A 115,343-nucleotide genomic window follows, 5' to 3' on the forward strand; every position below is an offset into this window, starting at 1 on the left:
AAAACAAAAGCCACCATTCCCAAGGGAATGGTGGCTTTTGTTTTGTCCTATTATATTATTGATTGAACAATCAGACTTTAACGGGCGGGTACTGTTGGTGTTATATCCTTTTCATCCTGTCCTTTGACTGTGTGCGTGGAGTTTCTTTTTTGCTTGGCCCGTGCATTTTTTTTGCTTCTTGATGACAATAGCATCAAATAGCTCATTACACCAAAAAAGCAGGCAATGAATAATGCGTGTGTCAATGCGATATATAAGTTTTGCCTTGAGAAAATGATAAAGGCTCCAGCGGTAACCTGTAAAAATACGAGAATGAATGCAGCCATCCAACCGCCATATAACACTTTTTGATTTTTATAATGTTTTTTTGCGATATAAGCCACATATGATACCCAAATGAAAATGGCGCCTGCGATTGCACGGTGTCCCATCTGAATCCATTCATAAAGGTTGGAGGGGAGTGCAAGACTGTCATTTACACATAATGGCCAATCCTTACAGATAAGACTTGATTCCGTATGCCTTACAAGAGCACCAGTATATACGACTACGAGACAAAAAATCAATACGCCAATGATATGGAATTTCATTCGTTTGTCAACTATGAGTTTTTCGGCTTCGAACTTCTTGTCTACTTCAAAAATCAACAATGTCAGTAAAAAGACGGCAGCAAAGGAAATGAGCGATATGCCGAAATGAAGGGCAAGGACAAAATCGGATTGTGACCAAATGACGGCAGCGGCCCCGATCAACCCTTGTAGTAACAGAAAACCAAAAGAAAGGACGGATAAGAAACGTGCTTCACGGATATGGCCGATTTTTTTCCAAGACATATACGATAAAATTAAAACCAAGAATCCTCCAGCACCTGAAACGAGACGATGGGAAAGTTCAATGACCAATTCAATCGTGATTTTGTCCGGGATCAATTGGCCATTGCACAATGGCCAGGACCTGCCGCATCCCATGCCGGAATCCGTCTTCGTGACTAAAGCTCCGCCAAGTAAGATGAAAAGCATTACAATCGTTGTTAAAACAGCAAACCATTTAAGAGACGATTTCACTAGTAGTCCCACCTTTTTCTCTGTAGCAAATTAGGATTGTTCCATAAAAATTAATAATAGCATAAGATTTTTCATAATATTTGTCGAACTTCCTCGATATTACACAAAATAGAATGATTTTACAAGTTCAGTTAATATTATAACTATTAATTAAAATGCCTGAAATAGTTGAAAGTTACAAAAGACTTTGATAGAAATAAAGGGAGTGTAAACCTTCAAGTAGGAGCAAAATAGGGATAGTGCGCCTAGGGGATGATGATAATAGCATACTATTCATGTTCTTGATGAACATCTTACAAGAGCAGTAAATTATTGAGACACAAATTGGTCAAAAAATATCCGAAAAATTTTCACAAAAGCTTCCAAAAATGTGTTTTAATATATTGAAGAAATGATTTTACTAAATTTTACTGTTATTAAGCATGATATTAAGAATGATAGCTCTCGATGGATTCCATTGACGACAGTCATTGGTAAATAATTTACTTTTTGTTTACGCTTCCTTGGTTACAAATATCAAAAAGTATGAAATAATGTTCTATAGCATATGTAAGTATTTTTTTGCATTTGCGTCTGTGCTGAATGATTTAAAGGAGGAAAACAAATGTCAGAAACAAGGGGTTTGTCAGAAGCTGTCATGGAGGACAGTAAAGCCGCCCTTCAATCGGATATACCTGAAACAACAGCTTGGAAGGATTTTCTCGCACTTATAAAAGTGGGGATCGTCAATTCAAATATAATTACAGCTTTTACCGGCGTGTGGTTAGCTCTTCATTTTTCGGGGCTTAGCTTCTTAAGCAATCTGGATGTAGTGTTTTATACACTTGCAGGTTCGGCGCTCATAATGGCGGGATCTTGCAGTTTCAATAATTATTATGACCGTGATATCGATCATTTAATGGAAAGAACGAAAAACCGTCCAACGGTAACTGGGAAAGTACAGCCTTCAAAGGTATTGGCGTTAAGTTTCGGCTTAATTGCTGCAGGGCTGATTTTACTTGCATTGACTAATATGACAACTGCCATACTGGGTGCATTCGGCGTTTTCGCCTATGTTGTTTTATATACTATGGTTTTTAAACGTAGATTTGTCTCGAATACGATAATAGGCAGTATATCCGGAGCGGTGCCTCCGCTTATCGGGTGGGCTGCGGTCGACCCGGGCCTTGATAAGATCGCCTGGGTCCTGTTCGCGATCATGTTCTTGTGGCAGCCTCCTCATTTTTATGCACTTGCAATGAGGCGTGTCGAAGAATATCGTGCAGCTGGAGTACCTATGCTTCCGGTCGTAAAAGGGTTCAAGGCTGCAAAAAGATCGATTATGCTATGGATCATCTGTTTAATGTTCATTCCTTTCTTTTTAACTCCATTAGGAACACCGCTAGTTATTCTTGCTGCATTATTGAGTACAGGTTGGCTTATTTTGGGAATTAAGGGGTATAAAAAGAAAGACGATGTTAAATGGGCAACATCCATGTTTGTATATTCTTTAAATTATATGACCATTTTATTTGTAGCGATGGTTATTGTCACACTGATCTAGTTTTGGTTTAAATTAACTGGCGGCCTGTTCTTTTACAGGCTCCAGTTTACTGATAAATAAAGCACTGACCGCCATTCATACATATTAACGGAACCAACAGGGGCATACATAAGAGCGGTTACATGAAACAACTTGATAATTCCTTAGATTAGGGATTCTTTCTTTTTAGAAATTGACATAGAGAGAATATTCGCAATTGCGCCCATTTTTATTTTTGTGAGAAAATTTTGACGAAAGAGGGGTTTCTGAAGCTATGAAAAAAAGGCTGCACAAATGGCGCCTAATTGCTCTGCTGGGCATTGTAGGACTTGTCCTTTCGGGCTGCGGCGAACCATTTCTATCCGCGCTGAAGCCAGCTGGCGATGTTGCGCAATCTCAGTATGACTTACTGATATTGAGTACACTAATCATGGTACTGGTCATTATTGTTGTGATTATTTTGTTCGTTGTAGTTATACTACGCTTCCGTCGGAAGGAAGGCGACGAAACAATACCAAAACAAATTGAAGGAAGTCATAAACTCGAAATTATCTGGACTGTTATTCCTATCCTTCTTTTAATTGTTCTGGCTGTTCCAACCGTCGTCACGACTTTTGACTTAGCCGACACAAAGGCAATGGATAAGAAAGATAAGGATGGAAAGACGAAGGATGCACTTGTCGTGAATGTTAGGGCAAACCTTTATTGGTGGGAGTTTGAATATCCAGACCTTGGCGTCGTAACAAGTCAGGATTTGGTTGTGCCGACAGATCGAAAAGTGTACTTCAATCTAACTGCTTCAGATGTTAAGCACTCATTCTGGGTACCGTCCGTCGGAGGGAAGATGGATACAAATACAGAAGGGGTCAATCAGTTTTTCTTAGAATTCGATGGTGAAAAGGCAGAAGATTCGAACAACTTATTCTACGGAAAATGTGCTGAGCTTTGCGGTCCTTCACATGCTTTGATGGATTTTAAGGTCATAACGAAGTCTAAAAGTGATTTTGAAGCATGGACTAAAGATATGAAAGCCTCGAAGGAACCTGTCGTTGAAGGCGATCTGGCCAAACAGGGTGAAGATGTCTTTAATCAAAGTTGTATAGGCTGCCATGCGGTGACACCGAATGACAGCAGGCCTGAAGCTGCTCGTCAGGCTCCGAATCTGGCTACATTCGGTGAGCGTGAAAAAGTTGCTGGCGTATTGGATCATACGGAAGAGAATGTGAAGAAATGGATCAAGGATCCTGAGAAGTATAAACCGGGCAACACGATGACCGGTACTTACGGTGAACTTTCGGATTCAGATATTAATGCACTGGCAGCTTATCTATTAGAGCTTAAGGTGGAAGACAAATAGAACATTGATTAAGGAGGTTAAATCGTGAGTACCTACGCTAATAAAAAAGGATTTGGCGCTACGCTTTGGGATTATCTGACGACGGTAGACCATAAGAAAATCGCCATTCTATATCTTATCTCTGGCGGGTTATTCTTTGTAATCGGCGGTTTGGAAGCGATGTTTATCCGTATCCAGCTTGCAATCCCAAATAATGACTTCGTTAGTGCCGGATTTTATAATGAAATTTTGACCATGCACGGTACGACAATGATATTCCTGGCGGCAATGCCATTGGTGTTTGCTGTTATGAATGCGGTTGTGCCATTACAGATAGGGGCACGTGATGTTGCGTTCCCATTTTTGAACTCATTAGGTTTTTGGCTGTTTTTCTTTGGGGGAGTCTTTTTAAATCTTTCCTGGTTTTTAGGGGGGGCTCCCGATGCAGGCTGGACATCGTATGCATCACTATCCCTTCACTCCGAAGGCCATGGCATTGATTTTTACGTCCTTGGACTACAAATATCAGGTTTTGGGACACTAATGGCAGGGATCAATTTCCTAGTAACCATCATTAATATGCGTGCGCCAGGTATGACATATATGCGTATGCCGCTGTTTACCTGGTCAACTTTCGTTGTTTCTGCATTGATATTATTCGCTTTTCCTCCGCTTACCGTAGGATTGGTGTTAATGATGTTCGATCGGATGTTTGGTGCGAATTTCTTTGATGTAGCGGCAGGGGGAAATACGATCATTTGGGAGCATTTATTCTGGATATTCGGTCACCCGGAAGTGTATATCCTGATTCTTCCAGCGTTCGGTATCTTTTCCGAAATTTTCGCTACCTTCTCCAGAAAAAGATTGTTTGGTTATTCATCGATGGTATTTGCAACCGTTTTAATCGGTTTCTTAGGTTTCATGGTTTGGGCGCACCATATGTTTACCACTGGTCTAGGTCCGATCGCAAATGCAATCTTTGCCGTGGCGACCATGGCTATCGCTGTACCGACAGGTATTAAGATATTCAACTGGATTTTTACGATGTGGGGAGGAAGCGTCAAGTTCACGGTTCCGATGCTTTATGCAGTTGCCTTCATTCCTACATTTACAATGGGCGGCGTGACCGGTATCATGCTCGCATCTGCACCTGCTGATTATCAATACCATGATAGTTATTTCGTTGTTGCCCATTTCCACTATGTAATCGTCGGTGGGGTTGTATTAGGTTTATTGGCAGGGATCAATTTCTATTGGCCGAAGATGTTTGGAACAATGTTAAGCGAAAAATTGGGGCAAATCACATTTTGGACGTTCTTGATCGGTTTCCATTTAACATTCTTCATTCAACATTTCTTAGGTTTGATGGGGATGCCTCGTCGCGTATTTACATTCTTGGACGATCAAGGCTTTAATACAGGTAATATGATTAGTACTGTGGGAGCCTTTTTGATGGCATTTGGTGTCTTGGTTATGGTCATCAATATCATCATTACATCTGTGAAGAATGAAAAGGTCGGCAATGATCCTTGGGGAGATGGCCGTACGCTAGAATGGGCCATTCCATCACCACCGCCTTTTTATAATTTCAAACAACTGCCGTTAGTCCGCGGATTAGATCCTTACTGGGTTGAAAAAATGGAAGGGAAGAAGGAAATGACTCCTGCAGAACCACTGGGGGATATCCATATGCCGAATTCATCCATTCTTCCATTAACGATTGCTTCAGGTTTATTTATCGCCGCATTCGGTGCTTTATACCATATGGATGATAAGACATGGACCCTGCCTATAATGATAGTTGGACTTTTGGTGACATTTGGTTCAATGTTTATCCGTTCAGTTAAAGACGATCATGGATACCATATTCATAAAGCGGACCTTATGGACGATAAAGACAAGGGAGGTAAGGCATAATGCAAACAGATGAAAGATTCACGGATGCCACTTGGCCTGCTTCTCCCGAGAAAGCGACTTTAGAAGGTAAAAATAAGTATTTAGGTTTCTGGTTGTTTCTTGGTGGAGAGACTGTATTATTCGCCTCACTATTTGCAACTTACCTAGCATTGAAGGATAAAGTTCCAAATGGTGATGCAGCCCTAGCTAAAGATTTATTCGAATTACCACTGACATTTGTGGCAACCATGCTGTTATTGACCAGTTCTTTGACCAGTGTGTATGCGATGTACCATATGAAAAATAACCACTTTAAACAAATGCAGGCTTGGCTTGTGATTACGGTTGCACTTGGTTTTGGTTTTCTTGGACTCGAGATTTATGAGTTTAATCACTATGTCCATGAATTCCATCATACCTTTACGAGCAGTGCCTTCGGCTCCGCGTTTTATACGTTAGTTGGTTTTCATGGAGGGCACGTTGCTTTCGGTTTGGTTTGGATCATATCTCTTATGGTTCGAAACGCAGGAAGGGGCTTGAATTTGTATAACGCTCCTAAATTTTTTGTTGCGAGTCTATATTGGCATTTCATTGACGTAGTCTGGGTATTTATCTTTACTGTCGTATACTTAATGGGAATGGTGGGATAACTGATGGCGAATGAACAATCAAATTCAGCGAACCCGAATGTCGATTTAAAATATCGCCGTAAGAAAAATGCTGAAGAGATGAAACACCAAGTGATATCATTTACACTTATGATTTTCTTTACATTACTTGCTTTTGCTGCAGTAGGAATTGAGGGTTTTTCACATTGGTTCATTAAACCGGTCATTTTGCTGCTGGCAGTTGTACAAGTGATTTTTCAATTATATTATTTCATGCACATGAAGCATAAAGGGCATGGCACCATAGCGTTGTTCTTATTTTCCGGCCTTGCAGTAGGCTTGATAACGGTCCTTGTGTTCCTAACGATTGTTTGGATATAAACCATAAAGAAATCGGCTATTGAATGATAGCCGGTTTTTCTTTATGTGGTGGTTTTCATCCAAGTTTATCTATATTTGTTACAATGTTTCATTTTAGGTATAATGAAAGTAAGAAAAAGCTCATGAACGAGGTGATTTTTTGTCTATTGATATTTTCGGATTTCGAGCTTTGTGGAGTCCTTATTATTTTGCCGCCCTCGTACTTATTACCGTTGGCTATTTTTGGATGGTGACAAAAAAAAGGGGGAAGTTTCCGGGCAGCTCATCGCTTTCCATCAAACAGGCAACTTATTTTTTGATAGCCATGTTCCTTCTTTATGTGGTAAAAGGATCGCCGCTGGATTTATTGAGCCATATCATGTTCAGTGCCCACATGTTTCAAATGGCACTTCTCTATCTCGTGATTCCGCCATTATTTATCATTGCGATTCCAGATTGGCTTATGAGAACACTCATAAATTCAAGGGGAGTGAAGCCGGTATTTCAGTTTTTCACGAGACCTCTTATCGCCCTTTTACTATTTAATGTTCTTTTCTCGTTGTACCATATCCCGTTAGTGTTCGACTTTATCAAAACGGGGATGTGGATTCATGCCGGATACACGGTCCTTTTATTCACGACCGCTGTTTTGATGTGGTTCCCGCTTGTCAATCAACTGCCCGAACGTGAAAGTCTATCAGGTGTGAAAAAAGTAGCTTATATATTCGGCAGTGGCATTCTAATGACCCCTGCCTGTGCTTTAATCATATTTGCTAATGATCCGATGTATGATACATTCACCAATGCGGAATCTTGGGCCAGTGCCATGGAACTTTGCGTTCCGGCTTCCGCATTATCCGGTTTAACGCTCAGCGGTCCGGAAATGTTCAATGGACTGCCATTGCTTGAGGATCAACAGCTTGGCGGGGTTCTGATGAAAGTGATTCAAGAAATCGTATTAGGCTATGTATTGGGTGTCATTTTCTTTGCTTGGTTCAAAAAGGAGAATGGCGGCCAAAATGATATCGATCCGATACCTTCGGATTTTCAGACTGTAGAATAATTGTACGATAAAAGACTTGTCTTGGGGCGGACAAGTCTTTTATCTGACTTTTCCTGATTTTCGAATTAAAGCAAATAGCCAGTGATTTGACTTGAGTATTCCTTAAAAGTGAGCATTCTGTTAATATTCCTTGATTTTATTGAATTTTATGATTGCCTCTTATAAAATGGTAGTTGATTAATAAATATAGAGAGGACTACATTTCATATGTCTTTACCAATCCTTCCAACGATAAGTACAGCCTTCATTGTATTAAGTGCCATCACTGTTGCAATAGGCTGGTATCAAATTAAACAGCGCAAAATCGAAACCCATAAAAAAACCATGATGGCAGCTGCGATTTTTGCGGTGATCTTTTTCACTATATATCTTTCTCGGACGGTCTTCATTGGTAGTACGTCTTTTGGCGGACCCGATGACATAAAAATTTATTATACGATTTTTTTGGTTTTCCATATTACGCTTGCAACAACTGGAGCTGTTTTGGGGATCATCATGCTCACCACCGGGTTTAAAGGTAAATTTGCCATTCATAAAAAAATCGGTCCGGCCACTAGCATCATTTGGTTTTTCACTGGGATTACTGGAGTGGCAGTTTACATTTTGCTTTATGTGATTTATCATGGCGGCGAAACAACATCTTTAATAAAGGCGATTCTAGGATTTTAAAATGACGAAAAAGCCTGGTGCATAAAAAAGCATCAGGCTTTTGTATTGGATACAAAAAAGAGAGCATCACACATGACCCTCTCTCTTTGTTCCCACTTTTCGCTAACGGCTTTTACAGGCCGTTGAATTGTGTAAGTTCTTCTTTGATTTGAGCGAGGATTTTTTCACTTTGTTTAACTAGTGATGGAGGGAAATCCTCTCCTTCACCATATTCAACTCCGTGTGGATAATAGTGTTTTCCTAATAGAGGAACCATTAACTTGATGACGGCCCTGTGAGCGCCAACATCGCCCTCTGTAGCATAGCCAAGTATTCTCAGGTAAAACGTGCCTTCTTTTAATTCGAACTTACGATCATAACTGACTCTTTCGTAATCCCATTGTTCTGCTCGTATTAAACCATATTGCGGCATTAGGTCATCTAGTCGGTTTAAGTCGGCTGTGATGTTTTCGATTCCAAAGCTTTCAAATTTCACGAGTAGTACCTCCTATGTTTACTATTGAGAATTAAAATGACATACCGGGAAAATATTATGTACATGAAATATATTGAAAATCTCCAAGTATGTTTATAATATACCATTTTATCCTATATTTTATAATAGTACGAAATGGTGGAAGTTGCAATGAACTCCACCATGGTATTTTAATCATTCGCAAAAGTTCCATTTTTAAAATAAGTTTAATGAAGGGACAGTCTATCGTAAATTAGAAAATTATGATTGAACAGTGATATAATCAGGAAAGAAAGGTTTTTGCATTGGATACATAAATTAGATAGAGAGAGGGAGTGTTCCTCTGCGCAGTTTAGGTAAGGTGTTGGTGTTGATCATTATTTTTTTCGTAATCGGTATTTATCTTAATATCGGCGATGAAGAGGAAGGAAACCCTCTTATTGATGGTAATAAAGGTGTTAACCCCAATGGACAAATAAATGAAAAAAACACTTCTCCAGAAAAGGTAGGGGTTACTGAAGTGACGGAAGGTCTGGCAGTAACGATCGGGAAAAATGCAAAAGAGATAGAAAAGGAATATGGTAAGCCGGATCGAATTGATTTGTCTGCCTATGGATATGAATGGTGGGTTTATAAAAAGGACTATAATAATTATTTCCAATTAGCCGTTGAAAATGAAAAAGTGGTATCTGCTTATGGAATCGGTGATGAGGTCAATGTCGCTCCTTTTAAAATTGGACAATCGATTGATGCCATCTATTCCAGTTTATATGTGGAACCTACTGTTGATATTGAAGTTGGCCACAATTCCTATCGTTTTGAATTGTCGGAGGAAGATATGAACATGAGGCCATTAATTGATTTAGGGAATATTAATGTTCAGCTTTATTTGGATAAATTCACCGGAACTGTTTCAAGCATCCGGTTTTTGAATGATTCTGCCTTATTGAAACAACAGCCGTATGAGTTGACCTATCATGGTGAACTTGTGACAGTTAAGGACCTTTCAGATGAGGACATGGCGAAAGTGGAAGATGGAAATGAGCAGCAAATATTCGATATTACGAATATCATGCGCAGCAGATTTGATTTGAAGCCTTTAGAATGGGATGCCGCTACTGCGGAGGTTGCTTACCTTCATAGCCGGGAAATGAAGGACACCCCTGAAGGAACCCATGTTTCTGAAACAAAGGGGGATTTGGAAAATCGTCTTGATGCAGGTCATGTGAAATATAGGGCGGCCGGTGAAAATATAGCGGCCCACTATGTGGATGCAGCTGCAGTCATGGAAGGTTGGCTAAATAGCAAAGGGCATCGGGATGCGTTGCTGAACGAGGAATTTACAGGTCTGGGCGTCGGGGTATATAAAAAGTATTACACCCAGAATTTCATAAAGAGATAACAAAATGGACCCGGTTTGGGTCCGTTTTCTTGTTGTAGATCATATTTTCAAATTGAAAAAGTCCCAACCATTTGCATTCCCCTCGATGGGGACCGTTTGCCAATGGAGTTTTTTATATAACGAATTTGGATTTCACAGTCACGTCCATTAATTTGAAAAGGAATTTATGCACTTTTTTTCTACCTTTAGCATATGGTGCAATAGGCGATGTCTAAGTGTGAGGTGAAGAGTAATGGCAAAAAGAAAGCGGCCCTCCGTGGATGGATTTCGGGAGTTTGTAAAGGAACATCCTCATTTAGTGAATGAAGTGAGAAGCAATCAAGCAACATGGCAGGAACTTTTTGAAGAGTGGTATTTACTCGGAGAAGATCATCCACGCTGGCAGGCTGACGGCAGTGTGGGTGAGCCCAAAGAGAATACAGGATCTCCATCACCGCCGGTTGAAAAGGGAGACCAAAGCACTGAGTTGATCGGTTCGTTAATGAGTGCCGTTAAAAACATGGATATGGGGCAGATTCAACAATATATTACGAATGCCAATCAAGCCATCGGTGCAATCCAAGGAGTGCTATCTGCTTTCCAAGGGAATAAATCAGGTGATACCAGTCCTCCCCCCAAAGAAAAAGAGCAGAGAGCTAACCCTTTTTTATTCACCAAAGATTAAGGAGGGTTTTTCATGCGCCAGAATATATATGAATTCATTCAAACAAACGAAGATATGCGAAATTATTTGAGGGTTCAGCCTGCATGGTACAAAAGATTAATGCGTAATCCACATGAAGTGGATGTGTTTGAAACCGAAGCGAAATATTATTTTGAGAAGTCTATTCCACATCGGGTCTCTAAATTTTCGGAAAGCGTTCAGGTTGCCTCAATGATGCTTCATATGTTTCAAGCGATGAATGCTCCAAGTGAATGAAGAAAATAAGAGTAAATTACTCCTTTTGGCGAACAATAAAGGCAAAAGGGGGACGATGGAATGAGAAAGTTGATATTGGCTCTAACAGTGTTGATGGCAGCCACGGGTTGTGGCAAGAAAATACCTGAACCTGAGAACTCAGGAGTAGCCATACAAGGTGTTTCTACACTAGAGGCTGCCACCACTGTATCGAGCATCCAAAACTCAGATGAGGACTTTCGGGTAAAAACATTTGTAAAAGGCAACTCCGTCTATGTTGAGTGCTACTTGAAAAACTATGGTTTTTCTGAATCAAATCCCGAACAATTGGCAACTGTGTCGGTATTTATTGATAATAAAAAGAAAGTAGATATGAAAACGGCAGCATTTATCGTAAAGGATGTCCCGAATGGCATGCATAAAATAAAGCTGGAGATTTTGAACGGTGCAGGTGAAAGAACAGGGCTGCAAAAAGAGATTGAGGTACATATCACTTCCTCGATTTAATCAAACCATTAGCATCTAAAAGGTAGAAATGGTAAAATGGTTGTGGAGGTGAGCTTGTTAATGCTTGCTACTATGGAAATCATCGACATTTTACATCAGGCTGATGGATTAGCTGAAATGATCCTTCATTCTGAAATAGGAGAAGAATACCTCCTTAGTTTATATAAATTACAAAACGACAAAGAGGCCCAGCGGATTATTTCCAAGTTTACTTCGCTCAAGGATCTATTTGAAGATGTTCAAAGGTTCGGTAAATATCATCCGGATTATAAACGCATCAATTTAGAAACGAGGCAAGCTAAACGAGACATGGATTTGCATCCTGCCGTTGCAAGGTTTAAGCGGGCGGAGACCGAATTGCAATCCGTTCTTGATGAAATAAGCGGAAGAATTGGCCGAGCGGTTTCTGAACAGGTCAAAACACCGGCTGGGAATCCATTTTTTGTTTCATCCGGCGGATGTTCGACGGGAAGCTGCGGAACCGGGGGAAGTTGCGGGTGTTCCGCTTAAGGTAATGGCCAAATGGGGAACATTCAGGAACATGCAGCCATCGAAATTCGACATTACTACGGAGTTCGGTGGCTGTGTCTTGTTTGGAACCTCGCCGAGACATGGTCATGAACCGATGCATGAACTTTCATTGTACATATTCCGTATACGTGGCAAAACGCGATTAACTGCGATATAAAATACAATCTGGACAAAGGTTCCCGCAGCAAAACATCTTTTGCAGGGGCACATAAAAACGATGCCGGAATACATATAAATGTTCTTCCTGCCGTACGAAAATGGTTTCACAATGAAGCTGCTTGCCACGCATTGAAAGGCTTGCGGCTTTTTTTATTAAGAGAGAAAGCTTATCATCATCATTTGATGCTGGATGATAATGGATATATAAAAAGGGGATTCCCGTGAACTTTTTTATCGAAGCTTGGGTAATTTCATCATTAGCTAATAGATGATCAATAAATTGATGCCAAATTTGGTTTAAATCCATCGTTTGTTGGCTCCCTTCACAGTATATATATTCATAATAGTAAGAGAATTTTGTTTATAATCTTTTTTTCTTGGTTGAAAGTAAAGATTCTGCTATGCTACACTTAGTTAAAACCTTTATAAAAGGGAGTTATTGATATGCTTGGAGCGAGACAGGGAATCATCGTCTATTTACATACATTGAAACAAGCCAAAATGCTTAGGAAATTTGGGAATATCCATTATGTTTCAAAAAAGTTGAAATATGTCGTGCTTTATACGAATATGGATGAAGTGGAACCACTGGTGGAAAAGCTGAATAATTATTCGTTCGTTAAAAAGGTGGACCTTTCTTACAAGCCTTTTTTGAAGGTGGAGTTCGAAAACTCCAAACCGGATAAAGCGAAAGAATATGATTATAAAATGGGAATTTGAAAAAAGCTGACTCATGCGGAGTCAGCTTTTTCATTTTCGGGGCAGCAACATCTTTTAGCCTAATGGCGGCAGATATCTATTCATTCGCAAAATGCCGATTAAGTGCTGGTAGTACAACTCGATTTCTGCAAAGAGCACCGAAGGTTTCACGTCGATTTCAATAATTGGCCTATCCAGTTCCTCAGCCAAGTTCTCAAAAAGCTCATAGCGTTTGTTTTTGGTGGCATGTGGGTTAGGGATACCTTCACGGCAAATGTAGAGCGGCTGGAATTTCCCGGGATCTGTGGGCTCCATGACGATGACCAATGACGTTACCTTTTTATCGATTATAGTAGTATGCATGGCCAATAGCCTTGCAACTCGATGTTTCTGATTGCGGCCTACTTCCAGCAACTCATATATATCGGAATATCCTTGTCCAATTTCAATAAAACGTTGAATCAATTAAACCTCTCCTAACTAACTTATTATTCATTACTTTATCATTATCCCTCATAAAAGAGAAGGACAACTTCATTGGCGAATGATGACAAAGAAAATTGGAAATAAGTGGTTTATCAATAAAAAAAGCCCTGCAAAAATATGCAGGGTCCTTCTATGTCTAACTAAGGACCAGAAGGCAAAGGGAGAGGAGAAACCGGAGGAAGAGCTTATGGGGAAACGTAAGCCTTCTCCGCGGTTGGCAACAACACCTAAAAAGGAATGTTGTTATTCACATTATTGCCAAAAACCACTTTATTATTCAAGATGTAAAAGATTTATAAAAAGAATGGATATCTTCAATCCAGGGTACGAAATGATATGCTCTTTTCATCATGGAAATGAAGGCAATTGGGTTTAAATATTGGCTAGCTTTTTCTAATATGTTAGGATAGGAAAGTAACAGAAATTTGTCATAAAATGTGGTGAGAATGATGAGGGTCGTTTCCGGAATTTGCAAAGGAAGACCACTTAAGGCTGTACCGGGTACAGGAACCCGGCCGACTACTGATAAAGTCAAGGAATCCATTTTCAACATGATTGGTCCTTATTTCGAAGGAGGGCTGGTCCTCGACTTGTTTGCCGGAAGCGGTGGACTGGGAATTGAAGCGTTAAGCAGAGGCATGGATAAAGCCATATTTGTCGACCGGGATTTTAAAGCAAATCAAACGGTTAAGGCTAATTTGGAACTATGCAAGTTTTCAGACCGCGCAGAAGTTTATAAAAATGATTCAGAACGTGCATTAAAGGCTTTGGTGAAAAGGGAAATGACTTTTGAATTGATTTTTCTTGATCCACCTTATAAGAAACAAAAGCTAGTCGAGATTCTTGAAGAAATACATAAATACCGATTGCTGAACGATATGGGATACATTGTTTGTGAGCATGGCCATGATGTTACTTTGCCAGAAAAAGTTGGTGACTTTACCGTTAAGAGAAAAGAAGTTTATGGCGTCATTGCCGTTACGATTTATCAATGGGGAAACGTACACGAACAGGGGGAACTATGAATGTCCAAAATAGCGATTTGTCCGGGGAGTTTTGATCCAATAACATTTGGTCATCTTGATATCATTCAGAGGGGGGCGAATGTTTTTGATGAGGTATATGTGGTCATCGTGAACAATTCAGCGAAAAATTCTCTTTTTACAGTGGAGGAGAGACTGGAACTGATTACTGAAGCGACTGCCCATATGCCGAATGTTAAAGTGGATTTCTATCAGGGATTGACGGTCGACTATGCTGAAAGCGTTTCCGCGAATGCCATCATCAGGGGATTGAGGGCGACTTCCGACTTTGAATATGAAATGCAGGGAACTTCGATGAACCGATTCCTTAACAATAAAATAGAGTCATTCTTTATCATGACGAAAAATCAATATTCTTTCTTGAGTTCAAGTATCGTGAAAGAGGTAGCGAAGTATGGCGGGGATATTTCCGAACTAGTGCCAAGTGTCGTCCAGAAAGCTCTGGCCAAAAAATACGAGGAACTGAAAGGATAGAAAAAAGAGCATTGCCAACGCGCAATGCTCTTTTTTGGTTTACGAAAGGCCTTTGAATAGCCTTTTGGTAAAAATGATGATGTATAGGATCAAAAACACGAGTGTTAGAATGGGCCCTATATCAAGCATGCTTTGATATAGGGAATTCGCGTGTTCACCGGATCCGCTGACCGGGAATGCGTTTATCGGGCTCCCGCTGTACATTTTGCCTTTATAGAATGGTTCCCAAAGCAGGACGGTGATAATGGATGCAAGAAGGCCATGTGCAATCCTGGCCAGAAAAAAGGGAGTGAAACGAATGTCCGTTGCGGCAATGATGCTGGCAACTTGCGCTTGAATGCTGAACCCGTTGAAAGCTAAGATGAAACTTGTCATCACAGTTTGCTGAAAGAGTGTCGCCTCTTCGACCGTGCTGGTTAATTTTGAACCTAGAGTCATTTCAAACATGCCTGATATGAAGGGGAGGCTCAAGGAATCCGGGAAATTAAAAATATGTAGAATTCCTCCGACCCCGGATGCTAGCAATCCGGTGATGTTCATATGAAATAAAAGCTTGTTCACCACAGAAAAGAGAATGATGAACCCCCCGATCATCAATAGGGTTTGGATGGATGAGAGTACCGCATCTCCAAGTAAACTGCCAAATGGTCTTGTTTCTTTTATTCTGGTTCGATGCATTTGACTAAAGGCTTGTCTTATGGAGGGGAGCTTGGTCAGTACTTTTGCATGGGATTTTTCTTCTTTCCAACGGTAAAAACGCATGATGATGCCTACACAAATGTTTCCTAGGTAGTGGGAAAGTGCAAGGATGATCCCTAAATGAGGGTTGTGGAAAAAACCAACGGCAACGGCAACGAATAGGAACAATGGATTGGATGAATTAGTGAAACAAACGAGTCTTTCAGCTTCAATGCGGGTCAATTGTTCTTCCTGACGAAGCCTTACAGTGAATTTCGCCCCGGCTGGAAACCCTGATGCAAGTCCCATCGCCCAAACGAAACCGCCCACTCCTGGTACACGGAATAAGGGACGCATAAATGGTTCGAGCATGACACCAATGAACCTGACAACCCCAAAACTGATTAATAACTCCGAGAAAATCAAGAAAGGCAGAAGCGAAGGGAAAACAATTGTCCACCAAATATTCAGTCCGCCTTTGGAAGCTTCAAATGATTCTTGGGGGAAGATGATCAAGCCAACTGCCATCATCGTGACGGAGGTAGCTAACAGTACTGTTTTAGATTTTGATTTTAGCAAAATTCAGCCTCCTCTTGAAGGTTACAAAATAAGGGCAGTTCGATTCGTATATAATAAATATGAACGTCTTTTTCTCAAAAAGTAAGCGCATGATGGAATAAGGATTGTACCGACATGTAAAGAGGGATGATCCGCACAATGGAATATCTGCCATGCTTGTTTCACTGTCAATATAAATAATATGCTTCTATAAATCCGTTTAAGACCATAACTTTGAATGAGTGTTATTTCAATATTTTGAACTAGTTAATGCGGGAGGGATATCTTTGTCGAAACCAAAGGTCGGGCTTGCACTTGGGTCAGGAGGAGCTAGGGGGTTTGCACATATTGGCGTGATAAAGGTATTGCAGCAAGAAGGCATTCCGATAGATATGATTGCTGGAAGCAGCATGGGAGCAATGGTTGCAGCCTTTTATGGAGCGGGGTCGGATATCGAGAGGCTGTATAAGTTGTCCCGTGCATTTAAGCGAAAGTATTATTTGGACTTCACCATACCTAAGATGGGCTTCATTTCGGGTAAGCGTACAAAGGATTTAATCAGGGTATTTACATATGGCAAGAAATTTGAAGAACTTGATATTCCTGTAGCGGTGGTAGCCACTGATATAAAAACGGGGGAAAAAGTCATTTTTCAGGAAGGTCCCATCGCACCGGCTGTAAGGGCAAGCATCTCCATTCCCGGGATTTTCATTCCCGAAAGAATCGGAAACAGACTGCTTGTTGATGGCGGCGTAGTTGACAGGGTTCCTGTTTCAGTTGTGAAGGATATGGGAGCAGACATCATAATTGGTGTGGATGTAGCCCACGTGAAACAGGATATGGAGATAAACTCCATATATGACGTCATCATGCAAAGCCTCGATATCCTGCAAATGGAGCTGGTTAAAAGCAGGGAGTTTGCTTCAGACGTCATGATACGCCCCAGGGTTGAGAAATACAGCTCGAAATCATTTACAAACGTACAGGAAATAATTAGTATTGGAGAAGAAGCAGCAAGAGGTAAGATAGATCAAATTAAGCAGAGCATTGTTACTTGGAAGGAGTCCTTTGAAGATGAGCCGTAAAACGTATGTACGCACTTTCCTGGTGGTGGCTATACTTCTCATAGCATCAGCCCTTTATTCCCTACCTTTTTATGTATCGAAACCAGGAATGGCTAAAGAATTGGAGCCAATCATTGAGGTATCCGGAGGAGATGAAGCAAAAGGAAGCTTTATGTTAACCACTGTAAGGATGGGCAGGGCGAATATATATTCCTACATGATGGCGAAGTGGAGCAAATATCAGGAGCTTTATCCGGAAACCTCCATCAGAAGCGAAGATGAAACAGATGAAGAATATAATATCAGGCAGCTCCACTTAATGGATGGTTCTAAAAATAATGCCATTAAGATCGCATATGAAAAAGCAGGGAAAGAAGTCGAATACGAGTACCTGGGTGTATATGTTTTGGACGTGCTAAAAGGAATGCCGGCAGCAAAAGAGTTGAAAGCGGGCGATCAAATCATTCAAGTTGATGATGTTAAATTCAAGTCTGCACAGGAATTCATGGATTATATTAACGAAAAGAAGGCCGGAGATGAAGTTAAAATAGTCTATAAGCGGGAAGAGACGGAGAAAACGGCCGTTCTTTCATTGCAGCCTTTTAAAAATGACCCAAATAGGGTAGGAATCGGCATTTCGCTGGATGACAATCGAAGAGTGAACACAAAACCGGCTATTTCCATAGATTCAGAACATATAGGCGGTCCTTCGGCTGGTTTAATGTTTTCGTTGGAAATTTATAATCAATTAACGAAAGGCGATCTTACAAATGGATATGACATAGCGGGGACGGGCACGATGTCTGATGATGGGACAGTCGGGCCAATTGGCGGAATTCAACAGAAAATTGTTGCAGCCGATAAGTCTGGAGCCGAAATATTCTTTGCCCCGAATGAAAACGGAGCAGCGGGATCGAATTATGAAGATGCACTCATTGCAGCAAAGGATATTGACACTGATATGAAGATCGTTCCGGTTGACAACTTTGAAGATGCAGTAACCTATTTAACGAAGCTAAATGGAAAAGAAAAATGAAAAAAAGCGCAGGCAGTCATCAACTGTTTGCGCTTTTTTCATGATTAGCTTTTTACACTTAAGAAATGGGCCAAGCTTGAATCCTTCTTCATTTGAAAATGATGGGAGATTCATATTCACGTTTCATCAATGCAACTTGATGCGGCTCGGGCAGGCCCAGTGCATACACCTGTGCTGCTCGCAAGTCCGAATCGATGTCCTGCTTCCGATAGGACGAAAGTTTAGAGATGAGCGGGAGAGGCAAGCCTTTTTTTACAGAACGAAGATATTCTTGTCCCCGGCCATTCATGCCAAGAAGTCTGATATAGGCCGGTTGTTCATTATGAATTACCTGTTCCTTGAATGTATGCGTCAATATATGGACACACATCCGCTGCAGCCGTGTCCATGTGTAGCGTTTTGTCTTCAGCGCTGCCATGAATCCAGAAAAGCTCGAAGATTGGTTGGCCATCTCCTTCATTCGGTGCTCTATGCCTTCCTCAATCTCGTATATTTCTGCCAATTCGGTTAAAGAGGAAGAAAGGATACGATATTTCAACATGGACCAATACATTTCCCAGTCATGCAAGGCATGGTAACGCGTTAAATATTGCTCAAGGCCATTCAACGTCGCTTGAGGAATATAATTGGAAACAGAATGTAATTCCTGGTGTTCATGGATGGCTTTACGTATCCCCGTTGCGCTGGCAATAGGGTCTTTGGACAACTTTGTTTCATGGTATCCTGCAGCGACCCTTTGAATCGTATAAGGGCGAATGGAGTAGCCGTTTGAAAGGGTAGCACTTACATATTCTTTTCCAAGGATATTATTCGGCTTCGTCAAATCCAATGCCGCATCACCATGGATGATCGAACGATAAGCCTGGGCAGCACTTGACGGATAACTATTACCGGCATCCATGGCCGATTTGATTGCGGCATCGAATGCAGCGGAATTTTCCGAAAGGATTCTGTGGGCGATGATGAATGGTTCAATTTTGCCATCCTCGCTTCCGAAGCAAAAGGAGTCACAGCCTAGCGATTCCAAAAGAGCAATAGATCCTTTTGCGAATATTTCAGCCTTCTGTGTCGCGAAAGCATATGGCAGCTCAATGACAAGATCAATGCCGCCATTCAAGGCCATTTCGGCGCGTGTCCACTTGCTGGCGATAGCGGGCTCGCCACGCTGTAAGAAGGGCCCGCTCATAACAGCGACAACGACATCTGCCCCTGTTTTTTCTCTACTTTCTCTTGCATGTAAAACATGTCCATTGTGAAAAGGGTTATATTCGACTACTAAACCGCAAGCTTTCATTCGTTCACCTCAGAGAAAAACTTTGTATTTTATCAACTTAGTGCTAAAATAGTATTTCAAGTAAAATTACTATAAGTAATCGTCTCGATTTTTTGTTAGAAATGATTCATAAAACTTAGACAATCAGTTAGGATGACTACATTATAGTGTAAAGAAAAAATATTGACAAACTTATAATTGAAAGCTATAATTATTTTTGTTGCCTTGAGGTGATTTCATTTGAAATGGACGATTAGTCAACTTCAAAAAATTCGGGACAAAGATTTACGGTTTGATGAACTGGTGGATGTCTTGGACATTAGAGAAAGAGACCCGCAAATTCGCGATGTTTCTCCGATCAGAGTAGAAGGAAGAGCTGATATCAGCTCGACCGAGATTACTTTTCACTTGCATCTTTCAGGTGAATTAACATTACCTTGCTCCCGTACACTGGTAGACGTTAAATATCCGATTGATATTGATACAAAGGAAACCTTTCTTTTAAAGGCAGATGGCGCAGATTTCTACGGAGATGATGTCACTGTTGTGGAAGGCGACGTTGTAGACCTAATACCGGTAATTAAAGAAAATTTATTGCTAGAAATTCCGATGCAGGTTTTTTGTGAGGATGTCGATTCGAATGAAGCTGCTCCTCAATCTGGGAAAGACTGGGCTGTTATTTCCGAAGAGGAAAATGAGCATAAGGTTGATCCGAGATTTGCAAAGCTTGCCGACTTTTTTGACAACAATAAAGAATCTTGATTGGAACGAAAAATCGTTAATCCGATTTTTCCAGCTTTTTTATATTTTTTAAGGAGGTGGGAATAATGGCTGTACCTTTTAGAAGAACGTCGAAAACTGTAAAAAGAAAACGTCGTACACACTTCAAGCTTCAAGTACCTGGTATGGTAGAATGCCCGAGCTGTGGTGGAATGACTCTTTCACATCACGTTTGTAAAGAATGTGGAACATATAAAGGAAAAGAAGTTGTCGCAAAATAATTTCTTGACCTACTTGAGAGCTTAGCTCTCTTGATGCAACACGCTAATCAAAGCGCAGGGATTTTTCTCTGTGCTTTTTTTACAAATGCAGTTGGCAGAATATTTTGAATCATTCGCGTTTGCCGATGATTTTGGAGAAGGTGTTTACATGGATCAGGTGATTGAAGTTGAAAAGGATAAACGCGGTTTCATGAAGCTCCTATTTAATAGACCGGAGAAAAGGAATGCCGTGAATTACCAACTGATGGACGAACTTGAGTCGATATTATCGGAAGCTGCATGCGATGATGAAGTTAAGTTGCTGGTCCTGACCGGGACGGGCTCTGAGGCGTTCTGTTCAGGCGGGGATCTAAGGGAATTTCAGGATTTGCATACAGAAGAAGAGGCCTTTGCTATGTTATCGAAAATGGGTGAAATTCTGTATAAACTAGCAGTTTTCCCAAAACCGACATTAGCGCTAATCAATGGAAGTGCTTTCGGCGGCGGATGCGAAATAGCGACAGCTTGTGATTTCAGGTTAGCAAAGAGGGAAGCTAGGCTAGGGTTTGTGCAAGGTACTCTAGGAATAACGACTGGCTGGGGCGGAGCTTCGCTTTTACTTGAAAAAATACCAGAGCAAAAAGCGCTAAAGCTATTATTGGATGCAAAAATACATAAAGCTGAGGAAGCGAAGGAACTTGGTTTCGTAGATGAGATAGTCGGAGAAGGTACGGATGGATGGGAATGGTTTGCGGAAGGTTTTCTTCGCCATGAGACAGGGGTATTGATGGCCTATAAACGATTGCTGGTACATAAATGGCAGGATAGCGGGCTTAAAGGAAGAATGGAAGCGGAAATCCGGGAATGTTCCAAACTGTGGGCGAGTGATGAGCATCATGCTGCAGTCGAGCGTTTTCTAAATAAGAAAAAATAAATATTACACGCTCTATATATCTTCTATCTTTCCTAGCATGTGCATATTATGAATTAAAACTTGCTAAGGAGGTAGAGAGATGACGATTGCGAGACAAGATGCGTGGACTCATGATGAGGATCTGTTGTTGGCTGAAGTGGTACTGAGGCATATACGGGAAGGCAGTACACAATTAAAGGCGTTTGAAGAAGTGGGCAAACAGTTATCGAGGACATCTGCTGCTTGTGGGTTCCGTTGGAATTCATTTGTTAGGAAGCAATATAAATCAGGGATAGAGCTGGCGAAAAAACAAAGGAAAGAACAGGTAGTCAATAATCCTGAAGTGGAAAGGGATTCGATTGCAACGGTCGAAAATGTCACGATTGAAGAAATAACGCCCGAGCATGAAGGTAAAGAATCTATTACCCTTCAGGAAGTTATATTATATTTAACCAAAATGGATGAATTCTTTCAGCTTGATAATAAGGAAAAAGAACGGATTTCTGAGCGTTCCCTATTTCTTGAACGGGAAAATGTCCGATTACTTGAAGAGAATGTCCTGCTTAAGGAAAACCTGAAAGCTGTTGAGGAAGATTATCGTGCGTTAATGCAGATCATGGAGCGTGCAAGAAAACTTAGTGTCCAGGAGGACGAAAAGGCGAATCCGAAGGTGAGTTTCCAAATGGATAAGAATGGTAATTTGGAAAGGGTCAATAAATAAAAAATGCGGGTGGGAAAATCCGCCCGCATTTTCTTGATGCTTCCTTATTCTTGTGTATCTATTTCTTTCTTATCTTGTATGTCAAATGGGCTCCAAATCAGCGGGTTTTCTCCGAGGTCCCTGTCCAAATCATAGGAAACAGCAGAAAAACCCATCTTTTTCCAAAAGTCTTGTGAATGGACTCTTGGGTTAGTTTTGATAGGCGTGTTCAGGCTTTTGGCGAATTCGACCAAAGCTCTTCCATAACCTTTTTTCTGATAGTTAGGCAGGACTTCAAGTTTCCAAAGAACAAGGAAATCCCTGGAATTGTCAAAATACTGGTCGAATTTAGCGCTTCTTTTATACAGGCTCATGCGAGCTACAAGCTTATCGCCATAAAAGATTCCGTAAAAAGGTGATTGGCTGTCATTTTCAATGATGTTACCTTCTAAATCATCTAGCATGGACAGTTCCTGTATCCCGTATTCTTTGAATTTTTTGAATTCCTCAAGCGTTTTAAAATTTACAAGTAATCGTTCAACCTTGTATTCCATAAAAAAGCTCCCCCTTAATTCTGATAAACCTCTTCCGATAGTACCCTTTGAAAGTCATCCCACTGATCTTTGCCATGTGGAATTTCAACTTAGGTTAAATCTAGTATGACATCATCGGATTATCCTAGCTTACTAAATGCTTATAGCCTTTTATCCCCCGCCCTTTTCCCTTCAATTTCTTTTGGGGTTAGTTTGGAGTTATCTTTTGTTCCTGTAAAGTCTTCAAAATGGCTAAGCTTTTCGTATCTAATATACCATTAAATTAACACTTAAAGAAGAAAATATATCTTCATTGGCGTATTAAATCATTCTTTCCATTGGTATTTTATGACGAGCCATCGTTAATGGCAGTTCCATCGTTTCATTCAATCGGATTGGCTGCGTTTTCCAACGATGGGAAAATTGGTGCAGGCTAAAAAAGATAATGTGATAAAATAGAAAATATATTTCAAAAAGTAAGGAAGGTTATTATGAGAATCGGAATCATTGGCGGAGGGGCCATAGGGCTGCTGTTTGCGTCCCATTTAAGTGAAAAACATAATGTGACTCTCTATACTCATACTGCGGATCAGGCGTCCAACATCCAACGTGATGGAATCCGTCTTATTGCGGATGGTGAAAGCCGACTGCTGACGGGCATCATTTCCAAGGGGCTGGGGGAAGGGATATCGGATGTGGATCTTCTTATAGTGGCCGTCAAGCAATATCACCTGCCGCAAATACTGCCTAGGATCAAAGATATTCAGGTTCCATTGCTATTCTTGCAGAATGGCTATGGGCATATTTCTTATTTAAAGCAGCTTCAATCCCCGAACATATATGTGGGGGTAGTGGAGCATGGAGCACTGAAACTTGACGGGAATACCGTGGAGCATACGGGACTCGGCATGACAAGGATCGCTTCCTTTAGGGGGGAACTTGAGCAACTATCGCTAGTGAATGAAAGGATCGATCGTTTTCCTATTACGATGAGTGAAGATTTTCACTCGATGCTGATGGATAAGCTTGTCGTCAATGCGGTGATAAATCCATTAACGGCGATACTTGGTGTGGAAAATGGCGATTTAATCACTAACTCCTTTTACTACCGATTATTTCAAGATCTTTTTGGGGAAATCTCCAGTATTTTGGAAGTCCAAAATAAGGATGAGTCATTTGAACATGTGAAATCCGTTTGCAGGGCAACTGCTGAAAATCGATCCTCCATGCTAAAAGATTTAGAAAATGGCCGTAAAACGGAAATTGATGCCATATTGGGTCATATCCTCTCGGAGGCAAAGAGTAAAGGGAAAAGTGATTGCCTGACGTCTTCTCTATATAAGATGGTCAAAGGAAAAGAGTCTCAGGGGGGATGAAGATGTGCCGTACGTAGTTTCAAGCCTTGCTGCGATATTTATTACCTTGCCTTTCGTAGGGTATATACTTTTTTTTATAGGTGCCAAACAATTCACTGGAAACCATCGGCGCTCCGTTCAATTTGCAATGGACATGAGTACGCTGCTGTTCGTATTATCCGTCCATTATTTGATCATTACGATCTGGGATATGCAAATTCTTTGGGTGATCATGCTCATCATGATCATCAACGCATTCGTGGTGGTTCTTGTCCATTACAAGGTAAAAGAAGAAATCATTTTTCATAAGGTATTAAAGGGTTTTTGGAGAGTGAATTTCGCCTTCTTTTTCGTGGCTTACCTTCTATTGTTTTCCATTGGAATAATTACAAGTATTACGAAGATATTGACTACATAACATAGAACATCGCATCAATTTTCTGCTGCTGGGCAACTTCTTTTGTTTTCTTAAACCGGAATGTTATACTCTAAAAAGAATTGTAGTTGCAGAGAAAGGGAGAACAGAAATGGAGATGAAAGATCTCGCGTTACCATCTTTAAACCGTTTTGCATCGGACTATTTACAAAACCGTCTTGAAACGGAGGATTATTTTCACTATGACTTGTCTAAGCCTGACATTTATCACAATAGATATGAAGAATTGATGAATCGCTCTTTTTCACGTGATGAATTGTCGGATTACATACAACAATACATGTCTCGTCTTTCATTCAGTGAGGCAGTTAAGGGGAATATTGGAAGGTTGCGCAAGGATGATTCCGTTGTTGTGATTGGAGGACAGCAGGCAGGGTTATTATCAGGGCCGCTGTATACCATTCATAAAGTGATATCGATCATAAAGCTTGCGGAAGAACAGGAAAAAAAATTGGGGCAGCCAGTCATTCCGGTTTTTTGGATAGCTGGAGAAGATCATGATTTGGCTGAGGTCAATCATGTTTATGTTATGAAAAACGGAAAACCCGATAAAAAAACCTATCCTTCCTACCAGCCATATAAAACAATGGTTTCTGATGTGGAGCTGGAAACGGAAAAGGCAGAGAAGTGGCTTGAGGAAATCATTGAAACTTATGGAGAAACGGAATTTACGAACAAACTCCTGATTGATATGAAGGAAACCATTAAGAGATCCAATACCTTCGTCGATTTTTTCGCCGAGCTGATTCATGAATGGTTCAAAGAATATGGCCTTTTACTAGTCGATGCCGGAGATCCGGATTTAAGGCGAAATGAGAAGGCGTACTTTGAATCGATGGTCAATGAGAGTAGACGGATTGCTGAAGTGGTCGAGGAACAGCAATCAATCATGCATGCGAAAGGTTATGCAAAAATGATTGAAATGGATAAATGGGCCGCTAATTTATTTTATTATGATCCAGAAAAAAAAGATCGATGTTTACTCGAACGTGTAGAAGGCGGTTTCAGCGGAAAAAACGGTGAGGTATCATTTACCGGGGATGAACTCTTGCAGATAGCCAGAAATCATCCAGAACGATTAAGCAACAATGTCATTACACGCCCGCTCATGCAGGAAATGCTTTTCCCTGTATTGGCTTTCATTTCTGGGCCAGGGGAAATAGCCTATTGGGCAGAATTAAAAAAGGTGTTTGAGTTGTTTTCCATGAAGATGCCGCCAATCATTCCTAGGTTGAACATCACGCTGGTGGAGCGGAGTATCCAAAGCGACCTTGAAGAAATGGAACTCAGTTTGGAAACTGTTCTGACTGAAGGAACCGCTAATGCTGTGGAAAGTTACCTTGATTCCGTTAAAGATGAAACGATTGACACCCTGTTCGGGACGCTGAAATCACAGCTTGAAGAGAACCATGAAAAGCTATTTGTCCACGCTGTCTCTTTGGATAGAGGACTCGAGCCGATGTTGAACAAGAACATTGAATTCATTCAAAAGCAATTGAATTTCATGTATGGCAAAATCGGTGACCGTACAAAGGAACGACATTCGGTCATCTTGAAAAAATATGATCGGATAGCAAATTCGCTGTACCCTCTCGAATCACCCCAGGAGAGGATTTGGAATGTGTTTTATTACTTGAATCAATATGGGCCAGAGCTCGTAAGGGATATGATGAAACTGGACTATCGCTTCAATAATCAGCATAAATTGATTTTCATTTAGAAAAACCATCCGTTTTGGGGAAAAGTGGCGGATAGATCATTTTGAATACGGTTGCCACTAACCAATCCTGATGGAGGGATTGAAATGTGAAAAAAAGACAGGTGCTAAAGCCCAGCCTGTCTTTTTTTCTGTTTCCTGAGTACTTGTCAGGCGGGGCTTCGACATTAATGGTGGGCCTGCGTCTTTGTTTGCGTGCATTCGAGGGAAATGCACGTTTATTTGAATAATTTGGCTAAATAAACTTAATAAGAAAAGAAGGTAATTTTTACTTGGAAGGAGAAAGTAAAAACAAGTGGAGAAAGGTGGGGGAATGTGGTACATTGAGATTAGAATGTGGGGGTAGAGGGTATGTTCATGGGAGAGTACCATCATAACATCGATATAAAGGGCCGTTTGATAGTCCCGGTGAAATTCAGGGAAAATCTCGGGGAGCAATTTGTCCTTACCCGCGGACTCGATCAATGTTTATTTGGTTACCCTATGGAAGAGTGGAAGCTGCTAGAAGAAAAGCTGAAAGCCCTGCCTTTAACAAAAAAAGATGCCCGAGCCTTTACCCGTTTTTTCTTTTCTGCAGCTACAGAATGCGAAATAGATAAACAAGGGCGAATTAATATCCCCACGCCGCTTACTTCATATGGCCAATTGGAAAAAGAATGTGTAATTCTTGGTGTTACCAATCGTATTGAGATTTGGAGCAAATCCCTTTGGGAAAACTATTTTTCAGCTTCGGAGGATTCTTTCGCTGAGATAGCAGAAAATATGATTGGCTTTGATATTTAAGGCTGCCCTCAGAAATAGAGTCACTCAATAACCGATTGGAAGGATGTCTAGCATGTTTCAACATACAACAGTGTTATTAAAAGAGACGGTTGATGGATTGAACATCAAACCTGATGGAATTTATGTGGATTGTACTTTAGGAGGAGCCGGTCACAGCGAATACTTACTTTCACAGCTCTCTGACAAGGGCAGGCTTTATGCTTTTGATCAGGACGAAACGGCGATTCGGAATGCTAAGGAAAAATTGGAAAGCTATGGCGAACGTATTGTTCTTGTTCCTAATAATTTTAAATACTTAAAAGAAGAATTGAATGCCCGGGGGATCGAGAAAGTGGACGGGATCCTTTATGATTTAGGTGTGTCATCCCCGCAATTGGATACACCGGAGCGTGGTTTCAGCTATAACCATGATGCACCTTTGGATATGAGGATGGACCAAAGTGCTGCCATTTCTGCCTATGATGTCGTGAATACTTGGTCATTCCATGATTTGCTGAGAATTTTCTTCCAATATGGAGAAGAAAAGTTTTCGAAACAAATTGCCAGGAAAATTGAAGCGGCACGTGAAATTAAACCGATTGAAACGACGTTCGAACTTGTGGAATTGATTAAGGATGGGATACCGGCCCCGGCAAGACGTAAAGGCGGGCACCCTGCGAAACGAGTGTTCCAAGCAATAAGAATCGCTGTGAATGACGAACTTGGTGTCTTTGAAGATTCCCTGGAGCAGGCCATATCGCTTTTGGATAAAGAGGGAAGAATATCCGTCATTACATTCCATTCGCTCGAAGATAGAATTTGTAAAACGGTATTTAAAAAGGCCAGTAGCATGCCGGATCTTCCGCCTGGACTTCCAGTTATCCCGGATGAATTCAAGCCAACTATGAAAATTATTACGAGAAAACCGATTTTACCTTCAGAAGAAGAATTGGAAGGGAATAATCGTTCCCGGTCGGCTAAGCTAAGAATCGCCGAAAAGCAATAATTACAGAAAAAATCAGTGAGGGGGAACATGAATGAGTTCCATAGCCAAAAAAGTACAAGAACAGCAATATGAAGACCAACAGCAGCAACAGACACAGCAAACAGTGGTCATCCGTAAAGCGAAGATATCCATTGGTGAAGTTTTCTTACTATGTGCCCTTGCTATCATGGTCACCTTCATGGGAGTGAAAATAGTCTCTAATCAAGCGGCCATCTATGAAACGAATAAAGATATCCAGCTAGTGGAAACGTCGATTGAAGATCAGGGTAAAGTGAATGATGATTTGAAAGTGCAGGTTGCTGAACTTAGTACATACGAGAGAATTTGGAAAAAAGCTGCAGCGCTAGGGTTCAAGTTAAATGAGAATAATGTGAAGGGTGTGCAGTGATAATGCAGAAACAAAAAAATATGAAGCATGGGGCAGCCGGATTATTCTTCTTATTCGGCCTGCTCTTTTTTGTGTTAATCTGCCGCTTTTTGTATATTCAGGTGACGGGTACAGCTGGCGGGGAGGTACTGGCTTCGAAAATCGACAAGAAATATGAAAAAAAACAGGTCATAGAAGCAAAAAGGGGAAGCATACTCGATACAAAAGGTGAAGTCATCGCCGAAGATACTTCCTCCTATATCTTAAGGGCAGTACTTAGTGAAAAGGAGCCGGAGCATGTCAAGGATCCGGAGAAGACCGCGAAGGAGCTTGCTAAATATATCGACATGGATGAACAGGACATCTATGAAAGACTTACGAAAAAAGGGGCATACCAAGTGGAGTTTGGTAGTGCCGGCAAGGATTTGACTCAGGTCGTCAAGCAGAAAATAGAAAAATTGGAACTGCCGGGAATTACATTCGGAAGGACGAATAAACGTTTTTATCCGAATGGGATATTCGCCTCCCATCTGATTGGCTATGTAGAAAAGGATGAAGAAACGGGAGAAATGGCTGGTAAGTTCGGCATCGAAAAGTACCTCAATAAAGAATTGCAGGAAACGGATGGGAAGCTGACATATGACAGTGACTCATGGGGCTTCCTCTTACCGGATAAGAAGGAAAAGGTCGTTGCTCCTGATAATGGCAATGATGTCATGCTTACGATCGACAAGAAAATACAAACATTCTTGGAAGACTCGATGAGCAAAGTGCAGGAAAAATATGATCCGGAACAAATCATAGCGATTGTCTCCAATCCCAAAACGGGGGAGATTGTGGCGATGGGGCAACGGCCCACCTTCCATCCGACAACGAAAGTCGGGCTAACGGATACATGGCGTAACCTGGCAATTGAAGAAACCTTCGAACCGGGTTCAACCATGAAAACATTCACCCTTGCCGCGGCTGTTGAGGAAGGGGTCTTTAATCCGAATGAAAGCTTTGTTGCAGGAACCTACAAAGCCGGATCTGGTAAAATCGGGGATCATAGCGGAATCGAAAGAGGAAAGAGCATGACCTTTCTGGAAGGGGTTCAACGTTCCTCGAACGTCGCTTTTGCCACACTTGCAATGGATAAAATAGGAGCCGATACGTTCCGTGAGTATTTGACTAAGTTCGGATTTGATAAAAAAACGGGAATTGACCTGCCAAACGAGATAACCGGTAAAATTCAATACAAGTATAAGCTTGAAAAAGTGACTACCTCCTTTGGACAGGGTTCGACCGTCACACCGATTCAACAAATCCAAGCTGCATCCGCAATAGCCAATGACGGAAAAATGATGCGGCCGTACGTGATAAAAAGCATTTCCGATCAGGATACCGGGAAAACTTTGAAAACGACTAAGCCGAAAGTGACAGGGCAACCGATTTCGGCAGAAACTGCAAAACAAGTACGTGATTATTTGGAAACGGTAATTTCCGCGAAAAAAGGAACAGGGAAAAAATATGCCATTGATGGATATCAAGTAGCGGGGAAAACCGGTACTGCCCAAATTGCGGGTCCGACAGGTAGATATTTAGAAGGGAAAAATAACTATGTGTTCTCCTTTTTGGGAATGGCTCCAAAAGATGATCCGCAGTTGGTCATGTATGTGGCGGTCAAGCAGCCCAAGTTAGGTGTATCTTATGTTGGGGCTGATCCATTGTCAGAGATATTTAATCCTGTCATGCAAAATAGCCTGCAATATCTAAACATAAAACCTTCTGAAGTTAAAAAACAAAAAGCAAATAAAATCAAAGACTATACGAATCAAACCGAGAGTTCAGCTGTTACAGAACTGAAGGAACTTGGTTATGATGTAAGTACGATAGGAAGTGGACGTAAAGTGCTCGACCAATCCCCGAAAGCGGGGAGTGTACTCTTACAGGGTGAAAAGATAATCCTCAGGACGGAAGGCGAAATGAAAGTTCCTGACATGAAGGGATGGTCCTTGCGCGATGTCATGAAATTGGCTAAGGTTGGAAAACTTGATCTGAAAACCGAAGGTGCTGGATACGTGAGTAAACAGAGTCTTGAGGCCGGGAAAAAGGTTAATGAAGGGGAAACCTTCAATATTGAATTATCCCAGCCTGATGGGGCTGGTGAAGATATACCGACAATAGAGAAAACAGAGTGAAGATAAAGAGGGGATCCAAATGGATTCCCTCTTTATTTCTTTCAAAGTTTCTAGTCTAGCATCGAGTAGACAAGCATATATTGAAGCATGTATGAAATGGAGGTGCCTGTTTTTGCGTGTTTCGAATGTTACTGTCCGAAAACGGCTGGCAATCGCATTGGCGATCGGTATCGTTGTTTTTTTTATCATTGATATCCGATTGGGAATAGTACAGTTTTATCTAGGGGATAAGTTAACGGGGCTGGCTAAAGATTCCTGGAGCAGGAATATTCCTTTTGAAGCCAAACGAGGTGAAATCCTGGATCGGAATGGTGTCGAGCTGGCAACGAATATATCTGCGCCAACAGTCTATGTCATCCCCAGACAGATTGAGAATCCTGGTGAGACGGCGGAACAGCTTGCTTCAATATTGGATATGACAAAGGAAAAGGCTTATCAATGGTTAACGAAACAGGCGATGAGCGTCAGAATTCCGGAAGGCAGAAAGATATCTCACGAAAAGGCGAAGGAAATTAAAGCATTAGGGATAAAGGGTGTATATATCGCTGAAGATTCAAAGCGCCATTACCCATTCGGTGAATATCTTTCACATGTTCTTGGCTTTACAGGCTCTGACAATCAAGGGTTGATGGGTATTGAATTGTCTTATGATAAGGAACTAAGCGGAGAAAAAGGATTCGTTAAATTTTACTCCGATGCGAAAGGGAAAAGGCTTGAGAATATGGCCGATGACTATAAGCCCCCTGTTGATGGTGATAACCTGAAGCTGACCATCGATAGCAAAATCCAGACAATTGTGGAGAGGGAGCTCGATAATGCCGAGGCGACATATGATCCCGATGGTATAATTGCCATTGCAATGGACCCGAACACTGGGGAAATATTGGCAATGTCCAGCAGGCCAACCTTCGACCCTGCCAATTTTCAAAATGTCCCCTCGGAAGTGTATAATCGTAATTTACCAGTTTGGAGTATATATGAACCAGGATCTACTTTTAAGATCATCACGCTTGCTGCGGCGCTTGAGGAAGGGAAGGTCGACTTACAAAAGGAGCATTTTTATGATTCCGGACATGTGGAAGTGTCAGGATCAACGCTGCATTGCTGGAAAAGCGGAGGACATGGGGATCAAACTTTTCTTGAAGTGGTAGAGAACTCATGTAACCCGGGTTTTGTGGAATTAGGGAACCGGCTTGGTAAAGACAAGCTGTTTAAATATATAAATGATTTCGGTTTTGGGCAAAAGACGGGAATAGATTTAACCGGAGAAGGTAAAGGAATCATGTTCAATATGGATCAAGTGGGTCCGGTTGAGCAGGCAACGACCGCGTTTGGACAAGGTGTAGCCGTAACGCCCATTCAGCAGGTGACAGCGGTATCGGCGGCCGTGAATGGTGGGACTTTGTATACACCATATATCGCGAAGGAACTCGTGAATCCAAAAAATGGGGAAGTGCTGATGCGAAAGACCCCTCAGGCGAAGAAAAAGGTGATTTCAGAAGCAACCTCGAAGAAAGTCCGGGAAGCGCTTGAATCCGTTGTCGCCCAAGGAAGCGGTAAAGGAGCATTCGTGGAGTCGTACCGCGTCGGCGGGAAAACGGGTACAGCCCAAAAAGCTGAAAATGGCAGATACCTTGAAAATAATTATATTCTCTCATTCATTGGTGTCGCTCCGGCTGATGATCCGCAAATCGTCGTGTATATAGCAGTGGATAATCCGAAAGGAACGGTACAATTCGGCGGGGTCGTTGCCGCACCGATCGTTGGGAATATCATGGAGGATTCACTTAGGGCCATGGGCGTCAAGCCAAGGAAAAACCAGATTGAGAAGGAAACGGTCTGGACGGATCCCGTCATGGTCGAGGTACCCGACGTCGTGGGTCTCAGCAAAAAAGAGTTGCAAACCCAGCTCATCGACCTTAAGCTTGATATTGCCGGAAATGGGGATAAAGTCATAAATCAAGCCCCAGATCCAGGTGTTAAAGTAAAACAAGGCTCTACAATAAGAATTTATCTTGGCGAAAATACAGAATAAGTATAATATAATATATGAATAGTTAAAGCGGCTGAAGAATCATCAGCCGCTTTGTTTACGGAGTCGGGATAACCCCGTATAATTGAAATTGGTTTCTCGACAAGCCAAGGCTAATCACATATAATGAATCCTCAAATTAAGTTGAGAGGGATGGAAAAATGAAGCTTCACAAATTACTATCTTATTTACACTCCTTATTTACGTATGAAGGAGAAAATCCTGAAATCACCTCCATTGAAAATGATAACCGTAAAGTCATAGACGGAAGTTTATTTGTTTGTATAAAAGGTTATACAGTCGATGGTCATGATTTTGCCCAACTTGCTGTAGAGCATGGAGCTGCAGCAGTCATTGCCGAAAGGCCGCTTGACCTCGATGTCCCCGTGATCGTAGTAAGGGATTCGAGCAGGGCGATGGCGGTTCTTGCCGATGCATTTTATGGCCATCCGACTCAAAAGATGCGCTTGATCGGAATTACAGGAACGAATGGAAAGACGACGACCAGTCACTTATTGGAAAAGATTTTCGAGGATCGACATGAAAAAACAGGCTTGATTGGCACGATGTATACAAAAATTGCCGATATGGTATATGAAACCAAGAATACGACTCCAGATAGCGTTACACTGCAGAAGGCTTTTCATGAAATGGTCGAAGCATCCGTCTCCACGGCTATTATGGAGGTTTCATCGCATGCACTTGAGCTTGGGCGTGTCCATGGCTGTGATTATGATATTGCCGTCTTTACGAATCTCACACAGGATCATTTGGATTTTCATAAAACCATGGACAGATACAGGCAGGCAAAATCCTTATTTTTCTCACAGCTTGGCAATGCTTACATAGAAAATCGCCCTAAATATGCTGTGCTTAATGCTGATGATGAGGCAACTGCCGATTTCATTAAGGCTACTGCTGCTACAGTCGTTACATACGGCATAGACAATGAATCGGATATCAGGGCCAAGGATATAAAAATTGATGCAAATGGCACATCGTTCACCTTGACAGCAGGTAAAGAAGAGCGAGACATTCAGCTGAAGCTAATTGGGAAATTCAGTGTTTATAATGTACTCTCTGCCATCTCTGCTGCTTTGTGCGCTGGTAACGACCTGGATGAGACAATTAGATCCATCGAGGATATAAAAGGTGTTGCAGGCCGTTTTGAGCTCATTTCAGCGAATCAGGACTTCCCGGTCATTGTTGACTATGCCCATACACCGGACAGTTTGGAAAATGTTCTAAAGACTGTTGGTGAGTTTGCTAGAAAGAAAATTTACGTGATAGTGGGCTGCGGCGGGGACCGAGACAAGACAAAGCGTCCAATCATGGCGCAAATTGCCTGCAGCTTGGCGACTGACCCGATCTTCACTTCGGATAATCCACGCAGTGAAGATGCTGCCCAGATCCTCCGGGATATGGAAGCTGGTGTAGCAGGCAAAGAATATAAGGTTATTGAAGACCGCAGGCAGGCGATAGCTTACGCAGTTTCCAAGGCGGAAGAGGGCGACGTTATTTTAATTGCTGGAAAAGGTCATGAAACTTATCAATTGGTAGGTGACGAAGTGCTTCACTTCGATGACCGTGAGGAAGCGGAAAAGGCGATTCAAAGTCGTTTGGGTTCCGTTTGAACCAACGCTGAATTGACCTGCAACAAATAGGAAAAGACATCAAGCAGAATTTTATTTTTGAATTGTGTTAGGAATGAGGGAATAAGGAATGTTGGAACAAGTGATTTTTTATACGATTTTGGTGGCGTTTTTAGTAACCGTTCTTCTTTCGCCGATTTTCATCCCGTTTTTAAGAAGATTGAAATTCGGGCAAAGTATTAGGGAAGAAGGCCCGCAATCGCATTTGAAGAAAACGGGAACACCCACCATGGGCGGTTTGGTCATATTATTATCTGTTACCATCGCTACACTAGTCATGACTTTGAAATTTTCGGCACCTTCAACCGAAACGTATTTATTATTATTCGTTACTTTAGGTTTTGGTTTACTAGGTTTCCTTGATGATTTCATCAAAGTGGTCATGAAGCGTAACCTGGGACTGACTTCCAAGCAAAAACTGCTTGGACAAATTGTGATTTCGGTCATCTTTTACTTCGTCTTCAAGCAGACAGACCGTTTTAATCCTGAATTGACGATTCCAGGCACTGACTTTGCTTTTGATTTTGGCTGGTTTTATCTGTTTATCGTTATATTCTGGCTGGTAGGCTTTTCAAATGCCGTCAATTTGACGGATGGGCTTGATGGACTTGTCTCAGGGACATCAGCCATTGCCTTTGGGGCTTTTGCCATTTTGGCCTGGAGTCAGTCACAATATGATGTCGCCATTTTTTCGGTGGCGGTTGTCGGTGCAGTACTCGGATTTTTGGTATTCAATGCACACCCGGCAAAGGTTTTCATGGGAGATACGGGTTCCTTGGCCCTTGGGGGAGCGATTGCAACCATCGCCTTGTTAACGAAGCTTGAAATCCTCCTGGTAATCATTGGCGGAGTCTTCGTCATTGAAACGCTCTCGGTCATCCTTCAGGTAGGGTCTTTTAAAACGACTGGTAAACGTATTTTTAAAATGAGTCCGCTTCACCACCATTATGAGCTTTCCGGCTGGTCGGAATGGCGTGTCGTCGTCACTTTCTGGACAGTGGGGCTGCTGTGTGCGGTACTCGGAATCTATTTAGAGGTGTGGATATAATTGAAAGAGACTGTAAAGTATTCAGAGAAAAAGATATTAGTATTGGGTTTGGCAAAAAGCGGAGTGATGGCAGCTTCGCTTCTACATAAATTAGGTGCTTTCGTGACGGTTAATGACATGAAGCCATTATCGGAAAATCCTGAGGCTCAAGGACTTCTTGAACAGGGAATCAAAGTCATCTGCGGCAGTCATCCAATCGAGCTTCTGGATGAGGGGTTCGAGCTGATCGTGAAAAATCCGGGAATACCCTATCGGAACCCTATCGTAAAAGGGGCATTGGAAAAAGGGATTCCTGTTATCACGGAAGTTGAACTGGCCTACCAGATAAGTGAAGCACCTTTCATAGGAATCACTGGTACAAATGGGAAAACGACCACGACAACATTGATATACGAAATGTTGAAGTCCGGTGAAAAATCCCCGCTGATTGCCGGTAATATCGGGACAGTGGCATCAGGTGTTGCTGAACATGCAAAACCAGATGACTCGATCGTCATAGAATTATCATCGTTTCAGTTAATGGGAATAGACGAATTTCGTCCTGAAATCTCAATCGTGACAAATTTGTATGATGCACATTTGGATTATCACAGTTCCAAACAGGAATATGTCGAAGCAAAAGCTGCCATCACGAAAAATCAAATAGCATCAGATTACATGATTTATAATGCAGATCAAGATCTTGTTTTATCCATGGCGAAAGAGACCAAGGCTGAACTTGTTCCTTTTTCAGCTGAAGTGAAACATGAGAATGGAGCCTATATGGAAGATGGTGCAGCCTGTTTCCGAGGGGAAAAAATCATTGAAGTTTCAGAGATAGCCCTTCCCGGGAAGCATAATTTGGAAAATGTGCTCGCCGCCATCTCAGCGGCCAAGCTGAAGGGTGTAGCTAATGAAGCCATTCAGACTGTACTGAAAACATTTTATGGTGTGGAGCACCGTCTGCAGTTCGTGGCAACGATCGATAACCGTAAATTTTATAATGATTCAAAAGCGACGAACATTCTTGCAGCATCCAAAGCGTTAACATCCTTTACGGAACCGGTCATCTTATTGGCAGGCGGTCTGGATCGCGGAAATGAATTTGATGAGTTGAAACCGGCGATGAAAAATGTCAAAGCCGTGATAACTTTTGGTGAAACGGCGGAAAAAATTGAACGGGTAGCCAAAGAAATAGGAATAGCGAATATAAAACGTGTCGATAATGTAGAAAAGGCCGTGCCGGCTGCATTTGAAATATCAAATGAAGGCGACTGTATTCTTCTCTCCCCGGCTTGTGCAAGCTGGGATCAATATAAAACTTTTGAGCAAAGAGGAGACATGTTTATGGAGGCCGTGCATAAACTTAAGTAAGAGCTTTCGCAGAGAGAAGTGAACCTGCTTCTACGTTGACACCATGAAAAAAAGCGATAATGAGCCGTTATCGCTTTTTTTTTGACTAAAGTGCTGACAAGCAATCAGCACTGATGTTTATATTCGTAGGCTAAAAACTTCCTAGAGGTGGATGTCCGTGCCATTAAAAAAATCGAATCCTGATCTCATTCTCATTATCGTCACCTTAAGTCTTTTGACTGTTGGATTAATCATGGTTTACAGCGCGAGTGCCATTTGGGCAACATATAAATTTGATGATTCGTTTTATTTTGCTAAAAGGCAGTTGCTTTTTGCCTGCGTCGGTGTCATAGCCATGTTTTTCATCATGAATGTGGATTACTGGACGTGGCGGACATGGGCCAAAATCCTTATCATCATTTGTTTCATTATGTTATTGGCTGTGCTTGTACCAGGTATAGGGATGGCGAGAAATGGTTCGAGGAGCTGGATTGGTGTAGGTGCTTTTTCGGTCCAACCCTCTGAGTTCATGAAGCTGGCGATGATCGCTTTTTTAGCTAAGTTTTTATCAGAACGGCAAAAGCTGATCACCTCCTTTAAAAAAGGGATGCTTCCATCCTTGGGATTAGTGTTTTTGGCATTTGGTTTGATCATGTTACAGCCGGACCTTGGAACGGGAACGGTAATGGTAGGAACGTGCATTGTCATGATTTTTATTTCCGGGGCAAGAATCAGTCATTTTGTCGGCTTGGGGCTAATTGGGGTAGCAGGTTTTATCGGTCTGATTTTGTCAGCGCCCTACCGGATAAAAAGGATCACGTCTTTTCTGGATCCATGGGAAGACCCTTTGGGCAGTGGATTTCAGATGATTCAATCGTTTTATGCAATCGGGCCAGGGGGATTGTTCGGATTGGGGCTCGGGCAAAGCCGCCAAAAGTTTTTCTATTTACCCGAACCGCAGACTGATTTCATTTTTGCCATACTTTCCGAGGAACTTGGCTTCATCGGGGGCTCTCTTGTCATTTTATTATTTGCGCTAATGCTTTGGCGGGGCATTCGGATCGCACTTGGTGCCCCTGATTTATACGGGAGCCTTGTAGCGGTGGGGATCATTGCAATGGTCGCCATTCAAGTAATGATCAATATAGGGGTGGTAACGGGACTTATGCCGGTTACGGGTATCACCTTGCCCCTCTTAAGTTATGGCGGTTCATCGCTGACGCTCATGTTGATGGCGATTGGGGTGCTCCTGAACATTAGCCGATATTCGAGGTTCTGAAATAAGTAGAAATGTGGTTTGGCAAAAGGGAAGTCCTGTTGAACGCAGGGCTTCCCTTTTTTACGTTGAAAACCCTTCCAGGAAAAACGATTTTTTTTGGGGACATGCCGAAATTTAGAAATAAATGAAATGCCGCTTAAATATTACCATGTATGAAAGTTGGGGAATCCACAATAAATATTGGCAATACGTCTTTGTTTAGACTATAGTATAAGAGGGTTAGGCCGTACTGGGGCTTGCTTCTGTTCATTTTTCTGCTAAAAAGGCGATATTAATCTTGTAATATAAGTGACCTCATGGAAGAAGAGGAAATGAAAATTATATCTTGGAATTTTGGAACAACAAGGAGGTTTATCATGGATAATGTGATAAAGCAATTAACTGAAATGAAAATCGGCAAAGTTCTTGAACAGGAACCGCTTGCAAATCATACAACTATGAAAATTGGGGGGCCGGCTGATTTATTCATCGTGCCGTCATCCATTGAAAATATAGAAAAAACGATGCAGGTCATCAAAGAAAATGGGATGCCGTGGAGGGTGATCGGAAGGGGCTCGAACCTGCTGGTCAGTGATGGCGGTATTGAAGGTGCCGTGCTTAAATTGGGTAGAGGACTTGATCATCTCGAGATAAATGGGACGGAGATCAAAGCAGGAGCTGGGGTATCACTTGTCAGCCTCTCCGTACAAATCAGTAAAAAAGGATATGCAGGATTGGAATTTGCCAGTGGAATTCCTGGTTCCGTCGGCGGAGCAGTCTATATGAACGCTGGTGCACATGGTTCCGATATGAGTGAAATCCTCAAGCAGGCACATGTTCTTTTTGAAGATGGAACTCTAGCTTGGCTTTCGAAAGAGGAAATGGAGTTTTCTTATCGAACTTCTTTGCTTCAGAAGAAAAGGCCTGGTATCGTACTGGAAGCGATTTTTCAATTGACAGAGGGGGATAAAACCGAAATCGTTGAAAGAATGCAAAATAACAAGAATTATCGTAAAGATACCCAGCCATATAACCTTCCGTGTGCCGGGAGCATATTTAGGAATCCACTTCCACACCATGCTGGTAAATTGGTCGAGAATGCAGGCCTGAAGGGACATTCTATTGGAGGAGCTCAGATTTCACCGATGCACGGGAACTTCATCGTTAACACAGGTAATGGAAGTGCAGCGGATGTTCAAGCCTTGATACAGCATGTGAAGGATACTGTATATGATAAATTTGAAGTTGAAATGGAAACAGAAGTGGAAATTATCGGAAGGAAATAATAGGATTCATTATATCCAAATATTGTGATATAATGTGTTACCTTTAAAGTTTGTTTAGAACATAATATTGAGTTTATCTTGATTTCTGCACTGTCAAGAACCATCCATTTTTTCAGGAAGAGGTGAAGGGGATGGAAAAGGGAAAAATCGTTTCCATTGAGGACCGCATCCCGAAATTAAAACAATTAAGAAAAAGCAAAGCAAACAGGCGACTTGTTCTTTTGCTGTCCCTTTTCTTCATTCTTGTTGCTTGTGTGTTATATTTCCTATCCCCGTTGAGCTATGTGAAATCCGTGCAGGTAGAGGGGAATCGTTATATTACTTCCAATCAGATCATTAAATTGAGTAAGGTGAAGAAGGATCGAAGCATCTGGAAGGTTGATACAGGGACAGCCGAAGCCAATATCAAAAAAAATCAAGAAATAAAAAGCGTTAAGGTGACACCGGTATTTCCTAATTCCATTAAAATTACGGTTTCGGAACATAACAGGATGGCATATCTGTCCAATAATGGGAAGTTTGCACCCATTTTGGAAAACGGGTCCGTTTTAGAGGAGTTAGCAACAGGAGAGATTCCAGTATTTGCCCCTGTTTTAATTGGTTTCAAAGAGGGTAAAGCATTAAAGTTGCTTTTAGAAGAGCTGGACAAGCTTCCTGTCGAGATACAGAATGCCATTTCGGAAATTCATTACGCTCCTACAAAAACCGATGAATACCATATCGTCATGTTCATGAACGATGGGTTTGAAGTAAGTGCGACAAGCCGGACTTTATACGAGAAAATGATTCACTATCCATCGATAGTCAGCCAGCTGGATCCAAATGTAAAGGGTGTCATCGATCTGGAAGTGGGTTCTTATTTTAAAGCATATGAAGACGCTGAACAAAAGGAAGACACCAATGAGGAAAATTAATGGCAAACGGGTGGTTTTACCCCTGGTTTGCGTGGTTCTCGGATTCATGATTGCCTTCTCTTACAATCTGACCAAAGAAGGTGAAGATTCTGGGAAGGACAAAGCCTGGGACCAGGAATATGAGCTCAGGCAGCAGCTGATCGAACAAGAGAAGCAGAACCGGGAACTTCAGAAGGAACTCCTCCAGAAGCAAGAAAATGTATCCCAAATAGAAAAAGACCTAGCGCAGGAAAAGCAGCTTTTTTTCAATTTGGCAAAGGAAACGGAAAAATACCGAATGTTTCTCGGGAAAGTGAAAGTGAAAGGCTCAGGACTTCAGGTGACGCTTGAAGATGGTACAGATATGGAATCAGAAGCCAATGTTAATAATTACCTCGTCCATGAACAGCATGTCTTCAAGGTCGTCAATGAACTATACATATCAGGTGCAGAGGCTGTTGCGATTAACGGTCAAAGGTTAAATCATGATTCATACATAATCTGTAATGGGCCTGTGATTACAATCGATGGCCATCAGCATCCTGCTCCCTTCATCATATCTGCGATAGGGGACCCGGAAGTCCTGGGTGCTTCACTGGATTTACCGGGTGGCATCAAGGAACAGCTGGTTAATGAGAATATTATCTTTACAGTGGAAAAGCAAAAGAATATCATTTTTGATCCAATTATTGGAGGGTGATCGTGACCGCCGGATTCGATGAAAGATTGGTGAGAAACTGGAAATGAAAAAAAAGCTTTCTTTTAGTTTGGTTACGTTGATTGCTGGCTTCATGCTCGCTATTCAATTCAATTTGGTGAATCAGCCTGTCGTATCCGATACAAGGGATATGTGGGAACTGAAAAATGATTTATTGAAAGAACAGCAGACCCAGGCGGAATTAATAGAGGGTATCAGTAAGCTTGAGGGAAAGATAGCATCTTATGAAACAAAGAAAAATGAGGGTAAAGAAGAAGTCTTGCGTGACACCCTGACCGAATTGAAGACTGACGCAGGTTTGACCGAAATAAAGGGTAATGGGGTAATCGTATCTATACAGCCTATCAAAGCCGATATCCTTCTTGGTGAGAAGGTCGAGTATATTTCACCAGTATTGATCATTCGGCTCATTAATGAAATGTATAGGTATGGAGCTGACGAAATTTCCATTTCAGGACAAAGGTATATATCAACATCGGTTATTCGTGATATTAATGGGCAGCCGAAAATGGACGGATATCCTCTGGTTCATTACCCGGTCGAAATGCAGGCAATAACCGTTAATCCAAAGAAACTGAAGCAGCGCATTGAAGGTTCCGAACTTATGGATGATTTCTTTATAGACAATTTTGAAGTGCAGATTAATGTGCCTTCCGGCGAGTTGACATTGCCGGCTTACCAAAATGCTATTAACGTGGAACATATGGAACCCATTATGGATGGGGGGGAATCGTAATGTGGCTTTCAGTTTTTGGTCTGTTGATTGGAATCACCCTTGGTTTTTTGGTGGATTTTGATATTCCCCATGAATATTCAAATTATCTCTCCATTGCTGTGCTTGCTGCTTTTGATACCTTATTTGGGGGGATACGGGCTCATTTGCAAAATCTTTATGATGAAGTTGTATTTGTAACAGGATTCTTCTTTAATATTGTTTTAGCCGCAGGTTTGGCTTTTCTAGGTGTACATCTTGGTGTAGACTTATATTTAGCCGCAATCTTTGTGTTCGGTGTCAGGCTCTTTCAAAATATTGCCCTGATTAGAAGGATCCTGATTGAAAAATGGTCCATTTCCCGGAAAAAGCAGAAAAAAAATCTATAATTTTAAAGGGAATTAAGTTATAAATGACGAATAGTTTATGGCAGTATCTAGTTTTTTAAGTAGATAAGACTCGTAGAGAAGCGAACAATATGCACCAAAAAATGAGAAATCTACGAGTTTTGTTCGGAAATACAAAATGAAACGCTTATCTATGAAATTCGTCAGTTGTTGTAAACAGTTCTGTTATTCTATAATGTATAAGTCTTCGATATAAAAATGTTATTCTACTAATACATGTATAAAACTGAAGGAGGTGCCATGGAATGAACAGCAACGAAATATACGTAAGTCTTGACATCGGTACATCCAGTGTAAAAGTTATCATTGGGGAAATGGTCAATGACACATTAAATATAATCGGTGTAGGAAATGTTAAATCAGAAGGGCTCAAAAAGGGTTCGATCGTCGGTATAGATGAAACCGTCCAATCCATTCAAAAGGCTATAGAGCAAGCAGAACGGATGATAGGGATGGAGATAACAAAGGTAATCGTCGGCATAAGTGGAAATCATGTGACGCTTCAGCCGTGTCATGGGGTAGTAGCGGTATCCAGTGACAATAAAGAGATTACCGAGCATGACGTTTTCCGTGTCAGGGAAGCAGCGGAGTTAATAACGATACCATCCGACAGGGAAATCATCGACGTGGTGCCGATTCACTACAAAGTTGATGAACTTGATGAAATCAGTGATCCACGGGGCATGATAGGTGTCCGGTTGGAAATGAGAGGGATATTAATCACAGGTCTTCGGACAATTTTACATAATACGCTGCGCTGTGTGGAAAGGGCAGGATTGGAAATAACCGATATCGCACTTCAGCCCTTAGCCGCAGGTTCCCTTGTTTTATCCAAGGATGAAAAAGAACTTGGTGTCGCGCTTGTCGATATTGGCGGAGGTTCCACGACCCTGGCAATTTTCGAACAAGGCTATTTACAATATACGTCTGTGATACCTATAGGCGGGGAAACACTTACGAAAGACCTTTCCATCGTTCTAAGAACGACTATGGAAGAAGCTGAGAAAATAAAAGTAAAGCATGGACATGCCTTTTATGATGACGCGTCTGAAGATGAAGTATTCCAAATACCGATCATCGGCAGCGATCAGCAACAGACCTGCAATCAGTTAATGCTTTCGGATATCATTGAAGCGCGGGTGACCGAAATATTCGAGTTGATTCAAGATGATTTGAAGAGACTTGGCTTCCAGGATATACCGGGTGGTTTCGTGTTGACCGGGGGCGTCGTCAAGATGCCGGGTGTCCTGGAGCTAGCTCAATATGTGTTCCAAAACCGAGTAAGGACAGCTGAACCCAATTACATCGGTGTTAGGGAACCCCAATACACCACGGCTGTTGGTTTGATTAAACACGCATGCAAGAAAGAGAGAATGCAAAAAAACACCGCTAATAAAACTCCTGTAGCAGCTGGACAAGCTCAAGAAGATAACGACCAGCGCAGCCAGAAGGTTTCTCAGAAAAATAAAGAGAACACGGCTAAAAAACAAGGTGAAAAAGGTGAATCTAAATTCAAAAAAATCCTGGGTTACTTTTTTGAATAACAATCATTAAGAATCGGGAATTTCGTCAAAATAGGAGGATTGTCATGTTGGAGTTTGATTCTAATCTAGAACAATTAGCAACGATAAAAGTAATAGGTGTTGGCGGCGGCGGAAACAATGCGGTAAACAGAATGATCGAGCATGGTGTACAGGGTGTTGAGTTTATTTCTGTCAATACTGACGCACAGGCTCTTAATCTATCAAAAGCAGAAATCAAAATGCAAATCGGTGGGAAGCTTACACGCGGTTTGGGTGCAGGTGCCAATCCAGAGGTAGGAAAAAAAGCAGCTGAAGAAAGCAAAGAGCAGATTGAAGAAGCGCTTAAAGGTGCCGATATGGTATTCGTAACGGCTGGAATGGGCGGCGGTACGGGAACGGGGGCAGCTCCTGTCATAGCGGGCATTGCTAAAGATCTAGGGGCCCTTACAGTGGGTGTAGTTACACGTCCATTTACTTTCGAAGGCCGAAAACGTGCAACACAGGCACAGGGCGGCATTTCATCCATGAAGGAATCGGTTGACACACTGATCGTCATTCCGAACGACCGCCTCCTTGAAATCGTCGATAAAAGCACGCCAATGCTTGAAGCATTCCGTGAAGCGGATAATGTACTTCGCCAAGGTGTACAAGGGATTTCAGATTTAATTGCTGTTCCAGGTCTTATTAACTTGGACTTTGCCGATGTGAAGACGATCATGTCCAACAAAGGTTCAGCTCTTATGGGAATCGGGATTTCCTCCGGGGAAAACCGTGCGGCGGAAGCGGCGAAAAAAGCCATTTCCAGTCCGTTGCTTGAAACATCGATTGATGGCGCCCAAGGCGTACTGATGAATATTACCGGTGGTACGAACCTAAGTCTTTTTGAAGTCCAGGAAGCGGCCGATATCGTGGCTACAGCATCCGATCAAGACGTCAACATGATTTTTGGTTCTGTTATCAATGAAAACCTTAAAGATGAAATCGTCGTTACGGTAATTGCTACAGGCTTTAACGAGGTTGAAGCTTCAATTCGGCCTACTGGACGTCCAACACTCGGACAGCAGCAGCAATCAAGACCTCAGACACAACAAACGCCACAGTCTAACGTGAAGCGTGAAGTGAAGAGGGAAGAAGTCAATGAACAGCCTTCACGTAATGCCAATCAAGGTGATGAGGCTTTGGATATTCCAACCTTCCTCCGTAACCGTAATAGACGCCGTTAATACCGACGTTATATGCCGTTCCCATTTGGGGGCGGTTTTTTGTCGTTAATAAAATGCATTCATAGACGGAATTGTGCTGGATGTTGCCTTGGCAGAAGGGAGCTTCCATCTTGTTCACTTCCATTCATTAATGTAAAAAGATGAGAGAGAAATTATTAAACTTTTATAACATAAATCGACAGAAGTAAAAGGGAGCAGGATAGTCTCTAAGACAGTATTGAAAATATCAATAGCTGATTTTCTACAAAAAGGGTAAAAATGACTGAAAAACTCTTAAGTTTTCGGTACAAAAAGTGACACACTTTCTTAGGGCAGGTACGCTATACTTTTTGCTAGTGGAAGGTTAGTTCATATAAGGAGGGGAGGGTGTTTGACTTTATATTTAGATGTGATCTGGTTATTGAATTGGTTATTTGACTGCCTCCTTTTATATTGGACCGCAATCATTCTCAAACGAAGGGTAGCTCTTTGGCGGGTGTGCATCGGCGGACTGATTGGTTCCTTCATTATCGTATTGGCATTCACTCCTTTTTATGCAATTGCCGACGGGGTATACATGAAGATTTTAGTATCCATGGTCATGGTGCTGGCAACCTTTGGGTTTAATAGGTTAAAACTTTTCGTTAAATCGGTGGCCACTTTATATTTTGTGACATTTTTATCGGGAGGAATCCTTCTGGGACTTCACTACCTATTTGAATTCCAAATCGTGTCCAAGGACCCTGGTCAATATGCCGGAATCAATCGTTTTGGCGACCCTGTCAGCTGGATATTCGTAATGATCGGGTTCCCGCTCGCCTGGCAATTTTCCAAGCGAACACTAGAAGGGATGGAAATGACTAAGCTTACACATGAACAAATGGTTTCGGTCTCGGTTAAAATTTCTGACTTTGAAGGAACGTTTCATGGATTGGTGGATAGCGGCAATCAACTATATGACCCGATTACACGCTCCCCAGTAATGATCATTTCACTTTCAGGCGCGGAAACAGGAATTCCGAATGATATGCTAGAGCTCTTTAAAAACCCCGATACCCTGATTAGTCAGGAAGTGCAGCCCGAATATTCATGGACAGGAAGAATGCGTGTCATCCCTTATAAAGTCGTAGGTCATGAACATCAGCTGTTAACCGCAATCAAACCGGATTATATTAAAATCGTTCAAGGAGAAAAAGAATTTCATGTCAAGCAGGGTCTCATTTCGTTTACCTTTCAACAACTCTCTCCCGACAATAGCTATCAATCTATCGTTCACCCGAAGATGTTAACCGGCATACCGGTGCAAACTGCCTCCTGAACCATCGATTCACTCTTAAATTTGACCCATAATCCGTTTATTAGAAGGGAGAATTATTTTGAAGAAATTCATTCTTCGGCTTACTTACTTTTGGTACAAACTATTGTTCAAGCTCGGATTGAAAACGGACGAAATATTTTATATAGGAGGGAGTGAGGCTCTGCCGCCGCCCCTTTCAAAGGAAGAAGAGGCAATACTGATCAATAAATTACCAAATGGCGATGAAGCTGCACGCTCGATCTTGATTGAACGAAATTTAAGGCTGGTTGTTTATATTGCCAGGAAATTCGAAAATACAGGCATCAACATTGAAGATTTAATCAGCATAGGTACCATAGGTTTGATTAAAGCTGTGAATACATTCAATCCTGAGAAGAAAATAAAACTGGCTACATATGCATCGAGATGCATCGAGAATGAAATATTGATGTATTTACGCAGAAATAACAAAATCCGCTCTGAAGTTTCTTTTGATGAACCTCTGAATATTGATTGGGATGGAAATGAACTTCTGTTATCCGATGTACTTGGAACGGATGATGACATTATCACGAAAGACCTAGAGGCAAACGTTGACCGTAAGTTGCTGACAAAAGCACTTACACAGTTATCGGAACGTGAAAAACAGATAATGGAACTCCGTTTTGGACTTGCAGGAGGAGAAGAAAAAACCCAAAAGGACGTTGCCGACATGCTGGGGATTTCCCAATCTTACATTTCGCGATTGGAAAAACGGATTATTAAGAGGCTTCGTAAAGAATTTAATAAAATGGTGTAAAAAAATAAAGTGCTTAAATGTCAATCAAATCAATACTTCGGTAGCGATATTGAAAAATAATCGGGATTTTCTGTTCTAGCCATGTGCATATTTTTTCCTCCCGCGGAAATACTGTTTTTTGTACAGCGCTCCTGTGAGGAGGGAATAATTTTGTCTCGTAATAAGGTTGAAATCTGCGGTGTGGATACATCAAAATTACCGGTTTTAAAGAATGAAGAAATGAGAAAACTCTTTAAAGAACTGCAAGATGGCGATATTTCAGCAAGAGAAAAACTGGTAAACGGGAATCTTCGACTCGTTCTAAGCGTCATTCAACGCTTCAACAATCGGGGAGAGTATGTAGATGATCTATTTCAGGTAGGCTGTATAGGGTTGATGAAGTCGATAGATAACTTTGACCTAGGTCAAAATGTTAAGTTTTCAACGTATGCTGTACCGATGATTATTGGAGAAATCAGAAGATATCTTCGTGACAATAATCCGATTCGGGTATCCCGTTCTTTAAGAGACATCGCTTACAAAGCTTTGCAGGTAAAAGAAAAGCTCATTAGCCAGACCCTTCGTGAGCCGACAGCTGAAGAAATCGCCAAGGTGTTGGAAGTACCTCATGAAGAAATTGTTTTTGCACTAGATGCTATACAAGATCCAGTTTCACTTTTTGAACCGATTTATAATGATGGCGGGGATCCGATTTATGTACTCGACCAACTGAGTGATGAAAAAAATAAAGATAGTACCTGGATTGATGAAATAGCTATAAATGAAGGCATGAGACGGTTGAATGACCGGGAAAAAATGATCCTTCGCAAACGGTTTTTCCAAGGGAAGACGCAAATGGAGGTAGCCGAGGAAATCGGCATTTCACAAGCACAGGTCTCCCGCTTGGAAAAAGCGGCAATCAAGCAAATGAATAAAAATATCCAACAGTAGAAGCTGAGCATGAGAAAAAGTTAGCTGAAGCGGGCAGGGCAAAAATGTCGATACCCGCTTCATAGCTACTTATCCATTGCGGCTTTTTTATTTTGTTGAAAATCCCTTCCGGAAGAGATCGTGAATCGGGGACGTTTATTTATCGTAATCTTCATCCTTGAGCGCATCTTGTCATATACATAGGAATAGGACCTTCATCTATGATGAATTTTTGAGGAGCTGAGTGATGTGACCAGGATTTCGGAATTTCAAATAAAGGATATCGTCAATATAGCGGATGGGAAGAAGTTGGGTAATATGTCAGACCTTGAAATAAATACGGCCACGGGGAAAATAGAGGCCATCGTCGTTTCAAATGGCACCCGATTGATGGGTTTTTTTGGAAGAGAACAAGACATTGTGATTCCATGGCGCAAAATAAAAAAAATCGGTGCGGATGTCATACTTGTTGAACATCAGACGGTATTTCAAGGAGAACTGAAAGATGAACGTTTTTAAAGGTGCATGGCGCAAATATATGATACACTAGACTAAAAATAAAGAGGTTTATAGCATGAAAGAGCCATTTGTTTTAATAAAAGACCAATATATGCTCATTGACAGCTGGAGACAAAAAAATCTCCAGCTCGTAGCGGGCTTCACCACAAAAAATGGGGGAGTCAGTACAGGTGATTTCCAAACATTGAATACCGGTTTTCATGTCGGGGATAAACTTGGTGATGTCCAGGGAAACCGCAGGATTATAGCCGATAAGCTGATATATCCGCTTAATGAATGGATAGGGGCCGAGCAGACACATGAAACGAATATCCATCAGGTTACCAGCCGCGATTGCGGGAGAGGTGCTGCGGATTATGATTCAGCCTTTAAAGCGACTGATGGATTTTATACGAAGGATCCAAACGTTCTATTGACCCTTTGCTTTGCAGACTGCGTGCCCTTATACTTTCTTGCTCCGGCACATGGTATGATTGGGGTGGCACATGCTGGCTGGAAGGGCACGGTTAATGGGATTGCACGAAAGATGGTTGAGGCATGGCTGAATGAGGGTATAAAAGCAAGTGAGATATTTGCTGTTATTGGACCTTCGATTTGTTCGAAATGCTATGTAGTTGATGATTATGTCATGGATTTAGTGCAGAATTTGCTGGTAGATATTGACGAAAAGCCCTATAATTTAATCAGTGAAGGACAATATCAGTTAGACCTTAAGCAACTTAATGCATTGATTCTTCAAAAATCAGGAATTCCAAATAGTCAGATCGACGTTACATCATACTGTACAAGCTGTGATCATGAATTGTTTTTTTCACATCGCCGTGATAACGGGAAGACAGGCAGATTGATGAGTTTTATCGGTTGGAAGGAGGATTTAGAGTAACAGTGAAAGTAGTGGACAATTTAAAAAACATCGAAGAAAAAATAAATATTGCATGTGAAAATAGTGGAAGGGACCGAGAAGCGATAAAGTTAATCGCAGTGACGAAATATGTTTCGGTCGAGAGAGCGAATGAAGCATTGGAAGCGGGAATACTTGATTTGGGCGAAAACCGTGACGAAGGGCTATTGGCTAAATATGAAGTGCTGAAGGACAAGCCAAACTGGCATTATATTGGTTCCATGCAAACACGGAAAGTTAAGAATGTCATCGACAAAATTTCATATATCCATTCTTTGGATCGCATTTCTTTGGCAGAAGAAATTCAAAAACGCGCAAATGAGCCGATAAACTGTTTAGTGCAGGTGAATGTATCTGGTGAGGAATCAAAACATGGTCTGAATCCAGAGGCGACTATTGATTTCATAAAAGGGTTATCTGCTTTTGATAAGGTGAATGTTGCAGGATTGATGACGATGGCTCCATTGACCGATGATGAACGGATTTTGCGGGAATGCTTCCGGAAACTGAAGGGCATCCAGGTTGAAGTACAAGCTTTGGAGTTGGAGCATGCCCCCTGTACTGAATTGTCCATGGGGATGTCCAATGATTTCATGATTGCCATTGAGGAAGGCGCCACAATGATCCGGATTGGTACAGCACTTGTAGGCGAATAATTTTAAGGAGGTACGCTATAGATGTCGTTCGTATCAAAATTTAAATCTTATTTCGCGCTGGATGATGAGTATGAGTACAGGGATGAAGTGGTGGAAGAAGAGGAGGCTGAACCAAAAGTCGTGAAGTCAGCTAAACAGCAGCAGTCCGCTTCTGCAGGGAATAATACCAATCAGAATATCGTAAGTTTGCAAAGCGTACAGAAATCTTCTAAAGTAGTATTATTGGAGCCGCGTGCTTATGCAGAAGCCCAGGAGGTAGCTGATCATTTGAAAAACAGGCGCGCAGTAGTCGTGAACCTTCAACGAATCCAGCATGACCAAGGAAAGCGAATCATCGATTTTCTAAGTGGGACTGTCTATGCAATCAGCGGGGATATCCAAAAAATCGGAACAGATATATTCTTATGTACTCCGGACAACGTCGATGTTTCCGGTAATATTACCGGCTTCGCCGCCGAAGAGGAGTACGAAGAAGCGAGGTGGTAATGGTTAATGGGTCTAGTGCTTCAGGGTTTATATTATTTAATTGAAATTTATTCAATGGCATTAATCGTTTACATATTGATGTCATGGTTCCCCAATGCAAGGGAGACATCAATCGGTCAATTTTTGGAAAAAATTTGCGAACCGTATTTAGAACCGTTCAGAAAGTTCATTCCGCCACTTGGCATGATTGATCTTTCACCTCTTGTGGCCTTGCTGGTTCTTAATTTTGCCAGCGGTTATGGAATCTATTACTTACAGACATTAATTGGATGATCAACAATTAACCTGACATGCATATTACTACACAGTCGGAACATTTTCCGCTGTGTAGTTGCAACGCAGAATGAGTTCAATCAATTCCATATGAACGACCATTAATTTGATAATTAAGGAGCATTTATTCAATCATGAGTATTTATCAGCATTTCAGGCCGGAGGAAAAAGATTTTATCGATCAGGCCATGAATTGGATTGATCAGGTTAAACATTCCTACGCTCCGAAACTATCTGATTTTCTTGATCCGCGTCAGCAGGAAATCCTTACTTCCCTAATAGGGAATGATCCGGAAGCGAAACTGCAATTCAATGGCGGGAGCGATTTCGTAGAGCGAAAACGTGTGCTCATTTACCCTGATTATTACTCTCCTGAACCATCTGATTTCAATATCTCCTTATACGATATCTCCTATCCAAAAAAATTTGTAACGCTTGAACATAGGCAAATACTTGGAACCTTGATGTCACTTGGGGTAAAACGTGAAAAATTTGGTGATATAATAGTGACGGAAGATCATATTCAATTTATAGCTGCCGAAGAGATGGATTCATATCTCACTGGAAATCTTGAGAAAATAGGTAATGCTTCCGTTTCCATCAAACGGCTTCCAATCGAGAATATCGTTCAAGTTAAGGAAAAATGGGAAGAGCAAGTAACCACCGTCAGTTCTCTTAGGCTTGACAGTGTGCTATCGGCCGTCCTGAATTTGTCCCGTCAAAAAACCCAGTCCTTGATAACGTCAGGAAAAGTAAAGGTGAATTTCAAGCAAACGGAAAACGTCTCGGAAGAATGCCGTGAGGGTGACACACTTTCCATAAGAGGTTTTGGCAGATGTAAAATAACTTCAATCGATGGGAAAACCAAGAAGGATAAGTGGAGAATCTCGTTAGGCAGACAAAAATAATTCAAGAAAAAGCAGGAATCATAAATTTATTGTCGAATATAGAGTTTTAACATACTAGAGTAGAAACCGTTCTGGAGGTGCCGTAATGCCCTTAACCCCGATAGATATACATAACAAGGAATTTAACAAAGTATTTCGAGGGTATGATGAAGATGAAGTAAATGAATTTCTCGACCAGGTCATTAAAGATTATGAACTGATTTTGAGGGAGAAGAAGGAACTTGAAGATAAACTGAACGAGACTTTCGATCGTTTGGGACATTTTACGACAATTGAGGGTACACTTAACAAGTCGATTATTGTCGCTCAGGAAGCAGCCGAAGAATTAAGGCGCAATGCCCAAAAAGAAGCGAAACTGATCATAAAGGAAGCAGAGAAAAATGCTGACAGGATCGTAAATGAGTCACTTGTGAAAGCAAGGAAAATAGCAATGGATATTGAAGATTTGAAAAAGCAATCCAAAGTATTCCGAACACGTTTCAAAATGCTTGTCGGTGCACAGCTCGATTTACTGGACAATGACGATTGGGATCATCTTCTGGATTATGAAGTGGATGCGACTGAAATAGAATTAAATGAGAGAGTGGAAGAGGAAATTTAAACGATTCCTTGACTTTGAACACTTTTTTCGCATATAATTTTTTAACAATACAATTCATTATGAAATTAGACGATGACAGGGAAAGTAAATTCTTCACACACTTATTTTTAGCGAACCGGGGATGGTGAAAGCCCGGAATAAGCGAAGATATTGAAGATCACCCTTGAGTTCTGAGTTGAACCTGCTTTTGCAGTAAGTAAATGAAGCGTTTCATTCACGTTACGAATGCTCGAGAGGTTGGATTCACTTCGTGAATCTTACTAGCCAGGGTGGTACCGCGGGAAGCAAAGCTTTCTCGTCCCTTTTTTAGGGATGAGAGGGCTTTTTATTTTGGCCGGATATCAAGTCATCGGTTCGAATGAATTTTTTTAAAAGACGGATGGAGGATATTATGATGGAATACAAAGATACCTTATTGATGCCTAAAACTGAATTTCCAATGCGGGGGAATTTGCCGAAGCGTGAACCGGAAATCCAGGAAAAATGGAAAGAAATGAACATCTATAAAAAAGTGCAAGAACAAACGGAAGGACGCCCTTTATTCATTTTGCATGATGGACCTCCATATGCCAATGGCGATATCCACATGGGCCATGCAATGAATAAGGTTTTAAAGGATTTCATTGTCCGATTTAAATCGATGAGCGGTTTTCAAGCACCGTATGTACCTGGCTGGGATACCCATGGGCTTCCAATCGAAACGGCATTGACGAAAAAAGGCGTGAAACGGAAAGAAATGAGCGTTGCCGAATTCAGAAAGCTTTGTGAAGAGTATGCTTATGGCCAGATTGACAATCAACGTGAGCAGTTTAAGAGAATAGGGGTCCGTGGTGATTGGGAAAATCCTTATATCACATTGAAGCCTGAATATGAAGCACAGCAAATCAAGGTATTCGGTGAAATGGCGAAAAAAGGCTACATTTATAAAGGGAAAAAACCTGTTTACTGGTCCCCTTCAAGTGAATCAGCGCTAGCCGAAGCTGAAATTGAATATCAAGACAAACGCTCTGCGTCGATCTATGTTGCTTTTGAAGTCACAGATGGCAAAGGTGTAATCGATGAAGGCGTCAAGATCATCATCTGGACGACAACTCCATGGACGATTCCGGCTAATCTTGGTATCTCATTGCATCCGCAATTAAATTATGTAGTGGTGGCTGTCGAAAATGAAAAATTCTTAATTGCTGAGGCACTGCTTGAATCAGTTACGGAAACATTAGGCTGGGAAAACCCGTCCATCCAAAAAACAGTAAAAGGGAGCGAGTTGGACCGGGCTGTTGCCAAACATCCTCTTTATGACCGTGAATCTTTAGTGATGTTAGGTGAGCACGTAACGACTGAAGCTGGAACGGGCTGTGTTCATACTGCGCCAGGCCATGGTGAAGATGACTTTATCATTGGGCAAAAATATGGCTTGGATGTACTTTGTCCTGTAGATGAAAAAGGGGTCATGACGGAAGAAGCAGGGGAATTTGCCGGATTATTTTATGATCAAGCGAATAAACCGATTACCGAAAAATTAACTGAAGCAGGCGCGTTATTGAACTTGACGTTCATCACGCACTCTTATCCACATGACTGGCGGACGAAGAAGCCAACGATTTTCCGTGCAACAGCACAATGGTTCGCGTCAATCAAGGACTTCCGCAATGAACTTCTGGAAGCGATTGAAGAAACGAAATGGGTACCGGCTTGGGGCGAAACGCGCCTATTCAATATGGTCCGTGACCGTGGGGATTGGTGTATTTCCCGCCAACGCGCTTGGGGCGTGCCAATTCCAGTGTTTTATGCAGAAAATGGCGAGCCGATCATAACGGATGAAACCATCGACCATATTTCAAACCTATTCCGCGAACACGGTTCAAACATCTGGTTTGAGCGTGAAGCGAAAGATCTTCTGCCTGAGGGCTATACACATGAAGGCAGCCCGAATGGTATCTTCACGAAAGAAACGGATATCATGGACGTGTGGTTCGATTCCGGTTCTTCTCATCAAGCGGTACTTGAAGAAAGAGACGACTTGCAACGCCCTGCGGACCTTTATTTAGAAGGGTCCGATCAATATCGCGGCTGGTTTAACTCATCACTTTCAACAAGCGTTGCCGTTACAGGCAAAGCACCATATAAAGGTGTACTTAGTCACGGGTTCGCATTGGATGGCGAAGGCCGTAAAATGAGTAAGTCGATTGGGAACGTTGTACTGCCATCCAAGGTCATGAATCAACTTGGAGCAGATATCTTACGCCTTTGGGTAGCTTCGGTGGATTACCAATCGGATGTCAGGGTTTCCGATCCTATTTTAAAACAAGTTTCGGAAGTTTACCGTAAGATCCGTAATACATTCCGCTTCCTGTTAGGGAACTTGGATGGATTCAATCCTAAGACCGATAAAGTGGCTGTTCAAGAATTGCCTGAAGTCGATCGATACATGCTGGTTAAATTAAATAAACTGATCAAACAGTCGAAGCTAAGTTATGAAAACTATGAGTTTGCTACCATTTATAATATGGTCAATAATTTCTGTACACAGGATTTAAGTTCGTTCTACCTTGATTATGCAAAAGACATTCTTTATTGTGAAGCACCAAATGGGAAAGAACGTATGGCCATTCAAACGGTACTTTACGAATCATTGGTCAGCTTAACCAAATTGGTATCACCGATTCTATCTCATACAGCTGATGAAGTATGGGCGTTTATTCCGGGTGTAACGGAAGAAAGTGTACAGTTGACATTGATGCCTGAAGAAATTTCCATTGATGATGCTGAAGTCATTGAAGCAAAATGGACGGCGTTCATGGATGTCCGTGATAATGTCCTGAAAGCATTGGAAGAAGCCCGTAACCAGAAGGTCATCGGAAAATCACTGAATGCTAAAGTGATGGTATATGTTAATGAAGAAACGAAAAATCTGCTTGATGGCATCAAGGAAAGCTTTGAACAGCTATTCATCGTATCCGAATTTGAAATCGCTGGAGATGTGGCAAGTGCCCCAACCGAAGCGGTTAAACTTGAGGATATAGCGATCCTTGTTACAAAAGCAGAAGGTGAAACGTGTGAGCGTTGCTGGAATGTTTCGAAGGAAGTAGGTCAAGTGGAGGATCATCCAACACTTTGCCCGCGTTGTGCTACAGTCGTGAAAGAACATTACGTGAATCAATAATTCCTGCAAAAACGCCGGTCCCTATATGAAGGGCCGGCTTTTTTGTGTGAATGAAAGCTAAAACCCAATCGGTAATTGCCTTTATTCAATCTTCCCGATATTCTTAAAGAACAGTTAGCGGACTTATGTTTTTCGGATTAGTCATTATTTCTAGTTTATGCTACAATTCAAAAGTGAAGATTTGATTAGTTTGGGGGAAAAAATGTGTTTTATTATTTGATTGCCCTTTTGGTCATAGCTCTCGATCAGCTGACAAAATGGATGATTGTGAAAAAAATGGAGTACGGAGAAAGCATTGAAATTATTGAAAACCTTCTATATATCACCTCGCATCGTAATCGTGGGGCAGCATGGGGAATTCTACAAGGTCAAATGTGGTTTTTCTACATCATCACCATCGCTGTCATTATTGGACTTGTCTATTATATTCAGAAAATGGCGAAGGAAAGCATTTTGCTTGGAGTTGCACTTGGTCTTATGCTAGGCGGTGCGATTGGTAATTTCATCGATCGTGTTGCCCGTCAGGAAGTAGTGGATTTCGTTCATACCTATATTTTCAGCTACAGTTTCCCGGTATTTAATGTTGCTGATGCTGCGCTTTCAATTGGTGTCGGACTGCTCGTGATTCATATGTTTTTAGAAGAAAAAAACGCTAAGGAGAAAGATAATGGATAAAAGGTTATACAGCATCGATGAAACACTAAAAGGAGTTAGGATTGATAAGGCCCTTTCCACTTTGAATGAGGAATGGTCTCGCACTCAGGTCCAGCAATGGATCAAGGAAGATCATGTTTTGGTAAATGGCGCGGTTATTAAGACGAATTACAAAGCTGTTCCTGGCGATACCATCGAAGTGACGATTCCAGAACTTGAGGAATTGGATGCGGTAGCAGAGGAAATGGATTTGGATATCTATTATGAAGATGCAGATGTACTCGTGGTTAATAAACCGAGCGGTATGGTCGTCCATCCGGCACCGGGACATGTATCTGGCACGCTTGTAAATGGATTGATGGCTCACTGCAAGGATCTTTCTGGAATAAATGGTGTCATGCGTCCTGGAATTGTCCATCGGATCGACAAAGATACATCAGGTCTATTGATGGTTGCCAAAAATGATATGGCACATGAGAAATTGGTACAGCAGCTTGTTGACAAAACGGTTACCCGTAAGTATCAAGCTGTAGTACATGGTGTGATCCCTCATGATTTCGGAACGATCGATGCACCGATCGGCCGCGATAAAAAAGATCGCCAAAGCATGACTGTCACAGATTCGAATGCCAAAAATGCCGTCACGCATTTCCGTGTCATCGAACGCTTCAAAGATTTCACTTTGGTGGAATGCCAGCTTGAAACGGGAAGGACACATCAAATCCGTGTTCATATGAAATACATTGGCTTCCCACTGGCGGGAGATCCGAAATATGGTCCGAAAAAGACCCTGAAATTGGATGGACAAGCGTTGCACGCCGGTCTTCTAGGTTTCATTCATCCACGTACTAATGAGTATATGGAATTCGAAGCTCCGATTCCGGAGGAGTTTGAAAATCTAATTAATCAATTACGTAGAAGTAAGGATTGACACATTCACTTTTTTGATATATTATAATAACAACTTAATAAGAACCTTTAACACAGTTCAGAGAGACTGAGAAGGAAACGGATACGCAAAGTGGGATAGTTATGCCCACGGCGATAAAATCCTCATGCCTTCTTGGCATGAGGATTTTTTTGTTGAAATGGACTTATCAGAAAAAAGAATCGGGGTGGCCGACGTGTTGAATGAGAAAGCCATAGTACTTGATGAGCAGGCCATTAGCAGAGCCTTGACGAGGATTGCCCATGAAATCATTGAGAAAAATAAGGGGATTGAGGATTGCGTCTTAATCGGGATACGTACACGCGGGATTTTCCTCGCTGACCGACTTGCGAAGCGCATCAATCAAATAGAAGGCAAGGAAATAGAGCTGGGTGAACTGGATATTACGCTTTATCGCGACGACCTTTCGAAAAAGAGCAATGATGGGGAACCCATCGTAAAAGGCTCTGACATTCCGGTCAATATCACTGACAAGAAAGTGATTTTAGTGGATGATGTTCTTTTCACAGGCAGAACCGTTAGAGCGGCAATGGATGCTTTGGTGGATTTGGGAAGACCTTCGCAGATCCAGCTTGCCGTATTAGTGGATAGGGGACATAGGGAATTGCCGATTCGCGCGGATTTCGTCGGTAAAAACGTTCCGACTTCACAATCTGAAAAAATTACTGTTACTTTAACAGAAGTAGATCAAGCAGATCAAGTTACTATATTAGAAAACTAAACACCATGAAAATTTCATATTACCCTTTTAAAGACAGTCCAGAGAGGCTGGCAAAGGGGAGTCAATCGGAAGAGCTGTGCCTATGTATAGGCATTTACCTTCTGAGAAACCCTCTTTGTATACAGCAAAGAGGGTTTTTACAGTTTTGATGGAATTTTCATGAGGGGGATACGGAAATGGAAGAAACGAAAAGGGACATCGTACTGGATGTCGAGGACGTGCCAAAGGCTGGACAGTGGATTACTTTAAGCATCCAGCATTTGTTCGCCATGTTCGGTGCAACGGTGCTCGTGCCATTCCTGGTAGGTTTAAGCCCGGCGGTAGCACTGGTTTCAAGCGGGTTGGGAACACTTTCATACTTACTGATAACGAAAGGTCAGATACCAGCTTATCTCGGTTCATCTTTCGCTTTCATTACGCCAATCATCGCGGCTAAGGCTTTGGGAGGACCGGAAGCGGCCATGATCGGCTGTTTTGCAGCAGGGTTCATATATGGGGTTGTAGCTTTGATCATCCAGAAAGTCGGTTTGCGCTGGTTAATGAATATACTTCCTCCGGTTGTGGTGGGTCCGGTGATTATCGTAATCGGATTAAGCCTTGCCGGAACGGCAGTGGACATGGCAATGTATGATCCGCAAGATAAATACAGCGTCACTTATATAATTATAGCGCTGATCACTTTAGCGGTAACCATCATCTGCAACGTGTTCTTTAAGGGATTCATTAACCTGATCCCCATTTTAATGGGAATCATAGTGGGCTACGGCTGTTCGGCTGTAGCGGGAATAATAGATTATGAACCGATCAAGGCAGCGAAATGGTGGGAAATGCCTGAATTCATGTTTCCATATGTAACCTACACACCGACCTTCTCATGGGAAGTCATTGCCATCATGGTACCGGTTGCCATCGTAACTTTATCAGAACATATCGGACATCAGATGGTACTGAGCAAAGTAGTCGGCAGAAACTTTTTGGAAAAGCCAGGTTTGCATCGCTCGATTTTAGGAGATGGCGCAGGAATCATGATTGGGTCCTTCATCGGTGGGCCGCCGCTTACTTCGTATGGTGAAAATATTGGGGTCCTGACCATGACGAAGGCGTACAGTGTCTATATCATCGGAGGGGCAGCGTTGACTGCAATCATCTTTGGCTTTAACGGTAAGATTTCAGCAGTCATCAGCTCGATACCTACAGCTGTGATGGGCGGCATTTCCATCTTGCTCTTCGGTATCATCGCCTCAAGTGGATTGAGGATGCTGATTGATAATAAGGTCGACTTTGACAAAAAAAGAAACCTGATGATAGCTTCAGTCATCCTGGTGTTAGGAATCGGAGGAGCGTTCGTGCAACTATCGGAAACGGTATCGCTTTCCGGAATGGCACTTTCAGCCATCGTCGGAATCCTTCTTAACTTGATTCTTCCTGACCGGGAAAAAATATCCGGAGATATATTTGGAAAATAAGATATTGCATCAAAACAATAGATCACCTTTTAAAAGAAGTCCAGAGAGGCTTAAAAGGGTGTTGCTGTAAAGATGAATGAGAACGGGGAAAAGTGTAAACCATTCCGTGTCCTCACAATCTTTATGACCTACACCCTGTCCTTAATGGCGGGGTGTTTTTTATGCCCCGCATCACAAATGTGAGAGGAGCAGGATCGATGAAAAAATTATTGACCATGAATGAATTGACAATAAGTGAAATTGAAAGGATTTTACATGAGGCAGAGTGTTTTGCCAACGGAACCAGCTGGATTCCAAAGCAGCTGACCACAGTTGCCAATCTCTTCTTTGAACCAAGTACACGTACAAAATCAAGCTTTGAAATGGCTGAAAGAAAATTGGGACTTGAGGTCATTCCTTTTGATGCGGGTACATCATCCGTGTTAAAAGGCGAAACCTTATATGACACAGTTAAAACGTTAGAAGCGATAGGTGTAAATGCCTTGATCATCCGTCATGAACAGGATAATTATTTTGACGAATTGAATGAGAAGATCGGGATTCCAATAATCAATGCAGGGGATGGCTGCGGAAATCACCCAACCCAATCATTACTGGACTTATTGACGATTAAACATGAGTTTAAGAGTTTCAAAGGTCTGAAGATTGCGATAATCGGTGATGTAAGGCATAGTCGGGTTGCGAAATCGAATGCAGAAGCACTGACTCGTTTAGGAGCGAATGTCGTATTTTCGGGTCCGCCTGAATGGTTTGACAGAACAAACAGTTTAGGAAGGTATGAAGACATCGATCATGCAGTAGCTACATCGGATGTGGTCATGCTGCTCAGAATACAGCATGAAAGGCATATTGATAAATACGATCAGGTAAATGGAGATTATCTGGAAAAATTCGGCCTGACCAAACAACGTGAGGAAAATATGAAACCGGATGCGATCATCATGCATCCTGCACCAATAAACCGCGGTGTTGAAATAGACAGTGATTTAGTCGAATGCAGCCGCTCGAGAATTTTCAAACAAATGGAAAATGGCGTATTCATTAGAATGGCCGTATTAAAAAATGTGCTCGAACAAACCGAAGGGGGAAACATCCATGAAAACAGTAATCAAAAATGGAGTATTGCTAGATAATCAAAACTCATTCAAAAAAGCGGACATTGAGATAGAAGGCAAGGTCATCACAAAGATCGGCGAGAACTTGGCGACGGAAAATTGTAACGTAGTTGACGCTGGAGGGTTACTGATTACACCTGGGCTTGTTGACCTGCATGTCCATTTACGTGAACCGGGCGGTGAACATAAGGAAACAATCGCAAGCGGGACGCTTGCAGCGGCAAGAGGCGGTTTCACTACGGTAGCGGCGATGCCTAATACAAGGCCAGTTCCTGATACAGTGGAGAACCTAGAAGCGCTTAACAGGAAAATTGAAGAAACGGCTCATGTCAGGGTACTCCCATATGCATCCATCACGATTAGGGAAGCTGGCAAGGAGCTGACCGACTTTGCTTCACTAAAACAAACGGGTGCTTTCGCCTTTACGGACGATGGCGTAGGAATTCAAGAAGCCGGTATGATGCTGGAAGCGATGAAACGGGCAGCAGCTCAAGATATGGCCATTGTTGCTCATTGTGAAGACAATAGCTTAATCAATAAAGGCTCCGTCCATGAAGGAAGATTCTCAAAAGAACAGGGAATCAATGGGATTCCGTCGGTATGTGAAGCTGTACATATCGCCCGGGATATCCTCCTTGCCGAAGCGGCGGACTGCCATTATCACGTTTGCCATATTTCCACGAAGGAATCGGTAAGGACGGTAAGGGATGCCAAACGCGCCGGTATCCGCGTCACCGCCGAAGTTACACCGCATCACTTATTATTGTGTGAAGATGATATACCGGGACTTGATACGAATTATAAAATGAACCCGCCATTAAGGGGCCGTGAAGATCGGGATGCGTTGATAGAAGGATTGCTTGACGGAACCATCGATTTTATAGCAACAGACCATGCCCCGCATGCGGCAGAGGAAAAGGCGCAGGGAATGCAGCTGGCTCCTTTCGGAATAGTAGGATTGGAAACGGCCTTCCCGCTGCTTTACACCGAATTGGTTAAAAAAGGCGTCATGACATTAAAGCAATTGATCGATTTCATGACAATCAAACCATCCGAAAGCTTCTCCCTTCCTTATGGAGAACTAAAAGAAGGTGCTACTGCGGATATCGTACTCATCGATTTGGAAACGGAAAAAGAAATCAATGCTGAAGAGTTTGCTTCAAAAGGGAAAAATACACCTTTTAATGAAAAGAAATGTTATGGCTGGCCAGTCATGACGATTGCAGAAGGAAAAATAGCTTGGGAAAAAGGACGTGTTCAAGGATGAAAAGACAGCTAATTTTAGAAGACGGGACAGTATTCCTTGGGGAAGCATTCGGCGGGGACGTCGAAAAAATCGGTGAAGTCGTTTTTAACACAGGAATGACGGGGTACCAGGAGATTCTATCCGACCCATCGTATTGCGGTCAAATCGTTACACTTACGTATCCATTAATCGGGAACTACGGGATAAACCGCGATGACTTTGAATCCATCAATCCAGCCATAGCAGGATTCGTCGTTAAGGAAACAGCAGAACTTCCTTCCAACTGGCGAAACCAATTATCACTAGATGAATATCTGAAAATGAAGAACATACCTGGAATAAGCGGAATCGACACGAGAAAGCTGACAAGAATCATCAGGAAATCAGGTGCACTTAAAGGGGCGCTTTGCAATATCAATAAAGATGCAAATGAAGTGGTTTCCCAATTGAGAGCAACGGTGATTCCTTCTAATCAGGTAAAACAGGTTTCAACAAAATCACCTTATTCCAGCCCGGGCAGAGGCCCGCGGGTCGTTCTTGTAGACTACGGCATGAAGCATGGAATTTTACGTGAGTTGACGAAGCGGGGTTGTGATGTCGTGGTTGTGCCTTATAACGTCACGGCCGAAGAAGTGATGCAATATCATCCGGATGGCGTGATGCTTTCAAACGGTCCTGGAGATCCGAAAAGTGTTCATGAGACGCTTGAAATGATCCGTACAATCCAAACGCAAGTACCGTTATTCGGAATCTGTTTAGGACATCAATTATTCGCACTTGCAAATGGGGCGGATACGGCAAAATTAAAATTCGGCCATCGAGGTTCGAATCATCCGGTTAGGGACCTTCGTACCGGAAAGGTATCCATCACATCTCAAAATCATGGATATACAGTTGAAGAGCTTTCCATTGAAAGTACAGATCTTATTGTGACACATACAGCTTTGAATGACGATACGATTGAAGGTCTGCGCCATAAAAAGTACCCGGCTTTCACCGTACAATATCACCCGGAAGCATCACCAGGTCCTGAAGATGCCAACTACTTATTCAATGAATTCTTACAAATGATTGAAGCTGCAACCAACAAGGGGGAAAAAACATGCCAAAACGCACTGATATAAAAAGCATCCTAGTAATTGGGTCCGGTCCGATCGTTATCGGACAGGCCGCCGAGTTCGATTATGCAGGTACCCAAGCGTGTATAGCCTTAAAAGAAGAAGGCTATCGAGTGATCCTGATTAACTCTAACCCTGCGACAATCATGACAGACACTGAAATGGCTGACGCGGTTTATATCGAACCGATCACATTGGAATTTGTCAGCAAAATCATTCGTAAAGAGCGCCCGGATGCACTGTTACCTACCTTGGGCGGACAGACTGGCTTGAACATGGCCGTTGAGCTTGCCGAATCAGGAATCCTTGAAGAATGCAATGTCCAGATCCTAGGGACCAAACTTTCGGCTATCCAACAGGCGGAAGACCGTGACCTTTTCCGTACGCTAATGAACGATCTTGGGGAGCCAGTACCTGACAGCGACATTATTCATAACCTGCAAGAAGCTTATACATTCGTTGAACGAGTCGGCTATCCGGTCATTGTTCGTCCAGCCTTCACGCTTGGCGGAACAGGCGGCGGGATTTGTGATAACGAAGAGCAGCTTATCGAAATCGTTGAGGGTGGCCTGAAAAGCAGCCCGGTTCACCAATGTCTGCTTGAGAAGAGCATTGCCGGTTTCAAAGAAGTGGAATATGAAGTGATGCGTGATTCCAACGATAATGCAATAGTCGTATGTAATATGGAAAACTTCGATCCTGTCGGTGTCCATACAGGCGATTCAATAGTTGCGGCACCAAGCCAAACATTAAGTGACAGAGAGTATCAAATGCTTCGTAATACGTCTTTGAAGATTATCCGAGCCTTGAAAATTGAAGGTGGATGTAATGTTCAGCTTGCGCTAGATCCAAACAGCTATCAATATTATGTCATTGAAGTGAACCCAAGGGTCAGCCGTTCTTCGGCACTTGCTTCAAAAGCGACTGGGTATCCAATTGCAAAGCTAGCAGCAAAAATAGCCGTTGGTTTGACGCTCGATGAAATGATGAACCCTGTCACTGGTAAAACCTATGCCAGCTTTGAACCGGCACTGGACTATGTCGTTACGAAAATTCCGCGCTGGCCTTTCGATAAGTTCGAAAGTGCCAACCGTAGGCTCGGTACCCAAATGAAAGCGACCGGAGAAGTCATGGCAATCGGCCGTACATTCGAGGAATCAATCTTAAAAGCTGTCCGTTCCCTTGAAGCTGGTATATTCCATCTTAATTTGAATGACGAGTTTGAGGATGGAAAGATAGAGAAACGGATCAGAAAAGCCGGAGATGAACGGTTATTCTATATCGGTGAAGCATTAAGAAGGGGAAAAACGATCGAAACCATCCACGAATGGAGCCAGATCGATTTATTCTTCTTGCATAAGTTAAAAAAGATAATCGACTTTGAAAAGCAGCTTAAAGAACATTCTTTTGATTATGAAGTATTGCAAAAGGCTAAAGAACTAGGGTTTTCTGACAAAACGATCGCAGAAATATGGGAAGTTCCCGAAATTGATGTTTATGAATACCGGAAGCAGCAAGGAATCATCCCTGTTTACAAAATGGTTGATACATGTGCTGCCGAATTCGAATCGGAAACACCGTATTTTTATGGGACATACGAAGATGAGAATGAATCCATCGTCACTGACAAGAAAAGTGTCATTGTTCTGGGGTCAGGCCCAATTCGGATCGGGCAAGGAGTAGAGTTTGATTATGCGACCGTACACTCGGTATGGGCCATTAAGGAAGCGGGATATGAAGCGATCATCATCAACAACAATCCTGAAACAGTTTCGACGGATTTCAGTATCTCCGACAAGCTTTATTTCGAACCATTGACTATTGAAGATGTCATGCATGTCATCGATTTAGAAAAACCGGAAGGGGTCATCGTCCAGTTTGGCGGACAGACAGCAATCAACCTTGCAGATGGTCTTGTTGAAAGAGGAGTGAAAATCCTAGGTACTTCACTTGAAGACCTGGATAGGGCGGAAAATCGCAATAAATTCGAAAAAGCACTTCAGGATTTAGGCATTCCTCAGCCAAAGGGCAAAACTGCAACATCGGTTGATGAAGCGATCGTCATCGCTGAAGATATCGGGTACCCGGTTTTAGTAAGACCATCGTATGTCCTCGGGGGAAGAGCGATGGAAATCGTCTATAAACAAGAAGAATTGCTGCATTACATGAAAAATGCCGTGAAAATAAATCCGGATCATCCTGTCCTGATAGACCGCTACTTAACGGGTAAGGAAATCGAAGTGGATGGTATTTCCGATGGCGAAACGGTAGTTATCCCTGGGATCATGGAGCATATTGAGCGCGCCGGCGTCCATTCAGGCGACTCCATTGCAGTCTATCCACCACAAAACTTAACGGAAAAACAAAAAGAAGTAATCATTGATTATACGACCCGGTTGGCAAAAGGCTTGAATATAATCGGTCTCTTGAACATTCAATATGTCATCAGCAATGAAGAAGTGTATGTGATTGAAGTAAATCCACGTTCCAGCCGAACCGTTCCATTCTTAAGTAAAATTACGAATGTGCCGATGGCTAACTTAGCCACGAAGGTCATCTTGGGCCACACACTTGAAAGCCAAGGTTACAAATCGGGGTTAGTCCCAGAACAAACTGGGGTCTATGTGAAAGTGCCGGTCTTCTCATTTGCCAAATTAAGAGGTGTGGACATCTCGCTCGGACCTGAAATGAAATCGACTGGTGAAGTAATGGGGAAAGATAGCACCCTTGAAAAAGCTTTATATAAAGGGCTTGTCGCTTCCGGTTTCAAGATCAAGGGGCATGGTTCGGTGTTATTGACGATATCGGATAAAGATAAGCAAGAAGCGCTGCTTTTGGCAAGGCGTTTCCATAATATCGGCTTCAAGCTGATAGCCACCAGCGGAACTGCTGCCCTATTGGAGCAATCAGGAATCCCGACTGCGATTGTCGGAAAGATTGGAGAAGAAGGTACAAACCTGCTGGATGTCATCCGGAACGGAGAAGCGCAATTTGTCATAAATACTTTGACAAAAGGTAAGCAGCCGGCACGGGATGGTTTCAGAATCCGACGTGAATCGGTTGAAAATGGAGTGACATGCCTAACATCACTTGATACGGCAGAAGCCATTTTAAGAGTGATAGAATCCATGACCTTCTCGGCAGAAGCAATGGGAAAAACGGAAAAAAGTCGTGAGGTGAGCTATATATGATCAAGAAGGAAAGAATGAAGGTGTTAAATCATAAGGAACTGGCCCCATCCATCTTTGAACTTACCCTGCAAGGTGAATTGGTTTCAGAGATGAATCAACCAGGCCAGTTTGTCCAAGTCAAAACAACAGAAGGCACTGAGCCATTGTTAAGACGCCCGATTTCGATTTCTTCTTACAACAGCAGTGAAAAACAGTTCACGATGATATACCGGGCTGAAGGTAAAGGAACGACACTATTATCGCAGCGTAAAGAGGCGGAGGCAGTCGATATCCTTGGACCCCTTGGGAACGGATTTCCCGTTCATGAGGCTAAACAGGGTGAAACGGCATTATTGGTTGGCGGCGGGATTGGTGTCCCGCCCCTGTATCAATTATCACAAATGTTGGTTGCGAAAGGTGTTACGGTAATCCATGTATTGGGCTTCCAGACCAAGTCAGCCATCTTTTACGAAAAAGAATTCAGTGAATTAGGTGATACCTATATTGCCACGGTGGATGGTTCATACGGGACAAAAGGATTTGTTACGACTGTAATAGATAATCTGGAGCAAGAGTTTGCAACGATCTTTTCATGCGGGCCTACACCAATGTTAAGAGCCTTGGAATCGGGCTATCGTGAGAAAAAGCTTTTCCTGTCCCTTGAGGAAAGGATGGGATGCGGCATCGGTGCATGCTTTGCTTGCGTGTGTCATACAGGGGATGATCCAACTGGTTTCAGTTATAAAAAGGTTTGCAGCGATGGACCCGTATTTCGGGCAGGAGAGGTGGTATTATGAGCAGGCTTTCAGTTGAATTACCAGGATTACACTTGAAAAACCCGGTCATGCCAGCATCTGGATGCTTTGGATTCGGCCGTGAATACAGTCAATTTTTCGACTTGGATATTCTTGGGGCGATCATGATCAAAGCGACCACTCCTGAGCCGAGGTTCGGCAACCCGACTCCGCGTGTTGCGGAAACCTCTTCGGGAATGCTGAACGCCATCGGTCTGCAGAATCCAGGCTTGGAAAAGGTCATCAGTGAAGAGCTGGCCTGGCTAGGTAGGTATGATGTTCCCATCATTGCCAATGTTGCTGGTTCGCAAATAGAAGACTATGTAAAAGTTGCCAGTGAAATAAGCAAGGCAGGGAATGTGAAAGCACTTGAATTGAATATCTCCTGTCCGAATGTAAAAGAAGGAGGCATAGCCTTCGGTACGGTACCGGAAGTTGCCAAAGAGGTAACCAAGGCGGTAAAGGAAGTATCTTCTGTCCCTGTATATGTGAAGCTTTCACCTAATGTCAGTAATATTGTGGATATGGCCAAAGCAGTTGAAGATGGCGGGGCCGACGGGTTGACAATGATAAATACATTAGTCGGCATGCGATTGGATTTAAAAACAGGCAAACCGATCCTTTCTAACAGAACGGGTGGATTATCCGGTCCTGCAATAAAACCTGTAGCGCTCCGGATGATTTATGAGGTTAGCCAGCAAGTTTCTATTCCAATAATCGGAATGGGCGGCATCGCTACGGCGGAAGACGTCATTGAATTTTTCTATGCAGGTGCCAGTGCTGTTGCAGTGGGAACCGCGAACTTCGTGGATCCTTTTGTATGCCCGACCATCATCGAAGAATTACCGAAATTATTGGATGAGCTGGGATTTGACCATATTTCAGAATGTACCGGAAGGAGCTGGAAGCAAAATGAAACAGTCACTAATAATCGCTCTTGATTTCCCTGACCTCCTTCAAACGGAGACATTCCTAAAACAGTTCCATTCGGAAAAATTGGCTGTAAAAGTGGGGATGGAATTATTTTATCAGAATGGTCCATCAATCGTTTCTTTCGTAAAGGAGCAAGGCCACGATGTGTTTTTGGACTTGAAGCTTCATGATATTCCAAATACCGTTAAAATGGCCATGACCGGATTGGCAGCTTTAGGCGCTGACATGGTCAATGTACATGCGGCAGGTGGACAAAAGATGATGGAAGCAGCCATGGAAGGTCTGGATAAGGGTACGTCCGCTGGTAAAAAACGTCCATTATGCATTGGGGTTACCCAACTGACGAGCACGTCACAAGAACAAATGAATGCTGAGCAAAACATTGCAGGGTCTCTGGAAGATTCGGTCCTCCATTATGCAAAACTTACTAGACAGGCAGGATTGGATGGCGTCGTCTGTTCTACCCATGAAGTAAAGAACATACATGAACGCATCGGTCATGAATTCTTAACCGTCACACCTGGGATCCGAAGTGCAGGTGGACAGACGCATGATCAAAAGAGAATTGCCACGCCTGAACAAGCTAGGGATTTTGGAGCGGATGCCATCGTTGTAGGGAGAGCCATAACGGGGGCGGCAGATCCATTAAGGGCGTATTTGGATATGAGAGCAGCTTGGGAGGGAATATCATGTTAAATAATAAGATAGCTGAACATCTATTGGAAATAAAAGCAGTGTACCTACAGCCGAATGACCCCTTTACTTGGGCATCTGGAATTAAATCACCCATTTATTGTGATAATCGCTTGACCCTTTCATACCCAGAGGTTCGCAATGAAATAGCGGAAGGATTGAAAGGTTTGATTGAACAGCATTTCCCTGATGCTGAACTGATTGCAGGCACAGCAACTGCCGGCATTCCGCATGCAGCTTGGGTGAGTGAAAAATTAAATGCACCGATGTGCTATGTTCGATCCAAAGCTAAGGAGCACGGTAAGGGCAATCAGATCGAAGGCCGTGCAGTTCCAGGACAAAAGGTGGTCGTTGTAGAAGACTTGATTTCAACCGGTGGAAGTGTGATTACTGCTGTTAACGCGCTGAAAGAGGCTGGATGTGATGTTCTAGGAGTCGTTTCGATCTTTACTTACGAATTGGAAAAGGGAAAAGAAAAATTCGAAGCTGAAGGCATTATTAACCATTCGTTGAGTGACTACTCTACTTTGATAAAAGTCGCTAATGATAAAGGGTACATCACGGCAGAAGAATTGGAAAAGCTAAAAAAATGGAGGGAGAATCCGGCTGATACAGCTTGGATTTCGGCATGAAAATAGAGGGGGCCCAATCACTCAGGACTGGGCCCCCTCTATTTTTTTACTCCTTTACCGCTTCCTTTAAGCGTATGACAGTATCGGGATCCGGTGTAATATAAACGGTCTGCTGCTGGTCATAGATTACGAATCCGGGCTTGGAACCATTCGGTTTCTTAACATGGCGAACCTGTGTGAAATCAACGGGCACTGAACTCGATTGCTTTGCTTTACTGAAGAAAGCTGCTAATACGGCGGCCTCTTTTATCGTTTTTTCACTTGGCGATTCATTTCGAATCACAACGTGTGAGCCGGGTATATCTTTGGTATGAAGCCATATTTCATCACGGCGTGCAAACTTATTCGTTAAATAATCATTTTGTTTATTATTCTTCCCGACAAAAATGAGGTCTCCATCCGTAGCATAATATGTTTCAAGCTGCGGTTTTGCATTTGCAGGCTTTTTCATGCCTTTTTTCTTTTTTTGCCTAATGTATCCTTCTTCCTGAAGTTCTTCGCGAATCTCCTCTATATCCCTGGGTGACGCTGATTGGAGCTGTTGATTCAAGGCTTCGAAGTAGGCCAATTCCAATTTTGTTTTTTCGATTTGATCTTGGACGACTCCGACTGCATTTTTGGACTTTTGGTATCTTGAGAAGTACTTTTGTGCATTATCTGACGGATTTTTTAATGGGTCAAGCGGGATGGTGATCATACTTTGTTCTTCGTCATAATAATTGACGACTTCTATTTCCTTCATGCCTTTTTTCATTTGATATAGATTAGCTGTAAGCAACTCACCGAACAACTGATACTGTTCACCGCGTTCCGTATCTTTCAATGTACGTTCGAGCTTGCCGATTTTTTTTGAGTTCTTTTCGATTTCATTAGTAATGAAACGTTCTACATCCTGGCTCTTTTGCTTAACCCGATCTCTTTCTGCCTTTCCGAAGTAATAGCGGTCGAGCATCTCGCTCAATGAAGAAAACGTACGTTGATTCCCAGACAGATGCTCTAGTGGGAGCATATAAAAAACTTCTTTATTTCCATCTTGTTTGATCGTGGCAGCATATTTCTGTTCCGAGATTTCCTGGATAATCTTTAAAAAGGCTGTTGGAAGGGTCGTGCTGTTGGCAAGTCCGGCCCGGTAGACAGCTTCCTTTGCAACTAATGGAGAAACTCCTGAAAAATGGGCAACAAGCTGTCGATCCAGCTTTCCTGCATTGAAGTCAATATTCTTCCTGATATCGTCCTCGGTAGCCTTGAAGGGATCATTCTTTTCCTGTGCGGGTGGAGCCTTATATTCCTGGCCGGGCAATATCGCCCGATAACTGTTGACGGCATGTGAAACATGCTTAATGCTGTCCAAAATCATATTTCGTTCTTTATCTACTAAAACAATGTTGCTGTGTCGCCCCATGATTTCGATGATTAACTGCTTTTGAGACACATCGCCAAGCTCATTACGGCCCTTCACCTCAAAAATGATCATCCTATCAAGTTCATATTGATAAATATTTTCTATCGTATAACCTTCGAGGTGCTTTCTAAGAAGCATGCAGAACATGGGTGCCTCTTTGGGATTTTCATAACTTTCTTCGGTCATTTGCACCCTTGAATAACTTGGATGGGCTGATAATAAGAGCTTATGGTTCTTACCTCCAGCACGAACAACCAGTATTACTTCATTTTTATAAGGCTGATGTACCTTATTGATTCGTCCACCTTCTAATAAAGAAGCGATTTCTTCCGTCATCGCTTTCGTAAATAATCCATCAAATGACATTCTATTTTTACTTCCTTTACATAAGATTTTCTAAGAACTCATTTTTGCCGGGCGTTATAAATGCATCGCTGCCCATTTTAAATTACAATTTTTTAGCGAACTGGGTGAAAGCAGGAGTTGCAGTTCAGGTATAGTGAATGGATGCTTTTTTTAATTCCTGATATTGAATACAAAATTGGTCCATTCATCATGATTACAGTTCGTTCATACAAAAAATTATCCGGATCGTTCTTCTTTCCGCAATTCTGTTTAATTATAGCATTATTTTGGACGAGTCTGAATAATCATGGAAGAAGAGCAGGTTGTTTTATGTATCGGCAAGCAGGCAGGTGTTGGATGAGTAAAGCAAAAAGCGCCTGTTGAGATGTATACAGGAGCCTATTTCATTCTATTCAAAGGGATGTGTGATACTTGATGGAGTTCAGGGAAATGAATAATCAAGAAATGGAGAAAGCGCTTCAAACAAACGTTACACACGGTTTGGACGATGATGTAGTAAAGGACAGGCTGCGAAAGAATGGTTTTAACGAATTGAAGGAAGGAGAAAAACAGTCAGCCATTCTTTTATTTTTCGCCCAATTCAAAGATTTCATGGTCATAGTATTACTTGCCGCGACATTGGTTTCAGGGATACTGGGTGAATATATCGATGCGATTGCCATCATGGCGATTGTTTTTTTGAATGGATTACTTGGTTTTTTTCAAGAACGGAAGGCAGAAAAATCCTTGGATGCCTTAAAGGAAATGGCTGCACCGCAAGTTAACGTGCTTCGAGATGGCAAGTGGATGAAAGTCCCATCGAGAGAAGTGGTTGTAGGGGATATCCTGAAGTTTTCGAGCGGTGACCGGATTGGTGCCGATTTACGGATCATCGACCATTCAAGCCTTGAAATAGAAGAGTCGGCACTTACCGGCGAGTCACTCCCGGCCGTTAAATGTTCTGATCCATTGATGAATGAGGTTGAAGGTATCGGTGATCAGGAAAATATGGCGTTTATGGGAACGATGGTGACAAGAGGGAATGGAGTCGGAATCGTAATCGCTACAGGAATGAATACGGCGATGGGAAAGATTGCGGATCTCCTGCAGACTGCAGAAACAAAAGAAACACCGCTTCAACGGAGGTTGGAGCAGCTAGGCAAAATTTTGATCGTCACGGCCTTAATATTAACGGTAATCGTGGTCCTGACTGGTGTCATTCAAGGACATGATCTTTATACGATGTTTTTGGCCGGGGTATCTTTGGCTGTTGCGGCGATTCCCGAAGGCTTGCCGGCCATTGTGACCGTAGCCTTGTCTTTAGGTGTTCAGCGTATGATCAAACAAAAAGCAATTGTCCGTAAGCTTCCTGCCGTAGAAACGCTTGGCTGTGCAACAGTGATTTGCTCAGATAAAACAGGTACACTGACACAAAACAAAATGACGGTGACGAAGGTTTGGAGTGGAGGAAAAACTTGGGATGTCGGCGGTACTGGTTACAATCCAGTCGGGGAATTTTCTTTAGGGGGAGTTTCAGTAGCCCCGAAAAACCATAATGCCTTGCTTCAAATGATTACATTCGGCATGCTCTGTAATAAAGCTGAGTTAAAGGAGAATGGTAAACAATATATTTTAGACGGTGATCCGACAGAAGGGGCGATGTTGGTCGCTGCAATGAAAGCGGGATTGACGAGGGAACACTTATCTAAGAGGTTTACGATAGTAAAGGAGTTTCCATTTGACTCGAGCCGCAAAATGATGAGTGTCATAGTGAAGGACGAGAAAGATAATCATTTCGTTATCGTAAAAGGTGCCCCGGACGTATTGATTGCCCAGTCCGACACGATTCTTTGGGAAGGAAGGTCGGAAATATTAAATCGGGAGAGTAAGGAAAGGGTGCAACAGGACATGGATGGGCTTGCTTCGCAGGCACTTAGAATGATTGCTGTAGGTTATAAACCCCTTTCAAAAGGAACGATATTGCTGCATGAAACCGAAGCTGAGTGTAATTTGACCTTCATGGGACTCCAGGGCATGATCGATCCCCCGCGTCCGGAGGTGAAACAGGCAGTTAAGGAATGCAGGGACGCCGGGATCAAAACTGTCATGATTACAGGCGACCATGTAATAACTGCAAAGGCAATTGCTAAAGAACTTGGAATTTTAAAAGGAAAAGACCGTGTACTTGAAGGACGGCAATTGGCGGACATGGAAGTCGGGGAACTTGAGGAAGTTGTTGAAACTGTTTCGGTATTTGCCCGAGTTTCCCCGGAACATAAGTTGAAAATCGTAAAAGCATTGCAAAATAAAGGACATGTCGTTGCAATGACAGGGGATGGTGTCAATGATGCCCCAGCGATAAAATCAGCGGATATTGGTATATCCATGGGCATCACGGGGACTGATGTAGCTAAAGAAGCTTCTTCCTTGATATTGGTTGACGATAATTTTGCCACAATAAAATCAGCCATTAAAGAAGGCAGGAATATATACGAAAACATCAGGAAGTTCATCCGTTACCTGCTTGCTTCCAATGTTGGGGAGATTTTGGTCATGTTTTTTGCGATGCTATGTGCCTTGCCTTTACCATTGATACCAATCCAGATCTTATTCGTGAACCTTGTAACCGACGGATTGCCTGCGATGGCATTGGGCCTGGATGCCGCAGAAGAAGATGTAATGAAAAGAAATCCAAGAAATGCCAATGAAGGTGTTTTCGGAAGGGGACTTGGCTGGAAGATCATCTCACGCGGTTTTCTGATAGGGATTTCCACATTGATCGCATTTTATGTTGTATATCGTGCAAATCCGGATAACCTTGCTTATGCACAAACGATTGCTTTCGCTACCTTGGTCTTGGCTCAGCTTATACATGTATTCGATTGCCGAAGTGAACGTTCGATCTTCTCGAGAAATCCATTCGGTAACCTTTATCTTGTGGGGGCGGTACTATCCTCCCTATTATTGATGGTAGCCGTCATGTATGTGCAGCCTTTACAAACCATCTTTCATACGGTACCGATTTCGGGAAGGGATTGGCTATTAGTAATAGGAATGGCATCCATACCAACTTTTTTACTGGCTGGAACCTTTTTAGCAAGAAAAGCACAATGATATATGGTATAATCTTTAAGGTGGTAGAGTCTTGCTCTATTGCCTTTTTATTTTTGTAGTATTTTATTTGTAAGCTAATGTTTCCGTACTTTAGCTAATATATAATGAATGTTAAAATGCCAAATTACTACATTATGTTTTGATAGGATGTGGAACCATGGTTACCAGTATGACGGGCTATGGAAGAGAAGAAGCGGAAAACGAACAGGTCAGGGTTTTTGCTGAAATCAAGACCGTTAACCATCGTTTTTGTGAATATACGATTCGAATGCCGCGCCAGCTTTTGGTTTTGGAAGAAAAGGTGAAAAAGAAGGCGAATCAATACATAAGAAGGGGACGGGTGGAAATCTTCATTACAGTGGAAGGTGAGAGCCTGGTTTCCAAAAAGGTGAAGATCGATTGGGATCTTGCTGATCAATATGTGGGATTGATGGATGAAGTCAAGGGAAAATACAATCTGGAAAGTTCGATTACATTACAGGATATGCTCCAACTAGAATCGATTTTCATGACGGAAGAAGTACCTGCGGTTCCTGCGGATTTGGAATCCCTGTTAATGAAGGCTGTCACGGGGGCATTGGAAAATCTAAGAAAAATGCGGGATCTGGAAGGTCGGGAACTTGCCTCGGACATGAAACGCCAGCTTGAAAAGTTTGGTGAGATTGTAGCAGGGGTCAAAATGCATGCACCTTCAGTCGTCGAAAAATATAAAGCCCGATTGGAAATCAAACTGGCCGAGTTGACTGATGGATTGATTGAGGATAGCCGTATTGTGACAGAAGCGGCCATTTTTGCTGATAAATGTGATATAAATGAAGAACTGACCAGACTCGATAGCCATGTTCAGCAATTTTCAAAGACCCTTACCCATAGTGAACCAATTGGAAGGAAACTTGACTTCCTTGTCCAGGAAATGAATAGGGAAGTCAATACGATTGGATCAAAGGCAAATGATTCGGCCATTACAAAAGAAGTGGTGGAAATGAAAAGTTTGCTTGAAAAATTAAAGGAACAGGTTCAAAATATCGAGTAGTCAGTTTATGATGAACCTAACAAGGTGACAATAGATATGAATGGGGGACAAAAATGTCAATTAAGCTCATTAATATTGGTTTTGGGAATATCGTTTCCGCGAACCGGATCGTATCCATCGTGAGCCCTGAATCGGCTCCGATAAAAAGGATCATCCAAGACGCCCGAGATCGCGGATCCTTAATAGATGCTACATATGGTAGAAGAACCAGGGCCGTTATAATTACAGACAGCGACCATGTTATCTTATCTGCCGTTCAACCGGAAACGGTTGCTGCACGGCTACAAGATAGAGATGACAGCGTAGAAGAGGGGTAACTGAAACAATATGAGAGAAAAAGGGTTATTAATCGTTTTGTCCGGACCATCCGGTGTTGGTAAAGGAACTGTTAGGAAGGCGATTTTTTCTCAGCCAGGAACGGCATTCGAATATTCAATTTCGATGACGACAAGGCTGCCTCGCCATGGTGAAGTGGACGGAGTGGACTATTTCTTCAAAAAACGTGAGGAATTCGAAGCACTGATCGAAGAAGGCAAATTGCTGGAATATGCTGAGTTCGTCGGTAATTATTATGGAACACCCGTGGATTATGTCCGTGAAACAATCGATTCCGGAAAAGATGTATTTCTGGAAATAGAAGTTCAAGGAGCTAAACAGGTCCGGGAGAAGTTCCCTGAAGGACTTTTCATTTTCCTTGCTCCTCCGAGTTTGACTGAACTCGAAAGCCGCATCGTTACTCGCGGAACCGAGACGGAGGAAGCGATAAAAGGCCGGATGAAAGTGGCCAAGGAAGAAATAGAACTTATGGATCTGTACGATTATGTTGTTGAAAATGATCATGTGGATGCAGCATGTGCTAGAATTAATGCAATTGTAATTGCCGAGCATTGCCGTCGGGAAAGAGTTGCAGTTTTATATAAAAAAATGTTGGAGGCGGAATAAATCATGTTATATCCATCAATTGATTCTTTATTACTTAAAATCGATTCTAAATACTCACTTGTATCGGTGGCAGCTAAACGCGCCAGGGAAATGCAAATTAAAGATAATTGCCTTATAAAACCGGTTTCCCATAAATCGGTAGGTCGTGCCCTTGAAGAAATTCATTCCGGTAAATTGACTTACGATAATTCTTACGAGGAAAACTAAGAGAACACAGAGCTTGACCTATCGGGCCTGACACCCTAAAGCAAACAGGAGCGTTACATTTGGAAAGTGCTTCCTTCCTGCGGCCAAGGTGTCAGGCCTGTTTGTTTTGTTTTTTTTAAAAAGTAATGTTTGGGGAAATCCATAGGTTATTGCGCATTTCAAATGAAATTTCTTCGGTTTTCCGTCATAATTAGAACGAATAGAATGTATAGTTAGGGGAAATTTGCATGCTTATCGATAAAAAAGTACTTCTTTGTGTCACCGGCGGGATTGCTGTATATAAGGCTGCTGCCCTGACAAGTAAATTAACTCAGGAAGGTGCGCATGTTAAAGTGATCATGAGTGAATCGGCACGTAAGTTCGTGACCCCGCTCACCTTTCAAGCACTTTCGAGAAATGATGTGTACACAGATACTTTTGATGAGAAGGATTCTTCAGTCATTGCCCACATCGACTTGGCTGATTGGGCTGATATCATCCTGTTGGCTCCAGCTACAGCCAATGTCATTGGCAAAGTAGCCAATGGAATCGCGGATGATATGATCACGACCACCCTATTGGCAACGGAAGCACCTGTTTGGGTTGCGCCGGCAATGAACGTGCACATGTACGTACATCCAGCGGTTCAGAAAAATATGGAGACACTTCGGTCGTTTGGATATCAATTCATTGAACCGGGTGAAGGGTATTTGGCCTGCGGATATGTAGGGAAAGGGCGATTGGAGGAACCGGAAACAATCGTAGAACATCTTAATAGATATTTCAATGAACGCAAATTACAGCAACAGCCTCTTAAAGGAAAGAAATATTTAATAACGGCAGGACCGACACGTGAAGCGATTGATCCGGTGCGTTTTGTGACGAATCATTCCAGCGGCAAAATGGGCTATGCCCTAGCCGAAGCGGCAATTGAAATGGGCGCTGAGGTGACATTGATTACCGGTCCAGTGAACTTGACGCCACCTCCCAAGGTCAGAGTAATACCAGTGGAATCAGCAGCAGATATGTATGATGCGGTATTCGATCAGTTCGCTACCAGTGATGTCGTAATCATGACGGCTGCAGTGGCGGATTATAAACCGAAGGTCTATCATACTCGAAAGATGAAAAAGCAGCCAGGGGAAAATGTGATTGAATTTGAACGGACAAAGGATATCCTAATGGAACTCGGTGAAAATAAAACGCATCAGATTTTGGTGGGCTTTGCGGCTGAAACGAACAACGTTGAGGAATACGCAAGAGGAAAATTAGTCAAAAAGAATGCAGATATGATCGTTGCCAATAATGTTACCGTCGCAGGGGCAGGGTTTGGAACGGATACGAACATCGTGACCATTTACGCTAAAGATGGAAGTGCGACCGAACTTCCAAAAATGAGTAAAGCGGATATAGCTAAAAGCATCCTGGCAGAAGTATCTCGCAAGCAAAAGGAATGATGTCTTATGGATATAGCATCCGTCATCGTGGATGTACCTGCTAAACAAACGGATCGAGAATTCGACTATCGCATCCCTGAAAAGTGGAACCAAGTCATCAAACCCGGAATGAGAGTCATCGTCCCATTCGGTCCAAGAATGGTGCAGGGGTTCGTCACAGGCTTAAAAGCTAAAAGCGACTTTGCGAAATTACGCTTTATAAAGGAACCAATGGATTTGGAGCCCATCCTCAATGATGAATTGCTTCAGCTCGGTGACTGGTTGACCAAGGAGGCGATGTGTTTTAAAATTTCAGCGCTACAGGCCATGCTTCCGGCAGCGATGAAAGCAAAGTATGAAAAAGTTATTAAAGTCGTTGAAGATAAAAAGGACCAGCTCCCTCCCTCCATTCAAAACCTTTTCGGAAAAAATGATTCACTATCCTGGAAAGATGTGATTGAAGGGGAGAATGCCTCCCTGGTACAAAGGGAAATGCAAAATGGCAATCTTGAGCTCGAATATAATGTGAAAAACCGACTTAACAAGAAGACGGTCCGAGTGATTAAATCTTTGCTTTCCCCTATGGAACTGAAAGAAATGGCATCAACCATATCCAGCCATGCAAAAAAACAACAGGAACTCCTTCAATACTTTATTGAACATCAAGAACCCATCCCGTTAAAGGAATTGCTTGAATTGATGAACACATCAGGCGGCACCGTCAAATCCCTAGTGTCAAAAGGGGCCTTGGCTGAAATGGATCAAGAAATATACCGTGATCCTTATGAAAACCGTGTGTTCGAAAAATCCATTCCCTTTACACTGACAGCTGAACAAACCGCTGCATTGAAGCCGATCCAAGAGAAAATACAGCATGATGAACATGATGTCTTCCTTTTATATGGTGTAACCGGCAGCGGGAAGACGGAAGTGTATCTACAGGCAATTGCCTCTGTTATTGAAAAAGGGAAGGAAGCCATCATGCTTGTACCTGAAATCTCCTTGACGCCACAGACGGTGAAGAGGTTTAAGGAACGATTTGGGGAGCAGGTAGCTGTCATGCATAGCGGTTTATCCGTAGGTGAAAAATATGATGAATGGCGGAAAATTCACCGTAAAGAAGTAAAAGTGGTGGTCGGGGCGCGTTCTGCCGTGTTTGCTCCTTTTGAAAACCTGGGGCTGGTCATCATTGACGAAGAGCATGAATCAAGTTATAAGCAAGAAGAAACGCCAAGGTACCACGCTAGGGATGTTGCCATTGAAAGAGCAAAATCATATGGTTGTCCGGTTATTCTTGGCAGCGCCACACCTACACTTGAATCTTTTGCGCGAGCCAAGAAAAATGTCTATAAATTATTGACACTTAGCCAGAGGATGAATAAAAGTGCTTTGCCAGCAGTGGATATTGTAGATATGAGGGAAGAACTAAGAACGGGAAATCGTTCCATGTTTTCGGAGCTGCTCTTTACCAAGCTGAAAGACCGGCTTGAGAAGGGAGAGCAAACTGTCCTGATGCTAAATAAAAGAGGGCATTCTTCCTTTGTGATGTGTCGAAGCTGCGGTTTGGTCATCAACTGCCCTAATTGTGACATTTCACTTACATATCATCGCTTTAATGATATAATGAAATGCCATTATTGTGGGTTTGAAGAGGGAATGCCTTCCGTTTGCCCTGAATGTGAAAGTGAACATATAAGGTTCTTTGGAACAGGCACTCAAAAGGTTGAAGAAGAGCTTGCAAAAATCCTGCCTGAAGCAAGGGTCATACGAATGGATGTTGACACGACGAGTAAGAAGGGCTCCCATGAGCGATTGCTGAATGCCTTTGGTGAAGGAAAGGCGGATATATTGCTAGGCACCCAAATGATAGCCAAGGGCCTTGATTTTCCTAATATCACTCTTGTTGGAGTCCTTTCAGCCGATACGATGCTGCATCTGCCTGACTTCCGTTCTTCGGAAAAGACATTTCAGCTGCTGACGCAGGTCAGCGGAAGGGCGGGACGGCATCAGCTTCCGGGAGAAGTGGTCATCCAAACCTATACGCCTGAGCACTATAGCATCGAGCTTTCTGCCCTGCAGGATTATGATGCTTTTTATGAACGGGAGATGTATCTAAGGAGGCAAAGTCATTACCCTCCATATTATTATGTTGTCCTTATAACCGTTTCACATGAAGATTTAATGAAGACGGTGAGTGTTACTGAGAAAATCACCAATTATTTAGGCTCGCGATTGAATCGGGATTCTGTCGTACTAGGTCCGGTTGCTTCGCCCATTAGTCGAATCAACAATAGATATCGCTATCAATGTCTGATAAAATACAAACGAGAGCCGGACCTGAATCAGCATTTACGCACACTTTTAGAGCATTACCAAAAAGAAACCGCTCAGAATCATCTGCAGATTTCAATAGATTTAAATCCACAGATCATGATGTAATTATTTAAGAGATGGATGATTACCGCGAGCTGTTACAGCTTGCGTTTTTATATAATGAAGTGTTGTTTTTCATATCTAGGAGGGTACCTTTAATTTTGGCTATTTTACCGATTGTTTTGTTTCCTGAAAAAATTTTACAACAAAAATGTGATAAAGTAACAAGTTTTGATAAAAAGTTGGCAAAGCTGTTAAATAACATGTATGAAACGATGGTGGAGGCGGATGGCGTTGGACTTGCAGCACCTCAAGTTGGTGTGAAAAAGCAAGTGGCCGTCGTTGAAATAGAGGAAGGATCAGGTGCAATCGAACTGATTAATCCGGAAGTGCTGGAATTGGAAGGAGAACAGACAGGTGTTGAAGGATGCTTGAGCTTCCCGAGTTTATATGGCGAAGTAGTTCGTCCTTACCGTGTAAAAGTACGGGCACAAGACCGAAAAGGATCTTATTTCGAGATAGAAGCGGAGGATTTCCTTGCAAGGGCCCTTCTACACGAAATCGATCATCTGCATGGAGTCTTATTTACAAGTAAGGTTTCCCGGTATATTTCGGAAGAAGAGTTAGAAAGGTATGGAGAAGAATGACAAAAATAATTTTTATGGGTACACCGGACTTTTCGGTGCCGGTATTGAAAAGAATCATTGATGAAGGGTATGATGTGATCGCTGTTGTCACCCAGCCCGATCGTCCAGTGGGCCGCAAAAAGGTGCTAACGCCGCCGCCAGTTAAAGTCGAAGCCGAAAAGCATGGGATACCCGTTTATCAGCCTGAAAAAATCCGGGAAAAAGAAGAACTTGAAAAAATCATTGCATTGAATGCTGATTTAGTGGTGACGGCGGCATTCGGACAAATTCTTCCGAATGAATTGTTGGATGCCCCTAAGTACGGATGTATTAATGTACATGCCTCCCTGCTTCCTGAACTGCGTGGAGGGGCGCCAATTCATTATTCCATTTTACAGGGGAAAGAAAAGACAGGGATAACCATCATGTATATGGCAGAAAAATTGGATGCCGGTGATATATTGACTCAGGCTGAAGTTACTATAGAGGAAGAAGACAATGTTGGTACACTGCATGATAAATTAAGCAAGATAGGGTCGGATTTACTTGCGGAGACACTTCCAAAACTAATAAATGAAGAGTTACAGGCAATCAAGCAAGATGATGCTAAAGCATCTTTTGCGCCTAACATCAAACGGTCGGAGGAAAAAATCGACTGGTCGAAAACAGGGGAAGACATCTATAACCATGTACGCGGCCTGAATCCTTGGCCTGTTGCTTATACAACCTTAGACGGTTCCATTATGAAAATATGGCAAGTAAAGAAATTAGAAGCTGGCAAGCAGGCCTTGCCGGGCACGGTCGTTGAGGTACAAAATGATGGTTTCATCGTTTCGACAGGCAATGAGACGGCCATACTAGTAACAGAACTGCAGCCTTCTGGAAAGAAAAAAATGCCGGCGAAAGATTACTTACGCGGAGCCGGATCGTTCGTTAAAGCCGGCATGAAGTTAGGAGAACAGAATGAAGCAAACTAAAAAGGGAGTACGTGAAATTGCTCTCGATATTTTGGAATCTGTAGAGAAAAACCAATCCTACAGTAACCTATTATTGAACAACTTGATTAAAAAGCACCAGTTATCCGTCGTGGACAGCGGTTTGCTTACAGAGATAAGCTACGGTACCATCCAGCGGAAAATGACTTTGGATTATTTTTTGAACCCGTTTATAAAACAACCTAAAAAAACGCAAAGCTGGGTCATCAATTTACTTAGACTTTCCGTTTACCAAATGGTCTATTTAGATAAAGTGCCTGATCATGCAATCATTTTCGAGGCTGTAGAAATTTCCAAAAAGCGCGGACACAAGGGCACCTCTTCGATGGTCAATGGTGTGCTTCGTAATATTCAAAGAAATGGTGTTCCTTCTTTAGAGGAAATTAAAGATGATCTGGAACGGCTTTCCATAGAAGTGAGTCATCCTATTTGGCTGGTCCAGCGTTGGGTAGAGCAATTTGGTTATGAAAAAACCAAGGAAATGTGTGAAATCAACTTAACTGCGCCATTACAGACAGGACGTGTTAATTTAAAGAAGATCTCACGCCGTGAACTGATCAGCATATTAACGGAAGAAGGATTTGATGTTGAATCGAGTGAAGTCGTTCCCGAAGCAATCGTCAGCTATAAAGGGAATCTTGCTCATTCAGAAAGCTATAAAATGGGGTATCTATCGATCCAGGACGAGAGTTCAATGCTAGTTGCCCATGCATTGGGTGCGAATGAAAATGATGCTGTACTCGATTGCTGTGCTGCACCCGGAGGGAAAACGACCCATATCGCAGAAGGCTTGACCACAGGACAAGTATATGCGCTCGACCTTCATGAGCATAAGGTCAAGCTCATTAAAGAGCAGGCGGAACGCCTAAAACTCAGAAACAATATTAAGACAATGGCCCTTGATAGCAGAAAAGTGCAAGAGCACTTTAATAAAGAAGGGTTTGACAGGGTCCTGATCGATGCACCATGTTCCGGATTGGGAGTCATGCGCCGGAAGCCTGATGTAAAGTATACTAAAACAAAAGATGATATAATGAAACTCTCAAGTATACAACAACAATTATTGGAGTCGGCTGCCCCGCTTGTTAAGCAAGGCGGACGGTTAGTATATAGTACCTGTACGGTGGATATAGAAGAAAATGACAAAGTCGCTGCAGCATTTTTGGAAAGCCATCCGGATTTTGAAAGCGATGCAACCTTGTCCACAAGAATGCCTGAAAGCGTTCAGCCATACATCGAGGGTCATACGCTGCAAGTTTTTCCGCAATATTTTAGCAGTGACGGATTCTTTATTGCGAGTTTTAGAAAGAAGGTGCTGTAATGGCAGAAATCACTAAATCATCTAGAGTAAGAAAAGACACAACACCAGAAAAACCATCGATCTACTCATTGGAGCTTCACCAAATTAAAGAATGGCTTCTTCAAAATGGAGAGAAGGCATTCCGGGCCGAGCAAGTTTATGACTGGCTTTATAAAAAGCGTGTCTCCAGTTTTGAAGATATGTCCAACCTTTCGAAATCATTACGGGATAAGTTGGAGTCGCAATTCACCTTCACAACATTGAAGACTTTGATTCAGCAAACGTCCAATGACGGAACGATGAAGTTCTTATTTGAACTCCAAGATGGCTATTCGATTGAAACGGTGCTGATGCGTCATGAATACGGAAACTCCATTTGCGTGACAACGCAGGTAGGATGCAGAATTGGCTGTACATTCTGTGCTTCGACACTAGGCGGTTTAAAGCGGAATCTTGAATCAGGGGAAATTGTTGCCCAGGTCGTTAAAGTTCAGCAAGCACTTGACGAGTCGGAAGAGCGTGTTAGTTCCGTCGTTATCATGGGAATCGGTGAACCGTTTGATAACTACGATAATATGATGTCATTCTTGAAGAATATAAACCATGAAAAGGGCTTGAACATCGGTGCGCGTCATATTACCGTTTCCACAAGTGGAATCATTCCTAAAATCTACAAGTTTGCCGAAGAAAGCATGCAAATAAACTTTGCTGTTTCCCTTCATGCACCGAATACGGAATTGAGAAGTAAATTGATGCCGATCAATAAGGCCTACAAACTTCCAGACCTGATTGAGGCCATCAAATACTATACAGAAAAAACAGGCCGCCGTGTAAGTTTTGAATATGGTCTATTCGGTGGCGAAAATGATTCAGTGGAGCACGCTGAAGAATTAGCGGCTTTAATAAAAGGGATAAAATGCCATGTGAACTTAATACCGGTTAACTATGTACCGGAACGCAACTATGTACGAACACCTCGGGATCAGATTTTTGAGTTTGAAAAAACATTGAAGAAGCGCGGCATTAATGTAACGATCCGAAGGGAACAAGGCAGTGATATTGACGCAGCCTGCGGCCAGCTTCGGGCGAAGGAGCGCAAAGAAGAGACGAGGTGACCCTATGAGGGCAATATTTAAGACAGACCGTGGAAAAGTCCGCCAGCATAATGAAGATAATGGCGGAATCTTTAAGAACTCGGAAGGCGTTCGCCTTGCCATCGTTGCAGATGGCATGGGCGGCCACCGTGCCGGGGATGTAGCCAGTGCAATGACGATAGACCTTCTGAAAAAGGGCTGGGAAGTATCCACCGCAATCGAAACGGCAAATGATGCCGAAGATTGGCTTAAGCAGCAAATCTTCACGGTCAATCAGTTGCTTTTTGAACATGCAGAGGCGAATACGGAATGTAAGGGCATGGGTACCACCATTGTTGCAGCCATTTGCACCGACAAGTTTGCTACCATTGCCAACATCGGGGACAGCCGATGTTATTTGTATAATGAGAGTGGGTTTAAGCAGGTCACGGAAGATCATTCACTCGTTAACGAATTGGTCCGATCCGGTCAGATTTCGAAAGAAGATGCCGAAAACCATCCACGGAAAAATGTTTTATTACGAGCCTTGGGGACAGAAACGCAAGTGGAAATGGACATTATGACGGTCATCTTCGAAGAAAATGATTTACTATTGCTTTGTTCGGACGGATTGACGAATAAAGTGAGTGAACTGGAACTGGAAGAAACGGTAACCAATGAACAGTCACTTGAAGAAAAGGCGAATTCATTAATAGATAAGGCCAATCACTACGGTGGGGAAGATAATATCACCCTTGTGCTTGTTCAATTTACTGAAGAAAGTGAAAGCAGGTGAATTGAATGTTGATTGGCAGAAGGATCAACGGCCGTTATAAACTGATCCAGATGGTCGGCGGCGGCGGTATGGCTAATGTTTACCTTGCAAGGGATATGATCTTAGATAGGGATGTTGCCTTGAAAATCCTTCGCATGGATTTTAATAATGACGAAGAGTTCATCAAGCGCTTCAATCGGGAAGCCCAATCGGCAACCAGTTTGGCCCATCCGAATATCGTAAGTATTTATGATGTTGGTGAAGAAGATTCCATCTATTATATTGTAATGGAATACGTTGATGGTTTTACACTTAAGCAATACATACAAAAATATTATCCAATTCCAGTTGATGAAGCCTTGGATATCATGAGGCAAATCACGGCAGCGATTTCCCATGCCCATCATAATGGGATCATCCATCGTGACATCAAGCCACAGAACATTTTGATTGATAAGGAAGGAACCGTCAAGATTACGGACTTTGGCATTGCATTGGCCCTAAGTGCAACAAACATAACGCAGACCAACGCAGTCTTGGGTTCGGTTCATTATTTATCTCCGGAACAGGCTAGAGGCGGTATGGCCAACAAGAAATCGGACATTTATTCACTTGGCATCGTCATGTTTGAATTATTGACGGGGAGATTGCCTTTTTCGGGTGAATCAGCCGTGTCGATAGCTCTTAAACATTTACAATCGGAAACTCCTTCGCCAAAACGCTGGAACTCTGAAATACCCCAGAGTGTGGAAAATATTATCTTGAAAGCGACAGCCAAAGATTCATATTACCGCTATGAGAGCGTGGACTCGATGGAGGATGATATACGGACGTCGCTTAATCCGGAGCGTTCAAATGAACTTCCTTTTGCGATTCCCGAAGATCATGATGCAACAAAAGCCATCCCCGTCATAACGGATGACCAGCTTTCAAGCATCGATGAGACAATCATAAGGGGTCCTGAAAAAAATACGTTAGTTTATGCGGACGATGAGGAAAGTGAATCAGTAGCAGAGAGTAATTCAAAAAAGAAACAGAAGAAACAAAAGAAACAGAAAAAACAAAAAAACAAGTCGGAATACAAAGGTAAAAAACGAAAGAACATGCCAGCGATCTTGGTGACCACCTTTTTAGTTCTCGCACTGCTTGCTGTTTTATCTGTCACAGTTTTACCTCCCCTCCTTGTCTCGAAGGAAGTGACGATCCCTGACCTTAAAGGGGAAGAATTGGATGACGCCATTACTGAATTGCTTGAACTGGATTTGGAAATTGGAGATACGATTGAGATTGAAGATGAAGAGGTTGAAGCTGGTCTTGTGATCAAAACCAATCCTAAGGAAGGTAAGACGGTCAAGGAAGGTGCAGTGATCGATATTTATCAAAGCGTTGGTAAAGAGACGATTTCATTGTCCAGCTATGAAGGTCGAGATTACTCTGATGTTAAATCCTTGCTTGAAAAAATGGGATTCAAAAACATAAGCGTGACTGAAAAATATGATGACAGTGCTCCCGGCACGATCATAGATCAATCTCCTTCGGGTGCCACTGAGGTCGTACCATCCGAAACGGAGCTTGAGCTGACGGTCAGTAAAGGGGAAGATCTGTTGAGCTTGAAGAACTTAACGGGGTTCAATAAAGCTGGCCTTGATGATTATTCCAGTGAAAGTGGAATAAAGATCGATGTCGAAGAAGAAATCTATGATGATTCCGTAGCGGAGGGGCTTGTCATTTCCCAGTCACCGGAACCTGCTACGAAGGTGGAAAAAGGCAGTACTGTGAAAGTGGTCATTTCAAAAGGGAAAGAAGAGATTCCGCCCAAGAGTGTAACGGAAGAAGTAACAATCGAGTATGATCCGGTTGAGCCAGGCAAATCACAAAAAATCCAAATCTTCATCGAGGATATCGACAACAGCATGACGGAGCCTCAAGAAACATTCTATATATTGGCAGAAGCGAAGAGAACGATCGAATTAATGGTTTCCCCGGATAAGAAAGCAGGATATAAAGTCATGCGGGACAATCAGGTCATCATTGACGAATCCGTCTCATATCCAGAATAAATTTAATAATTAGGAGTGTGGTTATGCCCGAAGGAAAAATTATCAAAGCATTAAGTGGATTTTATTATGTCCTTGATGGTGAAGAGGTCTATCAATGCCGTGGAAGGGGCCTGTTCAGGAAGAATAAGGTAACCCCGCTCGTTGGTGATTATGTTGTTTTTGAAGCGGAAAATAAAACGGACGGGACCGTAACCGAAATAAAACCGCGAAAGAATGAATTGATACGTCCGCAAATCTCGAATGTAGACCAGGCAATTCTTGTCTTTTCGGCAGTGGAACCTGATTTCAGTCCAGCCTTGCTTGATCGATTTCTCGTATTGATCGAAGATAACGAAATCGAACCGATTATCGTCGTGACGAAACTGGACTTGGTTACAGCTGAAAACCAAAAGAAATTGTCCCAGTATATCAAGGACTATCAGAAACTTGGCTATACTGTACTGGAGACATCTTCCGTTACCGCCGGAGGGATTGAAGAACTAGTGCCGTATTTAGAAGGAAAGACCAGTGTATTTGCGGGTCAGTCCGGTGTTGGGAAATCGTCTTTGCTGAATGCGATCAATCCGGAATTGGCTTTAAAGACGGATGATATTTCTTCACACCTGGGACGCGGGAAGCATACGACCCGGCACGTTGAATTGATCCATATTGGCTCTGGACTTGTCGCGGATACTCCAGGGTTCAGTTCACTAGAATTCATGGAAATGGAAGCTGAACGGCTATCCTATTGCTTCCCGGAAATGCATAAGCATGGGGAAGACTGTAAATTCAGGGCCTGTCTCCACGATAAAGAACCGAAATGTGCAGTGAAGGAAGCGGTTGATTCCGGGGAAATTCCCCGTTATCGATACGAGCATTATATGCAATTCTTAGAAGAAATAAGAGATAGAAAGCCGAGGTATTAAAATGGTTAAAATCGCACCATCCATTTTATCAGCTGACTTTGCAAAATTGGGAGAAGAAATTCTTGATGTGGAAAGGGGCGGAGCGGATTTGATCCATGTGGATGTCATGGATGGGCATTTCGTGCCGAATATAACGATAGGCTCACTAATTGTTGACGCTATCCGCCCAGTAACGAAGCTTCCGCTTGATGTTCATTTAATGATCGAACAACCTGATCGTTATATCGAGTCCTTTGCGAAAGCGGGAGCCGATTATATAACTGTACATGTAGAGGCATGCACACATTTGCATCGAACGGTTCAATTGATCAAATCTTTTGGTGTAAAGGCAGGCGTGGTGCTTAATCCAGCCACTCCGGCTTCCTTGATACAACCTATAATCGAAGATATTGACATGGTATTGTTGATGACGGTTAATCCGGGTTTTGGGGGGCAAAAGTTCATTAAATCCGTTCTTCCGAAAATTGCCGAAGTGAAGGCGATGGCAGGAAAGTATAATCAAAATCTCGAGATAGAGATTGATGGTGGAGTAAATGAAGAAACGGCTAAACTATGTATTGAACAAGGGGCGACAATCCTGGTGGCCGGTTCGGCAATATATAATCAGGAAGATCGACACGTAGCGATTCAAAAGATTCGGGGAAAGTGATATAAGCCGACACTATCATATTCATATGATGGTGATCGGCTTTTTTTATCAATTAAACTAAGGCACCTTGGATAATTTTTATATGGAAAAGGATGATTTCGATGATTATCAGTATAATGGCTGGAGGTCCGGAATGTTTTTGGCCGGATTTGACATGGTATAAGGAGAAGACAGATCTGTGGGTCGGGGTTGACAGGGGAGTATGGTCTCTGCTTGAAAAAGGTATCGAGCCTAATTACGGTTTTGGGGATTTTGATTCGGTTTCGGAAGGTGAATACGAAAAGATTGAGCAAATGCTGGAAAAAATCAATCTTTATTCCTCGGAAAAGGATGAAACGGATTTAGAAATCGCATTTAATTGGGCAATGGGGCAAAAGCCAAGAGAAATTCACATTCTGGGCGCAACAGGGGGAAGAATGGACCATTTTCTCGGGAATATCCAGCTGCTCCAAAAAGAAAGTGTCCTCCCTCATCATGGCGATATGGATATATACATAGTCGATCGGCAAAATATAATCACAGTAAAGACAGCAGGTTCATATAAGGTCACTGCTTTGAATGATAAGAAATACTTGTCCTTGCTCCCAGTAAACGCTGAAGTCACCGGCATTACTCTTTCGGGTTTCAAATATCCGCTGGACGATGCAAGCTTGGAAATGGGTTCGACGCTTTGCATCAGCAATGAACTAATTTCCGAATCTGGGAATGTTTCATTTGAGAAAGGCATATTAATGGTGATAAGAAGCAGTGATTAAAATTCATGCTTAGAGCAGATTCGGATATAATTACGATCATCCTATATCCGCTTAAAAGCTTATGTTGTAATAGAAAAATTCCACTTCATCTTTAATTGTGGGATGCAAAGAGGAGGGGCATGATGAAATTTTATACGATTAAATTGCCAAAAGTTCTGGGCAGTTTGGTAAGGGCTATGCTCGGAGCGTTTAAAAAAGGCTGATACTTATCTCCATGACACCTCTCAAATTAAGGGAGGTGTTATTTTTTAGGAAAATAGGGCGGCCATCCATTAATGGGTGAAGGCCTCCTTCTTGATTCAGACTGGACCCGGTCAAGGATTTGAGACCATCCCCATTAAATACCGGCCATTACAAGTAAAAAGGCATCCTAAGAGGATGCCGTAACATTATACGCGTTCTACTTTGCCCGATTTAAGAGCTCTTGCAGAAACGTATACACGTTTAGGTTTACCGTCAACTAAAATACGTACTTTTTGAAGGTTAGCGCCCCATGTACGCTTGCTAGCGTTCATTGCGTGAGAGCGGCTGTTACCAGAACGAGTTCTTCTTCCAGTGATTACACATTTACGTGCCATGTCAAATTCCCTCCTAACTACAACAAGCTTAAGTTTTTCGCAGTCGTCTTAAGTCTTTGTAAAATACTTTAATAATTTATCATACCTACCGCTAGAATGCAATACTTCAGTTAATTACTTTCAAGAAAAAAACCTTGACATACATACTTCGAAATTGAATTATATAGAGTACCGTAAGACATTTACTTTTAAAACCATAGACATTATAGTAAAATGTCTTTAGTTGATTTGATTTTTGGGAGGGAAAAGAAAATGTCTATCGAATTACAAACGAAGTATGGACAAATTGATATCTCTAATGATGTTATCGCTACTGTAGCAGGAGGCGCAGCCGTGGATTGCTACGGAATTATAGGAATGTCTTCCAAAAAACAATTTAAAGACGGCATTGCCGAAATTTTAAGAAAAGAAAACTTTACTAAGGGTGTAATTGTCCGTCAAGAAGAGGAAGAAGTTCATATCGATATGTATATTATCGTAAGTTATGGAACGAAAATCTCGGAAGTTGCACATAATGTGCAATCAAAGGTAAAGTACACTCTGGACAAAACTGTAGGATTAGCTGTTGATTCCGTTAACATTTTTGTACAGGGAGTTCGTGTGACGAACCCTTAAGTATAGGAGGAAAGTTTTGTGTCAATTACAAGTTTGAACGGAAAGCGTTTTGCAGAAATGATCATTCAAGGTGCCAACCATTTAGCGGCTAATGCCCAAATGGTTGATGCGTTGAATGTTTTCCCTGTTCCGGATGGAGATACAGGAACGAATATGAATTTATCGATGACTTCGGGAGCGAAGGAAGTGCAAAATAACGTCCAGGAACACATCGGAAAAGTGGGTGCGTCGCTTTCAAGAGGATTGCTTATGGGCGCACGCGGCAATTCGGGAGTTATCCTTTCGCAACTGTTCCGCGGTTTTGCTAAAGCGATTGAACATAAATCGGAAATCAATAGTGAAGAATTTGCCCAAGCTTTTGAAGCAGGGGTTCAGACAGCTTATAAAGCCGTTATGAAACCTGTTGAAGGAACCATTTTAACGGTTGCAAAAGATGCAGCCAAGCAAGCGGTTTCATCAGCAGCAAAGCATATAGACCTAATTCAGGTAATGGAAGAAATCGTTACGGAGGCCAATGCTTCATTAAAACGCACACCTGATCTTCTTCCAGTCTTAAAAGAAGTGGGTGTCGTTGATAGCGGGGGGCAAGGGTTGGTGTTCGTATATGAAGGTTTCCTTGCTGAGCTGAAAGGTGAAGCCCTTCCAGTCCGATCCGCTAATGGTCCAAGCATGGATGACATGATCAGTGCCGAACATCACATGAATGTACAAGGACATATGAACACGGAAGATATCGTGTTTGGCTACTGTACGGAATTCATGGTCCGATTGGAAAGTGAAAAACTTGCCAATCAATCATTTGATGAAGAAAAATTCAGAAATGATTTAAGTGAATACGGAGATTCTTTACTAGTCATCTCAGATGATGAAGTCGTCAAAGTACATATTCACTCTGAACAGCCTGGCACCTGCCTGAATTATGGACAGCAATATGGTAGTTTAATAAAAATGAAAATCGATAATATGCGTGAACAGCATACTGCGATTGTAGGTGAGACGAATACACCGCTTCAAACTAAACCGCCCACCAAAGAGAAGTACGCTGTAGTGTCAGTGGCGATGGGCGCTGGCATCAGCGAATTATTCAAAAGCATCGGCGCTAAGTCCGTCATCGAAGGCGGGCAAACGATGAATCCTAGTACGGAAGATATCGTTAAAGCTGTCGAAGGGGCATATGCAGATCATGTGATCATCTTGCCTAACAATAAAAATATCATCATGGCCGCCAATCAGGCTGCAGATGTACTTGGGGATCACGTGACTGTCATTCCAACGAAAACGGTACCACAGGGAATGGCTGCATTGTTGGCTTTCAACCCTTCACTTGATGCCGAAGAGAATAAAAAAGCGATGATCGAAGCCCTTTCGCATGTGAAAACGGGCCAGATTACTTATGCTGTCCGGGATACCAACATTGACGGCCTTGCAATCGAGACCGGGGACTTCATGGGAATTGCTGAAGGCACCATCAAGGTGAAGGATAAAGACATGACTCAAGCGGCAAAAGATCTTCTCTCCGATATGATTGACGAAGATTCAGAAATCCTTACCATTTTATATGGTGAAGATGCCACTGCTGAAGATGTCGAAAGTCTTGTTGCGTTTTGTAATGAGAATTTCGAAGATGTTGAAGTTGAAGTCCATAATGGGAAACAACCTTTATATTCTTTCATTTTTTCAATTGAATAAGTAGAGAACATGAAAATAAGGGAAACCTATCCGTCATAATGTTTGGAGGATCCCGAAAAAAATAAAAGGCAATAAACTGCATATGTCATTAGGCTATGCAGTTTTATTTTTTATGAAAAGAAGGATTACGGACAGCATAATTGTAATTACAATATATCAGGCTTTATTATTAAACTGACTCCAAGTGAAAAGAAGGAGGAGCTAATCATGAAATTTAGAAGTGTATTCGATATAATTGGTCCTGTTATGATCGGCCCATCTAGTTCCCATACAGCAGGAGCTGCGAGGATCGGTAGGGTTGCCAGGAATTTATTCGACCGGGAACCAAAATGGGCCCATATTTCTTTTTACGGATCGTTTGCCAAAACCTATAAAGGCCATGGAACGGATGTAGCCATTGTAGGAGGCTTGCTTGATTTTGATACATTTGATGAGAGAATCAAAGAATCGCTGGAAATAGCACGCAAAAAGAAAATGAAAATTACATTTCGAGAAGAAGAGGCAGTACCGGAACATCCCAATACAGCAAAAATAACAGTTGGTGATGATGATGGTGAGCTGGAACTTGTCGGAATATCGATAGGAGGGGGAAAGATCGAAATTGTCGAATTGAACGGATTTAAATTGAGGCTGTCCGGGCACAACCCTGCCATACTTGTCGTTCATGATGATCGATTTGGTGCCATTGCCAATGTTTCAAACATATTGGCCAAGCATCAGATCAATATTGGCCAAATGGAAGTCTCCCGAAAAGAGAAAGGGCAGATGGCCTTGATGACGATTGAAGTGGACCAAAACCTGGAGGATCACGTCATAGCTGAAATTACAGCACTCCCCAATATCACTCAAGTAGCAAGGATTGTGGATTGATAGAGCAATCGTTTCCACTTAGGAAGGAGAAGAGATCATGTTTCGAAATGTAGCGGAATTAGTAGAATTAGCTGAATCAAAGCAGAAAAAAATTTCAACGCTGATGATAGAGCAGGAAATGGAAGTAACGGGAAAAAGCCGTGAAGAAATCATACGCCAGATGGGGGTCAACCTGGATGTAATGGAACAGGCAGTTGAAAAGGGACTTCAAGGTGTACGGTCCGTTTCCGGCCTGACGGGAGGGGATGCAGTCCTTCTTCAGAATTACATTAAATCGGGAAACTCCTTATCCGGTGAACTGCTGTTGGATGCGGTAAGCAAAGCCGTGGCAACAAACGAAGTGAACGCAGCCATGGGAACGATTTGTGCGACACCGACTGCCGGATCTGCTGGTGTTGTGCCTGGTACCCTTTTCGCTTTGCAAAATAAATTAAAACCGAATCGGGAACAGAAAATTGAGTTCCTATTTACAGCAGGGGCGTTTGGTTTTGTTGTAGCGAATAATGCTTCGATCTCTGGAGCCGCAGGGGGCTGTCAGGCTGAGGTCGGTTCTGCTTCGGGTATGGCAGCGGCAGCCATCGTTGAAATGGCAGGAGGGACACCGGCACAAAGTGCAGAAGCGATGGCAATCACATTAAAGAACATGCTTGGTCTTGTGTGTGATCCTGTTGCTGGGCTTGTGGAGGTGCCTTGTGTGAAGCGTAATGCCATGGGTGCAGCCAATGCCATGGTTGCAGCAGATATGGCTTTAGCGGGTATCACAAGCCGCATACCGTGTGATGAAGTAATTGATGCGATGTATAAAATCGGGCAAACGATGCCATCTGCTCTTAGGGAAACTGCACAAGGAGGTTTAGCGGCTACACCGACTGGACGGGAGTTGGAAGCGAAAATCTTTGGCTTACCGCTAAATAAGAAGTGAACTCGACTTTACGTGAACCCATTACCGCAGTAAAAGGCATTGGGGCCGAAACGGCTGTAGCTTTGGGGGAAATGGAGATCCATACCGTCGCGGATCTCCTTGAGCACCTTCCATATCGCTATGAAGATTACCGGTTGAGGGATTTAGAAACGGTCGAGCATGATGAACGGGTTACTGTAGAAGGCAAAGTTCATACGGTACCCACGTTAGGGTACTTCGGAAAGAAAAAATCCAGGCTCACGATTAAAGTTTTGACTGGGAGATATTTAATAAATGTCATTTTTTTTAACCAGCCTTATCTGAAGCCGAAGCTTGCGATAGGCGAAACCGTAACGGTAACGGGGAAGTGGGATCGTCATCGTCAAACCATTACAGGCTCGGAATGCCATGTTGGTGATCGGAGCCGTGAGAAAGAGTTCGAACCGGTGTACTCAGTGAAGGGCAGCATTACCGTCAAAGGGCTCCGCCGCTTTATCTCCAATGCATTTTCTGAATATGGCACAATGATAGAAGAAAATCTGCCCCCGCAATTATTGGCGGCATACAAACTGATGCCGCGTAATGATGCTCTTCGTACCATGCATTTCCCTCAATCGGCCAATGACGTGAAGAAGGCCCGACGCCGTTTTGTGTATGAAGAATTTTTATTGTTTCAACTTAAAATGCAGGCACTTCGTAAAGTGCAGCGGGAGCAGTCAAAAGGAATAGGCCAGGAGTTTGACATGGAGCGGCTGGAAGCCTTTGTTGAAACCCTACCTTTTCCTTTGACGAACGCTCAGAATAGGGTCGTCGAGGAAATAATGAATGACATGAAATCTCCCTACAGGATGAATCGTCTGCTTCAAGGGGATGTCGGGTCTGGGAAAACGGTGGTTGCCGCCATATGCCTGAAGGCTACGATTACAGCAGGTTTCCAAGGTGCACTTATGGTCCCGACGGAAATCTTGGCTGAGCAGCATACACAATCGCTGAAAGCCATGTTGGAACCGAGTGGAGTAAAGGTCGCATTGTTGACAAGTTCGGTAAAAGGCAAAAAGCGCAAGGAACTATTGCAAATGTTGGAATCCGGGGAGCTGGATCTTTTGATAGGAACTCATGCATTGATTCAAGATGAAGTGAATTTCCGGAATTTAGGTCTTGTCATAACGGATGAACAACATCGTTTCGGAGTGGAGCAGCGCCGTATCCTTCGTGAAAAAGGTACCAATCCAGATGTACTTTTCATGACGGCTACACCAATTCCGCGAACTCTCGCAATTACAGTGTTTGGGGAAATGGACGTCTCGACGATTGATGAAATGCCTGCCGGGCGTAAAGCGATAGAGACCTATTGGGCGAAACACCAAATGCTTGATCGGATCTTATCCTTTGTCGAAAAGGAACTAAAAAAAGGGAGACAGGCTTACGTCATCTGTCCATTGATTGAGGAGTCGGAGAAACTCGATTCTTTACAGAATGTTCTTGATGTTCATGCAATGCTGACACAATACTTTGCGAACAGGTACAAAGTGGGTCTTATGCATGGACGTCTGCCCGCGGATGAAAAGGAAGAAGTGATGCAGCAGTTCAGTGCCAATGAAGCGCAAATCCTTGTTTCCACGACGGTCGTCGAGGTTGGGGTGAATGTTCCAAATGCAACGGTAATGGTCATTTATGATGCGGAGCGCTTTGGACTTTCGCAGTTGCACCAGCTACGTGGAAGAGTTGGACGGGGGAGCGATCAGTCCTTTTGCATCCTGCTGGCTGATCCGAAAACGGAAGTCGGCAAAGAGCGGATGAAAATCATGACTGAGACAAACGATGGTTTTGCCCTTTCCGAAAAGGATTTGGAACTCCGCGGACCCGGGGACTTCTTCGGTAAAAAACAAAGCGGTCTTCCAGAATTCAAGGTAGCCGACATGGTCCATGATTACAGGACCCTTGAAGTGGCAAGGATGGATGCGGCAAAATTGATTGCCTCCCAAAGCTTTTGGCATTCCCCGGAGTATGCACCTTTGCGGGACTATTTAGAGGGAACGGGAGTATTTACGGGAGAAAAGCTGGACTGAACTGAATAAAAAACCAATAGCAGATTGTGAGATTTTACGCAATATCTTGCAATCTGTTTTTAAAATATATATACTACTATTAGTACCTAGTCATAATACTACGGATGGTGACCTTCAAATGCGAAGAAATAAGAAGGAACGCCAGCAATTATTAATCGAAACGATTAAACAGAATCCTTTTGTAACGGATGAGGAGCTGGCTGAAAAATATTCGGTGAGCGTCCAGACCATTAGGCTTGACCGTCTTGAATTATCGATACCGGAACTGCGTGAACGGATTAAAAGCGTGGCCGAGAAAAAATTCAGTGACGAAATCAGGGCATTGCCTTTGGATGAAATCATCGGGGAAGTAATTGATCTTAATTTAGATGATAATGCAATTTCGATTTTGGATATAAATAAAGAGCATGTCTTTAAGCGGAATGGAATCGCAAGGGGACATCACCTTTTTGCCCAAGCAAACTCATTGGCTGTGGCAGTCATAAATGATGAATTGGCATTAACTGCGAAAGCATCCATTTTATTCACTCGGTCTGTAAAGGAAAATGAAAGAGTGGTAGCTAAAGCTAGGGTTAAAAACGTGGACCACACCAACGATCGTTCCGTGGTGGAGGTTAGAAGCTACGTGGGTAATGAACTGGTTTTTAAAGGCGAGTTCGAAATGTATCGCTCTTAACTTGCTAGTAAAGGATGAAAAAAATGAAGATAACGATAGATGCAATGGGTGGCGATAATGCTCCCAAGGCACAGGTTTTGGGAGCGATGAAAGCTGTCGAGGCTTTTCACGATGTGGAAATTACCTTGATAGGCAATGAATCCGAGATTAACCGATACTTAGTGAAGCATGGCCGAATTAGGGTTATACATACTGATGAAAAAATATTAAGTACCGATGAACCTGTTCGTGCGGTTCGCCGCAAGAAAAGCGCTTCGATGGTATTGGCTGCACAGCAAGTGGCTGACGGAGAAGCGGACGCATGCATTTCTTCAGGCAATACGGGGGCGCTAATGGCTGCAGGTTTGTTTGTGGTCGGAAGGATAGAAGGCATTGAACGTCCGGCATTGGCTCCCACCCTTCCGACGATCGATGGCAAGGGTTTTGTATTACTGGATGTAGGCGCGAACTCCGATGCGAAACCGGAGCATCTCCTTCAATTCGCCATAATGGGGTCTGTTTATGCCCAAAAAGTGCGGGGAATCGAAAAGCCCCGTGTCGGATTACTTAATATCGGAACAGAAGAAAAAAAAGGGAACGAACTGACTAAGCATGCCTTTACACTACTTCAGCAATCATCGGAGATATCCTTTATAGGTAACGTAGAGGCAAGGGACCTCCTAAACGGGCCGGCGGACGTTGTCGTGACGGACGGCTTTACGGGAAATATGGTGTTAAAGACGCTTGAAGGTACTGCTATGGGCGTATTCAAAATGGTGAAAGCTGCCTTGATGAGCAACCTCAAAAGTAAGTTGGCTGCAGCAATGGTAAAGCCAGAACTAAAAGTCATAAAAAATAAAATGGATTACTCGGAGTATGGCGGTGCTGGCCTCTTCGGTTTGAAGGCCCCTGTCATTAAGGCGCATGGTTCTTCAGATGCGAATGCGGTCTATAATGCTATACGCCAGACTCGCGATATGGTTGGAAATGACGTCATATCGACAATTGCGGAGACAATAGAAAAACAATAATAAATCATAAAGGCAGGGGAGTAACAGATGGGTAAAATTGCTTTTGTCTTTCCAGGACAAGGATCACAATCAATAGGAATGGGGCATGGCTTATTTCAGGAAAAAGAGCGTGCTCAGCAAATTTTTCGATCAGCAGATGAAAAACTTGATTTTCCGCTTACGGAATTGATCTTTAATGGCACACAACAAGAATTAACGGTGACTTATAATGCACAGCCAGCCTTATTGACTACGAGTTATGCTTTTGTCAAGGAGTTGGAAGAAGCGGGAATCAAACCCGATTATACTGCCGGGCACAGTTTAGGTGAATATACGGCATTAGTGGCATCTGGTGCAATTTCTTTCGAAGATGCCGTATATACAGTGCGTAAACGCGGTGAATTCATGGAAGCTGCAGTACCGAATGGTCAAGGCTCAATGGCTGCGATTTTGGGAATGGACCGTGAAGCGCTATCTGAAGTCACTTCTGAAATTACGGCCACAGGTGAATCCGTTCAATTGGCCAATATTAATTGTCCAGGGCAAATCGTCATTTCAGGCACCTCCGAAGGGGTTAAACTTGCAAGTGCAAAAGCCAAGGAAAATGGGGCTAAACGGGCTCTTCCTCTTGAAGTGAGTGGACCGTTCCATTCTGAATTAATGAAACCGGCAGCAGAAAAGTTACAGGGTGTCCTTGATGAAGTAAGCTTCAAACAGGCAGAAATTCCTGTCATTTCAAACGTAACGGCTAAGCCCATTACAGCACCTGCCGAAATAAAAGAAAAATTAATCGAACAGCTGTATTCACCGGTTCTTTGGGAGGACAGTGTAAAAAGTCTACTTGAATTGGGCGTGGATACGTTCATCGAGGTTGGCCCAGGGAAAGTGTTGGGCGGATTGATAAAGAAAATTGATCGTTCCGTTCAAATTCATTCGGTATCCGATATAGACACTCTAACTAAAACAATTGAAACATTGAAGGGGGTACAAGCATGATCCTCGAAGGTAAAAAAGCGCTTGTAACGGGAGCATCACGAGGTATTGGTAGGGAAGTTGCATTGGAACTTGCCCGTCAGGGAGCAGACGTTGCCATTAACTATTCCGGCAGTGAGGCTAAAGCGAATGAAGTGGTTGATGAAATCAAGGCATTGGGCCGGAAAGCATTCGCCATCCAATGCGATGTTGCAAATAGTGAATCGGTGACAAGCATGATCAAAGAGGTCGTCGAACAATTTGAAAGAGTGGATATCCTGGTTAATAATGCCGGCATCACACGTGATAACCTATTGATGCGCATGAAAGAAGATGAATGGGATTCTGTTATCAATACGAATCTTAAAGGCGTGTTCCTATGCACCAAAGCTGTTACAAGGCAAATGATGAAGCAGCGCAGCGGCAGGATCATCAATATGGCATCGATCGTCGGCGTCAGCGGAAATGCAGGGCAGGCTAATTATGTAGCGGCTAAAGCAGGTGTCATCGGTTTGACTAAAACGACGGCAAAGGAACTTGCATCAAGAGGCATTACGGTCAATGCGATTGCCCCAGGTTTCATCTCAACGGATATGACCGGTGAATTGCCTGAGGACGTCCAAAAAGCCATGCTGGACCAAATTCCGCTTGCACGTTTCGGTGACCCTAAAGATATTGCTGCAGTGGCGTCTTTCCTTGCTTCCGATGCAAGCAAATATATGACTGGGCAAACTCTTCATGTAGATGGCGGCATGGTCATGTAAGTTTTCTTGATTTTTTTCGAAATTAATTTATAATGTCTTGAGGGGAGGTGAACACATTGGCAGATGTATTAGAAAGAGTAACTAAAATCGTTGTAGATCGTTTGAACGTAGAAGAATCAGAGGTAAAACTTGAAGCTTCTTTCAAAGAAGATCTTGGTGCCGATTCCCTTGATGTAGTTGAACTAGTCATGGAATTCGAGGACGAGTTTGATATGGAAATTTCGGACGATGACGCTGAAAAAATCGCCACAGTAGGTGATGCTGTGAATTACATACAAAGCACTATGTAATGAATTGTCATTTGACTAAAAGCTCCGTTTTTTAACGGGGCTTTCTCTTATTGCCTAAAGAAGTTTAATTCAAAGGCAAATAACGGAATGAGCATGTTCACGGGTATGCTCCGCCTGCATGCAGTGTCTTTTGCCTTTAGTTTTCTTTAAGCGGATAATCATGTATGATGGTACATAGGAAAGCTTGACAGGAATTCCTGCCAGGTTTCTTTTTATATATTGGAAAAATATGCTTTTTGAACCGTGGAGGGTTTTGTGTGATGCGTAGGAACGGAAATAATCGTAAACCATCAATCAAGGAAAATAAATTCAAACAGTTGCAGGAAAATCTGGGTTTTCATTTTAAAGATGAAAATTTATTGAAACAAGCTTTTACACATTCATCTTATGTGAATGAGCATCGCCGTAAGCCTTATGAAGATAATGAAAGGCTTGAATTCTTGGGGGACGCTGTACTTGAACTGACCATCTCTAAATACTTATATCAAAAATATCCGATGATGAGCGAAGGTGAACTTACCAAACTAAGGGCAGCCATTGTGTGTGAGCCTTCACTTGTTGCTTTTGCCAATAGCCTTTCTTACGGGGAATATGTATTACTCGGAAAAGGGGAAGAAATGACAGGTGGAAGGGAACGCCCTGCCATGCTTGCGGATGTATTCGAAGCCTATATCGGTGCTTTGTACCTTGATCAAGGATTAGAGCCAGTTGTGCAGTTTTTGACGAATGTCGTGTTTCCGAAGATAGACGAGGGTGCTTTTTCTCATGTGATGGATTATAAGAGCCAGCTTCAGGAGCTGATCCAGCGCGATGCCATCGGTGTCCTGCAATATAAGATCTTGCAGGAAAAAGGACCGGCCCATAATCGGGAGTTTGTTTCGACGGTCTCATTGAATGGGGAAGAACTTGGCTCTGGAATAGGAAAGTCCAAAAAAGAAGCGGAGCAGCATGCAGCCGAGCATGCATTGATCGTTTTAAAAGAAAAAAATCAACAAGATAGTTGAACAGTAGAGGGGGAAAGGTCATGTTCCTCAAACGTTTGGACGTTGTAGGATTTAAATCTTTCGCAGAGAAAATTTCGATAGATTTTGTACCTGGTGTCACGGCAGTGGTTGGACCAAACGGAAGCGGTAAAAGTAATGTGACCGACGCAGTCCGGTGGGTCCTTGGAGAGCAGTCTGCGAAATCACTGCGTGGAGCAAAAATGGAAGATATCATCTTTTCGGGAAGTGACACGAGGAAAGCGTTGAATTTTGCGGAAGTATCATTGACCCTTGATAACGAGACCAATTCCCTGCCGATCGACTTTCATGAAGTCAGTGTGACAAGACGTGTATATCGATCGGGAGAAAGTGAATTTTTCATTAATAATCAAGGTTGCCGTCTGAAAGACATCATAGACCTTTTCATGGATTCCGGTCTTGGGAGAGAAGCGTTTTCCATCATCAGCCAAGGGAAAGTAGAAGAAATCCTTAGCAGTAAGGCTGAAGAAAGACGAGTGATTTTTGAAGAAGCGGCCGGTGTCCTGAAGTATAAAACGAGAAAACGAAAAGCGGAATCGAAGCTGACGGAAACACAGGATAATTTAAACCGTGTCCATGATATCCTCCATGAATTGGAGGGGCAGGTGGAGCCGTTAAAAATTCAGTCTTCCCTCGCCAAGGAATTTTTGGCGAAGAAAGACGAACTAGAGCAAATAGAAGTGGCTTTAACCGTTTATGAAATTGAAGAGCTTTATGAAAAATGGGAAAAACTATCACAGGAACTGGAAAAACATAATGAAATGGAACAGCAAATGGCAGGACAGCTTCAGGACAGGGAAGCGCATCTCAAAAAGCTAAGGGATAGTCTAGCGACGCTTGAGACATCGATCAATGGCCTGCAGGAGATTCTCCTTAATGCCAGCGAAGAACTTGAAAAGCTTGAAGGCCGTAAAGAAGTTTTGAAAGAACGGAAAAAAAATGCCGCCCAAAACAAGTCACAGCTGGAAAAAGCGATTGTGGAAGGTGAGGCTGCTGTCGAGCGGTTGACTTTGCAAAAGGAAAGAGAAACGGAAATCCTGCATGCACTGAACTTGGAAGTGAAAGGGATTTCTGAAACCTTACATGAAAAACAAAAAAGCCTCGGCCTTTTCAATAGTGATATAGAAGCGGTGATCGAAGCGAAAAAGAGTGACTATATCGAGTGGTTGAACAAGCAGGCCACGGCCAAAAACGAAAAACAATACCTGCTTCAGCAGCTTGCGCAACAGGAACATAAAAATGCAAAACTTGATATGGAAAATGAAAAGTTCTTAACTGAAAGAATGGATATCACTGCTAAAAAAATGGAATATTCACAGCTGATGGACAATATGACCAAGCAGCTTGAAGAGCATGTCACTTATTTCCGAAATCAGCAGAATAAATTGAATGCGGCAAAAGATACGTATCAAAAACAAGAAACCACCCTTTATAAGGCCTATCAATTCCTTCAACAGGCTAAATCGCGTAAGGAACTGCTTGAAGAAATGGAAGATGATTATGCAGGCTTCTTTCAGGGTGTAAAAGAGGTTTTGAAAGCGAAAGAAACCCTTCGAGGCATTGAAGGGGCAGTTGCGGAATTGATAAAGGTTCCTAAGGAGTATGAAACGGCCATTGAAACGGCTTTGGGCGGAGCGATGCAGCATGTTGTCGTGGAACGCGAAGAGCATGCACGGGAAGCCATTTCCTTCTTGAAGAAAAATAGGTACGGGCGTGCGACTTTCTTGCCTTTATCAGTCATTAAGGCAAGAGAGATATCAGCTAACCAATTATCGATGCTGAAGAGCCATTCAGCTTTTGTAGGGACTGGTTCCTCATTGATCCAATATGATGATAGGCATGCAGCGATTGCTGAAAACCTATTAGGAACAGTGATTATCACCACGGATTTAAAAGGGGCAAATGACCTGGCGAAAATGATGCAGCACCGTTTCCGTTTCGTAACACTTGAAGGGGATATCGTCAATCCAGGTGGTTCAATGACTGGTGGAGCCTTAAAGCAAAAAACGACCTCCCTGCTTTCAAGGAAAACTGAATTGGAGGAGCTTCAACAAAAACTTGCTGCAATGGAAGTGAAAACGAATCAGCTTGAAAAGCAAGTCAAACAGCTCAAAGTGGATGTCGGTGTTCAAGAGCAAACGCTTGAACAAACCAGAAAAACGGGAGAGAGACTTCGGTTACAAGAACAAACCCTTAAAGGGGAACTCCGTGAAGTGGAGCTCCAGGAAAGAAATGTGAATGAACGGCTGCATCTTTATGATTTGGATAAAAATTCATATTTAGAAGAACAACAGCAAAAAAAGGCAAGACTTGAAGAGCTTGAAGAACTTTTGGAATCATGTAAATCGGAAATTGAAGGTCTGGACCGGTTGATTTCCGAAATGACCGAACAAAAGCAATCACAACAATCTTCAAAAGAGAGCCTTGCTGAAGAAACGAATGAACTGAAGGTAATGCTGGCTTCCAAGCGTGGCCAGCTGCAAAACCAAAAAGAGAAGATGGAACGCATTGAATCGGATCTTTCTAAGGAATCAAGCAGGCTTGCGGAAAACAAAGATGATTTAGGGCTCCTTACCAATGAAATGACAGACAGTTCAAGCGGGGAAGAGTCCCTGGAAGATATGGCTCAGCAGAAATTGCTCGATAAAAATGGGGCAATTGAAGGAATCACCATAAAAAAACAGGAAAAAAACGAGCTTCTAATGGAAGTTGAAACGCTCGAACTGTCCTTGAAAGAAGAAAATCGACTTTATAGAGGCATTGTCGAAGTGATAAAGGATGAAGAAGTGAAATTAACTCGTCTGGATGTCGAACTGGAAAATCGCCTCGACCACTTGCGAGAAGAATATACCCTTTCCTTTGAAGGTGCTAAAGAACGGTATCCATTGATGATGCCTGCCGACGAAGCTCAAAAAAGGGTGAAGCTCATCAAGCTTGCTATCGAGGAACTGGGTACGGTGAATTTAGGTGCAATTGATGAATATGCACGTGTAGCTGAACGCTATGAATTCCTTCTTATTCAAAAGGAAGACCTTCAACAGGCGAAAGATACATTATTCCAAGTCATCGATGAAATGGATGATGAAATGAAACGGCGCTTTGCGGATACTTTCTATTCGATCCGTAAAGAATTCGAACAAGTCTTCAAAGCTTTATTTGGCGGAGGCAGGGCTGAGCTGAAACTGACGAATCCTGATGATTTGCTAAATACAGGGGTGGATATCATTGCGCAGCCTCCCGGAAAAAAACTGCAAAATTTGAGCCTCTTATCCGGCGGAGAACGGGCATTGACAGCCATAGCCCTTTTATTCTCGATTCTAAAAGTGCGTCCTGTTCCTTTCTGTATCCTTGACGAAGTCGAGGCAGCGCTAGATGAGGCGAATGTCGTCCGGTTCAGCCAATTTTTAAGAAAGTTCAGCAGGGAAACGCAGTTCATCGTGATTACTCACCGCAAGGGCACGATGGAAGAGGCAGATGTCCTATATGGCATTACGATGCAGGAGTCAGGTGTCTCCAAACTTGTTTCTGTCCGGATGGAAGAATCAGAAAACTTTATGGAAGTTTAAATTCATGAATTAGAGGAAGTGGGACAATGAGTTTTTTCAAAAAGTTAAAAGAGAAATTTACGATTCAGGAAGAAAAAGAAAAATCAGTTGAAGCAGAAGTATCCATTGGGGAAAAATTCAAACAAGGTTTGACAAAGACGAGGAATTCCTTTACTGGAAGGGTTAATGAACTTGTTGCCCGTTATCGGAAAGTGGATGAGGACTTCTTTGAAGAACTTGAAGAAATCTTGATACAGGCTGATGTAGGCTTTGATACTGTTATGGAATTGATTGATCAATTAAAAATGGAAGTCAAGCTTCGCAATATCTCTGATACGAGGGAAGTGCAGTCCGTTATTTCCGAAAAACTTGTTGAAATCTACCAAGGTGATGATGAAGCGACTTCAAGCCTGAATATACAAGAAGAAGGTTTGACGGTCATTTTATTTGTAGGGGTTAATGGGGTAGGTAAAACGACGACCATTGGTAAACTCGCCCACAAATTCAAAACAGAAGGGAAATCTGTCGTATTGGCTGCAGGGGATACCTTCCGTGCCGGTGCGATTGAACAGCTTGAGGTTTGGGGTGAGCGTGTCGGTGTCAGTGTAATCAAACAGGGTGAAGGCTCTGACCCAGCTGCTGTCATGTTCGACGCCATTCAGGCCGCCAAGGCACGAAAAGCGGATATCCTTATCTGTGATACTGCCGGTCGCTTGCAGAATAAAGTCAATTTAATGAAAGAATTGGAAAAGGTGAAACGTGTAATTGAACGTGAAGTACCAGGTGCACCACACGAGGTGCTGCTTGCCCTTGATGCTACAACTGGGCAAAATGCCCTTATCCAGGCCAAAACATTCAAGGAAGCGACAAATGTTTCCGGTATTGTTTTAACAAAGCTTGATGGCACCGCAAAAGGTGGAATCGTTTTGGCGATTCGCAATGAATTGGCCATTCCCGTTAAATTTGTCGGGCTAGGTGAAAAAATGGATGATCTACAGGAATTCGATGCCGAGAAATATGTTTATGGCCTTTTTGCTGATATCATCGATAAAGAAGAGGTTTAAGTGGAAATTGTAAGCCGGAAGAGTTCATTCTCTTCTGGTTTTTTACTATGAAAATTGGAGGACCAATTGATGAAAGGTCCAAAAAAGAAGCGGAAAATGAAAAAAATAATGCTTTGCAAACACGTGGTAAGGAGTTTAACTTGACATCAAATAAACAAGGCTTTACAATATAAACTTGTAAAGGGTTTTCACTTAACAGCAGGGAGGCTTGCTAAGATGCTTGAAAAGACAACGCGGATTAATTATTTGTATGACTTTTACCAATCGTTGTTAACAGAGAAGCAGCAGAGCTACATGTCCCTCTACTATCTGGATGATTACTCTCTTGGCGAGATTGCCGATGAATACGAAGTCAGTAGGCAGGCAGTCTATGATAATATAAAAAGAACAGAAGCGATGCTTGAGGAATATGAAGCGAAGCTATTGTTATTTCAAAAATTTCAAGAGCGTAACCAGTGGATTGCGAATATGAAGGGACTCATAGAAAAGGAATCCTTTTCAAAAGAGAAGCTGCTAGACGCAATCACAACGCTTGAGAAGTTGGATTAGGAGGCGGCAATATGGCATTTGAAGGATTGGCCGACCGACTGCAGAGCACGATGCAAAAGATCCGTGGAAAAGGGAAGGTCAACGAAGCGGACGTTAAAGAAATGATGCGTGAAGTTCGATTGGCCCTGCTTGAAGCGGATGTTAACTTTAAAGTCGTGAAGGATTTTGTAAAACGTGTCAGTGAACGTTCGGTAGGTCAGGAAGTGCTGAAAAGCTTAACCCCCGGTCAACAGGTAATTAAAGTAGTTAAGGAAGAATTGACTGAGCTGATGGGCGGCGAACAGAGCAAGATTGCCGTTGCCTCGAAACCACCGACTGTCATTATGATGGTAGGTCTTCAGGGTGCTGGTAAAACGACGACCACAGGAAAGCTTGCCAATCTTCTTAGGAAAAAATACAACCGCAAGCCATTGCTCGTTGCGGCTGATATTTACCGTCCGGCGGCGATTAAGCAGCTTGAAACACTTGGCAAACAATTAAGCATGCCTGTTTTCTCCCTTGGGGACCAGGTCAGCCCTGTTGAAATTGCCAAAAAGGCAATTGAAAAAGCTAAGGAAGAACATCATGATTATGTGTTGATTGATACTGCAGGCCGTCTTCATGTGGATGAAAACTTGATGGGCGAACTGAAGGATATCAAAGAGTTGACTAAACCTGATGAAATCTTCCTGGTTGTCGATGCGATGACAGGTCAGGATGCGGTCAATGTAGCCCAAAGCTTCAATGAACAGTTAGGCCTGACAGGAGTCGTATTAACGAAACTTGATGGGGATACACGTGGTGGTGCGGCACTTTCAATTCGTTCAGTCACCGACACGCCGATCAAATTCGTCGGTATGGGTGAAAAACTGGATGCACTTGAAGCGTTCCATCCAGAAAGGATGGCGTCAAGGATCCTCGGCATGGGTGATGTATTGACCCTTATCGAAAAAGCACAGGCCAATGTAGATGAAGAAAAAGCGAAAGAATTAGAGAAAAAGATGCGTACCGCCACTTTTACCTTTGATGATTTCCTTGATCAGCTTGGTCAGGTGCGGAATATGGGACCGCTTGATGATATTCTGAAAATGATTCCCGGTGCGAATAAAATGAAAGGGATGGACAACCTTCAGATCGATGAGAAACAGATCGGTCATGTTGAAGCTATCATCCGTTCAATGACAACGCATGAAAAGGAACATCCGGAAACCATGAATGCATCCCGCAAGAAGCGGATTGCAAAAGGAAGCGGCAGATCGATTCAAGAAGTGAACCGTCTACTGAAGCAATTCGAAGAAATGAAGAAGATGATGAAACAGGTCACGAACATGCAAAAAGGAAAGAAAAAGGGATTCAAATTCCCGTTCATGTAAGGTTTATTTCAGGTCTGAACTGAGGCGAATACGGGTCGAAGCCATGTATTTCAACACTTTTTTTACCTGTTAAGAAAAAAACCTTTACAAACATGCAAGACATTTGATATTATACTATCTTGTGTGAAACTATTCGGAGGTGCTTATTTAAAATGGCAGTAAAAATTCGCTTAAAACGTATGGGAGCTAAAAAATCTCCTTTCTATCGTATTGTAGTTGCAGATTCTCGTTCACCACGTGACGGACGTTACATTGAAGTGGTAGGAACTTATAACCCGGTTGCTCAACCAGCTAAAGTTGAAATCAACGAAGAGCTTGCTCTTAAATGGTTACAAGATGGAGCTAAACCATCTGATACAGTTCGTAACTTATTCTCTACACAAGGCATCATGGAAAAATTCCATGTTGCAAAAAACAGCAAGTAATCGACGGTAGTTGATGAAAGCACTTATTGAAACGATTGTTTCAGCACTTGTGGATTATCCGGAAGAGGTCATCGTGACCTCCAAGGAAGAATCCGACCGGATTGTTTATATCCTCTCCGTTCATAAAGAGGATATGGGCAAGGTAATCGGTAAACAAGGGCGTGTTGCTAAGGCGATTCGGACTGTGGTATATGCAGCAGGATCTTCACAGCAGAAGAAAATCCATTTGGAGATTTCCGAATAAGGAGGGTTAATACCCCTCCTTTTTTTGTACTTCAAGAAAGTGAAATTTCTACTTGGATCCTAATTGAATAGACCCGGACTTTAAACTTTACGCCTTTTTAAGACGCATCTTTTACCGATTTACGTTATACTTAAGAGAATGACCCCCATTTCAAAAAGATTACCCCATCATACATATTTTTTGAAGGAAATAAGAAATCATAGATAATAGGAGGTGCTGGAATGAAAATTCTCCAAAATGTAATCGTTAACCAAGTATTAACGGAATCCAGCAAGAATCAGCTCCTCGAGAAATACAAGTCAAAACGCCTTCAGCTTCAAAAAGAGAGTGAACAGCTTCGCTTTGAACTGAAAAAACTTGAAAAAACAAGAACTCTCCAACCTGCTAGTCTCCGTGCTCATTTTGAAAAAGAAATAAACCAGAGGCAAGAAAAAATTAAACTGCTTGAATTTCAAATGGAGCAGTTGGAGATCCTTCCCGCAGGTAGTGAATTGAAGGAACGGGAAGTTCAAAGTATCATTGATGTGGAAATTGGGGCAGATTGGGACGAAATCATGGCAACGAAGACCATTGTCATAAAAGATGGAATCGTCTCGGAAATTCGTTAGAGGTGAAAGAATGGAAAAATGGTTTAATGTAGGTAAAATTGTCAACACACATGGTCTTTTAGGAGAAGTCCGTGTAATTTCTTCAACAGACTTTCCAGAAAAACGATACAAAGTCGGAAATACTCTGTATCTGTTTAGGGACACGGAGAAAAAACCCCTGCCCCTCATCATCAGGTCGCATCGCACCCATAAAAACTTTAATCTATTGACGTTCGAGAATTATTATAACGTCGGACAGGTCGAGGCATTTAAAAACGGGGTCCTGAAAGTGAAGGAAGCACAGCTTGGTAAATTGGACGAAGGTGAGTTCTACTTCCATGAAATCATCGGCTGTTCGGTATTTACGGATGAAGGAATGGAAGTTGGGGAAATCGTTGAGGTTCTTACGCCTGGTGCCAATGATGTTTGGGTCATTAAGAAAGCTGGCAGTAAGGACATCCTGATCCCATATATTGAACAAATTGTTAAAGAAGTGGATATTTCCGCTAAAAAGGTAATCATTACACCGATGGAAGGACTTTTAGACTGATGAAAATCGATGTGCTTTCGCTTTTTCCAGAAATGTTCGAAGGGGTATTTGGTTCGTCAATCTTAAAAAAGGCTGCGGAAAAGCAGGCTGTGAGCTATAAGGTGACCAACTTTCGAGATTATGCAGATAATAAGCATTCGACGGTAGACGATTATCCTTATGGAGGCGGTGCCGGAATGGTATTAAAGGCACAGCCGATCTTTGATGCTGTGGAAGCACTTAAAGGGCAAGGGGAGCTAACCCCAAGGGTGGTCCTCCTTTGTCCCCAGGGAGAGCGTTACACGCAGAAAAAAGCCGAAGAGTTTGCGGAAGAGGAACATCTCATTTTCATTTGCGGGCATTATGAAGGGTATGATGAGCGCATCCGGGAGCATGTCGTAACGGATGAAATATCTATTGGTGACTTTGTACTTACAGGCGGGGAACTGGGCGCAATGGTCATTATTGACAGCGTTGTTCGCTTGCTGCCTGGCGTTCTGGGAAATGTTGACTCCCCGATTCTTGATTCCTATTCTTCTGGTTTGTTAGAGCATCCCCATTACACTAGACCTGCAGATTTCCGGGGGATGAAAGTTCCCGATCCGCTAATATCCGGGAATCATAAAAAAATCGATGAATGGCGGATGAAGGAATCTCTGCGCAGAACTTGGATTCGGCGTCCGGATTTGCTCAATAGTTATGAACTTTCGGAAGTTGAAAAAAAATTATTGTCCGAGATTAAAAAAGAAGACTGATGTCTATTGCATCGACGTTTAGAGTATGATAGGATATACCTTGTGACTTGGGCAAAATGCTCAGTCTTATAACGATGTTCCGCTGCAAACAATAAGTATTTGCAAGAGCGTCCAGGAGGAGTTGAAATCGATGCAAAATCTTATTAACGAAATCACAAAAGAACAACTTCGCTCAGATCTTCCATCATTCAGACCTGGTGACACAGTACGTGTACACGTAAAGGTTATTGAAGGAACTCGCGAACGTATCCAGTTGTTTGAAGGCGTTGTAATCAAACGTCGTGGCGGCGGAGTTAGTGAAACTTTCACAGTGCGTAAGATCTCTTACGGCGTTGGAGTAGAACGTGCTTTCCCTGTTCACACACCAAAAATTGCGAAACTAGAAGTTATCCGTCACGGTAAAGTACGTCGTGCGAAACTTTATTACCTACGCGAACTTCGTGGTAAAAAAGCACGTATTAAAGAAATTCGTCGTTAATTCTTCGAATATCTTCATGCGGGTTTACCATGATCCACATAAGGTGAATAACCAAACAGTATCATGCAAAAAAAGGGAGCTTGTTTATCAGGCTCCCTTTTTGCACTTTAAGAAACGATGAATGCACATAGGGTGAAAGCTATATAGAATCCTGCTCGCTATAGCGTCCGCAACATGTTAAAATAATTGTTGATATGCTTTAAAAAGGGTGGATAAGGATGGCGAAAAAGAAAAATGAATTGTGGGAATGGACAAAGGCGGTCATAATCGCAGTTATAGCGGCGACGCTGATTCGTTATTTCGTCCTGGCTCCTATTGTTGTGGACGGCAATTCCATGATGCCGACATTAAAGGATACGGACCGCATGATCGTTAATAAAATCTCCTATTCGATTGGCGAACCCAAAAGATTCGACATTATCGTTTTCGAAGCTCCGGAAGGCAAAGATTACATAAAGCGGGTCATCGGATTGCCAGGGGAAAAAGTTGAATATAGAAATGATACTCTTTACGTGAATGGAAAAGCTTATGATGAGCCATACTTGGATGAATATAAAAAACAATTGATTGATGGCGGGGCTTTGACGGAACCTTTTACATTAAGTGATGTCATAGAACAAGGAACGGTGCCTGAAGATCACCTATTTGTCTTGGGGGATAATCGCCGTTTTAGCAAGGATAGCCGCCATACTGGTGTAGGTGTCGTTCCTTACGATAAAGTGTTAGGAAAAACTAAATTAGTTTATTGGCCGATCGAAGACTTTCGATTGGCGGAATAGTAGGAAGGTGGATTCCATTGACAATACAGTGGTTCCCTGGCCATATGGCCAAAGCAAGACGGGAAGTAACAGAGAAATTAAAACTGATCGACATCATCTTTGAACTTGTGGATGCCCGGATTCCGGCATCTTCGCGAAATCCGATGATCGATGAAATCATTCAGCATAAACCAAGGGTTATCCTTTTGAATAAAGCTGATATGGCCGATCCGGCAAAAACGAATATGTGGCTGGAACATTATAAATCGCAGGGGAAAACGGCGATTGCCATTAACTCACAAGCAGGAAACGGTTTAAACCAGATTACAGCCGCATCCAAAAATCTTTTAAAAGAGAAGTATGAGCGGATGGAATCAAGAGGAATAAAGCCGAGAGCGATCCGTGCCATGATAGTCGGCATTCCGAACGTGGGGAAATCGACTTTAATCAATCGACTTGCCAAAAAGAATATTGCCAAAACAGGAAATACACCTGGAGTCACGAAAGCGCAGCAATGGATAAAAGTGGGTAAGGAATTGGAATTGCTCGACACGCCAGGGATTCTATGGCCGAAATTCGAGGATCAAGAAGTAGGTTTGAAGCTTGCGTTGACAGGTGCGATCAAGGATACGATTTTAAACTTGCACGAAGTCTCATTATACGGCCTTCGTTTTTTGGAAAAAGAATATCCGGAAAGATTGAAATCCCGTTATAACCTGGGAGTAATTCCACAGGAAACGCTCGAATTGTTTGATGCTGTCGGAAAGTTCAGGGGCTGTTTAGCATCTGGGGGCTTCATCGATTATGACAAAACCGCAGAGTTGGTCGTACGTGAAATCCGTTCAGAAAAGATGGGCCCGCTTACGTTCGAGGTTCCTTCGGATTATGAAAAGGATGATATCCCCGAAGAAAATTAACATTGACTTGAGTGTTGTAATACGGAGCTGGAGTTGGATGTCGAAAAGATTTTATCTTTTTGATGTCTCTTTTCCGCTCCGTATTTTTGTCTGAACTGTAGAATAGAAGCAAGACTGCCGATAATTAAAATGATGGGTGATAAAAGATGATAACTGCAATGAGCATTAAGGAAATCTCCTTAAAGTTAAAGACGATAAGAGAGCCTGAAGATTTATTTCTACAGAAATGCCGGGAGGACGGACGGAAGGGAGTAACCGACTTAGTAAACAAATGGCAAAGAACTTATGAAAAGGAACAACAGGTAAGGGATGCTTTCACGGAAATGACAGAGTTTGAAAGGCAATTACGGAAACAGGGGTTTTCCATTCTTGCTGGCATCGATGAAGTGGGAAGAGGACCTCTGGCAGGACCGGTTGTGACAAGTGCAGTCATCTTGCCTGATTCTTTTTATTTGCCAGGGCTTAATGATTCTAAAAAGATCCCGGAGTCAAAAAGGGAACAGTTTTATGAGATGATTTTAAAGGAAGCGATATCCGTAGGTGTAGGTGTTGTACATAGCGAAGTAATTGATGAAATCAATATATATCAAGCTACGAAAAAGGCAATGGTGGCAGCAGTGAACGATCTTTCAGAACTTCCGGATCATTTGTTGATCGATGCGATGGAACTGGATGTCCCGATTCCCCAGCTTTCGCTCATAAAGGGGGACGCAAGAAGCATTAGCATCTCTGCGGCATCCATAATAGCCAAGGTGACTCGTGATAGGATGATGAAGGAATATGGTGAAAAATATCCGGAATATGGTTTTGAAAAGCACATGGGTTACGGGACAAGCCAACATCTAGAAGCCCTCGACATACACGGGCTTACACCTTGGCATAGAAGAAGTTTTGCACCAGTTAAGGAAATCGCTGCGCGAACGAAGGAATAAGGGGGGGATGAGTGGTGCAATCCATAACAAGCAGTCAACCCGTAGCTTCACCCATTGAAATAAAAGGAATTGCGAGTTTGAAAAACGGGCAAATCCTTTTCGGGAAGGTGAATAAGGTTTTTCTTAACCAAACGGCCGAGGTACAGGTTGGCCATCAAAAAATGGTTGCCACTCTTGATATCCCGCTTCGTAAAGGAGTGAAGTATTGGTTTCAAGTACAGCAACCAATTGAAGGGCGTGTCGTGTTAAAAGCTTTAGATTCCCCCAATTTGAACGTTTCTGGCTTAAAGGGAACTGTTGCACAATTGATCGCTCACCTTGGCATAAAACCTGAACCGGCCGCAACCAAGCTTGCCGAATACCTGCTGACAAACGGCCTTCCGATAACCAAGGAAACTTTTCAATCCGCTTTGCAATGGTTAAAAGCTGCTGATGCTGAAGATGTTGGTCTGCCTGTAATAAAAACAATGTTCATTCAGCAACTGCCTTTTGTAAAAGGTGTATTTGATGCATTATTTACGCAGTCCAAAGGTGAACCTTTCCACAAACTCCTCAGTGGCTTCAGTCAGCAGCTGCAGGATGGGGGGGCAGTAACGAGGACTGCCTCCAAGCTAGTGGAGATATTGGACTCTTTACATGTTGCCAAACAGCACCAGCTTCAACAAATCGGTTTGCAAAAACTTTTGACCACTTGGCTGAATTCCGATTCAACACCAGAAATGAAATCCGGGGCATTTTTCCCTGCTTCAAAAGACGGGTTTCGTTCCAGAGGGAATGACGGAATCCGTCTTTCTTGAAAGTTTAATGGATGGAGCTGAGGTTAGGTCCGGTATTCCTAAAAATTCAGCGATTGATAAATTAAACCAAGGATTGCAGCTGCTTTCCGAGGCTAAAGGCGGAGCATTTGCACAAGTTGAAGAAATCGAAATGGCTATTAACCGCATATTGAATAGTCATGATCATGAGAAGGCAAAACTGCCGAATGATATCCACTCGATGCAGAGAAAAAACATTTCTGCAGAAAAACTTACCCCTCTGGCCTTTCATTTAATCCAGAATGCTTTTGCCGAAGCGATAGCTACAAAGGCAGCAGGCGGAAAAATAGAAGTGAATGACCTTATTGGCTACTTGAATAAGGACACAGAGAAAGTAGCTGAGTCGAAGGGTAAAGTGGCTGAATTGCTGTTTCAGTCGCTTAATAAGCCTCCTGAGGCGCAATACGCTAGGATTAATGAGAAGTTGGTCCTTTCACATGTATTGGAAGCTGATTTTCAAACAATCGATTTCACCAATGGACCTTCTGTCGCACACCAACTGAAAGAAATGACCAAGATCCTTGGACTCCAGCTGGAACATGCACTCATTAATCTTCCAGGAGATGATATGGCGGGTTTCCCCAATGATTTAGAGACACTTAAACCGCTGCTGCTTAAATTGCTGAATGAGCAAATTCCGGCAGCTATCAAGGAGATGGCAGAACAAATCCTGAATCGGATTACTGCACAACAGATCCTTTCACAGGAAAACGGGCCGATTCAGAATTTACTCATTACACTTCCACTCAATCTGGGATCTACTCAAACGGATCTGACGTTACAATGGAGCGGAAGGAAGACAAAAGAAGGCAAAATAGACCCTGATTACTGCCGAGTCCTATTTTATTTAGAACTGGAGCGCCTTGAAGAGACGGTCATCGACATGCAGGTTCAAAACCGAATCATAAAAGTGACGGTCATCAATGGTCATGGTGCAACCCTTGAAGAGGCGGCCGGTCAATATCTTGACATCTTGAGAGAGAATCTTGGGAAAATGGATTACAGATTATCAGGAGTTTCGTTTGTAAATCCCGTATATGAAAAAGAGCGGGACCTTAGGGGGAAACCGATTCCTTTTTCAGAAGCAGGTTCATATAGTGGAGTGGATATTCGAATATGATAAATGATAAACGAAAAGAAGCCGTTGCTTTAAAGTATGATCAAAAGACATCCAAAGCGCCCGTCATATTGGCCAAGGGGAAAGGGAAAACGGCTGAATCTATTATGGAAAAGGCCATGAAATTCGATATACCGGTCCAAAGGGACGAATCGCTTACTGCACTTTTAGGTCAATTGGATATAAATCAAATGATTCCGGAAGAATTGTATGGAGCTGTTGCAGAGGTATTTGCATTCATTTATAAAGTTGACAAGGACATGAATCGGTAGGAGACTAACCATTTGGTTTCGACAATGGGTTTCTGTTGGTTTATGTAGAATATTAGGGAAATCACTGACATTTTTTCATTATATTAAAAAAATACTAAACTATTTGTTAAAGGACAAAGCCATGGCTTTGTCCTTTTGCTTTTCCTTTGAATCAAGATAAGGGTAACCGTAGTTTTTCATGAGAATATCTCTGGATCAATAGATTGAAAAGGCTTTCATGGAAGTGTTTTTGATAGAAATATGACTCTTATTGTACTAGAATTGCAGATCCGAAATAAATGATATTAATAAGAAAAAAACACAACGGCGCAGAAGGTTTTTTCTATTTTATAAAAGGGTAAGGAAGTATATTATAATAATATTTCAAAAATTATGTGAAAGAATATTATGCACGAGGGAGAATTTTGTTGTAATATGATAGAGAAAACACGCATTAAATTTCAAGGTTGTTTTTTAGTAGATAAGGAGGATGGGAAATGAATATCCATGAGTATCAGGGGAAAGAGATATTGCGACAATACGGGGTATCCGTTCCAAATGGCCGGGTTGCCTTTACTGTTGATGAAGCAGTTGAAGCAGCGAAGGAGTTAGGTACGGAAGTTGTTGTCGTCAAGGCTCAAATTCATGCGGGCGGCCGCGGTAAAGCCGGCGGAGTCAAGGTAGCGAAGAATCTTGATGAAGCACGTACATATGCAGCAGAGATTCTGGGCAAGACACTGGTGACCCATCAAACGGGACCTGAAGGCAAGGAAGTTAAGCGTTTACTTATTGAAGAAGGCTGCGACATTACTAAAGAGTATTATAT

General features: G+C 42.5%; 119 protein-coding genes (1 of these 119 running past the window's edge). 110 read left to right on the forward strand and 9 right to left on the reverse strand.

Features of this window, described 5'->3' with window-relative positions:
* Positions 1-77: 77 nt before the first annotated feature.
* The gene (locus tag J7I96_RS08705; protein WP_214768676.1) at positions 78-1,064 is read right to left on the reverse strand and encodes a COX15/CtaA family protein; all 987 of its coding nucleotides are present in this window, start codon (positions 1,062-1,064) and stop codon (positions 78-80) included.
* Positions 1,065-1,668: 604 nt separating this feature from the next.
* On the opposite strand from J7I96_RS08705, the gene cyoE reads away from it, so the two are divergent.
* From cyoE to J7I96_RS08740, 7 genes are all read left to right on the forward strand, one after another.
* A complete protein-coding gene (gene cyoE / locus J7I96_RS08710; protein WP_034313989.1) occupies positions 1,669-2,607 on the forward strand; it encodes a heme o synthase in 939 nt (312 codons plus the stop codon).
* A 253-nt stretch (positions 2,608-2,860) separates the two neighbouring features.
* Entirely contained in the window at positions 2,861-3,943 is a 1,083-nt protein-coding gene (coxB, locus tag J7I96_RS08715) for a cytochrome c oxidase subunit II (protein WP_214768672.1), read from the forward strand.
* Between the two features lie 24 nt (positions 3,944-3,967).
* A complete protein-coding gene (gene ctaD, locus J7I96_RS08720; RefSeq protein WP_106027286.1) occupies positions 3,968-5,839 on the forward strand; it encodes a cytochrome c oxidase subunit I in 1,872 nt (623 codons plus the stop codon).
* Positions 5,839-6,468 (forward strand): cytochrome (ubi)quinol oxidase subunit III, encoded by a 630-nt coding sequence (locus J7I96_RS08725; protein ID WP_034313980.1) that lies wholly within the window; start codon positions 5,839-5,841, stop codon positions 6,466-6,468. The genes ctaD and J7I96_RS08725 overlap by 1 nt, the downstream gene beginning before the upstream one ends.
* A gap of 3 nt (positions 6,469-6,471) precedes the next feature.
* Positions 6,472-6,807 (forward strand): cytochrome c oxidase subunit IVB, encoded by a 336-nt coding sequence (gene ctaF, locus J7I96_RS08730; protein WP_034313978.1) that lies wholly within the window; start codon positions 6,472-6,474, stop codon positions 6,805-6,807.
* Positions 6,808-6,946: 139 nt separating this feature from the next.
* Positions 6,947-7,849 carry a cytochrome c oxidase assembly factor CtaG gene (gene ctaG / locus J7I96_RS08735; RefSeq protein ID WP_214768671.1) on the forward strand — a complete coding sequence of 301 codons (903 nt, stop codon included), beginning with the start codon at positions 6,947-6,949 and terminating at the stop codon, positions 7,847-7,849.
* 207 nt (positions 7,850-8,056) lie between these two features.
* A complete protein-coding gene (locus J7I96_RS08740) occupies positions 8,057-8,518 on the forward strand; it encodes a DUF420 domain-containing protein (RefSeq protein WP_034313975.1) in 462 nt (153 codons plus the stop codon).
* Positions 8,519-8,630: 112 nt separating this feature from the next.
* Here the strand turns inward: J7I96_RS08740 and J7I96_RS08745 are convergent, their stop codons facing one another.
* Positions 8,631-8,993: a YugN family protein gene (locus tag J7I96_RS08745; protein WP_214768669.1), complete on the reverse strand. Its 363-nt coding sequence runs from the start codon at positions 8,991-8,993 to the stop codon at positions 8,631-8,633.
* A gap of 346 nt (positions 8,994-9,339) precedes the next feature.
* On the opposite strand from J7I96_RS08745, the gene J7I96_RS08750 reads away from it, so the two are divergent.
* The 5 genes from J7I96_RS08750 (at position 9,340) to J7I96_RS08770 (ending at position 12,289) form a co-directional block, all read left to right on the forward strand.
* Positions 9,340-10,374: a CAP domain-containing protein gene (locus J7I96_RS08750; protein WP_311315181.1), complete on the forward strand. Its 1,035-nt coding sequence runs from the start codon at positions 9,340-9,342 to the stop codon at positions 10,372-10,374.
* A gap of 232 nt (positions 10,375-10,606) precedes the next feature.
* On the forward strand, positions 10,607-11,038 hold the full coding sequence (locus tag J7I96_RS08755; RefSeq protein ID WP_214768666.1) for a YlbD family protein: 432 nt from the start codon (positions 10,607-10,609) through the stop codon (positions 11,036-11,038).
* A 12-nt stretch (positions 11,039-11,050) separates the two neighbouring features.
* Positions 11,051-11,293, forward strand: coding sequence for a YlbE-like family protein (locus J7I96_RS08760; protein ID WP_034313959.1), 243 nt, complete (start codon positions 11,051-11,053; stop codon positions 11,291-11,293).
* 60 nt (positions 11,294-11,353) lie between these two features.
* Positions 11,354-11,779: a hypothetical protein gene (locus J7I96_RS08765; protein ID WP_214768664.1), complete on the forward strand. Its 426-nt coding sequence runs from the start codon at positions 11,354-11,356 to the stop codon at positions 11,777-11,779.
* A gap of 60 nt (positions 11,780-11,839) precedes the next feature.
* On the forward strand, positions 11,840-12,289 hold the full coding sequence (locus J7I96_RS08770) for a YlbF/YmcA family competence regulator (RefSeq protein ID WP_214768662.1): 450 nt from the start codon (positions 11,840-11,842) through the stop codon (positions 12,287-12,289).
* 163 nt (positions 12,290-12,452) lie between these two features.
* On the opposite strand, the gene J7I96_RS08775 is transcribed toward J7I96_RS08770, so the two are convergent.
* Positions 12,453-12,776: a hypothetical protein gene (locus J7I96_RS08775; protein ID WP_214768656.1), complete on the reverse strand. Its 324-nt coding sequence runs from the start codon at positions 12,774-12,776 to the stop codon at positions 12,453-12,455.
* Between the two features lie 137 nt (positions 12,777-12,913).
* Here J7I96_RS08775 and J7I96_RS08780 point away from each other — a divergent pair, with 137 nt between their 5' ends.
* A complete protein-coding gene (locus tag J7I96_RS08780; protein ID WP_048684554.1) occupies positions 12,914-13,189 on the forward strand; it encodes a YlbG family protein in 276 nt (91 codons plus the stop codon).
* A gap of 54 nt (positions 13,190-13,243) precedes the next feature.
* On the opposite strand, the gene J7I96_RS08785 is transcribed toward J7I96_RS08780, so the two are convergent.
* The gene (locus J7I96_RS08785) at positions 13,244-13,633 is read right to left on the reverse strand and encodes a DUF7147 family protein (protein WP_214768654.1); all 390 of its coding nucleotides are present in this window, start codon (positions 13,631-13,633) and stop codon (positions 13,244-13,246) included.
* Between the two features lie 470 nt (positions 13,634-14,103).
* On the opposite strand from J7I96_RS08785, the gene rsmD reads away from it, so the two are divergent.
* Positions 14,104-14,679: a 16S rRNA (guanine(966)-N(2))-methyltransferase RsmD gene (gene rsmD / locus J7I96_RS08790; RefSeq protein ID WP_034313946.1), complete on the forward strand. Its 576-nt coding sequence runs from the start codon at positions 14,104-14,106 to the stop codon at positions 14,677-14,679.
* Positions 14,680-15,171: a pantetheine-phosphate adenylyltransferase gene (gene coaD / locus J7I96_RS08795; protein ID WP_034313942.1), complete on the forward strand. Its 492-nt coding sequence runs from the start codon at positions 14,680-14,682 to the stop codon at positions 15,169-15,171.
* Between the two features lie 39 nt (positions 15,172-15,210).
* On the opposite strand, the gene ylbJ is transcribed toward coaD, so the two are convergent.
* Positions 15,211-16,428: a sporulation integral membrane protein YlbJ gene (ylbJ, locus tag J7I96_RS08800; protein ID WP_095389948.1), complete on the reverse strand. Its 1,218-nt coding sequence runs from the start codon at positions 16,426-16,428 to the stop codon at positions 15,211-15,213.
* Between the two features lie 266 nt (positions 16,429-16,694).
* Between ylbJ and J7I96_RS08805 the strand changes: the two genes are divergently transcribed.
* Together J7I96_RS08805 and J7I96_RS08810 are read left to right on the forward strand one after the other, a co-directional pair.
* A complete protein-coding gene (locus J7I96_RS08805) occupies positions 16,695-17,492 on the forward strand; it encodes a patatin-like phospholipase family protein (RefSeq protein WP_034313939.1) in 798 nt (265 codons plus the stop codon).
* On the forward strand, positions 17,482-18,507 hold the full coding sequence (locus tag J7I96_RS08810) for a SepM family pheromone-processing serine protease (RefSeq protein WP_214768652.1): 1,026 nt from the start codon (positions 17,482-17,484) through the stop codon (positions 18,505-18,507). The genes J7I96_RS08805 and J7I96_RS08810 overlap by 11 nt, the downstream gene beginning before the upstream one ends.
* A gap of 88 nt (positions 18,508-18,595) precedes the next feature.
* On the opposite strand, the gene J7I96_RS08815 is transcribed toward J7I96_RS08810, so the two are convergent.
* On the reverse strand, positions 18,596-19,801 hold the full coding sequence (locus J7I96_RS08815; protein WP_214768650.1) for a nucleotidyltransferase: 1,206 nt from the start codon (positions 19,799-19,801) through the stop codon (positions 18,596-18,598).
* A 219-nt stretch (positions 19,802-20,020) separates the two neighbouring features.
* On the opposite strand from J7I96_RS08815, the gene J7I96_RS08820 reads away from it, so the two are divergent.
* The 4 genes from J7I96_RS08820 to J7I96_RS08835 all read left to right on the forward strand — a co-directional run bounded on the left by J7I96_RS08820 (position 20,021) and on the right by J7I96_RS08835 (position 22,394).
* Positions 20,021-20,542, forward strand: a complete 522-nt coding sequence (locus J7I96_RS08820; RefSeq protein WP_096338276.1) for a YceD family protein — start codon at positions 20,021-20,023, stop codon at positions 20,540-20,542.
* A 65-nt stretch (positions 20,543-20,607) separates the two neighbouring features.
* The gene (gene rpmF / locus J7I96_RS08825; protein WP_034313929.1) at positions 20,608-20,781 is read left to right on the forward strand and encodes a 50S ribosomal protein L32; all 174 of its coding nucleotides are present in this window, start codon (positions 20,608-20,610) and stop codon (positions 20,779-20,781) included.
* A gap of 70 nt (positions 20,782-20,851) precedes the next feature.
* Positions 20,852-21,694 carry an enoyl-CoA hydratase/isomerase family protein gene (locus tag J7I96_RS08830; protein WP_311315182.1) on the forward strand — a complete coding sequence of 281 codons (843 nt, stop codon included), beginning with the start codon at positions 20,852-20,854 and terminating at the stop codon, positions 21,692-21,694.
* Between the two features lie 79 nt (positions 21,695-21,773).
* Positions 21,774-22,394 (forward strand): RsfA family transcriptional regulator, encoded by a 621-nt coding sequence (locus J7I96_RS08835; RefSeq protein WP_134783302.1) that lies wholly within the window; start codon positions 21,774-21,776, stop codon positions 22,392-22,394.
* 44 nt (positions 22,395-22,438) lie between these two features.
* On the opposite strand, the gene J7I96_RS08840 is transcribed toward J7I96_RS08835, so the two are convergent.
* Positions 22,439-22,927, reverse strand: a complete 489-nt coding sequence (locus J7I96_RS08840; protein WP_214922929.1) for an N-acetyltransferase — start codon at positions 22,925-22,927, stop codon at positions 22,439-22,441.
* Between the two features lie 470 nt (positions 22,928-23,397).
* Between J7I96_RS08840 and J7I96_RS08845 the strand changes: the two genes are divergently transcribed.
* The 43 genes from J7I96_RS08845 (at position 23,398) to pyrE (ending at position 68,795) form a co-directional block, all read left to right on the forward strand.
* Entirely contained in the window at positions 23,398-24,282 is an 885-nt protein-coding gene (locus J7I96_RS08845; RefSeq protein ID WP_214768647.1) for a 2-dehydropantoate 2-reductase, read from the forward strand.
* Positions 24,283-24,286: 4 nt separating this feature from the next.
* The gene (locus tag J7I96_RS08850) at positions 24,287-24,679 is read left to right on the forward strand and encodes a DUF3397 domain-containing protein (protein ID WP_048684577.1); all 393 of its coding nucleotides are present in this window, start codon (positions 24,287-24,289) and stop codon (positions 24,677-24,679) included.
* 109 nt (positions 24,680-24,788) lie between these two features.
* The gene (gene bshC, locus J7I96_RS08855) at positions 24,789-26,417 is read left to right on the forward strand and encodes a bacillithiol biosynthesis cysteine-adding enzyme BshC (protein WP_214768646.1); all 1,629 of its coding nucleotides are present in this window, start codon (positions 24,789-24,791) and stop codon (positions 26,415-26,417) included.
* 86 nt (positions 26,418-26,503) lie between these two features.
* Positions 26,504-26,644 carry a hypothetical protein gene (locus J7I96_RS08860; protein WP_215048063.1) on the forward strand — a complete coding sequence of 47 codons (141 nt, stop codon included), beginning with the start codon at positions 26,504-26,506 and terminating at the stop codon, positions 26,642-26,644.
* A 121-nt stretch (positions 26,645-26,765) separates the two neighbouring features.
* The gene (gene mraZ / locus J7I96_RS08865; RefSeq protein ID WP_034313914.1) at positions 26,766-27,197 is read left to right on the forward strand and encodes a division/cell wall cluster transcriptional repressor MraZ; all 432 of its coding nucleotides are present in this window, start codon (positions 26,766-26,768) and stop codon (positions 27,195-27,197) included.
* Positions 27,198-27,249: 52 nt separating this feature from the next.
* Complete coding sequence (rsmH, locus tag J7I96_RS08870; protein ID WP_034313911.1) at positions 27,250-28,182, forward strand: 16S rRNA (cytosine(1402)-N(4))-methyltransferase RsmH; 933 nt, start codon at positions 27,250-27,252, stop codon at positions 28,180-28,182.
* A gap of 31 nt (positions 28,183-28,213) precedes the next feature.
* A complete protein-coding gene (gene ftsL / locus J7I96_RS08875; protein WP_214768638.1) occupies positions 28,214-28,570 on the forward strand; it encodes a cell division protein FtsL in 357 nt (118 codons plus the stop codon).
* 2 nt (positions 28,571-28,572) lie between these two features.
* Positions 28,573-30,729 (forward strand): penicillin-binding protein, encoded by a 2,157-nt coding sequence (locus J7I96_RS08880; RefSeq protein ID WP_251025098.1) that lies wholly within the window; start codon positions 28,573-28,575, stop codon positions 30,727-30,729.
* 112 nt (positions 30,730-30,841) lie between these two features.
* On the forward strand, positions 30,842-32,764 hold the full coding sequence (locus tag J7I96_RS08885) for a stage V sporulation protein D (protein ID WP_054396953.1): 1,923 nt from the start codon (positions 30,842-30,844) through the stop codon (positions 32,762-32,764).
* Between the two features lie 158 nt (positions 32,765-32,922).
* Positions 32,923-34,395 (forward strand): UDP-N-acetylmuramoyl-L-alanyl-D-glutamate--2,6-diaminopimelate ligase, encoded by a 1,473-nt coding sequence (locus tag J7I96_RS08890; RefSeq protein ID WP_214768632.1) that lies wholly within the window; start codon positions 32,923-32,925, stop codon positions 34,393-34,395.
* Positions 34,396-34,483: 88 nt separating this feature from the next.
* A complete protein-coding gene (gene mraY, locus J7I96_RS08895) occupies positions 34,484-35,461 on the forward strand; it encodes a phospho-N-acetylmuramoyl-pentapeptide-transferase (RefSeq protein ID WP_034313901.1) in 978 nt (325 codons plus the stop codon).
* Positions 35,462-36,814 carry a UDP-N-acetylmuramoyl-L-alanine--D-glutamate ligase gene (gene murD, locus J7I96_RS08900; protein ID WP_214768630.1) on the forward strand — a complete coding sequence of 451 codons (1,353 nt, stop codon included), beginning with the start codon at positions 35,462-35,464 and terminating at the stop codon, positions 36,812-36,814.
* A gap of 151 nt (positions 36,815-36,965) precedes the next feature.
* Positions 36,966-38,072 carry a stage V sporulation protein E gene (spoVE, locus tag J7I96_RS08905; RefSeq protein ID WP_034313896.1) on the forward strand — a complete coding sequence of 369 codons (1,107 nt, stop codon included), beginning with the start codon at positions 36,966-36,968 and terminating at the stop codon, positions 38,070-38,072.
* 356 nt (positions 38,073-38,428) lie between these two features.
* Entirely contained in the window at positions 38,429-39,337 is a 909-nt protein-coding gene (gene murB / locus J7I96_RS08910; protein WP_063576912.1) for a UDP-N-acetylmuramate dehydrogenase, read from the forward strand.
* 131 nt (positions 39,338-39,468) lie between these two features.
* Positions 39,469-40,251 (forward strand): cell division protein FtsQ/DivIB, encoded by a 783-nt coding sequence (locus J7I96_RS08915; protein ID WP_214768628.1) that lies wholly within the window; start codon positions 39,469-39,471, stop codon positions 40,249-40,251.
* Positions 40,238-40,930 (forward strand): DUF881 domain-containing protein, encoded by a 693-nt coding sequence (locus J7I96_RS08920; protein ID WP_214768626.1) that lies wholly within the window; start codon positions 40,238-40,240, stop codon positions 40,928-40,930. Before J7I96_RS08915 ends, J7I96_RS08920 begins: the two co-directional genes overlap by 14 nt.
* A gap of 43 nt (positions 40,931-40,973) precedes the next feature.
* A complete protein-coding gene (locus J7I96_RS08925) occupies positions 40,974-41,684 on the forward strand; it encodes a DUF881 domain-containing protein (RefSeq protein ID WP_214768624.1) in 711 nt (236 codons plus the stop codon).
* Entirely contained in the window at positions 41,684-42,049 is a 366-nt protein-coding gene (locus J7I96_RS08930) for a small basic family protein (protein WP_063596311.1), read from the forward strand. Before J7I96_RS08925 ends, J7I96_RS08930 begins: the two co-directional genes overlap by 1 nt.
* A gap of 263 nt (positions 42,050-42,312) precedes the next feature.
* Complete coding sequence (ftsA, locus tag J7I96_RS08935) at positions 42,313-43,611, forward strand: cell division protein FtsA (RefSeq protein WP_034313882.1); 1,299 nt, start codon at positions 42,313-42,315, stop codon at positions 43,609-43,611.
* A 44-nt stretch (positions 43,612-43,655) separates the two neighbouring features.
* Positions 43,656-44,813 carry a cell division protein FtsZ gene (gene ftsZ, locus J7I96_RS08940; RefSeq protein WP_214768622.1) on the forward strand — a complete coding sequence of 386 codons (1,158 nt, stop codon included), beginning with the start codon at positions 43,656-43,658 and terminating at the stop codon, positions 44,811-44,813.
* A 370-nt stretch (positions 44,814-45,183) separates the two neighbouring features.
* On the forward strand, positions 45,184-46,110 hold the full coding sequence (gene spoIIGA, locus J7I96_RS08945; RefSeq protein ID WP_214768620.1) for a sigma-E processing peptidase SpoIIGA: 927 nt from the start codon (positions 45,184-45,186) through the stop codon (positions 46,108-46,110).
* Positions 46,111-46,168: 58 nt separating this feature from the next.
* Positions 46,169-46,888 (forward strand): RNA polymerase sporulation sigma factor SigE, encoded by a 720-nt coding sequence (sigE, locus tag J7I96_RS08950; RefSeq protein WP_034313874.1) that lies wholly within the window; start codon positions 46,169-46,171, stop codon positions 46,886-46,888.
* 150 nt (positions 46,889-47,038) lie between these two features.
* On the forward strand, positions 47,039-47,818 hold the full coding sequence (gene sigG, locus J7I96_RS08955) for an RNA polymerase sporulation sigma factor SigG (protein ID WP_034313871.1): 780 nt from the start codon (positions 47,039-47,041) through the stop codon (positions 47,816-47,818).
* A gap of 228 nt (positions 47,819-48,046) precedes the next feature.
* On the forward strand, positions 48,047-48,316 hold the full coding sequence (locus J7I96_RS08960) for a YlmC/YmxH family sporulation protein (RefSeq protein WP_034313870.1): 270 nt from the start codon (positions 48,047-48,049) through the stop codon (positions 48,314-48,316).
* 55 nt (positions 48,317-48,371) lie between these two features.
* Positions 48,372-49,199, forward strand: a complete 828-nt coding sequence (pgeF, locus tag J7I96_RS08965; RefSeq protein WP_214768618.1) for a peptidoglycan editing factor PgeF — start codon at positions 48,372-48,374, stop codon at positions 49,197-49,199.
* A 2-nt stretch (positions 49,200-49,201) separates the two neighbouring features.
* A complete protein-coding gene (locus tag J7I96_RS08970; RefSeq protein ID WP_214768616.1) occupies positions 49,202-49,873 on the forward strand; it encodes a YggS family pyridoxal phosphate-dependent enzyme in 672 nt (223 codons plus the stop codon).
* Positions 49,874-49,894: 21 nt separating this feature from the next.
* Positions 49,895-50,359, forward strand: coding sequence for a cell division protein SepF (locus tag J7I96_RS08975; protein WP_034313864.1), 465 nt, complete (start codon positions 49,895-49,897; stop codon positions 50,357-50,359).
* 6 nt (positions 50,360-50,365) lie between these two features.
* The gene (locus tag J7I96_RS08980) at positions 50,366-50,632 is read left to right on the forward strand and encodes a YggT family protein (RefSeq protein WP_034313862.1); all 267 of its coding nucleotides are present in this window, start codon (positions 50,366-50,368) and stop codon (positions 50,630-50,632) included.
* Positions 50,633-50,766: 134 nt separating this feature from the next.
* Positions 50,767-51,540, forward strand: a complete 774-nt coding sequence (locus tag J7I96_RS08985; protein ID WP_214768614.1) for a YlmH family RNA-binding protein — start codon at positions 50,767-50,769, stop codon at positions 51,538-51,540.
* A gap of 85 nt (positions 51,541-51,625) precedes the next feature.
* Complete coding sequence (locus J7I96_RS08990; protein WP_034313857.1) at positions 51,626-52,141, forward strand: DivIVA domain-containing protein; 516 nt, start codon at positions 51,626-51,628, stop codon at positions 52,139-52,141.
* Between the two features lie 394 nt (positions 52,142-52,535).
* The gene (gene ileS / locus J7I96_RS08995; protein ID WP_034313854.1) at positions 52,536-55,304 is read left to right on the forward strand and encodes an isoleucine--tRNA ligase; all 2,769 of its coding nucleotides are present in this window, start codon (positions 52,536-52,538) and stop codon (positions 55,302-55,304) included.
* 204 nt (positions 55,305-55,508) lie between these two features.
* Positions 55,509-55,979: a signal peptidase II gene (gene lspA, locus J7I96_RS09000; protein ID WP_034313851.1), complete on the forward strand. Its 471-nt coding sequence runs from the start codon at positions 55,509-55,511 to the stop codon at positions 55,977-55,979.
* On the forward strand, positions 55,972-56,889 hold the full coding sequence (locus J7I96_RS09005) for an RluA family pseudouridine synthase (protein WP_034313849.1): 918 nt from the start codon (positions 55,972-55,974) through the stop codon (positions 56,887-56,889). Before lspA ends, J7I96_RS09005 begins: the two co-directional genes overlap by 8 nt.
* A 157-nt stretch (positions 56,890-57,046) precedes the next feature.
* Positions 57,047-57,628, forward strand: a complete 582-nt coding sequence (gene pyrR, locus J7I96_RS09010) for a bifunctional pyr operon transcriptional regulator/uracil phosphoribosyltransferase PyrR (RefSeq protein WP_214768612.1) — start codon at positions 57,047-57,049, stop codon at positions 57,626-57,628.
* Between the two features lie 176 nt (positions 57,629-57,804).
* Complete coding sequence (locus tag J7I96_RS09015; RefSeq protein WP_214768610.1) at positions 57,805-59,094, forward strand: solute carrier family 23 protein; 1,290 nt, start codon at positions 57,805-57,807, stop codon at positions 59,092-59,094.
* Positions 59,095-59,291: 197 nt separating this feature from the next.
* Entirely contained in the window at positions 59,292-60,227 is a 936-nt protein-coding gene (locus tag J7I96_RS09020; protein WP_214768608.1) for an aspartate carbamoyltransferase catalytic subunit, read from the forward strand.
* Entirely contained in the window at positions 60,190-61,476 is a 1,287-nt protein-coding gene (locus J7I96_RS09025) for a dihydroorotase (RefSeq protein ID WP_214768606.1), read from the forward strand. The genes J7I96_RS09020 and J7I96_RS09025 overlap by 38 nt, the downstream gene beginning before the upstream one ends.
* Positions 61,473-62,579: a carbamoyl phosphate synthase small subunit gene (locus J7I96_RS09030; protein WP_214768605.1), complete on the forward strand. Its 1,107-nt coding sequence runs from the start codon at positions 61,473-61,475 to the stop codon at positions 62,577-62,579. The genes J7I96_RS09025 and J7I96_RS09030 overlap by 4 nt, the downstream gene beginning before the upstream one ends.
* Positions 62,558-65,764 (forward strand): carbamoyl-phosphate synthase large subunit, encoded by a 3,207-nt coding sequence (carB, locus tag J7I96_RS09035; RefSeq protein ID WP_214768602.1) that lies wholly within the window; start codon positions 62,558-62,560, stop codon positions 65,762-65,764. Before J7I96_RS09030 ends, carB begins: the two co-directional genes overlap by 22 nt.
* Positions 65,761-66,540 carry a dihydroorotate dehydrogenase electron transfer subunit gene (locus J7I96_RS09040; protein WP_054396938.1) on the forward strand — a complete coding sequence of 260 codons (780 nt, stop codon included), beginning with the start codon at positions 65,761-65,763 and terminating at the stop codon, positions 66,538-66,540. The genes carB and J7I96_RS09040 overlap by 4 nt, the downstream gene beginning before the upstream one ends.
* Positions 66,537-67,478: a dihydroorotate dehydrogenase gene (locus tag J7I96_RS09045; protein ID WP_053534351.1), complete on the forward strand. Its 942-nt coding sequence runs from the start codon at positions 66,537-66,539 to the stop codon at positions 67,476-67,478. Before J7I96_RS09040 ends, J7I96_RS09045 begins: the two co-directional genes overlap by 4 nt.
* Positions 67,450-68,166 (forward strand): orotidine-5'-phosphate decarboxylase, encoded by a 717-nt coding sequence (pyrF, locus tag J7I96_RS09050; protein ID WP_214768589.1) that lies wholly within the window; start codon positions 67,450-67,452, stop codon positions 68,164-68,166. Before J7I96_RS09045 ends, pyrF begins: the two co-directional genes overlap by 29 nt.
* Positions 68,160-68,795, forward strand: a complete 636-nt coding sequence (gene pyrE, locus J7I96_RS09055) for an orotate phosphoribosyltransferase (RefSeq protein WP_054396935.1) — start codon at positions 68,160-68,162, stop codon at positions 68,793-68,795. Before pyrF ends, pyrE begins: the two co-directional genes overlap by 7 nt.
* A gap of 46 nt (positions 68,796-68,841) precedes the next feature.
* On the opposite strand, the gene J7I96_RS09060 is transcribed toward pyrE, so the two are convergent.
* Positions 68,842-70,563, reverse strand: a complete 1,722-nt coding sequence (locus tag J7I96_RS09060) for an Rqc2 family fibronectin-binding protein (protein WP_214768587.1) — start codon at positions 70,561-70,563, stop codon at positions 68,842-68,844.
* Positions 70,564-70,977: 414 nt separating this feature from the next.
* On the opposite strand from J7I96_RS09060, the gene J7I96_RS09065 reads away from it, so the two are divergent.
* From J7I96_RS09065 to spoVM, 17 genes are all read left to right on the forward strand, one after another.
* On the forward strand, positions 70,978-73,656 hold the full coding sequence (locus tag J7I96_RS09065; protein ID WP_214770062.1) for a calcium-translocating P-type ATPase, SERCA-type: 2,679 nt from the start codon (positions 70,978-70,980) through the stop codon (positions 73,654-73,656).
* Positions 73,657-73,813: 157 nt separating this feature from the next.
* Positions 73,814-74,689 carry a YicC/YloC family endoribonuclease gene (locus J7I96_RS09070; protein ID WP_214768586.1) on the forward strand — a complete coding sequence of 292 codons (876 nt, stop codon included), beginning with the start codon at positions 73,814-73,816 and terminating at the stop codon, positions 74,687-74,689.
* Between the two features lie 53 nt (positions 74,690-74,742).
* Complete coding sequence (gene remA, locus J7I96_RS09075; protein WP_034313813.1) at positions 74,743-75,006, forward strand: extracellular matrix/biofilm regulator RemA; 264 nt, start codon at positions 74,743-74,745, stop codon at positions 75,004-75,006.
* Positions 75,007-75,016: 10 nt separating this feature from the next.
* Positions 75,017-75,631, forward strand: coding sequence for a guanylate kinase (gmk, locus tag J7I96_RS09080; RefSeq protein WP_034313809.1), 615 nt, complete (start codon positions 75,017-75,019; stop codon positions 75,629-75,631).
* Between the two features lie 3 nt (positions 75,632-75,634).
* A complete protein-coding gene (gene rpoZ, locus J7I96_RS09085; protein WP_034313807.1) occupies positions 75,635-75,838 on the forward strand; it encodes a DNA-directed RNA polymerase subunit omega in 204 nt (67 codons plus the stop codon).
* A 227-nt stretch (positions 75,839-76,065) separates the two neighbouring features.
* On the forward strand, positions 76,066-77,274 hold the full coding sequence (gene coaBC / locus J7I96_RS09090) for a bifunctional phosphopantothenoylcysteine decarboxylase/phosphopantothenate--cysteine ligase CoaBC (protein ID WP_214768584.1): 1,209 nt from the start codon (positions 76,066-76,068) through the stop codon (positions 77,272-77,274).
* Positions 77,275-77,280: 6 nt separating this feature from the next.
* The gene (gene priA / locus J7I96_RS09095) at positions 77,281-79,692 is read left to right on the forward strand and encodes a primosomal protein N' (RefSeq protein ID WP_214922930.1); all 2,412 of its coding nucleotides are present in this window, start codon (positions 77,281-77,283) and stop codon (positions 79,690-79,692) included.
* Positions 79,693-79,787: 95 nt separating this feature from the next.
* Positions 79,788-80,273 (forward strand): peptide deformylase, encoded by a 486-nt coding sequence (def, locus tag J7I96_RS09100; protein ID WP_214768580.1) that lies wholly within the window; start codon positions 79,788-79,790, stop codon positions 80,271-80,273.
* Positions 80,270-81,229, forward strand: a complete 960-nt coding sequence (gene fmt / locus J7I96_RS09105; RefSeq protein WP_214768578.1) for a methionyl-tRNA formyltransferase — start codon at positions 80,270-80,272, stop codon at positions 81,227-81,229. Before def ends, fmt begins: the two co-directional genes overlap by 4 nt.
* Positions 81,216-82,568 carry a 16S rRNA (cytosine(967)-C(5))-methyltransferase RsmB gene (rsmB, locus tag J7I96_RS09110; RefSeq protein WP_214768576.1) on the forward strand — a complete coding sequence of 451 codons (1,353 nt, stop codon included), beginning with the start codon at positions 81,216-81,218 and terminating at the stop codon, positions 82,566-82,568. The genes fmt and rsmB overlap by 14 nt, the downstream gene beginning before the upstream one ends.
* Positions 82,568-83,662 carry a dual-specificity RNA methyltransferase RlmN gene (rlmN, locus tag J7I96_RS09115; RefSeq protein ID WP_034313788.1) on the forward strand — a complete coding sequence of 365 codons (1,095 nt, stop codon included), beginning with the start codon at positions 82,568-82,570 and terminating at the stop codon, positions 83,660-83,662. The genes rsmB and rlmN overlap by 1 nt, the downstream gene beginning before the upstream one ends.
* 4 nt (positions 83,663-83,666) lie before the next feature.
* Positions 83,667-84,416: a Stp1/IreP family PP2C-type Ser/Thr phosphatase gene (locus tag J7I96_RS09120; protein WP_214768574.1), complete on the forward strand. Its 750-nt coding sequence runs from the start codon at positions 83,667-83,669 to the stop codon at positions 84,414-84,416.
* Positions 84,417-84,421: 5 nt separating this feature from the next.
* Positions 84,422-86,455, forward strand: a complete 2,034-nt coding sequence (pknB, locus tag J7I96_RS09125) for a Stk1 family PASTA domain-containing Ser/Thr kinase (protein WP_214768573.1) — start codon at positions 84,422-84,424, stop codon at positions 86,453-86,455.
* 23 nt (positions 86,456-86,478) lie between these two features.
* A complete protein-coding gene (gene rsgA / locus J7I96_RS09130) occupies positions 86,479-87,360 on the forward strand; it encodes a ribosome small subunit-dependent GTPase A (RefSeq protein WP_053534359.1) in 882 nt (293 codons plus the stop codon).
* A 1-nt stretch (position 87,361) separates the two neighbouring features.
* Positions 87,362-88,009 carry a ribulose-phosphate 3-epimerase gene (gene rpe / locus J7I96_RS09135; protein ID WP_214768571.1) on the forward strand — a complete coding sequence of 216 codons (648 nt, stop codon included), beginning with the start codon at positions 87,362-87,364 and terminating at the stop codon, positions 88,007-88,009.
* A 101-nt stretch (positions 88,010-88,110) separates the two neighbouring features.
* Positions 88,111-88,764, forward strand: a complete 654-nt coding sequence (locus tag J7I96_RS09140) for a thiamine diphosphokinase (RefSeq protein ID WP_214922931.1) — start codon at positions 88,111-88,113, stop codon at positions 88,762-88,764.
* A gap of 122 nt (positions 88,765-88,886) precedes the next feature.
* Positions 88,887-88,967 (forward strand): stage V sporulation protein SpoVM, encoded by an 81-nt coding sequence (gene spoVM / locus J7I96_RS09145; RefSeq protein ID WP_034313769.1) that lies wholly within the window; start codon positions 88,887-88,889, stop codon positions 88,965-88,967.
* Between the two features lie 186 nt (positions 88,968-89,153).
* Here the strand turns inward: spoVM and rpmB are convergent, their stop codons facing one another.
* Complete coding sequence (gene rpmB, locus J7I96_RS09150; protein WP_034313767.1) at positions 89,154-89,342, reverse strand: 50S ribosomal protein L28; 189 nt, start codon at positions 89,340-89,342, stop codon at positions 89,154-89,156.
* A 252-nt stretch (positions 89,343-89,594) separates the two neighbouring features.
* Between rpmB and J7I96_RS09155 the strand changes: the two genes are divergently transcribed.
* The 29 genes from J7I96_RS09155 to sucC form a co-directional block, all read left to right on the forward strand.
* On the forward strand, positions 89,595-89,957 hold the full coding sequence (locus J7I96_RS09155; protein WP_214768567.1) for an Asp23/Gls24 family envelope stress response protein: 363 nt from the start codon (positions 89,595-89,597) through the stop codon (positions 89,955-89,957).
* 18 nt (positions 89,958-89,975) lie between these two features.
* Positions 89,976-91,646 carry a DAK2 domain-containing protein gene (locus tag J7I96_RS09160; RefSeq protein WP_034313758.1) on the forward strand — a complete coding sequence of 557 codons (1,671 nt, stop codon included), beginning with the start codon at positions 89,976-89,978 and terminating at the stop codon, positions 91,644-91,646.
* Between the two features lie 207 nt (positions 91,647-91,853).
* Positions 91,854-92,516 (forward strand): L-serine ammonia-lyase, iron-sulfur-dependent subunit beta, encoded by a 663-nt coding sequence (sdaAB, locus tag J7I96_RS09165; RefSeq protein ID WP_034313754.1) that lies wholly within the window; start codon positions 91,854-91,856, stop codon positions 92,514-92,516.
* Between the two features lie 37 nt (positions 92,517-92,553).
* Positions 92,554-93,438 (forward strand): L-serine ammonia-lyase, iron-sulfur-dependent, subunit alpha, encoded by an 885-nt coding sequence (sdaAA, locus tag J7I96_RS09170; protein WP_048684931.1) that lies wholly within the window; start codon positions 92,554-92,556, stop codon positions 93,436-93,438.
* Positions 93,435-95,486, forward strand: coding sequence for an ATP-dependent DNA helicase RecG (gene recG, locus J7I96_RS09175; protein WP_214922932.1), 2,052 nt, complete (start codon positions 93,435-93,437; stop codon positions 95,484-95,486). The genes sdaAA and recG overlap by 4 nt, the downstream gene beginning before the upstream one ends.
* A gap of 118 nt (positions 95,487-95,604) precedes the next feature.
* Positions 95,605-96,162 carry a transcription factor FapR gene (fapR, locus tag J7I96_RS09180; RefSeq protein WP_034313744.1) on the forward strand — a complete coding sequence of 186 codons (558 nt, stop codon included), beginning with the start codon at positions 95,605-95,607 and terminating at the stop codon, positions 96,160-96,162.
* A gap of 23 nt (positions 96,163-96,185) precedes the next feature.
* Complete coding sequence (gene plsX / locus J7I96_RS09185) at positions 96,186-97,172, forward strand: phosphate acyltransferase PlsX (protein WP_214922933.1); 987 nt, start codon at positions 96,186-96,188, stop codon at positions 97,170-97,172.
* 27 nt (positions 97,173-97,199) lie between these two features.
* Positions 97,200-98,147 (forward strand): ACP S-malonyltransferase, encoded by a 948-nt coding sequence (gene fabD, locus J7I96_RS09190; protein ID WP_098184655.1) that lies wholly within the window; start codon positions 97,200-97,202, stop codon positions 98,145-98,147.
* Positions 98,147-98,887 (forward strand): 3-oxoacyl-[acyl-carrier-protein] reductase, encoded by a 741-nt coding sequence (gene fabG / locus J7I96_RS09195; RefSeq protein WP_161784896.1) that lies wholly within the window; start codon positions 98,147-98,149, stop codon positions 98,885-98,887. The genes fabD and fabG overlap by 1 nt, the downstream gene beginning before the upstream one ends.
* 56 nt (positions 98,888-98,943) lie before the next feature.
* Entirely contained in the window at positions 98,944-99,177 is a 234-nt protein-coding gene (locus J7I96_RS09200) for an acyl carrier protein (RefSeq protein WP_034313729.1), read from the forward strand.
* A gap of 260 nt (positions 99,178-99,437) precedes the next feature.
* Entirely contained in the window at positions 99,438-100,181 is a 744-nt protein-coding gene (rnc, locus tag J7I96_RS09205) for a ribonuclease III (protein ID WP_034313726.1), read from the forward strand.
* Between the two features lie 20 nt (positions 100,182-100,201).
* A complete protein-coding gene (gene smc / locus J7I96_RS09210; RefSeq protein WP_214922934.1) occupies positions 100,202-103,765 on the forward strand; it encodes a chromosome segregation protein SMC in 3,564 nt (1,187 codons plus the stop codon).
* 26 nt (positions 103,766-103,791) lie between these two features.
* A complete protein-coding gene (gene ftsY / locus J7I96_RS09215; protein ID WP_214768550.1) occupies positions 103,792-104,808 on the forward strand; it encodes a signal recognition particle-docking protein FtsY in 1,017 nt (338 codons plus the stop codon).
* A gap of 47 nt (positions 104,809-104,855) precedes the next feature.
* A complete protein-coding gene (locus J7I96_RS28395; RefSeq protein ID WP_285289406.1) occupies positions 104,856-104,981 on the forward strand; it encodes a hypothetical protein in 126 nt (41 codons plus the stop codon).
* 43 nt (positions 104,982-105,024) lie between these two features.
* Positions 105,025-105,357, forward strand: a complete 333-nt coding sequence (locus J7I96_RS09220; protein WP_034313718.1) for a putative DNA-binding protein — start codon at positions 105,025-105,027, stop codon at positions 105,355-105,357.
* Between the two features lie 11 nt (positions 105,358-105,368).
* Positions 105,369-106,709, forward strand: a complete 1,341-nt coding sequence (gene ffh / locus J7I96_RS09225) for a signal recognition particle protein (protein ID WP_214922936.1) — start codon at positions 105,369-105,371, stop codon at positions 106,707-106,709.
* A gap of 152 nt (positions 106,710-106,861) precedes the next feature.
* Positions 106,862-107,134 carry a 30S ribosomal protein S16 gene (gene rpsP, locus J7I96_RS09230; RefSeq protein ID WP_048684918.1) on the forward strand — a complete coding sequence of 91 codons (273 nt, stop codon included), beginning with the start codon at positions 106,862-106,864 and terminating at the stop codon, positions 107,132-107,134.
* A 13-nt stretch (positions 107,135-107,147) separates the two neighbouring features.
* Positions 107,148-107,378 carry a KH domain-containing protein gene (locus J7I96_RS09235; RefSeq protein ID WP_214770057.1) on the forward strand — a complete coding sequence of 77 codons (231 nt, stop codon included), beginning with the start codon at positions 107,148-107,150 and terminating at the stop codon, positions 107,376-107,378.
* Positions 107,379-107,599: 221 nt separating this feature from the next.
* A complete protein-coding gene (locus tag J7I96_RS09240; protein ID WP_034313711.1) occupies positions 107,600-107,986 on the forward strand; it encodes a YlqD family protein in 387 nt (128 codons plus the stop codon).
* 10 nt (positions 107,987-107,996) lie between these two features.
* The gene (gene rimM / locus J7I96_RS09245) at positions 107,997-108,515 is read left to right on the forward strand and encodes a ribosome maturation factor RimM (protein WP_034313708.1); all 519 of its coding nucleotides are present in this window, start codon (positions 107,997-107,999) and stop codon (positions 108,513-108,515) included.
* Positions 108,515-109,249 (forward strand): tRNA (guanosine(37)-N1)-methyltransferase TrmD, encoded by a 735-nt coding sequence (trmD, locus tag J7I96_RS09250; protein WP_214922938.1) that lies wholly within the window; start codon positions 108,515-108,517, stop codon positions 109,247-109,249. The genes rimM and trmD overlap by 1 nt, the downstream gene beginning before the upstream one ends.
* A 130-nt stretch (positions 109,250-109,379) precedes the next feature.
* Positions 109,380-109,727 carry a 50S ribosomal protein L19 gene (rplS, locus tag J7I96_RS09255; protein WP_034313702.1) on the forward strand — a complete coding sequence of 116 codons (348 nt, stop codon included), beginning with the start codon at positions 109,380-109,382 and terminating at the stop codon, positions 109,725-109,727.
* 218 nt (positions 109,728-109,945) lie between these two features.
* Positions 109,946-110,506 (forward strand): signal peptidase I, encoded by a 561-nt coding sequence (lepB, locus tag J7I96_RS09260; RefSeq protein WP_214768542.1) that lies wholly within the window; start codon positions 109,946-109,948, stop codon positions 110,504-110,506.
* 17 nt (positions 110,507-110,523) lie between these two features.
* Positions 110,524-111,402 carry a ribosome biogenesis GTPase YlqF gene (gene ylqF, locus J7I96_RS09265; protein ID WP_214768541.1) on the forward strand — a complete coding sequence of 293 codons (879 nt, stop codon included), beginning with the start codon at positions 110,524-110,526 and terminating at the stop codon, positions 111,400-111,402.
* Between the two features lie 149 nt (positions 111,403-111,551).
* Positions 111,552-112,334 (forward strand): ribonuclease HII, encoded by a 783-nt coding sequence (locus J7I96_RS09270; RefSeq protein WP_396020080.1) that lies wholly within the window; start codon positions 111,552-111,554, stop codon positions 112,332-112,334.
* Between the two features lie 14 nt (positions 112,335-112,348).
* Positions 112,349-113,131: a hypothetical protein gene (locus J7I96_RS09275; RefSeq protein WP_214922940.1), complete on the forward strand. Its 783-nt coding sequence runs from the start codon at positions 112,349-112,351 to the stop codon at positions 113,129-113,131.
* A complete protein-coding gene (locus tag J7I96_RS09280) occupies positions 113,109-114,269 on the forward strand; it encodes a hypothetical protein (RefSeq protein WP_214922942.1) in 1,161 nt (386 codons plus the stop codon). The genes J7I96_RS09275 and J7I96_RS09280 overlap by 23 nt, the downstream gene beginning before the upstream one ends.
* Positions 114,266-114,538 (forward strand): EscU/YscU/HrcU family type III secretion system export apparatus switch protein, encoded by a 273-nt coding sequence (locus J7I96_RS09285; protein ID WP_214922944.1) that lies wholly within the window; start codon positions 114,266-114,268, stop codon positions 114,536-114,538. Before J7I96_RS09280 ends, J7I96_RS09285 begins: the two co-directional genes overlap by 4 nt.
* A 476-nt stretch (positions 114,539-115,014) precedes the next feature.
* A protein-coding gene (sucC, locus tag J7I96_RS09290; RefSeq protein ID WP_214768538.1) for an ADP-forming succinate--CoA ligase subunit beta crosses the window boundary here: on the forward strand, positions 115,015-115,343 show its 5' portion. It continues 832 nt past the right edge of the window; only the first 329 of its 1,161 coding nucleotides appear in the window; its start codon is at positions 115,015-115,017; its stop codon lies off the right edge, out of view.

It is taken from the genome of Bacillus sp. ISL-78 (assembly GCF_018613455.1).
Lineage (GTDB): Bacteria > Bacillota > Bacilli > Bacillales > DSM-1321 > Peribacillus > Peribacillus frigoritolerans.

Coding starts and splice junctions, on each gene's coding strand:
- cyoE (WP_034313989.1), top strand. CDS start 1,669: ATGTCAGAAACAAGGGGTTTGTCAGAAGCTGTCATGGAGGACAGTAAA.
- coxB (WP_214768672.1), top strand. CDS start 2,861: ATGAAAAAAAGGCTGCACAAATGGCGCCTAATTGCTCTGCTGGGCATT.
- J7I96_RS08725 (WP_034313980.1), top strand. CDS start 5,839: ATGCAAACAGATGAAAGATTCACGGATGCCACTTGGCCTGCTTCTCCC.
- ctaF (WP_034313978.1), top strand. CDS start 6,472: ATGGCGAATGAACAATCAAATTCAGCGAACCCGAATGTCGATTTAAAA.
- J7I96_RS08740 (WP_034313975.1), top strand. CDS start 8,057: ATGTCTTTACCAATCCTTCCAACGATAAGTACAGCCTTCATTGTATTA.
- J7I96_RS08755 (WP_214768666.1), top strand. CDS start 10,607: ATGGCAAAAAGAAAGCGGCCCTCCGTGGATGGATTTCGGGAGTTTGTA.
- J7I96_RS08760 (WP_034313959.1), top strand. CDS start 11,051: ATGCGCCAGAATATATATGAATTCATTCAAACAAACGAAGATATGCGA.
- J7I96_RS08765 (WP_214768664.1), top strand. CDS start 11,354: ATGAGAAAGTTGATATTGGCTCTAACAGTGTTGATGGCAGCCACGGGT.
- J7I96_RS08770 (WP_214768662.1), top strand. CDS start 11,840: ATGCTTGCTACTATGGAAATCATCGACATTTTACATCAGGCTGATGGA.
- J7I96_RS08775 (WP_214768656.1), bottom strand. CDS start 12,776: ATGGATTTAAACCAAATTTGGCATCAATTTATTGATCATCTATTAGCT.
- J7I96_RS08780 (WP_048684554.1), top strand. CDS start 12,914: ATGCTTGGAGCGAGACAGGGAATCATCGTCTATTTACATACATTGAAA.
- rsmD (WP_034313946.1), top strand. CDS start 14,104: ATGAGGGTCGTTTCCGGAATTTGCAAAGGAAGACCACTTAAGGCTGTA.
- coaD (WP_034313942.1), top strand. CDS start 14,680: ATGTCCAAAATAGCGATTTGTCCGGGGAGTTTTGATCCAATAACATTT.
- J7I96_RS08810 (WP_214768652.1), top strand. CDS start 17,482: ATGAGCCGTAAAACGTATGTACGCACTTTCCTGGTGGTGGCTATACTT.
- J7I96_RS08815 (WP_214768650.1), bottom strand. CDS start 19,801: ATGAAAGCTTGCGGTTTAGTAGTCGAATATAACCCTTTTCACAATGGA.
- rpmF (WP_034313929.1), top strand. CDS start 20,608: ATGGCTGTACCTTTTAGAAGAACGTCGAAAACTGTAAAAAGAAAACGT.
- J7I96_RS08835 (WP_134783302.1), top strand. CDS start 21,774: ATGACGATTGCGAGACAAGATGCGTGGACTCATGATGAGGATCTGTTG.
- J7I96_RS08840 (WP_214922929.1), bottom strand. CDS start 22,927: ATGGAATACAAGGTTGAACGATTACTTGTAAATTTTAAAACGCTTGAG.
- J7I96_RS08845 (WP_214768647.1), top strand. CDS start 23,398: ATGAGAATCGGAATCATTGGCGGAGGGGCCATAGGGCTGCTGTTTGCG.
- bshC (WP_214768646.1), top strand. CDS start 24,789: ATGGAGATGAAAGATCTCGCGTTACCATCTTTAAACCGTTTTGCATCG.
- mraZ (WP_034313914.1), top strand. CDS start 26,766: ATGTTCATGGGAGAGTACCATCATAACATCGATATAAAGGGCCGTTTG.
- rsmH (WP_034313911.1), top strand. CDS start 27,250: ATGTTTCAACATACAACAGTGTTATTAAAAGAGACGGTTGATGGATTG.
- ftsL (WP_214768638.1), top strand. CDS start 28,214: ATGAGTTCCATAGCCAAAAAAGTACAAGAACAGCAATATGAAGACCAA.
- J7I96_RS08880 (WP_251025098.1), top strand. CDS start 28,573: ATGCAGAAACAAAAAAATATGAAGCATGGGGCAGCCGGATTATTCTTC.
- J7I96_RS08890 (WP_214768632.1), top strand. CDS start 32,923: ATGAAGCTTCACAAATTACTATCTTATTTACACTCCTTATTTACGTAT.
- mraY (WP_034313901.1), top strand. CDS start 34,484: ATGTTGGAACAAGTGATTTTTTATACGATTTTGGTGGCGTTTTTAGTA.
- spoVE (WP_034313896.1), top strand. CDS start 36,966: ATGTCCGTGCCATTAAAAAAATCGAATCCTGATCTCATTCTCATTATC.
- murB (WP_063576912.1), top strand. CDS start 38,429: ATGGATAATGTGATAAAGCAATTAACTGAAATGAAAATCGGCAAAGTT.
- J7I96_RS08915 (WP_214768628.1), top strand. CDS start 39,469: ATGGAAAAGGGAAAAATCGTTTCCATTGAGGACCGCATCCCGAAATTA.
- J7I96_RS08920 (WP_214768626.1), top strand. CDS start 40,238: ATGAGGAAAATTAATGGCAAACGGGTGGTTTTACCCCTGGTTTGCGTG.
- J7I96_RS08925 (WP_214768624.1), top strand. CDS start 40,974: ATGAAAAAAAAGCTTTCTTTTAGTTTGGTTACGTTGATTGCTGGCTTC.
- J7I96_RS08930 (WP_063596311.1), top strand. CDS start 41,684: ATGTGGCTTTCAGTTTTTGGTCTGTTGATTGGAATCACCCTTGGTTTT.
- ftsA (WP_034313882.1), top strand. CDS start 42,313: ATGAACAGCAACGAAATATACGTAAGTCTTGACATCGGTACATCCAGT.
- ftsZ (WP_214768622.1), top strand. CDS start 43,656: ATGTTGGAGTTTGATTCTAATCTAGAACAATTAGCAACGATAAAAGTA.
- pgeF (WP_214768618.1), top strand. CDS start 48,372: ATGAAAGAGCCATTTGTTTTAATAAAAGACCAATATATGCTCATTGAC.
- J7I96_RS08975 (WP_034313864.1), top strand. CDS start 49,895: ATGTCGTTCGTATCAAAATTTAAATCTTATTTCGCGCTGGATGATGAG.
- J7I96_RS08980 (WP_034313862.1), top strand. CDS start 50,366: ATGGGTCTAGTGCTTCAGGGTTTATATTATTTAATTGAAATTTATTCA.
- J7I96_RS08985 (WP_214768614.1), top strand. CDS start 50,767: ATGAGTATTTATCAGCATTTCAGGCCGGAGGAAAAAGATTTTATCGAT.
- J7I96_RS08990 (WP_034313857.1), top strand. CDS start 51,626: ATGCCCTTAACCCCGATAGATATACATAACAAGGAATTTAACAAAGTA.
- ileS (WP_034313854.1), top strand. CDS start 52,536: ATGGAATACAAAGATACCTTATTGATGCCTAAAACTGAATTTCCAATG.
- J7I96_RS09005 (WP_034313849.1), top strand. CDS start 55,972: ATGGATAAAAGGTTATACAGCATCGATGAAACACTAAAAGGAGTTAGG.
- pyrR (WP_214768612.1), top strand. CDS start 57,047: ATGGACTTATCAGAAAAAAGAATCGGGGTGGCCGACGTGTTGAATGAG.
- J7I96_RS09015 (WP_214768610.1), top strand. CDS start 57,805: ATGGAAGAAACGAAAAGGGACATCGTACTGGATGTCGAGGACGTGCCA.
- J7I96_RS09020 (WP_214768608.1), top strand. CDS start 59,292: ATGAAAAAATTATTGACCATGAATGAATTGACAATAAGTGAAATTGAA.
- J7I96_RS09025 (WP_214768606.1), top strand. CDS start 60,190: ATGAAAACAGTAATCAAAAATGGAGTATTGCTAGATAATCAAAACTCA.
- J7I96_RS09030 (WP_214768605.1), top strand. CDS start 61,473: ATGAAAAGACAGCTAATTTTAGAAGACGGGACAGTATTCCTTGGGGAA.
- carB (WP_214768602.1), top strand. CDS start 62,558: ATGCCAAAACGCACTGATATAAAAAGCATCCTAGTAATTGGGTCCGGT.
- J7I96_RS09040 (WP_054396938.1), top strand. CDS start 65,761: ATGATCAAGAAGGAAAGAATGAAGGTGTTAAATCATAAGGAACTGGCC.
- J7I96_RS09045 (WP_053534351.1), top strand. CDS start 66,537: ATGAGCAGGCTTTCAGTTGAATTACCAGGATTACACTTGAAAAACCCG.
- pyrF (WP_214768589.1), top strand. CDS start 67,450: ATGAAACAGTCACTAATAATCGCTCTTGATTTCCCTGACCTCCTTCAA.
- pyrE (WP_054396935.1), top strand. CDS start 68,160: ATGTTAAATAATAAGATAGCTGAACATCTATTGGAAATAAAAGCAGTG.
- J7I96_RS09060 (WP_214768587.1), bottom strand. CDS start 70,563: ATGTCATTTGATGGATTATTTACGAAAGCGATGACGGAAGAAATCGCT.
- J7I96_RS09065 (WP_214770062.1), top strand. CDS start 70,978: ATGGAGTTCAGGGAAATGAATAATCAAGAAATGGAGAAAGCGCTTCAA.
- J7I96_RS09070 (WP_214768586.1), top strand. CDS start 73,814: ATGGTTACCAGTATGACGGGCTATGGAAGAGAAGAAGCGGAAAACGAA.
- remA (WP_034313813.1), top strand. CDS start 74,743: ATGTCAATTAAGCTCATTAATATTGGTTTTGGGAATATCGTTTCCGCG.
- gmk (WP_034313809.1), top strand. CDS start 75,017: ATGAGAGAAAAAGGGTTATTAATCGTTTTGTCCGGACCATCCGGTGTT.
- rpoZ (WP_034313807.1), top strand. CDS start 75,635: ATGTTATATCCATCAATTGATTCTTTATTACTTAAAATCGATTCTAAA.
- coaBC (WP_214768584.1), top strand. CDS start 76,066: ATGCTTATCGATAAAAAAGTACTTCTTTGTGTCACCGGCGGGATTGCT.
- priA (WP_214922930.1), top strand. CDS start 77,281: ATGGATATAGCATCCGTCATCGTGGATGTACCTGCTAAACAAACGGAT.
- fmt (WP_214768578.1), top strand. CDS start 80,270: ATGACAAAAATAATTTTTATGGGTACACCGGACTTTTCGGTGCCGGTA.
- rsmB (WP_214768576.1), top strand. CDS start 81,216: ATGAAGCAAACTAAAAAGGGAGTACGTGAAATTGCTCTCGATATTTTG.
- rlmN (WP_034313788.1), top strand. CDS start 82,568: ATGGCAGAAATCACTAAATCATCTAGAGTAAGAAAAGACACAACACCA.
- J7I96_RS09120 (WP_214768574.1), top strand. CDS start 83,667: ATGAGGGCAATATTTAAGACAGACCGTGGAAAAGTCCGCCAGCATAAT.
- pknB (WP_214768573.1), top strand. CDS start 84,422: ATGTTGATTGGCAGAAGGATCAACGGCCGTTATAAACTGATCCAGATG.
- rsgA (WP_053534359.1), top strand. CDS start 86,479: ATGCCCGAAGGAAAAATTATCAAAGCATTAAGTGGATTTTATTATGTC.
- rpe (WP_214768571.1), top strand. CDS start 87,362: ATGGTTAAAATCGCACCATCCATTTTATCAGCTGACTTTGCAAAATTG.
- J7I96_RS09140 (WP_214922931.1), top strand. CDS start 88,111: ATGATTATCAGTATAATGGCTGGAGGTCCGGAATGTTTTTGGCCGGAT.
- spoVM (WP_034313769.1), top strand. CDS start 88,887: ATGAAATTTTATACGATTAAATTGCCAAAAGTTCTGGGCAGTTTGGTA.
- rpmB (WP_034313767.1), bottom strand. CDS start 89,342: ATGGCACGTAAATGTGTAATCACTGGAAGAAGAACTCGTTCTGGTAAC.
- J7I96_RS09155 (WP_214768567.1), top strand. CDS start 89,595: ATGTCTATCGAATTACAAACGAAGTATGGACAAATTGATATCTCTAAT.
- sdaAB (WP_034313754.1), top strand. CDS start 91,854: ATGAAATTTAGAAGTGTATTCGATATAATTGGTCCTGTTATGATCGGC.
- sdaAA (WP_048684931.1), top strand. CDS start 92,554: ATGTTTCGAAATGTAGCGGAATTAGTAGAATTAGCTGAATCAAAGCAG.
- fapR (WP_034313744.1), top strand. CDS start 95,605: ATGCGAAGAAATAAGAAGGAACGCCAGCAATTATTAATCGAAACGATT.
- plsX (WP_214922933.1), top strand. CDS start 96,186: ATGAAGATAACGATAGATGCAATGGGTGGCGATAATGCTCCCAAGGCA.
- fabD (WP_098184655.1), top strand. CDS start 97,200: ATGGGTAAAATTGCTTTTGTCTTTCCAGGACAAGGATCACAATCAATA.
- rnc (WP_034313726.1), top strand. CDS start 99,438: ATGCGTAGGAACGGAAATAATCGTAAACCATCAATCAAGGAAAATAAA.
- smc (WP_214922934.1), top strand. CDS start 100,202: ATGTTCCTCAAACGTTTGGACGTTGTAGGATTTAAATCTTTCGCAGAG.
- ftsY (WP_214768550.1), top strand. CDS start 103,792: ATGAGTTTTTTCAAAAAGTTAAAAGAGAAATTTACGATTCAGGAAGAA.
- J7I96_RS28395 (WP_285289406.1), top strand. CDS start 104,856: ATGAAAATTGGAGGACCAATTGATGAAAGGTCCAAAAAAGAAGCGGAA.
- J7I96_RS09220 (WP_034313718.1), top strand. CDS start 105,025: ATGCTTGAAAAGACAACGCGGATTAATTATTTGTATGACTTTTACCAA.
- ffh (WP_214922936.1), top strand. CDS start 105,369: ATGGCATTTGAAGGATTGGCCGACCGACTGCAGAGCACGATGCAAAAG.
- rpsP (WP_048684918.1), top strand. CDS start 106,862: ATGGCAGTAAAAATTCGCTTAAAACGTATGGGAGCTAAAAAATCTCCT.
- J7I96_RS09235 (WP_214770057.1), top strand. CDS start 107,148: ATGAAAGCACTTATTGAAACGATTGTTTCAGCACTTGTGGATTATCCG.
- J7I96_RS09240 (WP_034313711.1), top strand. CDS start 107,600: ATGAAAATTCTCCAAAATGTAATCGTTAACCAAGTATTAACGGAATCC.
- rimM (WP_034313708.1), top strand. CDS start 107,997: ATGGAAAAATGGTTTAATGTAGGTAAAATTGTCAACACACATGGTCTT.
- trmD (WP_214922938.1), top strand. CDS start 108,515: ATGAAAATCGATGTGCTTTCGCTTTTTCCAGAAATGTTCGAAGGGGTA.
- rplS (WP_034313702.1), top strand. CDS start 109,380: ATGCAAAATCTTATTAACGAAATCACAAAAGAACAACTTCGCTCAGAT.
- lepB (WP_214768542.1), top strand. CDS start 109,946: ATGGCGAAAAAGAAAAATGAATTGTGGGAATGGACAAAGGCGGTCATA.
- J7I96_RS09280 (WP_214922942.1), top strand. CDS start 113,109: ATGACGGAATCCGTCTTTCTTGAAAGTTTAATGGATGGAGCTGAGGTT.
- J7I96_RS09285 (WP_214922944.1), top strand. CDS start 114,266: ATGATAAATGATAAACGAAAAGAAGCCGTTGCTTTAAAGTATGATCAA.